Origin of the sequence: Anaerobiospirillum thomasii (assembly GCF_900445255.1) — a bacterium.
GTDB lineage: Bacteria > Pseudomonadota > Gammaproteobacteria > Enterobacterales > Succinivibrionaceae > Anaerobiospirillum_A > Anaerobiospirillum_A thomasii.
The window spans coordinates 1,000,074-1,115,416 of record NZ_UAPU01000005.1; the positions used below are offsets into that span (position 1 = coordinate 1,000,074).

Sequence of the window (115,343 nt, forward strand, 5' to 3'; positions counted from 1 at the left end):
TGGTATCAGCATGATTCTGCCTCTGAAAGCCTGCATAATTTGTTCCCTGATATTCAACACCTAAAGCTATACGCACATTTCCACCTTTTAAAACTGCAAAATATAATTTTTATGTATGGTCCTGTGCCATCTGGCACTGCAAAAGCGTGACTGCAATATAGGTCAGTGCAGTCACTGACATTTACTTAAAGACAAAAAACTTTGAGACCAGATAGGTAATACCTGTTACAAAGATCATGGCAATTACCAGAGCCGGCAGGCCTGCTATTACATAGAGCACCAGATAATAAACTATAATATTGCGCAGCAGTAGCATGCCAAGGGCCAGGGCTAAAAAGGAGAGCATTTTGCCATCTTTTTTAAAAGTATAGTTTTTATGTCCAAAGTAAGAGACAAAAAAGGCAATGGCAAAGGCTATAGTTGTAATTGCATTTTCAGACAGAGGCGTCATATAAATAAGGGCAGCGCTGATTATAAGATCGGTAAGCGTAGCTGCCGATCCTACAAGTATAAAGCGCACAATCTCAAATATATGAGAGCTTTTATTATCCTTAAGATTAAGCCCTTTCACCTATTTATCCTTACTAGCGTTATCTGCGCCATCTTCTGACTTCTCATTGACATAAATTCCGCATCTGGTTTTAACAAAACCCTGAGGCAGAGTATCCTTTAGCGGACCTGCAATCTCTTTGGCCACATAGACAGGACGGCCCTTGGTTTCCTCAGAGATACGCCCAAGATACTCGCCTAAAATACCAATTGAGATAAGCTGCACCGAACCTAAAAATAATACGGCACACATAATAGAGGCATAACCTGGCACATCAATACCAAAAAACAGGGTATTGAGCACTATATAGAGCATGTATACAAGAGCTAGCACGCCTATAAAGCCACCTATATAGGACCAGATACGCAGTGGCAGCGATGAGAATGAGACAATACCATCAAGGGCAAAATTCCACAGTTTCCAGTAATTCCACTTGGTGGTGCCGGCCACTCTTTCAGGTCTTTTATAGGCCACGCCCTTTGAGGAAAATCCTGGCCAGGCAAAAAGACCTTTCATAAAGCGGTTGGACTCTGACAGAGTTTTAACCGACTCAATAACCTTTCTGTCAATAAGTCTGAAATCGCCTACATTTTCAGGGATTTTCACCTTGTTGGAGAGTTTGTTGAACACATAGTAAAAACCGCCTGAGGTTACTCTTTTAACCTCTGTATCCTTAGAGCGATCTGTACGTATGCCATAGACAGTATCAATGCCCTCTTCTCTCCAGATTTTTACAAATTCCAAAATAAGCTCAGGCGGATCCTGCAGATCAACATCTATAGGCACTACAGCATCGCCACTTGCCAGATCCAAAGCTGCAGTCATGGCAGCCTCTTTACCAAAATTACGTGACAGAGCAATAAAGTTTATATAGCTTTTGCTTTGCATCAGATTTTTAATAATCTGTGCACTTTTATCCTTTGAGCCATCATCAACAAAGACAATTTCAATATGCTCCATAATAGGAGCTAAGATCTTTTCAACCTCACTGACAAAAGTCTCAATAGTCTCCTCTTCATTATAGACAGGCACTAAAAGTGAGATCCTGTAATTATCATCATATCTGCTCATATGTATTATCCATAGTTAATTTTAATAATAATTGTTCTTATTAGTCAGTTAAAAACTCATGTCTTGATTTTGAGTTATGCTTGAAATGACCGCCAAGGGCTGTAGTTGTGGTCAGTGAGCTAGGATCGCGCACACCTCTGGCCTTGACACAATAATGCGTGGCACTTATGGACACAGCCACATTCTGAGTATCAAGCAAGGTCTGCAGTGCAACTAGAATCTGCTGAGTCATACGCTCCTGCACCTGCGGTCTGTGCCCGAAAAACTGCACAATACGATTGATTTTAGACAGGCCTATAATCTTATCCTTTGGCATATAGGCCACCTTTGCCACACCATCAATTACCACAAAGTGATGCTCACATGTTGAGGTTAACGTTATATCCTTAACCTTGATCATCTCATCAAAGTGCATTTTGTTTTCAATAAGAGTAATCTCAGGAAAATTCCTGTAATCAAGGCCTGAGAAAATCTCGTTTACAAACATTTTGCCCACACGCTCTGGCGTCTTAATAAGACTGTCATCAGACAGGTCAAGCCCTAAAGTCTCCATGATTTTTTGCATGTGCGAGGCTATAATCTCTCTTTTTTGCTGGGGTGATAAACCATTGTCATGCCATGGAGTTTCAAGGCCACAGGCCTCAAGTGCGTTTTTAACCAGCAGAGCCTCAGCAGTTAATTTATCAGTCATTTATTTTGCCTCATACCATAAAGCGTTTTTTTCATAGGTAAAGTGCAGATGCTTGTGGGTTAACTTAAACATTTTTGACAGATGCATGCCAAGATTCTTAACCCCGTCCTGCTCTGAGGCATGATGCCCGCAGGCAAAAACAACTGTACCTGTCTCATGGGCCATATGATAGGTCTGCTCATTGACATCGCCCGTAATCAAAGCATCAAAATCAGGACATTTGTTATTATCAAGCACAAAGCTGCCAGAGCCTGAACATACAGCAAAACTTGAAAGCATAAGATTTTCATCATCTGTGCCTATAATGCTCACACGACTGTCAAGATGACGGGTCAGTGCAATGGCAATATCTTTGACACTAGCTGCACTCTCGCGTACTGCCCTCATGGCTATGGAGGCTGCATTGCCCTCTTCTATGTAATCCACCTCACAGGCGCCTATGATTTTGCACAGATTGATATTGTTGCCAAAGTTTATATTGGCATCAAGAGGTAGATGATAGGCTATAAGATTTATATTGTTATCTAAAAGTGCCTTGACTCTTTCTTTATAGGTGCCCACAATACGACCATCATCACCTTTCCATAACAGACCGTGATGCACCAAAAGAGTATCAGCGCCAGATTCAATGGCAGCATCAATTGCATCTAGCGATGCTGTAGCTGCTGTTACCAGCACATTGCAGTTTTGAGATCCTTCAACCTGCAGTCCATTGACGGAGGCATCCTTAAACTTAGTGACATCTAAAAGCTCATCTAAATAATCAACAAGTCTTGCTATTTCCATGCCCATATCCTCTGTACTTAAAAAAATTAAAATGCAGGATCATCCTGCCCTATGTGCTAAATCCCAGCTGCACGTCATTCCCTTTAAAGCCTGAATAAAGGGAGGCTTAAAGCCAGAATAATGCCCTAGTGCAAGGTAATGTCAGCTACAGCCTTTATTGCACCTCAACAATAATTCCCTTTGATCCTGTAACCTTGCCCACCTTTTCAAGTGTAGGCTTTAATGCATCACGGCTCTTGCCAGAGCCTGCATAGACACGCACCATACTTTTGCCGTTGATGGTGACATTACGGCTAAAGGCCTTGATACCGGCAGCTTTTAGATTGGCAATCATACGATCGGATTTATCCTTTTGGGAAAAAACACCAACCTGAACACTAAAGGTGCCTGCTGCCACCTTATCGCTGCTGCTCTCTTGTTTAGGGCTGACCTTGTTTGCAGGCTTGCCCAGCACTTCAACTTTGTTCTGTGCAGTATTCTGTGCAGGAGCCTTGGAGCCTAAAACCTCGACCTTTGGTTTGGCACTGCTGGTATTAGGTGTTTTTTGTGCCTGTGAGCCTATTAAAACCTCACCGCCGCCAGATACAGGAGCTGCGCTGTCAACAAAGGATGATGTAGTGTTGTGAGCACCATTACCGGCACTGACAGTACTGTCTGATGCATGCAGCACACCGTCTGAGGCTGATGGAGCTGCAGGCTGTGTCTGCAAGGCATCACCTTTGAGTGAGAGCTCACCTGAAGAGCTGCCGCCGTCATCACCTTCAAGCAAGGTGGAATAATCAGGCTCGAAATTAGACATAAGCTGTCCATTTTCATCAGTTATAGCTCCATTTTTATCAATGGCAATTGCCTGATTGTTCTCCTGTCTGCGCTCGGCATCATTGTCCATCATGGCAGGCAGTGCTATTAAAACTATGGAAATTATTACAAAAAAGCCCACTATTCTATTTCTTATGGTGCTTCCTAAAGCCATTATCCTATCCTCAAACAGTATTATTCTTTGTAAAATATTTCAAAGCCGCAGCTGCAGTTACAAAAGAGCCGAAAATAATTATTTCATCATCTTCACAGCTCTCTTGCAGCGCACAGTCAATGGCCTTTTCAATATCATCAAAACCTCTGACGCTTTGTGTGTCTGCTACGTAATTTAATACAGCGTTCTCAAGCCTGGTGTAATCCTCTCCGCGCACGCCTGTGCTTGAGGCTACATACCATACATCAAACAGATCATGTACTGAAGCTATCACGCCTTCTATATCTTTATCCTTGAGCATGGCAACTACAGCCTTGCGCTTTGTGCCTGTGCCCTTTTGCAGTGACAGACGCATGTGCAGATGACGTGCAGCCTGCTCATTGTGTGCCACATCAATATATACATCAGGACTTTTAGCAATCTTCTGCATACGACATGGCAGCGCTGTGTGTAACAGTGTATCCTCAAGTGCCTTGTCTTTGATGACAAAGCCCATATCCTCAAGTTGCTTTAGAGCACATAGGGCAATACCTACACACTCAAAGGGAATTTTTGGCAGCGCATAGTGCTCATGTACACACAAGGCAGCACTTTTGCCACAGCCGCTGCTGTAACTAAAGTCAAATGTATCAAGCCCCGGGACAAATGTGGTCTTAAAATCAATGCCAGAGGCTAAAAGCTTTACCTTTTTATCAAGGCAGATCCTATGTATAACATCAAAGGCCCTATTCTCAACTGCGCCTAAGATACATACGGATTTATCCTTGATAATGCCGGCCTTTTCATAGGCTATCTTATCAATGCTGTCGCCTAATATCTGCACATGATCAAGGCCTATGGAGCTTATCAGGGCCAGATCTGCATCAATAATATTGACAGCATCAAGCCTGCCTCCAAGTCCCACCTCTAAAACAAGCACATCTACATTGCTTTTTTTAAAGCAGTAAAGGGCTGCAAGAGTGGTAAATTCAAAATAGGTAAGAGCAGTATCCTCAATCTTAGAGATCTGAAAAATACGTGAGAACGCCTCACATAGCAGAGTGTCATCCACCTGCTGTTGATTGATACTGATACGCTCGGTAAAATCAATAAGATGCGGTGATGTATAAAGTCCTGTGGTGTAGCCTGAGGCATAAAGAGCCTGTGCAATGAAGGCGCAGGTAGAACCTTTGCCGTTCGTACCTGCCACTGTTATAACTTTTTTATCTGCAAAGCTATCAAGGCCAAGAGCGCGGCAGACTCTGCCCACGCGCTCAAGACCAAGTTTGATTTTTGACATGTCTATGCTTTCAAGATACAAAAGCCATGTCTTTAAATCTCTGCAGTCTTTATCAATAACAGTCATTTATTTATACACGGGTGCTTGGCGCATCCTCTGTTGCTGCGCTCTCTTTGTTATCAACCGTAGCAGCCTGCTCAGCACTTTGATTCGGATCCTCAAGATGCATGAGCTTGGCAATGACTGAGGCTATACCGTTGCGCATATTGGAACGAGGAATAATCATATCCACAGCTCCCTTTTCGCGCAGAAATTCTGATCTCTGGAAGCCCTCTGGCAGTTTTTCACGTACAGTCTGCTCAATAACACGCGGTCCTGCAAAGCCGATTAAAGCATTAGGCTCAGCTATATTCACATCACCAAGCATGGCAAGAGAGGCTGACACACCGCCCATGGTAGGATTGGTCATAACCGAAATAAAAGGCAGACCAGCCTTTGCAAGACGGGCAAGAGCTGCTGAGGTTTTGGCCATCTGCATTAAGGAGAATAAAGACTCCTGCATGCGGGCACCGCCTGAGGTTGAAAAACATACAAGAGCACGTCTTTCTTTGAGGCACTCATTTACAGCAAGACAGAATCTCTCGCCAACCACAGCTCCCATGGAGCCTGCCATAAAATCAAATTCAAAGGCACATGCCACCACGGCAATACCCTTTAAATATCCCTTGTAGACCACAAGGGCATCCTTTTCGCCGGTGCTCTTTTGAGCAGCGGAAAATCTGTCTTTATAACGCTTTAAATCCTTAAAGCGCAGAATATCCTTAGGCTCAAGCTCTGCACCAATCTCGCTTCTGCCCTGCTCATCTAAAAAGGCATTTAATCTGACGCGGGCTTTAATACGCATGTGATGGCCACATTTTGGACACACATTAAGATTACGGTCAAGCTCTGCTTTATATAAAACCTGATCACATGACTCACATTTAGTCCATACGCCCTCAGGAATTTCATGCTTGACACTTGTACTTCTGCTGCCAGGTAAAAATTTCTCTAACCAACTACTCATGCATATGCTCCTAAATCTCTGCCTTTGCTATCATACCTAAGGCCCTCTCATCTGTATAAGAGAGAATGAAAGCCTCTTTAAAATTATGATTTTAAGATTTGTATCAAATTCTGTATGACATTATGGCTTTAAAGTATGTAGATTATAGCGCATGGCAACTTTAATTCCAATTTATTAAAACAAAAGCGGCCATAGCTTAAGACAAAAGAGCCTGTATATGCTCTTTTGCTATATATTTTTCATAATCCCACAAAAGACTCTATGCCTCGGGACTAAGTGCCATTTTGTATATAGCCTCACAGTCTGTGCGATGCAGCGTGACAAAAGATCCCTGTCTTTTGTGGTCAATATCAAGCGAACTTAAAAAGCGCGGAATATCACTGCCTGTAATGCCCATCTGTGACAGACTTTGTGGCATACCTAGTTTTATAAAAAAGCTTTTTAAGGCCTCTATGCCCTTTTTGGCTGTTTTCTCAGGATGCTCAAAATCCATATCTATAGCAAAGACTCTGCTTGCAAACTGCGCAAAACGCATAATATTGTGCTGCATGACATACTCCATCCAGCATGGAAAAATTACGGCAAGACCTGCTCCATGCGGCACATCAAACAGTGCTGAAACCTGATGCTCAAGATTGTGACAGGACCAGTCCTGTGCTCTGCCCACACCACATATATTATTGTGTGCCATGCTGCCAGCCCACATAAGATTGGCTCTGGCCTCATAGTTATAAGGCTCTTTTAAAATCCTTGGAGCTGTTTCAATTATGGATAAAAGCACAGCCTCACACATTCTGTCAGTTATAGATACATCATAGGTATTGGTAAAATAGCGCTCTAGTATATGACAAAACATGTCGCAGGCACCACAGCCTGTTAAATAGGCGCTTAGCGTAAAGGTAAGCTCAGGGTTGAGCACGGCAAAGACAGGCGTAAGATTGTCATCTGCATAACTTATCTTATATACATTCTCACCAATCTGTTTTTGAATGACACAGCTGTTTGAGCTCTCCGAGCCTGAAGATGGCAGGGTTAAAACCACTCCAACATCAAGAACTTTGCCTGTCTTTTCCTGATTTAAAAAGAAATCAAAGACGTCACCTTCATGATAAAAGCCAAGAGCAATGGCTTTGGCTGTATCTATGGCACTGCCGCCGCCTACGGCTAAAATCAGATCAACATTATTTGCACGTGCCATCTCTATGCCACTGTAGACCAGATCTATACGCGGATTGGGTCTGACACCGCCGTGGCGCAGAGTGCTTATTTCACACTCTTTGAGCTTATGCTCTATTCTGTCTATAAGACCTGACTGTATGGCATAGTTCTGGCCATAGACCAAAAGCACTTTATGATAGCCGCCGTCCCTGACTATAGTGCCTATATTGTCATCCTGACCAAAACCAAAATAATAATGAGTTTTACGTGCAAATTCAAAATTATCCATGTGCCACCTTTATTTACAGATACCCTCTGGTTTTACAAACTGCAAAGGCATAAAGTCATAGGCTATATGGGATCCGTCAGCATCGCAGCTGCGTCTTATAGAATCTACCTTGTAGAATTTCTGCAAAATGCGGTTTGACCAGTGGCTCTTTGATGCCCTTACATCTGCAATATACAGATATTTTGAATTGGTAATTCTAAAAGGAGTTACCACAAGATCCTTTATATTCTTATCAAGCTGAGAGTTGATCTGACTTTCTCTGACCTTTACATCCTGTTTGACTTCATAGTAGCAATAAAGGGTATTGCCCATGGTAATAGCACTGTACAGACAGGCAACAGCCATAAAGGTTTTGCACAGAGCCGGAGTTAAAAGCCCCTCGCCCTTGCTGCTTATAAGTGAGCTTAAACCTACAGTTGCAGCTGTGACAAAGACAGTAAAGCCAATAAATGAACGGGCAGGTACAGTAGGGGAGGCGAGCATAATCAGAGCACTTAAAAGACCAATGGCTGCTAAAAACAATGATCCTGCATACTGATAGGTATCATTGACATGCAGCATGCGGCCTCTTACTTTAAATAAAGAGATAAAAAAGGCGGCTACCAGGATAAACTGAAAGACTATGGAGCTTAAAATAATCTCAACGGAGCGTGGCAGATGCTCCATAAAATCAAAGCCCTTGGCTTCAATAAAATCCATGCGCGCAGCATTGCCAGGAGCCAGAGCTAAAAGTAAAAAGCCTAAAAGAAGACCAATACCGCCTGTAAACTGCCATAAGGTTAAGGTGCGTCTTTTTATATGATACAGATTTAATAAACCTACAGCACAGACTAGCGCTGCTGATGTGTTTTCATTACACCAGCCTGCCATGACACCAAGTACAAACATCAATGGTGCAAAAATAAATGGCAGTGTGTAGGCATCCTTTCTTATTGACAGCCTAAATGGCAGCAAAAAGATCAAAATTATAGTTGTGGTATAAAGATAATTTGAGCTTGATACTACATTAAAGACAACCTCACCGTAGGATCTGGTGCAGATCCACAGCATCATTGTGATAAAGACAATACTTAAAAAGTTAAGTTTGAATGTTGGAGCAATGCCACGGCCGTTATAGTAGATAAATAACACTAAAAGTATATAGCATATGCCCTGAATTATAGAGTGAGCAGGTTTGCCCATATACAAAAGAGACTGTGCTATAACATGGGCCACAGTACGTCCGCCCCAGTCAAAGTAGTGACGATACTGCGAGACAATGACATCAGAGAATGAGCTTACAAAGTCGCCAGTTCCCTCAATTAGCATATATCTAAAGTCATTGGCAAAATAAGGCGCAAGATTTGCTGTAATACTGATAAAAGCAAACCACAGCACCAGATACCATATGGCACGATTTATAAAAAGATGCCTTATTATTGGATGAAAGGCCATAAATACCTCTAAAATACAAATGTATATTTACTATCTTATCTGTTTTGAATGACAATAATTCTACATTGTTTTACCCCGCTTGAAACTATTTATTGTCTAAAAAGCCTTATTATCAGTTAAGAACTTTATACGAGGCATTTGCTCTGTCCTATCTAAAGTATAATCTAAGCTCTTCGTAACATATATGAATGACCAGTTTTTGCCATATCAATTTGTCATACTTATTTTTATTGTGTCAGCTATTTTTTCATACATTATTTGTATCTAAATGCATGTGTTCTCAAAAGTTGGAATAGAGTGTGCACAAAGATCAGGGTTGCATATGCTTACCTGTGCTCTTTGTTTTTATGTGATTTTTAATTAAAATTAGGCGGGTTTCTTATAGAGTTAGATTTTATAAGGGCTACAGCTGCACTGTTTTGGACGACATCAGCTGTAGCCTGCTCAAAAAGCAACATGATTACATCTCAACTTTGTCATTAAAACTTACGCAATAAACTCGCTTAGATTCACACAAAAGTTTTGTCTATAAGATCAAACCATTTATATAATGTCCAAGTCGCTATTGTCAGAATTGTGATTAAAACTTATCATTTGTAAATTAAAAGCATATAAGCCTATCTAGCATTGCTATAATGGCTCCACCTTGCACAGACAGTATCAAAACATCAGGTATTTGCTATGTTTCTTATAGTTTTATATATCATAGGTATTACTGCAGAGGGAATTACGGGAGCTCTTGCTGCCGGAAAGCGCAATATGGATCTCTTTGGCGTGATGTTTATTGCCTGCGCTACAGCTATAGGCGGAGGCTCTGTTAGGGACATGATCTTTGGTCACTATCCTTTAACCTGGGTGGCAAATCCTGAATATCTGCTTATTGTCTGTATAGCTGCTCTTATTACTACCCGTATGCCTTATTTCTTCGGGCGTTTTGAAAGAACCTTTTTAGTTTTAGATGCGCTGGGCCTTGCTGTTTTTTCTGTAATTGGCGCCAAAATCGGTATGGAATATCATCCTACAGGATCAATGGCTTTGATTGGAGCTGTAATTACAGGTGTGTTTGGCGGAATATTACGTGATATCTTTTCAGCCCGTATTCCTCTTGTGTTCCAAAAAGAGCTCTATGCTAGTATCTCACTTCTGACCGGAGCCATGTTTGTAGCTATTAACTACATAGACAAGCATGTAATTGAAGTTAATGAAAATATCAATATTATAATCTGTCTTGCTGTAGGTTTTATTACGCGCCTTATTGCCATACGCTATCATCTTGAGCTGCCTGTGTTTAATTACAAACCTGAAAATATCAATAAAGATAAAATAAAGGTTAATAAGAGCACAGCCAATAAAAGCTAGATATGTACTAAAGAAAAATCACGATCAACATTTAAATGATAGTTTAAGATGATGTAGTTTGTATAAATACACTCTCTTGCATAAGAGTCTTGTATCTGCTTATCTTTCTACCATTTTCTAAAAAAGTCGGAGTTTTAGTATTTAGTATAAAGTACCCCATATTTGATAAATTATAGGGTAATAGCTATCCTGCCCTCTGCCTTTATTTATTTTCCTGCACTCTAAGGTATACAGTTAAAATTTAGACACAAATTAGAGTATTGACTATAATGTCATGATGTCATGCTTTTTTTAATTATTTAACATCAGGTCTTTACGATGCACATTGCAGATCTTATGCCCTATGCCACAGAGCAGGTTCAGGTAAAAAAACATATTGGCAATCTTTTAGATCCTACCCTTGCCATGTCTATAGTTTCAGTCTTTGAGCGTCATGAGGGATCGCTGCTTGTCATCTGTGCCAGTGCCTTTGATGTTTTAAAGCTTATAGACGATATACGCTGTTTAAATCCTGCCATTGATATTAAGCATTTTAAAGACTATGAGACACTGCCTTATGACAGTCTGTCACCGCATCAGGATATTATCTCCTCTCGCCTTGAGCTCTTATCCACCATAGGAGCTAAAAAGGAGCTTATAATCTGCTCTGTAAGCACTGTCATGTCCCGTCTGTGTCCTGTAGATTACATTGTTAAAAAATCATTTTTACTAAAGGTAGGTGACAGGCGCGATATTTCACAGCTAAAGAGCCGACTTGTTGAGCATGGCTATGTGCAGGTGACACAGGTTTTAGAGCATGGAGAATTTGCTCTGCGCGGCTCTATTTTAGATATATTCCCTATGGGCAGTGATGAGCCTTATCGTATAGACTTTTTTGATGACGAGGTTGACTCTATTGCAACCTTTGATCTTGAGTCACAGCGCTCTGTAAAAAAAACACAGAGCATAAAACTGCTGCCTGCCCATGAATTTCCTCTTGATGAGGAGGGCATTGCCATTTTCAGAAGCCGATATCGTGACTATTTTGTCAATGCCAATCTGCAAAAGCACACTATCTATCAGGCCATATCCAAAGGCGCCATACCTGCTGGCATTGAGTATTATCTGCCTTTGTTTTTTGCCTCAACTTCCACACTCTTTGACTATATTGCAGATACTACTGCCATTGTTCTTGCTGGCGATGTAATGCAGGGGGCAAATGATTTTGATGTTGAGGTGCACAAAAGAGCATCTTTGTTTGCAGGCAACAGTGACCATCCGCCTCTGCCGGCCTACAGTGTATTTTTAAGCCCCAAGGAGCTTTTTGACTGTATTAAAGTCCATGACAGAATCTATTTAAATGGCGAGACATTTTCTGATGATATTGTCAAAAAGCGTGGTTATAGCAATGCCAAAGTTTCAAAGATTGATGATATTGCCTTTAGTCATAATAAAAAGGACAGCTCTGAGCGATTTGTAAGCTTTGTGACAGATTATATTGCCCATGGCGGACGTATATTAATAAGCGCCATCTCAGAAGGTCGCCGTCAGTCTTTAAAGGAGATAATTCCAGGCTCGCTGTACAAAAGTTTTAATATAACGCCAGCCTCATCAGTACAGGATTTTCTTGATAAAGAAGATCCTTTGATGCTCACCATTGCCCCTTTTAGCAACGGCGCCATTTTAGATAAGCATAAACTGTGCTTTATAACAGAAACCGAGATTTTTGGACAGCAGGTTGTAAAACAGAAAAAAGAGCGCTCCAGACGCTTTGCCTCACAGGATGCCATTATCAAGAATCTAGCGCAGCTGAGCGAAGATCAGATTGTTGTACATATTGATCATGGCATTGGCAGATACAAAGGTCTTGTGACATTAACCATAAATGGTGTTAAAGGCGAGTATCTGACTATTGAGTATCAAAATGGCGATACACTCAATATCCCTATTACCTCGCTTAACAAGATAGCGCGCTATGCAGGATCTGAAAACCCTGTGCTCTCCAAGCTTGGCAATGACAGCTGGAGCCGTAAAAAACACAAGGCCGCCACCAAGGTTTTAGATGTGGCCGCCAAACTTTTAGATCTCTATGCCATGCGTCAGTCACGTCAGGGGCAAAGCTTTAATGTTGATAAAAAGGCGCTTGATGAATTTGCCTCAGGCTTTGGCTATGAAGAGACAGCCGATCAGAGAGCCGCCATTGATGCCACCATTGCCGATATGTGCTCCAACGAGCCTATGGACAGACTTATCTGCGGTGATGTAGGCTTTGGTAAAACCGAGGTGGCCCTGCGTTCTGCCTTTGTCTGTGCCAATGCAGGCTATCAGGTGGCCCTTTTAGTGCCAACCACCATTCTTGCCGAGCAGCACTATCAAAACTTTAAAGACAGATTTTCAGGCACAGCCATTGAAGTTGAGGTTTTAAGCCGCTTTAAAAGTACAGCCGAGCAGAATGCTGTACTTAAAAAGGTAGAGAGTGGTGCTATTGATATTATTATAGGCACCCACAAGCTTTTATCTAAAAGCGTGCACTTTAAGGCTTTGGGCCTTGTCATTGTTGATGAGGAACATCGCTTTGGTGTCAAGCAAAAAGAGCGCTTAAAGGAGCTAAGAGCTGAGGTTGATATTCTGACCTTAACTGCAACCCCTATTCCACGTACTTTGAATATGGCCATGGAGGGTATGCGTCAGCTCTCTATTATTGCCACACCGCCTGAGCATCGTCTTGCCGTTAAAACCTTTGTGCAGGAGGACTCAGACAGTCTCTGCCGTGAGGCCATAGTGCGCGAACTGCGCCGCGGCGGTCAGGTTTACTATCTGCACAATGATGTAGCCACCATACATCTTGTCAAACAAAGGCTTGAAAAACTCGTGCCGGAGGCCCGTATTGATATAGGCCACGGACAGATGAAGGAACTTGAGCTTAAAAAGGTTATGCGTGATTTCTACCATCAGCGCTTTAATGTGCTGCTGTGTACCACCATTATTGAAAACGGCCTTGATGTGCCTACAGCCAACACTATCATCATAGACAGAGCCGAAAGACTAGGACTTGCGCAGCTTCATCAGATACGTGGCCGTGTAGGCCGCTCGCACCATCAGGCCTATGCCTATTTATTCACAGGCCCTAAGGATTTAATGACCAAGGATGCAAGACGCCGTCTTGATGCTATTGCCTCACTTGATGAGCTAGGTGCCGGCTTTGTGCTTGCCACGCACGATCTTGAAATACGCGGGGCAGGTGAGATCCTAGGCGAGGAGCAGTCAGGACAGATTGAGTCTATTGGCTTTTCTTTGTATATGGAGATGTTAAATGCCGCCATCAAGGCGCTCAAGGATGGACGTGAGCCTTCATTAAATGAGATAACACTTAATGAATGTGAAATAGATATGCGCCTGCCATGCCTTATCCCTGAAGATTACATGGGCGATATCAATACCAGACTGTCAATTTATAAAAGACTCTCATCATGCGTTGGCAATGAAGATTTTGAGGATTTAAAGGTTGAGCTTATTGACCGTTTTGGCTTTTTATCAGAGCCTATTGAAAATCTCTTTTATGTAAGCCGTCTCAAGCGTTTAGCCTCACGCCTTGGCATTGTGCGTATTGCAGGCGATGAAAACGGCGGTCTTATTGAATTTGCCCCTGATCACAAGGTTAAGGTTGAATATCTGACGCATATTATTACAAGCTGCCGCCATAATGAATATCGTCTGTCAGGACCTAATATGCTGCGCTATAACATACCTGAGAGCAAGGCTATGCCGCGTCTTGTGCTGCTTGAGAGAATTCTAAAGGCCTTAGGTGCCAATTCATCTCTTGCCACAGGTGCATAAAATTTAGGGGCCATAAGGCCCCATGTTTAAAGATTGAGTAAAACTAGCGACGGGCCTGATAGTCTAAAAATTTAATAAAATCCTCAAGCTTGCTTTCTGTTTTGCTGTTACGGCCTGATATGGTAAGCATGACAAGATCACCTTTTTGTCCATAGATGACAGCCTCTGTTGCATAATCATCACACATAAAGGACCAGCCTTTTTCAATTAAATTGGAGTGTACCGGCATATGGCAGTTCAACTGCTGTGCTGATACTCTGGCAAAAGCCTCGGGACTTGCATTTTTGGCAATGCTGTCAGCTATATAGGTGACATTGACTGACAGATCCATATTCTCATGGGTATAGGTCAGAGAATTTTCCACAGCAGGATTTATCTCAACGATAAAGCCATCAGGACATGGTATGCGCTCATCAGTTATCATAAAATCGCTGCTGTTATTATCAGCAGTTAAACCATCATCTGCCTCCTGTGAATTTACAAGAGCAGAGGATGACAGAGAGATGACGGCGGCACAAAGAGCCATAATCTTTAATATATGCATAACCATTAAATCCTATCAAGGTTCAGATCTGTAAAAAGGCCTGCAACGCAGGCCTTATTTAAATCAGGCTTTTAAAGTCTTTACAATCTCAGAGGCTATAACATCAACATCGCGGTTGGCATCAACCTCCATGTATACAGTCTTGCCCTGTGCGCTCAAATCCTTGTAGAAAGCGACAAGAGGTTCGGTCTGCTCATGATAGACGCTAAGACGTGAGCGTACGGTCTGCTCCTCATCATCGGCACGGATGACCAGTGGCTCGCCTGTAACATCATCCACACCCTCAACCTTTGGAGGATTGTAGACAATATGATAGGTTCTGCCTGAGGCCAAATGCACACGACGGCCTGACATTCTCTTTACAATCTTCTCATCTGCAAGCTGCAGCTCAACAACAGCATCAATCTCAATGCCGGCATCTAAAATAGCCTGAGCCTGTGGAATAGTACGAGGCACGCCATCTAACAGAAAACCGTTTTTGCAGTCATCGCGTTCAATGCGCTCTTTTACAAGACCAATGATAATATCATCAGATACGAGCTGACCTGCATCCATAACTGCTTTGGCCTTTAAACCAAGCTCGGTACCTTCTTTAATGGCGGCACGCAACATATCGCCAGTTGAAATCTGAGGAATAGAAAACTCTTTTGTTAAAACCTGAGCCTGTGTTCCTTTACCTGCACCTGGAGGTCCTAAAAGGATAATGCGCATTGTTATCTCCACAAAAAAACAAGATTAAAAACAATGTTTCATTGTACTTAAAAAAGCCACAGCAAACAACTAAAAGCAATGCCTTTGCCCATTCAAAAACACTTATTCAGACAATTTTAATATATGTCATCTTTCCTATATTTAAAGCAACAGGCTAAAGATTTTGATTTTGAGGTTTGATATTTAAACCACTTATGGATCTAAAGGCGCCAAGGCGCGCTGAGTACAAAAAATATCGCGGCAGATGATTTGAAAGAATGAAGAGCACATAGAAAAAAAGCTTTAGATTATCTCTAAAGCCTTTTACTTATAACAAACACTTGGATTTTAAAATTTTATAAAACTTCCTCTATCAGACAAGAACAAAGAAAAAGCAGACACAGCAGGCTGTAAGAGCAAAATATTTATTCATACTTGATTCCGATAAAAAATATGCATTTATTATACATATTTAGTGATATAGATCAAACATTTTTCCGCCCTTTAGGTATATACAAGCGCAAGTTGTTAATAAATTGAGCTTTTTTTAAAAATAAGTGCACAGATTAGACGCATAGAATGACAAAAGGCCGGATTAACCGGCCTTTAGACTAGAGTTTACTAAAAATTATTTATTTAAAAGCAGAGCATTTAAAGTTTTGATAAAGCCGCTTGGATCCTTAAGTCCACCCTGATCGCTAAGCAGAGCCTGCTCATAGACCACATCAGCCCACTTGGCAAATATGCTCTCGTCAACCTCACCATAGGCTTTGACAATTAAAGGATGCTCAGGATTAATCTCAAGTACAAACTTCTCCTCAGGCAGTTTCTGACCTGAAGCCTCTAACAGTTTTTTCATCTGACCTGTAAACATTCTGTTGCCAGACTCAGCCACCACGCATGAAGGTGACTCTACAAGACGGGAGCTGACGCGTACATCTGCCACCTTGTCACCTAAGGCACTCTTAAAGCGCTCAAGCAGATCCTTATGCTCCTTGGCAGCCTCCTCGTGCTTCTTATCCTCTTCCTTGTCGGCAAGATCGCCAAGTTTGAGATCTGAGGCTGTAGCTGCAACAAATTCCTTGTCAGCGTACTCAGAGATATTGCCCATGAGCCACTCATCTACACGCTCTGTCATCAACAGAACTTCAATACCCTTTTTCTTAAAGGTCTCAAGATATGGAGAGCTTATGGCTGCAGCATAGCTGTCTGCAGTTAAATAGTAGATCTTGCTCTGCTCTTTTGGCATACGTGCAATGTAGTCATCTAAACTTACATCCTGCACATCTGAGTTATTGGCAGTTGAGGCAAAGCGCAGCAGTTTTAAAATGCTGTCCTTGTTGGCATAATCCTCGGCAGGGCCCTCTTTTAACACATTGCCAAACTGAGAGATAAAGGTGGTATACTTCTCCTTGTCCTTGGATAATTTTTCAATCATGGACAGTGCTCTCTTGGTCAGAGCCTTTTTAAGTTTTCTTGTAACACTGCTGTCCTGTAAAATCTCACGAGAGACGTTCAGTGGCAGAGCATTGGTATCCACAAGACCCTTTACAAAGCGCAGGTAGGATGGCAGGAACTGCTCGGCCTCATCCATAATAAAGACACGCTGAACAAAGAGCTTTAAACCATGCTTGTTATCTCTCTGGAACAGATCCCATGGTGCTCTTTGTGGAATATACAGTAATGAGGTGTACTCCATCTCACCTTCAACCTTGTTGTGGGCGTGGCATAAAGGATCCTGGAAATCGTGGGATAAGTGCTTGTAGAACTCGTTGTACTCCTCATCCTTGATATCCTTGGCAGTACGTGTCCATAAAGCCTTGGCATCATTGACCTGTACAAACTCATAAGTCTTTTTAGGCTCTTTTTGCTCCTCACCCTCGGCGCTTTCACTCTCTTCAATCTTCTCCTCATAAAGTTCTACAGGAGTTGAGATATGATCTGAGTATTTGGTAATAGCCTGACGCAGTGTCCAGGTATCAAGAAAATCCTTGGCGCTGTCTTTTAAATGCAGGATTACATCAGTACCGCGGCTACTGCGGTTTATAGTCTCTGACTCAAAGGTGCCGTTGCCAGTTGACTCCCAGCGAACACCCTCACTTTCAGAGGCTTTGGCTGATCTTGATAATACAGTTACTCTGTCAGCTACAATAAATGATGAGTAGAAACCTACACCAAACTGACCGATAAGCTGTGAGTCTTTGGCCTCATCACCTGATAAATTCTCAAAAAATGCTTTGGTGCCAGATTTGGCAATAGTACCTAAATGCTCATTGGCCTCATCTAGAGTCATACCAAGACCGTTGTCGGAAATGGTTAAGGTATTGTTCTCCTTGTCAGCCTTGATGCGGATTTTTAAATTAGGATCGTCTTTTATAAGAGAGTTGTCTGTAAGGGATAGAAAATGGAGCTTATCTATTGCATCTGAGGCATTAGAAATAAGCTCACGCAGGAAAACCTCTTTGTTTGAATAAAGAGAGTTTGCAAGTAAATCAAGTAATTTGGTAACTTCTGTCTGAAAGCCGTGTACCTGTCCAGCCATTTTTAAATCTCCACCATGTAAATTTAATATGTTGCATTAGTACATGGGGACAGCACTTAAATTTTTCAAGAGCTTTTTTTAAAAAGGCCTTCTGTTTTGTATAGAAGAGGCCAGAGTGTTTTCATCCACACTGTCTAAATCACCGCCAAGAGGTACGCCGCTGGCTATTTTTGAGACATTGATTGAGTACTTTCTGGCAATGGCTGCAATATACGAGGCTGTGGCATCACCCTCAACTGTTGGATTGGTGGCAAGAATAATCTCTTTTATATCACCAGAGCCAAGCCTTGCATCAAGCACATCAAGACCAAGTTCACGTGGGCCTATACCCTCAATGGGGGATAAATGACCGTGCAGCACAAAATACAGGCCACCAAAGGAGCCTGCTGCCTCTATAGCCTGCACATCAGATGGATTTTCAACAATACACAACGTTGAGCTTACAGAACGCTTGGGACTTTGACAGATAAGACATATATCATCATCAGCATAGTTGCGACAGTGCTGACACAGTTTTATATGCTCCATGGCCTCGATTATGCTCTGTGCCATTACAAGAGCATCATCCTTGCGTCTGTCTATAAGATGATAGGCTATGCGGGTAGCACTGCGCGGGCCAATGCCTGGCATAATCTGCAGTGCTTTTATTACCCGGTCAAGATACTGACTTGAGGACATATTTAAAATGGCAGCTTCATGCCAGGAGGCAGAGGAATACCACCTGTCACCTCTTCCATCTTGGCCTTGGTAACCTCTTCAATACGACGCTTGGCATCATTGAAGGCAGCGGCTAAAAGATCCTCTAAAATCTCTTTGTCATCACCAAAAATACTCTCATCAATCTCTACTCTGCGTACCTCATGGGCACCGTTCATAGTAATTTTGATAAGACCCGCACCTGACTCACCGGTAACTTCAGTGGCCGCAATATCAGCCTGAGCCTTCTGCATTCTCTCCTGAAGCATCTGAGCCTGCTTCATCATATTGCCCATATTAAACATATGTAAATCACTCCAAAAAAATAAATACGATTATAAGCTAAAACCACCACTGTTGTGTACAAATAATACAAATGAGCAGATGGCTACATACAAACATAAAGCCTCTCAAGCATAAACCATCCTGTACTTAGCCTTAATGTGATGCAATCTGGCTTATCTTTTACAAAAAATTCTTGTATGGAAGTTTTTTATATGCTATTGTGTACATATCGAACCTTAAGTTAGATTGTTGTTTATGGATCTTCAAAGCTTTTTGTACTCCACAAACTCCAAAGCAAATTCAAAACCCTGACAGGCATTTACTGTCAGGGATTTTTTTTGCCCCTATTCTGCCATTATCTGCATGTTTTACAGCTCTGCGCTACTATCTTTAGCTTTAAAATTGATAAAGTATCAAAAGTTACACTGTCACAATAAAAAAGTGCGCATCCTTATTAAGACACGCACTTATTCTTTTTTATGCTTTGTTTATACTTTAGCACATGTAAAAATCCCGCCTTGCGACGGGATCTATGTAAATTTTGATTACTAAATCATCTTAGCCTGTATACGCATTGACACAGCGCCTTTCTTTCTTGGTCTTAGCATCATATAAATGATGCTTACAAGTATGGCAAGAGCAATTACTGTTGAGATGGTAATATCAAGCTCACCCATGAGAAGACCTCCTAAATGATAGATCATAAAGGACAGGCCGTAGGCCCACAGCAGCATGTACACAATGGTGAACATGAAGATTCTGTTGTTGGCAAGCTCACGACGCATAGCGCCTATAGCTGCAATACATGGAGTTGAGAACAGGTTAAAGGCCAGGAATGACAGGGCAGCTGCATTGGTGGCAAATTCACCGTGCAGTGCGGCACCTAAGGTGGCATCATCCTCGGCAACCTCACCAAGACCGAGCAGCACTGCTAAAGTACCTACTACATTTTCCTTGGCAAGAAGTCCTGTGAAAATTGATACTGCACACTGCCATGAGGCAAAACCAAGAGGTATGAAGACAAAGGCAATGGCAGAACCAATTGCAGCCAGCATGGAATTGTTAACCTCAACCATGCCAAAGCCATCTGCTGTGAAGTTGAAACTTGAGAGGAACCAGATCACAACTATGGTTGCAAAAATTACTGTACCTGCTTTGATTACAAAGGCTCTGCAGCGCTGATATACTGATCTGATAATATTCTTGGCAACAGGCATAGTGTAGTCTGGCAGCTCCATGACAAATGGAGAGACCTCTTCGTTAAAGGCATCACCCTTTTTAAGGATAACGGCAGTTACAATGATTGAGACAATAGCAAACAGATAGACACCAGGGGCCACGAAGGTGGAGTCTGGGAAGAAGGCTGCTGCAATCATAGCTAAAATCGGCAGCTTGGCTGAGCATGGCACAAAGCTTGTGGTAATGACAGTTAAACGTCTTTCATTGATATTTTCAATGGTCTTTGATGACATAAGAGCAGGAACTGCACAGCCTGAGGCTATAACCATAGGGATAAAGCAGCGGCCAGACAGACCAAAGTGTCTGAAAATTCTGTCAAGTACAAAGGCTACACGTGTCATATAACCGCACTGCTCTAAAAGAGCCAGCAGAGTAAAGAGCACAACCATCTGCGGCACAAAGCCCAGAACTGCACCAACACCGCCAACTATACCGTCAATAACCAGACCTGACAGCCACTCAGGGGCATTGGCACTTTCAAGTACGGCAGAGGCTGCATTGGTGGCATACTCACCAAAGAGCACATCATTGGCATAGTCAGTACCCCAGGTACCTACTGTGCTTACAGCAAGGTAGTAGACCATGTACACAACAAAGATGAAAATTGGAATGGCAAGATACTTGTGAGTTACAAGATCATCAATTCTACGGCTTAGAGATTTAGCCTTTTGTGTCTGCTTAGATACGCACTGCTGTACAACGCTGTCTATAAATTCATAACGCATCTTGGCTAAAAGACTTTCAGTATCCATCTTGTAGCTGTTTTCAATTTCAGCACGGGCACGGCTTGCTAAAATCTGACTCTGCTCGTCTTTTAAATACAGCTCCTGATAATGTCTGTCAAACTGTAAAAGACCCATGGCCACAAAGGTATTTACATTTTCATCGCCCTGTAATTTCAAATCACAGCTCAGTGCCCTGGCCCTTGCAATTACATCATCACTGTAGGCTTTAATCTCAGGAACTTTTGCCTCACTGTTAAGAGCTGCTCTTAGCTCATCAAGACCCTCTTTTTTAGAGGCGCTTATAGGTACAACCTTGACACCAAGCATCTGCTCTAATTTTTTAATATCTATATTTATATTGGCAGCTTTAGCCTTGTCCATCATGTTTAAAGCCACGATCATTGGCTTTTTAAAGGTCATAAGCTCAATGGTCAGAGATAATGAGTGCTCAATATGGGAGGCATCAATAAGATTGAGAATTATGTCAAAATCACCCTTTGCCAGGTAATCACGTGAGACTATTTCCTCAGGGGAGTATGGTGAGAGTGAGTACAGACCTGGCAGATCCTCAAGCTTATAATCAGTACCGGAAATGACTCCGTTGACTCTGTCTACAGTAACACCAGGCCAGTTGCCTACATACTGATTGGAACCTGTCAGAGCATTGAATAAAGTGGTTTTACCGGCATTCTGATTGCCAAACAGAGCAATTTTTTTAGAATATGACATGATTTATAGTACCTCAACCAAACTGGCATCAGATTTTCTAATGGTAAGTGAATAACCGCGCAGGCTAAGTTCAATAGGATCGCCAAGTGGAGCCATACGGGTAATACTAACTTCTGTATCCGGGGTTAAACCCATATCTAAAAGACGACGACGCAGTGCAGTATGCTCTCCATGCACAGAAACAACTTTAGTAGTTTCCCCTACTTTCAAGCTGTCGAGTGTTTTCATATAAACCTCGGATAATACAGTTTTATAAAATAAAAATTAGCCCTTGCTAACAACCACAGTTAGTCTAAGCTTACTAATAAATTATTGCAAGAACTTTTTACAAAAATATACTCTCATCCATGTATTGAAAAGAGTTTTAATCTTATCAGCCCTCAAATCTATACCTTAATAAGCTTGATTTTTTATTTAATACAGCTCGTTAGCTTCTACCAACGCAGAACAACCCCTGCCTATTGAATGATTAGCGTAGCTAACCCGAAGGGCTTGTCATTCAATAGGCAGGGGCAACAGGTTGTGCTTAAAAACAGAGTTTCATCTTTTCTTTTAGAGCTCCCATATGTAAATAGGATTAAAAATGACATTTCACAATGAACCATTAAAAAAATTTAAAGAATGGGTATATTGAAAAATTTTTAGGGGTATTGATAAAAAGTTAAAAAGGCATTGATTAAAGAAAGTTACCTGATCTGTGTTGGTAGAAATTGACGATCAGCATTAAATAGAATATCCAAATACTCACAAAAGTATCCTGGATGTCCTATTTATTATGAAAAGAAAATAAGGCACACAAAGCTGTGGTAAAACCAAACATTGCTACAGCAGCTTGAAAATATCATTGTGATAGCCCTCTTGGGAGAGGACATAAAAGTATTATCCTGCCAGATTTTATTCTTCCATATATGGTACCCTTTACGCAGTAAAAAAGAGTGCTCTAGTAGGACTTTATCCTGCCTCATATTATCTTTTGCCATCAAAAGCACTGATGAGTACAGATAATTTCTTTACCTGTTTTAATTTGGCTCTCTGTTATTCGTCTTTATAGTATAAAAAAGGAGCCCTGCAACGGGCCCCTCATGTCAGATCTCGAATCTGCTCTTATTTAGCTGTGATATAAATTGCCTCATCATCTTTTATGCCATCAACATCTACAGTGTAAAAGCGATGCGAGTAACAGTTTTTACTCTGACTCTTAATAGTTTTGCCAGATTGCTCTACAGTAATAACGCTGCTGTCGTCCTTGACCTTGTAGCGCAGATGCTCAAGACATTGCTTTTGATGTTTTTGTACAAAAGACGGCTGCACATGATAGATACTATCGGAGGCTATTACCGGTATATACTCACAAGCTAAAGGCTCTACTCTCTTTGACAGATCATCTACAAGACACTGTCCAAGCCTTATACCCTCTAGATAGCATCTGTCTCCCATATCAGCAGGATGCAAAAGATTGCCTCCTGCATAGACATAAGGATCAGATGTCACAAAATCCTTTGAAACAAATGGACCGGTATCTGGGCCTGTAACCTTTATGTGACTATCTCTTATAAGAGCATTTTCCGATACAAAACTGCCAGAAAAAATTACACTGTCACACTCAATAGTGCTTATTGCACCAGATGCATCTTTAAGATCAACACTCTCAACCCTGCCAACTCCATTTATTGAGTGCAGCACTGTACCAGTGCGTACTGAAGTGCCAAGGGCAAGACCAAAATATTTAAGTATGCCAAAGGTCTGAATACTCTCTTTGCGCTCAATCATGGCTACAGGCTTAATTCCATAATCCTTTAAAGTCATTAGAGCTGAAAATGCCACATGCTCAGAACCAACAATAACAGGCCTTGTAAATGGCAGAGATTTATTGATGTAGGCAAACTGCTGCAGGGCACTTGTAGTAAAGACTCCAAGCGGTCTCATGCCAGAGACAAGATGCTGCGCTCTTGAACGCTCCCTCACACCTGTGCAGACCACAATCCTTTTAGCGCTGATACGCTCAAGACCCTGTCTGCTGTGAATTAAAACCACACCTTTTTCTTCAATTTTCACAGCTGTCGTATTGAGCCTGAATCTTGCGTCAGGTATAGCTCTTTTTATGGCATTAATATAGGCATCACCAGTCATAGGCCTGTATTTTGAGATAAGACCAAAGGTAATATGGTGACAGTGAAAAGGAATACCACCTATGTGATCTTCACGCTCTAAAATCACATAATTTTTAATATTATTATCCTCAAGAGCCTTGGCTACACCTATGCCACTAGGACCTGAACCAATAATAATCACATCATAGTTTTGCATATCATGCTCCTAAGACTCAAAGAAGTTATTGGTAAGCTCAGCTACTTTGCCTGAGCAGTAAAACCCCTGGCATCTGCCCATCATAGCTCTGGTGCGACGCTTGAAAGCGCCTATAGATGCAGGAGGCAGTATACCGTTTAGAGCTTCAACTATCTCTTTGCGGGTTACCCTTTCACAGTGACATACAATCTCTGTATTCAGATCAATCTCATAGCTTCTTTTGCCAAATTCACTTATAACCGGTACTACAGGAGTTTCTACCTTTTCAAGTGGTTTTAAATTCATAGCAAAATTGTCTTTTATAGTATCAAAGACATAAGAGGCAATACCTAAGGCCGCAGTAAGACCTGTAGATCTGATTCCGCCTACACAAATCCAGTTTTTCTCAGGATAAAATGCCACTCTGTACTCTTTTTGCTCTGTGGCAGGACGCAGACCTGCATAAAGCGTGGTTACAGGATGATTTTTAAGTTCTGGTATAAGCTCATTACCCTTATCTATAAGCTCTTTTAGGACATCGTACTCAACACGTGCATGTACTCTGTCCTCCTGCTCCTCGGCAGTAGGGCCGACAAGCAGATTGCCAAAGGCTGTACGTGTTATAACTATGCCCTTGGTAATTTCTGTAGGAACAGGCAGAATAATAGGCTTTGCAAGAGAAGCTGCTGTCTTGTCAAAGACAACAAACTGTCCTTTACGTGGCTTGATAACAAAAGGAGACTTATGCACCATGTTTTCAACATGATCACCAAATAAACCGGCGCAGTTGATAACCATCTTGCAATCTATAGCACCTTGAGTGGTATTAAGAGTCCAGATACTATTGTCCTTATCTTTGCTGCAGGCAGTAAGCTCGCAGTTTAAAAGACATTTACCGCCGTTGACAATGCCCTGTTTGACATAGGCATATGGTGCAGACCATGGATCAATAAGACTCTCACGTGGCACATACAAAGCACCCATAGCCTTGTCACTCAAATGCCCCTCAAGTTCTAATAGCTCTTTTTTATCTATTAATCTAACATCTGTGACACCGTTTTTATGAGCTTTTTCAAGCAGCGAAGGTAATTTGTCAAGCTGCTCTTGATTCCAGGCCACAACTACAGCACCTGACTTGTCCACAGTAAGATTCATGCTCTCGTATATATCAAGGTATTCCTGATGACCTCTTTTTACACACTCAAGTTCAAGACTGTCCGGCGGAGCATCAAAGCCTGTATGTAAAATTGCACTGTTAGCCTTGCTTGCACCACTTAAAATATAGTCTCCTTTTTCTATAAGCAGAGTTTTTGCCCCCTGCAATACAGACTTTCTGAACATGGCACAACCTACAATGCCGCCGCCTACGATCACGACGTCATATAATTCCCTATCTGCCATAGTGCCTCCAGCTTTTATAGAATAAACGCATTGTCCTATACTAAAATATACAACAAAAGTTGATAATTTTGACCGATTATTGACCGTTATTTGAATATAATCACAATTATAACACATAACTGCAGTATCAAAAACTCTAAACCAACAATAATTTACACATATTTTGCTTTAACCATCAATCAGTTAATCAACCAATCCACCAAACACCTAAAAACAAACAGTCAAATTTCACATAATTTTTTTTGTTTTTATTGACCGATTTAACAATATTTTTTAAATATTTTAACTATTATTTGACTGAAAACAAACATTCTGGCCGAGAGGATTGCCTATGACAACTTTTAACAGATATGCTGGTATTGACCAGGGAACCACCTCCTCACGAGTTCTTGTTCTAAACGAAAACGGAGATTTTGAAATTGCTCATGTATGCGATCATAAACAGATAACACCCAACAAAGGCTGGGTGGAGCATGATCCTGAAGAGTTAATTGCAAACCTTGTTGAATGTATTGAAAAAGCAGGTGATATTGATGCCATAGGAATAGACAATCAGGGTGAGACTGTAGTTGCCTGGGACAGTAAGACTGGCAAGGCCGTCTATAACGCAATTGTATGGCAGGACTCACGAACACAGGATACTATTGAAAAACTAAAAGCCGCAGGACATGAGGACTATGTCAAGAGTACCTGTGGTCTGCCTCTTGATCCATATTTTTCAGCATCCAAACTCTCCTGGATTATACAGAACGTACCTGAGGCTCAAAAGCTTCTTGATGAGGGCAGACTGATGCTTGGCACATCCGATGCCTTCTTCTTGTACAGACTCTGCGGTGTTTATGCAACAGACTATAATACAGCCTCAAGAACTTCTCTATTAAATCTAAAGACCTTAACCTGGGATGAAAAGCTCTGTGAGATTTTTAACATTCCACTTGAGGCACTGCCTCCTATCAAGGATACAGTAGGTATCTTTGGCTATTACACATCTAAAAAAGGCAATAAAATTCCAGTCACTGCCTCTATTGTTGATCAGTTTGCAGGTCTGTATGGACATGGCTGCAGAGCCCCTGGTGATGCCAAAATTACCTTTGGCACCGGAGCCTTTTTACAGTCTCTTACAGGTTATGAGCCTCCTGTATGTGATGACAGCGGTCTGCTGCCTATGCTGGCATGGAAATTCCCTGGTCAAAAACCTATTTTTGGTCTTGATGGAGGTGTCTACAATGCAGCATCGGCTATAAACTGGGTCAAAAAAATGGGTCTGTTTTCAGACTTTAAGGAAATCTCATCATACAAAGATGATCATGCCTTTAAAAAGGATGTGTACTTTATTCCCGCCCTGTCAGGTTTGGCCTGTCCTTACTGGAACAGAACTGCAGCCGCACTCTGGGCTGGTATGACTCTTGATACAACACGCGATGACATGATTAAAGCCTGTCTTGAGGGTGTAGCCTTTAGAGCCAATACTGTACTGCAGGCAATGAACAAAGTCTCAACACAGAAATTTACTTTATCTGTCGATGGCGGTATGTCTGTTAATCCATACTTTATACAGTTTTTAGCAGATCTATGTCAAAGCGATGTATCTGTACCATCCTGTCCTGAGCTTACTGCTCTTGGCAGTGCTCTGCTTGCCCGTGCAGGACTTGGCGTCAAAGGAGATATCACTCTTGGCTCTGATAAGACCATATATAAACATCGCACAGTTGAAGGTCTTGAAGAGGCCAAAGAGCATCATGCCATGCTTATAAAGAGAGCTGCAGGTCTTGTCACTACAGTAGAGAAATAAACTATAGAGGATTTGATTATGACTATACTAAATACTCTTATCATATACCTTATGGTATTTTTCATGCTCATAGGAGCATTGGACAGAATACTTGATCAGTTCGGAGGCTCAGAAAAAGTTCTTGAAAAAATCGGTCTTAAAGCTGTAGGCCGTTCCATAGCCGGTGCCGGCAAGGAATTTGAAGAAGGCTTTAATGCCATGGGTCCTGTAGCTATGGGCATGGTTGGTGTTATTGCACTTACTCCTGTACTCAAAAATATGCTTGGCCCTATCATCATACCTTTATATCAGATGTTAGGTGCTGATCCATCTATGTTTGCAACAACTTTACTTGCAAATGACATGGGTGGCTACTTCCTGGCCCGCGAGCTTGCTCAAACCGAGGCTGCAGGTCTGTACTCAGGTCTGATTTTAGGTGCCCTGTTAGGCCCTACCATTTCATTCTCCATTCCTGTAGGTATTGGCCTTATCAAGCAGGATGACAGACCATATTTTGCCATGGGTGTTCTTGCCTCACTTGTAACAATCCCTCTTGGCTGTATCGTCGGAGGTATAGTTGCCATGTATTCAGATGTAAAGACTTACAGTGGAGATCCTGTCATATTCGATTTTGCCCTGATCTTTGTCAATCTGATACCTGTAATCATATTCTCACTGCTTATCGGTCTTGGCCTTAAAATGTTCCCGAATATGATGATTAAAGGCTTTAATATCTTTGCCAAGCTGCTGCTGGTTGTTGTAACCATAGGTCTTGCCGCTGCTGTATTTGAAAGACTGACAGGCTATGTCATTATTCCTGGTATGGATCCTATTTTCATGGTACCAGGTGATGAGATTGGTGTTGATATGAGAGCCATTGAGGTTATCGGTGCCATCGCCATCCTGCTGCTTGGTGCCTATCCAATGGTATTACTGCTCACCCGCTGGTTTGAAAAGCCTCTGGTTAAATTTGCAGGTATCTTTAATATTGATCCTACAGCTGCTGTAGGTATGATTGGTGCCCTTGCCAATATTCTGCTCATGTTCCAGGCTATGGCCAAAATGAGTCCAAGAGGCAAGGTTTTAGCTGTAGCATTCTCCTGCTGCGCTGCCTGGACCTTTGGCGATCACTTAGGCTTTACTGCAGCTAACAAGCCTGACATGGTATTTGCCATGGTTGCAGCTAAACTTGTAGCAGGTATTTCTGCACTGGCTCTGGCTATGCTGTTTGTGAATAAATGGATAGCCAATATCAAGAAATAATTGGCATATAAAGCCAAGGCCATCGCTTGTAAGCAGTGATGGCCTTTTTTATAGCAACATCAAAAGTTTTTCCTACAACTTTACATATCATTATTTTGTATTTGTATTAAATTATTTATAATAATTACAACAGAGCTGATAAATATCAAATTTGATTTAAATATCAGGCACAGCGTTCTTTTTTTAGCTGTTCCTTATACTCTGCACAGATTTTTTCACAATATCTAAAAAATGAGGACAGCGTCTGCTCTAAAGCATCCTAATGAGTTTTGCGCTGCATTGACTATGAATACAAGGGCACGAAAAGAATTTATATTAAATGAACTATCAGTAAAAGGCAGAGTTTTTGTTTTAGATCTGTCTGAACAGATGAATGTTTCTATAGAAACAGCAAGACGCGACATCAAGGCCCTTAGCGATGAAAATCTGTTAAAGCGCATTCATGGCGGTGCTGTAAAAACCACCTCGGCTTTTGAGGCCTCATTTAAAGAAAGATTATCTACCAATCTAAATAAAAAGAAAGCTATAGGCCTTAAAGCAAAAGAACTTTTGCATCCTGGTCTTTCTTTGTTTATAGACTGCGGCAGTACTACACTTGCCTTTGCCAGCACCCTTAATGATATTGAAAACCTAACTGTAATTACAAACTCACCACGTATTGCCAAATCTGTGTGGGAGGCCAACAATTCCACCAAAATATATATGCTAGGCGGTGAATACCGAGGTGAGACTTTTCAGAATATAGGTGGACGCGTCATACGTCAGATTGAGGAGTTTAATACAGATATTGCCATTATTGGTGCAGGTGGTATATCTCTTACAGACGGTATTTCAGCCTCATCCATTGAAGAGGCTGAAATTGCCAAGGCTATGATCAACAATTCAGAATCAAATATAGTACTTGCAGATAAAAGCAAGCTTAACAACAAGTCGCTGTGTAAAATTGCAGGTCTTGATAAAATTGATAATATTATTATAGATAATATTTCTGAATCTCAGGTCAATGAGTTTAAAAGCAGAAATATCAATGTTATAAATATTAAAATCTAAGACTCTTCTCTTCAGGCTCTGCCCTGTTGCAGCTCTAAAATACCATCACACAGAGCCTTTTGCACCTGTGTAAAGCTCTCAGGGTCAAACTCACTGCTCTCATCTAGCTCTGAAAGAGCTGTAAACAGATCAAAGCTGTCCTTGTCATGTGCACTTATCTTGCCATTGGCGCCTGGCATATGTAAAAGACCTAAAGTCAGGCCATAGCCAAACTGGGCAAGATAGCCCAAAGTAAGTACAGGATCATCATCAAGACCTGGCAGCAATGGCTCATAATTTTTATCCTTGAGAGCTTTTTGTGCCTTTATTTCATAGGCAGTAATGTGGGCAATAATACTGCCTGGCAGCGGTGAGTCAAAATTTAAAACGCTTTTTACCAGATCAAGAATCACTTTGTCATTGGCATCAATACCCTTTGATAGAAGTGCACTGATAAAACCATGAAAGACAGCCATGCCATCATCGATTTTGTATTTTTTCAAATCATCTTCAAATTCTTTATTCAGTAAAAAAAAGTTACTCATTTTGCGTCCTGATAATTGAGCCGTGTCACAAATACGGCTATAATTATAACATCTTTGTTCACTAAAGAGAGTTCTTTGTCATGCATCCAATGCTCAACATCGCCGTACGTGCAGCACGTGCTGCCGGTAATATTATTGCAAGAAATTTAGGCAATAACAGTCAGTTTTCAGTAACAGAAAAGCAGCGTGGTGACCTTGTCACCGATATAGACAGGGAGTGTGAAAACACCATCACCTCAACCCTACTCAAGTCTTACAGAGATCACTGTGTGGTAGGCGAAGAGAGCGGTATGTCTGGCAACGCTGACTCACCTTACAAATGGATTATCGATCCTATAGACGGCACTCAGAACTTTGTTCAGGGTGTACCTCATGTAGCCGTATCTATTGCACTGCGTCACAACGACAAAGCTGTTGTAGGCGTTATCTTCAACCCATTTACCAATGAAATGTTCACAGCCTCAAAAGGCGATGGCGCCGCCCTAAATGGCAGACGCATCAGAGTTGCAGGTCGTGACAGTCTTGAAAATGCTGTGGTTGCAACAGCTATGCCTGTAAGATACCGTGAAAGAATGAAGGCCTATATGCCTGTATTTGAGCGTCTTGTAGATGCCACTGCCGATATACGCCGCAGCGGTGCTGCAAGTCTTGATCTGGCCTATGTAGCCTGCGGCCGTTTTGATGGCTATCTTGAGCAGGGCCTTAAGGTATGGGATTTTGCTGCAGGTGAGCTTTTAGTCCGCGAAGCTGGCGGTATTATCACCGACTTTGCCGGCACTCCAAATTACTCAAAGACAGGTAATGTGCTCTGTGGCAATCCAAATATTGTAAGAGGTCTGTTAAAGGTTACAGATCCACAGACCCTCGATTCTATTTTAAGATAACATATTGTCTGAAAATCCCGGCTGATGCCGGGTTTTTAGTATCTAGCTATCATCACGTCCTGGCAGCATTAAAAGCTGCTTTTCAAGCTGTGCAATAGTATCGCGTACCGAAGCTGCCTCCTCAAACTTAAGCTCTGCTGCTAGTGAGAGCATTTTCTCCTGCAGTGTATCAATCTCACGCGACAGAGTCTTTGCATCAAGAGCTTGCAGTTTGTTTTTATTAAGCTCATTCCATTTGCTCCGAGGCACAGGCACAACCCTTTTCTCCTCAGGCACCTTAAAGGACTGACTTTGCTCTAAAGCCACTTCCATAACATCTACAATCTTCTTTTGTATCTGTTTTGGCACTATATTGTGCTCTTTATTGTAATTATCCTGTATCTCGCGGCGTCTTGCTGTCTCATCCATAGTCTGCTGCATGGATGGGGTGATTTTATCGGCATAGAATATAGCCTTGCCACCTACATTACGTGCAGCACGACCCACTGTCTGAATCAGTGAGCGTGAGGAGCGTAAAAAGCCCTCCTTGTCAGCATCAAGTATAGCCACAAGTGACACCTCTGGCATATCAAGACCCTCACGCAGAAGGTTAATGCCAATAAGAGCATCAAATTCACCAAGGCGCAGGTCACGTATAATCTCCATACGCTCCACGGCATCTATATCAGAGTGCAGATATCTGACCCTGATACCGTGCTCTGTATAGTAAGTGGTAAGCTCCTCGGCCATCTTTTTAGTAAGTGTAGTGACCAAAACTCTTTCATTGCGCGCAGCTCTGTCTGTAATCTCAGACATAAGATCATCCACCTGCGAGGCCACAGGTCTTACCTCAATCTGAGGATCCAAAAGACCTGTTGGGCGAATTATCTGCTCTACAATCTGCTGCGATCTGTCCATCTCATAGTCAGCAGGAGTTGCAGATACATACAGTGTCTGCGGCTGAATGGAGACAAATTCATCAAATTTAAGCGGTCTGTTGTCAAAGGCCGATGGCAGACGAAAACCGAAGTTTACAAGGTTTTCCTTGCGCGATCTGTCACCTTTGTACATGGCCCCTATCTGCGGCACTGTCACATGTGACTCATCTATAATCAAAAGACCGTCATCTGGCAGATAGTCAAAAAGGCATGGTGGCGGCTCGCCTGCCTTTCTGCCGGTCAGATAGCGTGAGTAGTTTTCAATGCCAGAGCAGTAACCTATTTCATTGATCATCTCAATATCATAGGTAGTTCTCTCGCGCAGTCTCTGCTCTTCTAAAAGCTTCATGTTATCCATGAAAAACTTGCATCTGTCAGTAAGCTCAAGCTTTATCTGCTCTACAGCATTTAATAAAATCTCGCGCGGCGTCACATAATGTGTTTTAGGAAAGACAGTGACACGCGGCAGCTCACAGATAATCTCACCTGTAAGCGGATCAAAGCGAGATATTCTCTCAACCTCATCATCAAAAAGCTCCACTCTTATGGCAAAGCCCTCAGATTCGGCCGGATATATATCTATAACATCGCCGCGCACTCTGAAGGTGGAGCGGCAAAAGCCCACATCATTTCTTGTGTACTGCAGTGAGGAGAGCCTATCTATGATGTCACGCTGTGAGATAAACTCTCCGCGCGATAAATGTAGCATCATTTTTAAATAGGTCTCAGGCTCGCCAAGACCATAGATGGCAGAGACAGAGCAGACAATAATGGTGTCGCGCCTCTCCATCAGAGCCTTGGTGGCACTAAGGCGCATCTGATCTATATGATCATTAACCTTGGCATCCTTTTCAATAAAGGTGTCAGTGGCTGCCACATAGGCCTCAGGCTGATAGTAATCATAATAGGAGACAAAGTACTCAACTGCATTGTGCGGGAAAAACTCACGCATCTCACCATAAAGCTGTGCGGCAAGTGTCTTGTTGTGCGATAAGATCATGGTAGGACGGTTAAGCCTGGCAATGACATTGGCCATGGTAAAGGTTTTACCAGATCCTGTGACACCTAAAAGAGTCTGCTCTTTGGCACCTTTTTTGAACTTATCCACTATACTGTCAATGGCTGCAGGCTGATCTCCTGTAGGCGCAAAGGCACTTTCTAATTTAAAATCCATGTCTTAGTCTTTAAAAAACTCTATTATCTGATCTAATGCTACAGGGTAAAAATTATTGGCATCCACCCCGACATCATAGCGTCTTATACCCTTATCCCTATTGCGCAGATTATAGCCCATATTCTCATGTATATGTCCATGCACATGATAGCTGCCGTGATGAAAGGACGGCCACTCCATTAAAGGATAATGCATAAGAGCAAAGCGTATGCCGCCATCTAGCTTTAAGTATTTAAAATCAAGTATCTCTACAAAAAGTGAGGCACAGTAATTTTTGTCATGATTGCCAAGCAGTAAAATCTTGCGGCCATGCAGACGCTTTAACAGGGTATTGGCCTCCTGAGGACTTATTCTATAGCACAGATCGCCAAGCAGATAGACAGTATCTGTAGGCCTTACAACTGCATTGTAATTGGCAATAATAGTCTCATTCATCTCTTTGACATCAGCAAAAGGTCTTTGACACAAGGTAATGATATTGCTGTGTCCTAAATGCAGGTCAGATGTAAAATAAATCATGCTTGGTTTTATAAATAAATATACTAATCAATGCTATATTTTAAAAAATTTTTATAAATTTGACATGAGCAAGATTAATATATTGTTAACTTACGCAAAAAAAGGCGCACTGACCTAAAAGCTGCGCCTTCTTTAACCTTATCTGTTACTCTCTGCTAAAAGTCAGCCACGCCGTTTAGAGTGTCATATTCAAGACGGCAGATACTGTAGTTTTCAAAAAACTTGGCGCCCCAGGTCTTGTAGAAGGCCAGAGCCGACAGATTCTCCCTAGGACAGAGCCACTGCATGCGGGTGCAGCCTTTATCTAAAGTAAGTCTTGCAAGTTTGTGCATTAATGCCTTGCCAAAACCACCTCTTCGGTAATTTTTTAAAACATAAAGATCCTCAAGATATAAAACCTTGTTGGCGCTGAAGGCTGAAAAGGCAAAAAAGTAGATGGCATAACCTACAATGGCATGCACCTCATTTTCTATTAAAAGCACATGGGCCATTTTTTCTTTGAAGATATTATTTTCAATATCCTCCTGTGTGGCAGTTACATTCTCACCAAGAGCCTCTTCCCTGGCATGCTCCAGAATAAATCTATAAATGATGGCACTGTCATCTGCAGTGGCCTCACGCACATACATTAAATTTGACATACATACCCCCAAGACTTTACTGACTCCCTATTTAAAGTTTAGGAGCAAAAACCGTAAATGCAAATTTTAAAATGTATTTATTTGCACTCTAAATATTTATTTTTAATAAAAATAAAGCCCTCAAGCTACTCTTTTGTACCTGCATGGCTTTATCATCAGGGGCCAAGATTTAGCTTCAGGGCTTTTGGTTTTTTTATATTTTATTAAAAGTCCACTTTATCAGGATGCAGACCTGAGCCTCCTGAGTAGAGCATATTGTCAATAATCATCTTATCTTCACGGGTCAGTGAAAAATCAAAGACCTGGGCATTGGACCTGATGCGATCGGTATTGACTGATTTTGGCAGAGGCACAGTACCGCATTCAAGACACCAGCGTATGCAGATCTGAGCTACTGATTTGTCATATTTAGCTGCTATTTCTTTTAAAATCTCGTTTTCAAGCAGTTGGCCTGTGCCCATAGGACCCCAGGCTTCAATTAAAATATTGTGCTCTTTACAAAAACGCACTACATCCTGCTGCATAAAGCCTGGATGGAACTCAATCTGATTGACCATAGGCTTGATATCATACTCAAGCAGAGGTCTTAGATGATGCTCATGAAAGTTTGAAACACCAATGCTCTTGATCATGCCCTTTTCATAAAGCTCGCACATAGCCTGCCAGCTTTGTATATTAAGCTCATCGGCATTGTCAAAACGTGACTTTGAGGCTGGCCAGTGAATGAGGTACAGATCTATATAATCAAGACCTAAATCGCCAAGGCTCTTGCGAAAAGCCTCCTTGGTGCTCTTATAGCCTCTGTGTGAATTCCACAGCTTGGTAGTGACAAAGATTTCCTCTCTGGCAATGCCTGACTCTTTTATAGCCTTGCCCACACTTGACTCATTGCCATAGATGGCTGCTGTATCAATATGTCTGTAGCCTGCATCAAGAGCAGCTCTTACGGCATGTACTGCAGTGGGGCCATCTGGAGTCTGCCAGGTGCCAAAGCCTACGCATGGAATGGTCTGACCACTTGTCAGGGTAAAGGTATCGGTCAACTTCTGCATATTTTTCTATCTCCATATGCTAATCTGATCTGTATAAAGACAGCATTTTTTATAGTTCTAATTATGTCTTTCAAGCCTTGTTTAGCACTTATTTTGCCATAGAAAAATGCAAAAACACACAGCATTGCACGCTATTGCTCGTTTTTGAAACACAGCGCATCTATATAGACAAAATGTTGAACAAATAAAATACAAAAGACACCTAAAATGTCTAAAAAGAGGCTTTTTAACGCTATATGGTGTGATCTTTATCATGAGCATATGTATGTAAAAATAAGACATGAAAGCTGCGCCCTTTTAGCGATTGTAAAAGCAAAACAGTATCTTAATGTATAAGATGTCAGTTATCTATGTTCAGGCTCAGAAGGTCATTTAGCTGCTATGGTTAAAAAGAAATTCAAAAAAGATGTTGACTTTAAAAAAATTAACTATATAATGGTCAGCACTTTAGCAATAAAGATACTCTAGTGTTCCTCCTTAGTTCAGTCGGTAGAACGGCGGACTGTTAATCCGTATGTCGCTGGTTCAAGTCCAGTAGGAGGAGCCAGAGTAAAAGTTAAAAATTTCAAATCAGCCTCAGGCTGATTTTTTCGTTTCTGGACCCCCTTTTTTTAACGCACTGCCTTTTTTACCTTATAATAAGTTAATTACACTACAGACAACATGGTATTTAACGGATTATATATGGTACATAATAAAAAGCTTATTGCCTCTATGCTTGATAAGCTCGCGCAGTTAACCGATCCCTGCGGCAAATTCTCAGCTCTGGCCTTTTATCCTGCAGACAGGGAAAAACCTGAAGATCTTAGAGCCATGATCGCTAATCCTCTATTCTTGATAGACTCTAAGGCTCATGATGATCTCTTTGATACTGCGCTGTTAGATTTTAGAGTACACTCCATATATCCCTACTCTACTTTTACCTTAAGTGCACTAGATGCTAAACCTGTCCCCCTGCAGCAGGTACAAAAATTAAATCAGGACTTTAAACAACGAGATTTTAGCTGCATCAGTTTTCTTACAGTTGAGAAAAAGGATGTAAAGCATTTTGCAAATTATATAGCTGAGGCTGACGCGATTATTGAGCTTTATGACAACAGATACAGCAATACTCAAAACTTCAGATATCTTTTAGATAAGACTCATGCTGAGAGCTGTAATGTTATCTGTGTTGATATGCTTGACTCTTTGTGCAAAAGCTCATGGGGCGGTTATGCTTCCTTTAGCCATCTTGAATATGATGTTAAAGGTTTTACAGCAGAGTCTTTTGACATACTTGGGCAGATTAAAGACTATCTTGAGAGTAAGGCTATTATAGATTTATATATTATCCTGCATGTAAGATCAGATCTTATAGGTATCATACAAAAGAAACTTGGCCTTAAGGCACTTAAGGCCTTTGATAAATATAATGTTGTTGTAGATTTTATCTATGATGCAGATGAGTGTGATCTTGAGTCTATAGATGTGCTCTACAGCTGCAAATCCTTGTAAAGGCCTCTTATAAGACTCATGCTCCCATATACAGATAATAAATGAATAAGGGATAAAACGCAGTGGACAACTGTTGATAAAAGTTAGTACAGCACAGATTCAACTTATGACCATCTGTGCTGTCAGACTTTGCTCTGTGTGCTTTAACATATTCATAGATAAAACAAGATTTTGTAAAAGCCTATAGAAAAACTAGAATATCTTAGTTAGGAACAATAGGAAGCAGCGTGTTACATGTCTTATTTAATTATTCTCTCTTGCATAGCTGAGGTTATGTGCAGACTGTATGTTGAAAATATGTAAAAAATATTTAAATTTTTTGTTGACAGAGTGATATCAACTAATTATAATGCATCTCGTTCAAGCGATGCTTGAAAAACAAACTCTAGTGTTCCTCCTTAGTTCAGTCGGTAGAACGGCGGACTGTTAATCCGTATGTCGCTGGTTCAAGTCCAGTAGGAGGAGCCAGAGTTAAAATTTAAAAATTTTCAAATCAGCTTCAGGCTGTTTTTTTTATTTGCGCGTCATAAAAAAATAAGGCCCGTCATCAGGCCTTTATTCTTTACTCTTCAAACCACTGCTCATATTTTCTTTTAATACTGATATGTGTCTGCAACACTTCATTATGATGCTCACGCAGCAGTTCTTTTACCCTTTCATAGTCATAATCTTCTATGGCCTGAAAAATGGTTTTATGATGCTCTATAAGACTTTCTACAGGCGATTCATTGCCAAGAGAGAGATATCTTATTCTATCAAGATGACCTTTTACTGACTGAATTAAAGGCCATGTCATCTCGCAGTCAGAAAAGGAGCAGATAATTTCATGAAATTTATCATCAAGGGGCAAAAAGGTCTGAGCCAGATTATCCCTGTCTATCTTTTTTTCCTGATCGCGTATGTTGTTTTTAAGTTTTTTAATAACGCTTGCAAATTTATCTACGCTTAAATTCTTTATATTGTCTATAGATGAACACTCAAGAGATGAGCGCACAAAGACTACCTGACGCAGATTTTTAATGGATATTTTTTTAACTACAGTGCCCTTTTGCGGATAAACGCTGATAAGTCCGTCATGCTCAAGATTGTTAAGTGCCACACGCACAGGCTGACGTGACACACTAAAATGGGCTGACAGGGCATTTTCTGAAAAGGAAGAGCCTGGAGTGATTTTAGTTGAAATAATCAGAGAACGTAGAAAACTATATATCTGATCAGATATGGCAGTTTTTGTGTTTAATTTTAGTTTTGGTATTTCTGTCATATTGATCCTCATTATGCAGATGGTGCGCCATAAGGCGCACCATTATTATTTAAAAGTGAATCTGAACCTTCATGGTCTCAGGAGACAGAGCGGCCTGCATGGCCTCATTGATCTGCTCGGCTGGATATGAAGCGCTCAGCAGTGGAAGTGGGTCGATAAGACCACGCTCAAGAGCTGATACGCAAGGACCAAACTCCTCGTAGAATCTGAATACTGATACCCACTTAAGTCCCTTGGTCATAAATGGACCTAAATCCTGTGGCTGATGACCTGTGCCAAACATGCCAACCTGTGAGAATACACCCTCAGGACGGGTCATCTTCATGGCCTGTGTTGCTGCAAAGCCATTACCTGTTGCCTCGATACAGCAGTCAAAGTGACCCTTGTTCTGGCACCACTTTTCAATCTGCTCTGGGTTTTCCTTTGAATTGCATACTTCATCGGCACCCATCTGCAGAGCAATCTCAAGTGGCTTGCTTCTGATATCAACAACAGTTACTCTGTCAGCGCCTAAGGTCTTGGCAGCAGCTGCACACAGACAGCCAATTGGACCTGCGCCCATAACTAAAACATTCTTGCCGACAACATCACCAAGGCTGTGTACGCCATTGTAGGCAATACCTAAAGGCTCGGCAAAGGCAGCAACCTCTGGCTTCATGTTTTTAACAACACGGCACTGAGCTTTGTGCACTACAACCTTCTCAGCAAAAAGACCCTGAGTATGAGGCAGTGTGGCAGCAGAGCCTAAGTGACGCATATTCATGCAGTAGGTGTACATGCCAATCTTGCAGTACTCACAGTCAAAGCATGGACGGGCAGGACGCAGAATTACCATGTCGCCTACTTTAAGATTGTCAACATTCTCGCCTACTGACTCTACAATACCGCAGCCCTCGTGACCTAAAACTATAGGCTCACGTACCACGATGGCAGAGCCGATACCGCCTTCGGCAAAGTAGTGCTGATCTGAACCGCAGATACCGCCGGCTAGAATCTTGACCTTGACCTCATCAGCGCACTTGATTTGTGGCTCAGCAACATCCTCAAAATGAAGATCACCCTTTTTGTGTAATACACATGCCTTCATATAAACCTCTTTTGCTAATATATAGTTCTAATGCAAATTTTAAGTTAAACTGTAGCTAGGATCCTAAGCCAAAACCATCAAATTTTATTTGAGTTATTTCACACTTTTGTCACAAATTATTAATTTTGAGCATAGACATTAATTGCTGTTTATTTTTTTAATGCCAACTTTTTTTAAATTTGTTTTTATATTCAAAGCTCCTTACATACAAGATTTTACACTATATCCCTACTCATCCTTATCATCTGACAGAGCTGTCTTTAAAATAAACTTAAATTTAAGCTGTATTTTAAGATAAGCTTTAACCTGCACACTTACATTCTAGGATCCTAGAATAGGGATAAACCATTGTTTTTATAAAAAATTTATCCTACCTATTTATAATAATAAAGATGCCTGCCTACAGATATACAACCTTTTTTAAATATTTGTCATTTAAAAAAGCAGATTGTATCTTCAGGGTTTATTGTCTTTGCTCTTTAATACATTGTCATTTATCTGCAGGCCATGTCAGCTGCAATATCTGAGGCACACTTTAAAGTATGAGTGACAATATCAGGTATTACATCATCAGTATATTTATTGACCATGCCTACAATAGAGATGGCACCTATTAATTTATTGTTATAAAACACGGGAGCTGCCACACAGCGTATACTCTCCTCACCCTCTGAATTGTCAAAGGCCCAGCCTTTAAGACGTATGGTCTCAAGCTCTGATCTTAACTCATCAGCAGAGCCAATTGAGGTTTCAGTAGCCTTGGTGTAATCAAGATTAGCTATGATTTTCTCGCGCACTCTTTCATCCTGAAAGGCAAGAAGACATTTGCCAAGACCTGCATGTACCAAAGAGATCTCAAGACCCTCATGGGATTTTATCGACATACCATAGCGGCTGCTCTCAAGTTTTATGGCATAAAAACCCTTAAGGCCATCCATAATGCCATAGTGCACAGCAAGACAGTCTACACTGTCTAAAAGTGTATGCAGATGCGGCGTTATAAGATCACGCAAGTCAAGTTTGCGCCTGGCTGCATCTCCAAGCTCAATTAAACTCATCCACAGCTGAATCTGTCCTTTGCCATCTATGCGAATGAGCCCAAGATTTTTCATCTCATCTAAAAGTACGTAAATAGAGCTGCGCGGTACATCTAAATTGCTGACAATATCTGCAGCCACACAGTTATTGTGCTCTTTTAAAAAGCGCAGAATATCCATGCAGCGATTCAAGGCCGGCACACGTGATCGGATCTGCCCCTTGTGCTCTTTTTCTTCTTTTAACATCTATTTTTCCGTTGTTATATATCAAAATGACATATAAGCCTTATTTCAAAACAGTTATATAAATTCATACTTTTAGGTAAATACTCTTTGCATATAGCTCTTTATGGTAACAGATAAACGTCCATAATTGATCAAAATCACCATTTTTTAAAATTTGTCTATTATATTGGACGTTATTATATTTTTATAGATTTGTGATCTTGCTTACTATTTTTTTCAATACATAAGAGTATCATGCAATCATAAAATATTATATACAAGACGCCAGTCTATTATATTAGATTTAATCTAGCGTAGTCAGTCTTATTTTTAAGGTTGATACTAGGTTTAGATTTTCAAATTTTGATAATCTATTGGAGATTAAAGATGAAAAAAAATGCAATGCTCATGTCTGTTTTACTGGCCTCCTCTATCTTTGCAGCAAGCAGTGCTCTTGCAGCTCCTATAGTTTTAAAGGTAGGTCATGATTCTCCTGAAACTGTACCTGTTGCCAAGGGCCTGGCCTATTTTTCTGATCTTGTAAAAGAAAGAACCAAGGGCGAGGTAGAGATTCAGGTTTTCAATAACGGCACTGTTGGTTCTGCAAGTGACTACGCTGTAAACTGTCAGCTTGGCACTTTAGATATAGGTGCTGTAAATCAGTCTGTTATGACTTCTTTCTTCTCTGATATTGAGGCAATTGATATTCCATACCTCATTACCTCCTATGAGCAGGCTGACAAGCTTTTTGCCAATGACGGCCCTCTTACCAAATACTATACAGATGAAATCAACAATGCAGGTATCAACCTTGTAAACCTTGATATATGGGAAGTAGGCTTCCGCGAGTTCTCAAACTCTGTCAAGGCTATCAACACTGCTGATGATATTGCCGGTATCCGCCTGCGCGTGCTTGACTCAAAAGTTCATCAGGGCTTCTGGAAAGCTTTAGGTGCCGATCCTGTGCCAATGAGCTGGGGTGAGGCTTATACAGCTCTGCAGCAGAAAGCTATTGATGGCGTTGAGAACGCTATTTCTGTATTAGAAGGCAACAACATCAATGAAGTTAACTCTCACCTTGCTCTTACAGATCACAACTACAGCGCCATCTTCATTATTATGAGTGCCCAGAGCATGGCCAAGTTAAGCCCAGAGCAGCAGGAAATTGTAAAGACTGCAGCTAAAGAGGCAGGTGTCTTCCAGCGTGAAGAGCAGCGTCGTCAGGCCAAGGCCGCCATTGACAAGCTGACCTCAAAGGGCATGGCTCTTACCACTCCAGACAAGGCTTCTATTGAAACCAAGGTAGCCTCATTCCTAGATGAGCAGAAGGCAAAATATCCTGAGATTATCAAGATTGTCGATGCCAACAAATAATAACTGTCCAAAACTGGAGGCCCAAGTGGCCTCCTTTTAGGAGGTAGGAAAGTGTTTTCAAAAATTGAATATCTTTTTAGTAAGATCCAGACTCTGTTACTATGGACCATTTCGGTGGCTCTTCTTGCCATGATGTGCATTATCTTTGCACAGGTATTTACCCGCTACGTTATTTTTTACTCACTGCCATGGTCAGAAGAACTTTCTCGCTATCTTTTCGTTTTTATCATCATTATAGGTATTAACATTGCTGTCTCCAAAGATAAGCTCATTAAGATTGATGCTATTCAGACAGTTGTAAAATCCATACGCGGCAGAGCTGCAGTTGCCTTTCTGCATGCAGTTATAGGTATGGTGGCAAGTATTCTGATTGCCTCTTATGCAACAGATCTCTTTCCTGTAGGTCATGTACAAAAATCTCCTGCCATGCGCATACCAATGATCATTATGTACAGCATTGTATTTTCAGGTTATGTACTATCCACCATTGCTCTTTTCTTTAAAGCCTGCGAGCAGATACGCATCATGACTGATCCTGCCACCAAGGGCAAAATGATCAGTAAGGAAGAAGAGCTTCAAGAGGTTATGAATAAGGAGTAAATCATGGATCTGGGAATGTTTGCACTGTTTGCAACACTGTTTGTTGCTTTAGTTATCGGTGTACCGATTATATGGAGTCTGGCACTTTCATGTGTAGTCTCTATTGCTTTAAACCCATCACTGTCATTTGTCGTTATCGCCCAGAGAATGTTTGCAGGTGCAGACTCATTTTCTCTGCTGGCTGTTCCTGCCTTTATGCTTGCAGGCGATATTATGAGTAACGGCGGCCTGTCCAAGCGTCTTATTGACTTTGCCGATGCTCTTATAGGCTGGATTGCAGGCGGTGTATCTATTGTAGCAATTTCTGCCTGTGCCTTCTTTGCTGCAATTTCAGGATCTTCAATGGCAACTACAGCCTCAATTGGATCTGTTATGTATCCTGAAATGGTTAAAAGAGGCTATCCAAAGGATTATTCTGCTGCCATTCAAGCCATTGGCGGAACCTTAGGCGTGGTTATTCCACCATCAATTGTTTTTGTTATCTACGGTACCATTACCGGAGTTTCAATCTCATCACTGCTTATGGCTGGTATTATTCCAGGTATCTTCTGCGGACTGGCTCTTGCCTTCTACTGCTATGTTATAGCCAAGAAGAACAATTTTCCAAAAGGCAGCGACTTTAAGGTACCTAATGTTATAACCTCATTAAAAAGAGCTTTCTGGGCTCTTATGATGCCTGTTATTATCTTGGGCGGCATCTATGCCAGTATCTTTACCCCAACTGAGGCTGCCGTGGTGTCAGTATTCTATGGTATCTTTGTTTGTATGTTCATCTACAAGGACATCAACCTAAAAGATCTGTGGAGAATTTCTCAGAACACTGCCATCATTACCTCAAATCTTATGGCACTTGTAGCAACAGCATCTGTATTTGCCTATCTTGTGACCATCTATAACATACCAGTCAAGATAACAGAGTTTTTCATGGGCTTTTGTGATACATGGATTCTCTTTATGATCATTATCAATGTAATTATGATTGTGGCAGGCATGTTCCTCGATAACGGCTCAATTATCCTGATTTTAGGCCCTATCCTGGCACCTCTTGCTGTAACTTATGGTATTGATCCTGTGCAATTTGGTCTTGTGGTGGTCTTTGTGCTCTCCATGGGACAGTGTACACCTCCTTTTGGTACCTGTATGTTCATAGCCAGCGGTATTTCAGGCAGACCTGTGCTTGGTGTGTCAAAAGCCCTGCTAGGATTTATAATGGTAGAAATTGTATGTGCTCTGCTCTATAGTTTTGTACCTGGCTTCTCTTTATTAATCCCTAACCTCTTAGGTATGTAATATGAATACTTTAGATTTTATCTATGCCAACCGTCTTGTTGCCATCTCCCGCGGTGTAGCTGCCAGTGACATGGCCAAAGTGGCACAGGTTATTAATGATGAAGGTATCAACATTATGGAAATTACCTTCAATCAAAGCTCTGATGACAATCTTGTTGAAACTCCAAAGGCCATCGAGGCTGTTAAAAATGCCCTAGGCGACAAAATCTGTGTAGGCGCCGGCACTGTTATGACTGCAGAGCAGGCCCGTGCCGCCAAGGCTGCAGGAGCTGACTTTGCCCTAGCCCCTAACACTGATGTCAAAGTCATTGAAGAGATGAAAAGACTTGATCTTGTAGCAGTACCTGGAGCCTTTACTCCATCTGAGATTGCCACTGCCTACAATGCAGGCGCTGACATAGTCAAACTCTTCCCGGCCTCCATTTTAGGTCTTGAGTATGTAAAGGCCATACGTGCCCCTATAAGTCATATTCCTTTAATGGCAGTAGGCGGTGTGGCCATTGACAATGTCAGAGAGTTTTTAAACTCAGGTTTCATGTCAGCAGGCGTTGGCTCACACATTATCAATGCCAAAGCTGTAAACAGCGGTGATTTTGCATCTCTTGCCAGTGCTGCAAGAGCATTTGTACAGGCTTTAAAACAGGAGTAAAACATGAGCGCAAAAAATTATATTCTTATTGACTGGGGTTCAACCAATATACGTGCCTTTTTATATCTAGACGGCAAACAGACTGAGGTCAACAGATCCAATGAAGGAGTTACCACAGTGCGCGGTGCCTTATGTGAAGGTGCTTTTGATCGTCTTACTGAAAAGTGGTTTGAAAAGTACGGCCCTATGCCTGTAGTTATGGCCGGCATGGTAGGCTCCATCAATGGCTGGTGTGATGCTCCATATCTTGACTGCCCAGTTGATCTTGGCAATCTTGGCTCAAGCCTTACCAAGGTTAAGCACTCAAAGGGCTATGACATCAGCATTGTGCCAGGTATCTGCGTAAAAGATCCTGACAACTACAATGTGATCCGCGGCGAGGAGACACAGCTTGCAGGTGCCTTCAAGCTAAGCCCATCTAAAGTCTATATCATGCCAGGCACTCACTGTAAGTGGGTTTTAGCAGAAGATGGCAAGGTTAAAAGCTTTAGAACAGCTATGACAGGTGAAATTCACTCTGTACTTATGAAGCACTCACTTATAGGTCTTGGTGCAGGTGATCAGGAGAGCTGTGTTGATGAGTTCAAGCGCGGTTTAGAGTGTGGCTACAGACAGAACAATATCATTCCACGTCTGTTTGAAATCCGTGGTGCCAATATTTTAGGCGGCATCAAGCCATGCCATGTGGGCGAGTATCTCTCAGGCCTGTTGATAGGTGCTGAAATTGCCTCAATGCAGCAGATCTTTAAATTCACTAAAGATGACAGCCCTGTAACTATTATTGCAGGTGATTTCTTCTTTGAGCGCTACAAGATGGCTTTAGCTTTAGCAGGTCTAGATGCTCTTCAGCTTGATGCTGATACCTGCTTTATCAATGGTATAGAGTCAATAGTTAAGACAATCTAAAGGATGAGGAGAGAGAATATGAAAATTACTGCACTTAAAACCTACAGAGTTCTGCCTCGCTGGATGTTTTTAAAAATTGAAACTGATGAGGGTATTTGCGGCTGGGGTGAGCCTGTGGTTGAAGGTCATGCCAAAACAGTTGAGGCTGCTGTGCATGAGTGTGCCGATTATATTACAGGTATGGATCCGCGCAATATCAATGATATCTGGCAGGTACTCTACCGTACCCGTTTCTACAGAGGCGGCCCTGTTATGATGTCTGCCATTGCAGGTATTGATCAGGCTTTGTGGGACATCAAGGGCAAGGCTTTGAATGTCAATGTCACAGAGCTTTTAGGTGGCAGGGTCAGAGATAAGATTAAAGCCTACAGCTGGGTTGGCGGTGACAGACCATCTGATGTAATTGAAGGTATTAAAAAGTTACGTAAAATTGGTTTTGATACCTTTAAATTAAATGGCTGTGAAGATCTGCGCATGATTGACACCCACAAAAAACTCAAGCACTCTATTGCTATTGCAGAGCAGATCAGAGATGAGTTTGGTGATGAGATTGAATTTGGTCTTGATTTCCACGGCCGTGTCACTGCCCCTATGGCCAAGCTGCTTATGAAAGAGCTTGAGCCTTGCCACCCTCTGTTTATTGAAGAGCCGGTACTTGCTGAAAACTGTGAGTACTACAGAGATTTAGCCGACAACTCAAGTCTTATTATTGCAGCCGGCGAGAGAATGTATTCACGTTATGAGTTCAAGCGCGTACTTGAGGCCCGTGGCGTGTCAATTCTGCAGCCAGATCTGTCTCATGCAGGCGGACTTACCGAATGTATTAAGATTGCAGCTATGGCTGAGGCCTATGATGTGGCTATTGCACCGCACTGCCCATTAGGTCCTGTAGCTTTAGCCTCATGTCTTGCTCTTGATATGGTGTCATGGAATGCCTCACTGCAGGAGCAGAGCATGGGTATTCACTACAATCAGGGTGCCGAGCTTCTCACCTATGTCAACAACAAAGAAGACTTTGATATGTCAGATGGCTATCTGCATGCTCTTGACAAACCTGGTCTTGGTGTTGATGTCAATGAGGAACATATCATAGAGGCGTCACAAGAATGTGATGTCAACTGGCACAATCCAGTATGGCGTCATGCTGACGGCTCTGTTGCCGAGTGGTAAAAAAGACATATTACAAAGAGCGGCACTGCCGCTCTTTTTTTTCCTAGAGATCGCCCTCATCTGTAATGGTCTGAATGATTAACTGGCATTCCTTCTGTCTAAAGGCCATGCCAATACAGATAACCCTATCACAGCCTCTTTTAAAAAACTGCATAGCATATTTTTTCTCTATAATCTGTGACAGGGCTTTTTGTGAAGAGCCTTTAAGGATTAGATCTTTATCCTTTTCTACTTTAAACTCTATAATGGCAGCTATATTATTAAATTTATGTCTGATGGCCAGATCATCCCGAGTTTAACAGTTTTAAAAATTAAAAAACGCTATAAACGGCATATAAATCGCCATCATAGCGTTTTTATTTTGTGAATCTCTTTATTGCGAATTATGCCTGAGCCATATAAGATTGAATCTTGCAGTTGTCAGCACCGACTAGTTGTTCATAGCCACCAAAAACCTTTAGGCTTCTTGCTACATCCTTGGCATTCATAGCTCCAAACAATGAAGCCAAATTGACAGATTTCAGAATAATATCTATATGACTTTGTCCATTTTTTAATTTATTAATATATCTATCAATAGGAGTAAGCATAGGATCTAGAGGATCTATCTTTGTGTTTTCAATAGAATAAATGTTGTCGTGACATTGGGCATTAGTAAAATATCCATCAATACCATTAGAGCTATGAGCTACTATATTGGCGTTTCTTAAAGCACTGCTTATTTCATCTACACTAAGTTTATTGCCACTTTCTTCAATCTTGATTTGTAATATGCGCAATAAGATCAAAGCCATAACACAAATTGTGATATGTCCTGAAATATGCTCTTTATTTCGCACAAACATAGGTCTTATTGAAAAATTGCTTTTCATTACTCTAAAGCAATCCTCAATACGCACAAGCTTTTTGTAAGAGCTCAGAATATCAGCATCATTAAGCTCTTCTTTTATATCTTCAGGTTTTTTATAAACCATAGCACTAAAGCCGGCAAGACGTCTGCGCTTTTTAATTAGCTCTTCCTTTAATCCCTTTGCTATATACAGGCTTTCTTTTTTACCCTGTGCACTGTCTGCATCTGTAACTTTTACCTGTACTATAGAACGCCAGCCAGAGCTACATACGGGGGCCATATCTTTTTGGTCCTCAACAGCTTTGCGCGCTTTGATAATATCACTCTCAAGTTGTGCTATATCTCTTTTTTTACGAGACTCACTAAAGGTAAAGACAATCTGACATTCTACTTTTTCCTTACGCTTTTTACCTGTTGATGGGTCGGTAATATAACCGCTCTTTACATATGGAAGTTTACGGTAGTACAGATTATTAGCTCCGTATGTATTTATTTCTTTATCAATATAATCAAGATTTTCATCAAATATATCGATAAAGCTTACATCAGAAGCTTGTATATTGGTATCCTGTGCACAGGTCTTAGTGTATGATTCAAGATCTAGCATCTGAGATTCAAGTTCACTGCTAAGCGCCGTAACCTTTTGAGCTACAATAAAACCAAGTTTGTGATCTAAAAGATTTAAAAGGTTACCAAGTGAGTTTAGCCCTCTATCTGCAACAACGACTGCTGTTTTAATGTCATATTTACTCTTCATCTGCTCAATAAGAACAGGTAAAGTCTTATACTCTGAGGTATTTCCTGCAAAAATTTCAAAATCAATTGGTATGCCTTTATCATCAATGACTAAAGCTACAGAAATTAGTGGTAAGTCAAACCTATGCTCCTTCGATAAACCATGCATACGTACAAGTTGCTCACCATCATCTATGGCTTCATTGAACTTGGTTGTAAAGGCATCACTAAATTCCTGAGAATTAATGTACTCCTCAAACTCCTTAAGTGACATACCATCATTAAGTTTTTGAGCCTTGATATAGTTGATTACCTTACGCTCTAAAAGCTGTTTATCATCATATGGTGACTCAAAATAGCAGTTGGTGCAGTCATAGAAGACCATGGTCATCGAGCGATTGAAATTATCACAGATACGATTGTGTATATGGATAAAAATTTCATCCTTAAACTTATGGGCAAAGTCCAAAGCCCTGTATAGGTCGTGCAAGCCTATATCCTTAAGAGGCGAACATAAAAACTTTGTTTGATGATTAAAGGCCTTAAACTGAGATTTTGGATCAACCACCTTTAGAAAAGTCAGATAAGATAACACAGCATTTACATCAAACTGTACTGAGCTTTTACTGTTCTGAATATAGTAAATATGACGCTTTAATGTCAGTACGTTATCCCATAAAGGTTTTAAAGCCCAAAGCCCATAGTTAAGACTTATGGATACGGTCTTTCTTTGTAAATCTGCCTGGGTAATATCAATGCCTTTAATATGTTTCTCAACTAGATCTGCCCTTTGCTCTCTATATTTTAAAGTAGGGGTTTGATATTCCTTGCGTAATTTGGTTAAGGCATCAGGATCTTTCTCAAGAAGCTTATCTAAAGGTCCAAGAGATTTAATAGTCTTCTGTTTTTGCTTTTTGACACCATTAACCTTTATAGATGTAACCTCAACAATGGAGACATATTGGACGCCTTTAGTTTTTTTAACGGCGACAATAGTAGACATAGCAAGACCCCATATAAGCTTAACTATAGCACCATTATATATTGTATCTAAATAATTCGCAATAGTTTGCAATAACAGAATTCAATAAGTTTTAAGTCAAAAAAATTGGCAATCCTAGATGGAAAGCCAATTGTATTAATTGTCGCGATTACAAACTGTCAAACTCGGGATTAACTGGCATTCCTTCTGTCTAAAGGCCATGCCAATACAGATAACCCTATCACAGCCTCTTTTAAAAAACTGCATAGCATATTTTTTCTCTATAATCTGTGACAGGGCTTTTTGTGAAGAGCCTTTAAGGATTAGATCTTTATCCTTTTCTACTTTAAACTCTATAATGGCAGCTATATTATTAAATTTATGTCTGATGGCCAGATCATAATAGCCATTACCACTTTCACCTTCATCTATAATTTCAAGGTTTTTGCTTGAAGAGGCTGCAATTAAAAGACCTAGCATGAAGCCGTGATAGTATTGCTCATAGCCACTGTGGCGTATACTTATATAAGTCTGCAGAGTCTGATTTATAAGTTCATGAGTCTTTTTAGCATCAGCGCTCATTATGGCATCTAAAAGAGTTGCAGAGTCGTTTTTCCAGCTTGTATTTGTATCAGAATATAAAGTTAAAAACTTAGTCTCAAAAGCCTTTCTTACTTCATAATTTGGTATTTTAACACTGACATATTCAAAAAGCTTTGAGTTTTCATCAAAGGTGACATAGCCTGTTTGCAGCATCATGGTACAAAAGGTATCAAAGCTCATACCTTGTTTAATATCAGGATAAACACTAAATTCAGAGAGTTTTATTAAAACTGATTTACCATCCATTAAATCCTGTAGCTTTTGTATATTGTCAGCATCATTAGCCTCTATTGAGTTTTTTGTATATAGAGTGATGATGTCATTGCCTGAGGTGTTGACCCAATAGGCCTCAGGCTCCTCGCTACCATCAGTTACTGATAAACAGTACTCCATTAAAGACCATGGGCAGTAGACATAATCATGGCCAAATCTATAGCCGTTATACCACTTTTTAATCTCATCTCTTTTAGACTCTACACCAAAGTCACATAGAATTTTATCAGTCTCATCCTGTGTAAAGCCAAAGAACGAGGAATAGTGCTTAGAGTTGACATTAAAGGTGGTAAAGTTATTAGCATCAGTAAAGACACTTTGATGGGCAATTTTTAAACAGCCTGTAATAATGCCCTTATACAGCCAGGCATCAGGATCCTGTTTAAAGGTATTAACACTTATATCACGGATAATGCCAAGCATTTCATCATAATACGGCTCTTTTGCTACAACTGCCTTTTGTAATGGGACATCATACTCATCTATAAGGATTAAAACCTTTGTGCCATATGCAAGGTATAACATTTTTGCAAGATTGGGTATAAAAAGACCACAATAAGTTACAGCATCGTTGAGTTTGGTTAAATCTGCTGACAGATTAAGGTTATTTGCGCAAAAATCGAATATAGTGGAAAAAATAGTTTTTCTGTTATCTGATATTTTGGGATTATCTAGCAAAAAGGCAAATGCTTCATATAAGTTGAAAATCTTAATTACTAATTTTTCAACAGCCTCATAAAAGCAAGAGCCCTCAACACCTCTAAAGGAGACATAGATAACAGGCAGCTGTCCCATGACCTTATCACGCAGCTCTTTGTACTCATCCTGAGAGACTGCAAGATTACGGCCATTGTCTATAAAGAGCTTTTGCTGATAGGAGGTATCGCCTGGATTTTTATAGTCAAGCTCACAAAAGGCCTTTATCATGGACATATTTAAGGTTTTGCCAAAGCGACGGGGTCTTGTGAATAAGGCATTTTCAACCTCATCAGAGCTTTCAAGGAGATTTTTTAAGTATGAGGTTTTATCTACATAATAGGCATTAGATTCAATCAGTTTTTCAAAGATCTCACAGCCTGGTAATACTTTTGGCTTTGCGTGTGTGTTCATAATAAAATCCCATTTGTTCCAAGATTTATATGTAATACTTATGTATGCTGTTTTATGACTTTTAGTGCATCAATGTGAGCACTTTAACCTTATAATACTAGTATTCTTGATAAATTAGAATAAGGACTGCTCTTTACCATTGTAATGGTACCTCACTTGATCTCATCACTTACAGAGTTAATTTTATTATGGTGGCTATGACATATGGTTCAAGTCCAAAAGTTGTTACATATTAGCCCAACTAAGAGACCTGCTGCCAAAAAGAGATATTGTGTTGAACATTGCGCAGAAGATATTGACGATCTTGCGTTAGAAGATCCGTTGAGCGGTTAATTTTTGTATCTTACAAATATAAAAAAGGGTGGCAGAGTAGCCACCCTCTGTCAGTAGAGTTTAATCTTTTCTTGTCTTTATAAATGCTCCATCGCAAGAGGCTGAGACATTATGACGATAAGAGTACAGATAGCCTGATGTGTCATCTTCACGGCTTGGTGTCTGCATAGCAGCTCTGCGTGAGTCAAAATCAACCTCGGCCTCGATTATGCCCTTATCCACATCAATGCTGATTACATCACCATTTTTAAGATATTTAATAGGACCGTCATCATAAGCCTCAGGACAGATATGACCTACAAAGCAGCCATTGTTTGATCCTGAAAAACGACCGTCGGTTATAACACAGACTTTAGAGCCTAAATTCATGCCGACTAAAAGCTTCATGGCCTTGTACTGCTCTGGCATGCCAGGGCCACCTTTAGGACCAGCATTGCGTATTACCACAACATCGCCCTCTTTTACCTTAAGGGCTCGAATGCCATCTAATGCATCCTGCTCATTTTCAAAGATCACGGCCTTGCCCTTAAAGACATGGGCACTTTGCGGAATAGCTGATGGCTTGGTAATAGAGCCAAGTGGTGCCAGGTTGCCCTTTAATACGGCAATACCAGGACAGCTGTGTACTGGATTATCAATACTTCTTATCACATCGCCATCGAGATTTTTAACCTCACAGAGATTCTCTTTCATGGTTTTACCTGTACAGGTAATAACATCAGTATGCAGCTGTGACTCAATTTCCTTGAGCAGAGCAGGCACACCACCTGCCATATAAAAATCAAGCAGTGTATAGCGACCTGCAGGGATCATGGCCACACAGTGCGGAACTTTAGCAGAAATACGGCCAAAATCATCCTGGGTAAAATCAACATGAGCCTCATAGGCAATGGCTAGCATATGCAGTACAGCATTGGTCGAGCCGCCTATGGCTGAATTTAACATAACTGCATTTTCAATGGCCTGTCTGTTGACAATATCGCGGGCTTTAATACCCTTTGCAACAAGATCCATAATGGCACAGCCTGTCATATAGGCCATCTGCATACGTCTTGAGTAGACAGCAGGAATTGCAGAGCAGTAAGGCAGTGACAGACCCATAGCCTCTGACAGTGAGGTCATGGTATTGGCAGTGCCCAGCATGGCACATGAGCCAATAGTCGGCACAGCATTGTTTTCAAACCAGTCAAACTGCTCTTGAGTAATGGCACCTGATTTCAAGGCGCCCTCTGACTGCTGAATGATGGAGTGATCAATTGATTTACCGCCATAAGGATTATCCTCTGCCATCATGCCAGGCAGAGCAGGACCGCCGTTTACTAAAATGGCAGGCAGATTGACTCTAAGGGCACCGAGGATAAGACCTGGTACTATCTTGTCGCATGAGCCTACAAGCACAAGTCCGTCAAGACGATGTGCCTGACACATAATTTCTATATCATTGGCAATGCACTCACGCCCTGGCAGAATGTATTTCATGCCGTCATGGGCCATGGCTATACCGTCACAGGCACCTATGGATCTAATCTCAAGAGGAGTACCGCCATTTGCAAGTATTCCATCGCGTACACGGGCTGTAACCTCATCAAGATTTTTATGACCTGGACAGATTCCATTGTAGGTATTGATAATGCCTATAAGCGGCTTTTGCAGTTCATCATGGGTATAGCCACTTGCCTTGTACAAGGCTCTTACATTAGCCCACTCAGGACCCTGCAGTATATCTTGAGATCTCATACAATCCTCTTTTTAACTTCTATAAAAACTAATAAGCCAGTATCAACTGCTGTCAATACTGGCTTTTTTACGTCAATTACTTCATCAGACTTGGCAGGAAGGTTGACAGCTGAGGGATGAATGTAATCATCATCAGACAGGCCAGCATTACTGCAATGAATGGGATAATTCCCTTGATGATAACCTCCATTGGAGAGTTTGAAATTCTCGAGGCCACGAAGAGGTTGATACCAAGTGGCGGAGTAATAAAGCCAATGGCCAGGTTGGTTACCATAATCAGACCAAAGTGTACAGGATCAAGTCCAATGGCTCTTGCTACAGGCCAGAGGATTGGAGCGAGCACTAAAATGGCAGGTGTGGTATCCATAAAGCAGCCTACGATAAGCAGCAGAACGTTGATCATAAGCAGAATTACAATTCCATTGCTTGAAATCTGCATCAGACCTTCTGTAATCATAGTTGGGATCTGCTCGATGGTGATAACCTTGGTAAAGGCAGTGGCACAGCCTAAAATAACCATGGTGGTGGCTGTAGTTGAGCATGAGGTGCCAATAGCCTGGAACAGCTTCTTGACATTAAGCTCTCTGTGAATAAAGCTACCGCAGATAAAGGCATACAGTGCGGCCACAGCAGCAGCCTCTGTTGGAGTAAAGATACCTGCGTAAATACCGCCTAAAATAATCACAGGGTTGATAAGAGCCCATTTGGCATCCCATAAAGCTGATCTGGCTTTGGCCCATGAGAATGGCTCTGTGCTGCCAAGATAACCGTTTTTCTTACAGAAATAATAGCAGTAGATAATAAGAGCAAAGCCAATTAAAAGACCAGGTAAGAAACCACCCATGAACAGTGATGTAACAGAGGCACCTGTTGACACACCGTAGATAACCATAGGAATTGAAGGTGGAATAATAACACCGATTGAGCCTGCTGTAGCAACAAGTGCCAGTACAAATGATTTTTTGTAGCCAAGCTCAAGCATGGTTGGAATAACCATGGTGCCTACAGCTGCCACTGTAGCAGGACCTGAGCCTGATACTGCAGCAAAGAACATACATACAAGCACGGTTACGATGGCAACACCGCCAGTAATGCGACCAAAGAAAACCTGGCAGACATTTAAAATACGGCGTGATACACCACCTGCACCCATCAGATCGCCTGCTAAAATAAACAGAGGAATAGCCAGGATTGGGAAGGAGTCACATGATGTAACAAGTGCCTGAGGAATAGAGGTGATAGATAATGACTCACCTACTATAAGTGCTCCCATTGTAGCCACACCAAGGGCAATACCTACAGGTACGTTCAGGATGAGCAGTACTACAAGAGCAATTAAAAGAGTTAAACCTACCATTTATTCATTATCTCCCTTTAATTCCTTAAGCTCTTGCTCGGCAGGATCCTCAAAAGGATCATTGATGTGCTTGATTCTATAAACTATGGTCTGCAGCTGACGCAGCGCAGTAAGACTAAAGCCTACAAAAGGAGCTGCATATACTATCCACATAGGGATCTGCATGGCAGGTGAGAGCTGATTGAACATATACTGTCTTACTACAAGACCCCAAGAGTAATAAACAATAATCAGGGCAAAGACAAAGAAAATTAGGTCGCCTACAATAACAACGTGGCGTCTTATACCTTTTGGAAACAGGTATAAACCTGCATCAATCTTGATGTGTCTCATTACCTTAGAGCCATAACTTACACCGATATATACAAGCCATACGAACATATAGCGAGCCAGCTCTTCTGACCAGGATAATGAGGCAGACATTACATAGCGCATGAAAACCTGAATTCCAAGAACTACTGTCAGACATGACATCAGGGAAATACAGATCCAAAGCTCAAATTTTTCATCTAGGAGTTTTAATAATTTCATAAACAAAAGCCCTTATAAAGTGGCCACATCCGTGGCCACTTAAGTTAATTATGAAAACTAGTAGTCTTTGTTTAAGATCTTATCAAGATACTGAGGGTTATCCATCTTCTTCTTTACAAGCTCGTAGATGCCGCCATCAACTGCCTGCTTTCTCCAGACTTCCTTCTCCTCTGGGCTTACCTCAACTACGGTAGTACCGGCGTCTTCAAACTTCTTGACTGACAGAGCATTTAACTCAACAGCGCGGGCTCTTTGTGCATCACGGTAGGCAATAACAGCCTTGTCTAAAGCCTGCTGCAGCTCTTTGTCCAGTGAGTCATAGATACCCTTGTTGATGTACAGGATGTGTGGGCTGAACTGATGGCCGGTTAATGATACATACTTCTGTACTTCATAGAGTTTGTTTGAGTCAATAATTGACAGTGGGTTCTCCTGAGCATCGATGGTACCCTGCTGCAGAGCAGAGAGAACCTCGGTGAAGGCCATAGGAGTTGGGTTGGCACCCCAGTTCTTCCACTGAGCCAGCTGAATCTCAGACTCGATAACACGCAGTTTCTGACCCTTTACATCAGCAGGAACCTTTACAGGAACCTTGGAGTTGGTGTAGTGACGGAAGCCGTTCTCAACAGCAGCTAAGTACTTAAGACCTCTTCTTTCAACCTGTGAGTTGATTGCATGGCCAAGCTCACCGTCCATGCACTTCCATGCATCATCGGCACTTTCAAATAAGAATGGAGCATCCCATACATAAAGATCTGGAATCATAGAAGCTAGCACTGATGGCAGAGTCTGAACCATGTCGATATCGCCCATCATGGTTGATTCTGTAACAACACGGTCATCACCTAACATGTTGTTAGGGAAGTGCTTGATAACAAGACGGCCGTTTGACTCTTTGGCAGCAACGTCCATTAAAACCTGTGCAGCATCAATTGATGGCTGATTGGTTACGTTGGCAAAACGTAAAGTAACAGTATCTGCAGCAAAGGCGCTTGCTGATACAACCATAGCAACTGCAGCAGTTAATGCTGAAATAGTTTTGCTTAGCTTCATTTTAAAATCCTCAAAGTGTAGTTTGTCATGTTCAACTGTCATCAGTTGAAGTTGATTACTATATTATGTATAAAAAACAAAATATCTCAAAAGAGATCAGATCATCTATGTTTAAAAGAATGATGCTCATCACAAAAGTGCTCATGTTACGCGTAAATATGTTTTTTAAAATTGTTACGCGTATCATAAATTTAAAACATTTTTATCCTCTTAAATATCGCGTTTTTTATTGGATGGTAAGAATCATGACAGCTCTATTGTTAAAAAAATTCATCATTTTTTAAAAATAGAGCCTGCTCACCAAAACAGGATTTTTGTGTAAAGAAAAAGGGCTCAACTCTGCTACATCTTAGATAAAAAGGCACAGACAGAGTGTAAAAACAGAGCTTAAGGCGAGATATACCAGAAAATAATACCAAGGCCCCATCCTAGCAGGAGACTTTGTATCTTTGATGTATACATACAATACAGGCAGGATCTTTTCCATATTCCTGCCTATATTAATCAAAAAATATGCCTTGGTGTAAATTTGCTACAAGAGGCTTTTAAATATCCCTACTCTTCTTTTTTAAAGATCTTTAAAAAAGAAGACCACCATGGTTCCTCTTCATTTTGCGCCCCTATCTCATAAAGCCGCGTGGCAATAAGATTACGAATGGTGCCTGCTGTTTCATCATCGCCCCAGTCAAGTGTGGTTAAAAGCTTAATGGCCTCTTTGACATGGGAGACTGTATAGATATGAAAACGTCCGGCCTTTACTGCCTCAACCACACATGGGCGCAGCACGAGCTGATTGATGCATGACTGAGGAATAATAACACCCTGTGTGCCGGTAAAGCCATGCAGACGACAGACCTTGTAAAAACCCTCAATCTTTTCATTCACGCCGCCTACAGCCTGCACATCACCAAACTGATCCACAGCACCTGTTACAGCAAGATCCTGACGCAATGGTACATTGGCAAGAGCCGAGAGCACAGCACACAATCCTGTAAGCGAGGCACTGTCACCATCAACTTCACTGTATGACTGCTCAAAAACTAAACTTGCCGAGACTGGCAGCGGCGCACAGGAGCTAAACTCCTTGGTGATAAAGCCATTTATAATCATCATGGCTTTGGCATGGATCTGACCTGCAAGCTCAGCCTTGCGCTCAATATCTATAATGTCACCTTCACCGCCGGCCCTCAGCGTTGCTGTAATACGCACAGGCTCGCCAAATTCATAGGAGGTTCCAACAGTCTCAATGACACTCAAACCGTTGATCTGCCCTACCACAGCACCACTGGTACAAAGCAGTATCTGTCTGTCCTTATGATCTCTAAGACCTGATTCTGCTATGAAGTTGACTCTAAAATCACGCGCTGCAATGGCCTTTAGTACATCGTGAGAGCATACAAGCTCTTTGTTGCATAAATTTGAGGCCTCAGCACAGATTGATTTTAGTGTAAGCTCATTAAGGCCAAGATAGCGCCTGTCACCTGACTGCCTGCAGGCAAAGACGCATAATGCTCTTATTGCCTCACTGTCAAAATCCTTAAGGCCATAGTCAGCTGCAAAGGATTTAACCAGACAGCCCATGGTATTAAGAGCGCTTATAACAGGAAATTCAAGTACCAGATCGGCACACACTGCCCCTGCCATGCACGGCCAGATCATATTAAGCTGAGCACAGTCGGCAGCATCGCCAAATAAAATAAGCTTTATACCCTTGTTTTCATACAAAGCTCTGTCCATAAAGCCAAGATATTCTGGATGATCATTAAAATAACTGCAGGGCATAATATAAATGCCATCTTGGTGCATATAGCCCTCAATACCAGAGGAGCCAAAAAGCTCTGCTCTTTTGGGACTTAAAAGCACCTTAAAATCGCTATTTTTATCCACGCTTGTGACAATGTCACATATGGTGCCAACCCCGTCGACGCTCGATGAGATACAAATCTGCGCTATATAGTTGACCTTTGAGTGCAGCAAGGAGCGCACTGCATTTTTAGCTCGCAGCTGCATGGAGCCAAAAGATCTGGCCTCAAGCTCTTTGGTATCTGCAAAAGAAGCCTGTTCAAATTCAGGATAAAGATCTGAAAACTCAAGCTCGCAGGCACCGTCAATTTCACTTACACTGCCGTTTTTATAATAGATTCTGGCCTTTATCAATTGAATGAAACCTCATAGATGGCTGGCAGCTGTCTGTATTTTTCCGCATAATCAAGACCATAGCCTACAATAAAACCATCTTCCATATCAAAACCTGCATAATCTATCTTAACATCAATCTCACGGCGCTCGGTCTTGTTGATAAGAGCACAGACGGCAACAGAGGCAGCTCCGCGTGAGCTGTACATATCACGCAGCTTGGACATAGTAAAGCCTGAGTCTACAATATCCTCAATTAAAATCAGATGCTTGCCTTTGATATCAAGCTCAATATCTTTTTTAAAGCTAAGATTATGTGAGCTCTGTGTGCCGTTGCCATAGCTTGAGACACGGATAAAGTCTATAGATAAAAGATCATTGTCTATATGACGGATAAGATCGGTAAAAAATATGGCGGCACCGTTTAACACACCTACAGCCACAATTTCCTTGCCGGCATAATCTCTTTCTATCTCCTTTGCCAGTTCATACACTCTCTTGGCAATCAGTTCGCCTGACAGTTTTAAGGTTAAGGTAATATTTTCATTCATAGACAAATCCTAATTAAATTCAAAACTGTAGATTAAGTCGACAGCCTGATCTACAGAGGAGACAAATTCAGCATAGAGTTTACGCACCAGCTCATAGCGTACTTTAAATTCCCCTACTGCATTATATATACCATAGCCGTAGGAAATTCTAATCTTTTTGGTCAGATAGCCCTGTACTGAGACCTGTGCCTCATCTCCAGAGCCTGAGGCTCCAACCTGTACATCCTGAAAACCAAGTACTCCGACAATGGAGTTGACAAGACTTGTAGTGGAGCTAAGTCCCAGACCTAAAAGCAGTGCTCCGTTGTTGGCATCCTGTGTGGCCGATGATTTTTCAAGACCGTGGCCGTAGAGTATATATGAGAGTATCTCATTTTCAGACATGGCAGGACGTGAGAACAAGTCTATATCAGGCTCAAGCGCGCTGCCTGACACCTTGATGCCAACCTCCACATCATCCTCAAGCTCATCAGAGTTGGCAATAACCTCAAAATCAAGAGCAGGATTGGTTATATTGCCGTTGAATATGGTATCGGCCTTAACCACATGGAAGTGATGACCATAAAGCTCAATCTCGCCATCTTTAAGTGAAATTTTACCACTGCCGGTAAAATCAGCGCTATCTTTTTGTTTGGAAACATTGACAGCTCCTGCCACCAGAGCATTAAGCCCCATGGCGCTCAACTGCACATCATCACCTAAGGTCACATCAAGATTGATGGCACTCTCAAGCGGAGCCTTGGCCTTTGGCTTTAGAGCCTGTGTGCCATGTGAGCCTATAACTATCTCATCTTTTGACACACCTATAGAGCTTGAGGACAGACCTTTGACTGTAAGCTGTGCCTTTGGAATATGCACACTGCCCTTGACATCAACACTCTGTGTCAGTGAGGCTGCAATATCAATATCAGCAATGGCGGCACCATAGCCTGCTAAAAAGGCCGGCAGATTTTTAGCTTTAAAGGCCATCTGCCCCTGTGCTTCGTCTTGCCAGTCAAGCTGACCGTCAATATTGAGTTTTTCACCGTTTAAATTGATAAAACCGCCTATATTGGCAGAGCTGCCAAGGCCTTTGAGCAACAGGGCAAAATCTTCAATCTGACCAATATCATAGCGAGGCTCAGCCTTGCCTGCAACCTTGATATCACCATAAAAAAGAGGCTTATCAAGAGTACCGCCTATGCTCCCAGAGCTTTGCACCTGACCTTCAATATCATTGAAAATCTGTCCTACCTGACTTATTAGTTTTAAATCAAGCCTGTCTATATCAATACTGCCAGATAACTTTCTGCTCTTTTTTATATCACTTACTTTGACATTGACAAGACCGTTGCCAAGATTGCGGCGCATAGCAAATTCAAGCCTGGCGCCAATGCTGTTGTCACTGCCATCAAAATCAAGTATTAGTTTTTCAAAAGGCACAAAGACTGACGGTGCTATAAACAATGAGTTGTTGGCATTGATAAAGCCTTTGGCCTTGACCCTGCCATCTTTGATATCAATTGCGGCCCTGGCATTGACACTGCCCTTTAGATCATAGCTCTTTGGCATAAACAATCTTAAATACTTAAGATTAAGCTCTTTTAAATCTATATTTGAGGTAAAAAGATTCTGACCAAATTTAGTATCAGATACAAAAAGACTACCTACATTACCGCGCAGCTCAAAAGAGCCAATCTCACCTGATTTTTTATTAAAATTATACTCAAGAGGGATCTCTTCTTGCAGCGAGAGGGAAATGCCTCTTATATTGTTTAAAATAAGCTCGCCTATAGAGCCTGTATACACAGCAGCGTCCTTATCTAGAGCGCCGTCATAGTCAAGATACAGTGTATTGTTGCCAGCACAGATAAAATTGACAGAGTGATCAGCTAAAGCTCCATGCACATCAAGCACACACTGCTTTAAATCCTCAAGATCAACTCCAGGACGCAGCGATGAGATAAGGCCTGTCAGACCAAAGGACATATCCTTGGTTTTTAAAAAGCTGTTGACATTGATATCATCTAAAATCATGTCATCAAACTTTACTCTGTATGATCTGGCATTAAGATTGATATCAAGATCATCAAGCGCACCTGTAACTTTTAGTGTGCCTGCAGCATCTCCGCTCAATGATGGATGCAAAAGTGTAAGATTGTAAAGATTTACAGTACCATGCAGATCAGAGTTATCCCCGACAACGCCTTTTATATGCACTGCATTGTTCTTTTGTAAGAAGCTAAGCTCCTCTATATTGATGCCCGATCTTACAGAGCCTTTTATATTCTGTCCCTGCAGCAGAGCATCAACTCCATTTAAATGGGCACTGGCGCGCAGTCCTTTAACATCAAGATTTGAGTTTAGAACATCATTGTTATCAAGATAGGCACTAAGATTTGAGGACAATGACAAAGGTCCTTTTAGATTTTTATCTATAAAAGACCCATCACTTACATTCAATGACACAGTACCGTCAAGCCCAAAGACTGTGCTGTAGTTTAAATGCCCCCTGTAGGTGGCATCTACCATAGATCCCTCATACAGACCCTTTAGATTCAAAGCTTTAATATCCATATCGCCAATGCGTATTAAAGAATTTAAATCTACCTTGAAATCCTTAAGGCCATAGCCTGAGATAATACCGCCAAATTTGGTATCAAGTCCGTTGATCAAAGAGCCTCTGGTGTGCAAAAGCAGCCTGGTGCCGCTGGCTTTTGGCGTATCTGTAAGCAATGGCCAGGCAAAGGCTGCGCTTACAACATCGGCATTTAGTGCCAGATCATCTGACAGAGCATTAAATCTTATATCAACTGCTGTCTTATCAGGATTTAAAAGCTCAGCCTTTAGGTTAATATCACTCAAGGAGCCTGTAACTGTACCAGAACCTTTAAGGCCATATAATAAACCTTCATAATTGTCATGGGTATAGTCATTGACAGTGCCCTGACCCTCTACACTAAAATCAAGATCGTAGTAATTTTCAAAGCGCATGCTGCCTTTGATATTTACATCACCAAGCTTATGCTTGAGCTTTAAATATCTGATCTTAACCAGGGTATCTTCAAAAGAGCCACTCAACTCTCCATCAAATAAACCTGTATCATAGCCATCCTGATAATAGCGTGAATTGGTAACCTTAAGCGAGGCAATATATGCATTTAAAGGCAGATGCACAGTATAGAGCTTTTCAATAACCCCATCGCGACCTGAAAAACGATAGCTATCTGAGTGTTTAACATCCCCTGCATCTTTTAAAGATGCCTTATCCTCACTCTCTTTTAAAGACAGAGCTTCATCCTGAGATGCAGCTTGCACCTTATCTTTATCTGATGCTAACGCCTTGTCAGTATTATCGCTCTTATCTGCTATCTGTCCATCAGCGCTCTTTTGAGCCTTTGTATTTGAAGCACTCTGGCTATTTTGTGTATTTTCATCAGCTGTTATATTGTCTGCAGTGTCTTTTATAGCAGAGCTCTTGTTATCAGCTACAATATTGCTCTCTTCTGTTTTATTGCTACTAGAGGCACTCTTGTGCTCATCTGTATTTTTCGTATCTAAAACAGCATTGTTCTTGTCATCGATCTTGTCATTGCTATTATTTTCACTCTTGCCATAGCTGCTTTTATCATGCCCCGTCTCATCATTTTTAAGATGCACCAGGATACTGTCACCAAGACCTTCCATAAGCTGAGCTGAGCTGTCAAAGGCGCGCAGCTTACCCTCAAACATAGCCACATGCACATCGACAATATCAGACAGATAGGCAAAATCATCAACGCGCAGTCTTTCAATAAAAATCTTTACAGGAAACTTTAAAATAAAGATTTCATCAGAGGAAGTATCTGTCTTATCTTCACTCTTATCCTCTTTGCCATCGTCTTTTAACAAAAGCTCAACTTTAAGATTTTTACTGTGCAGATCTTTTACATAATAGGTGCCAAGAGCTAGAAGATCATAAAGACCTGAGCTTTTAATATTTAAAAAATCGGCACTGACTGAAACAATATCAGGCACATTGACATGTACCTTATCAAGCATCAGCCCTCTGGCAATAGAGCCGTCTGTAATGGTAGCAGAGATATTGACCACACCCTCAAGCGCACCTGAGGCTCTGCTCAGTACAAAGCGGGCACCTGCTGTGGTATAGAGCAGTAGCGACAGGGTAAGAAGCAGCACCACAAACAATGGCAGCAGGCCATATAGTAAAAACTGTTTTATTCTCTTTTTAATAACTACGTGCATAATTAAAACTCAGGACCAAAGGCAAAGTGCAGTCTTACATCTTTTGGCTCATTATCAATGCCCACGCCTACATCCACGCGCAAGGTACCATATGGTGAGATGTAGCGATAGCCAAGACCTGGTCCTACTACAATGTCATCAGAGCTGTAATCATCAGTTGCAGTACCGGCATCGGTAAAGACAGCCAGACGGGAATTGGCTATACCAAATGGAAACTGATATTCAAAAGATGCAGTGCTAAGGTAGCGTCCGCCTTTAAGGCCGCCTTTATTGACAGGGGCCTTGTCAAGATAGCCATAGCCGCGTATGGAATTGTCACCGCCTGCAAAAAAACGCAGTGAAGGAGGCACTGTACGTGCATCAGCTCCCATAAGGACACCCTGCTGCAGTCTTAAAATAAGGCGGGTTGACGGAGTTGGCGAGTAGATACGCTTTAAATTAAGCACAGAGCGTACAAAGGTATAATCAGAAATCTGTGCACTGCCACCTTCAATATCAAAGGAGACAAAATATCCGCGGCGCGGATCTATATTGCCAGAGGTCTCACGGCGTGAGAGAGTAAAAGACGGCATCAGATTCCAGCCATACCCTAGCTCAGATCCCTGCTCATAATCCTCATACTCTGCCTTAAGAGCATAGTCGCGGCGCCATACACCTGTCTGCTTGGCCACATAGTGAAAGCTTAAATGCGATCTGTCCGAGACTGTATCATTGATGTCTGTATGCGTCTGCGAGGCATTTATATAGTAATAATCAAGATTTGGATTGCGACGCGGGATCTTGTAGAAAATATTGGCATCCTGTGTCACAGTTGAGATTTTACTGGTCATATTAAGCTGATGACCTTTGCTGTTTAAAAGCGGCTTTTCCCACTCAAACAGGGCACGGGCACCTTCATCGGTTGAAAAACCGGCGCCCACGCGCATCAGATTTTTACTTTTGCGCTGCAGATTAATCTTCAATGGCACATGTCTGTCGGCAGTTGCATTGTCAACATCAGGCGTAATATCAATTGATTTATAGTAATTGGTATCAGACAGTGAGCTTCTGTACTCATTGATAACACGGGTTGAAAAGTTCTTGCCCTCATTTAATATCATTAAAGTCTCAACAGGCTTTAAAAGCTCTTTAGTCTGCTCATCTGCCACAATCTTGCCAAATTTGTAGCGTGCGCCAGTGTCAAAGATAAGCTCCACATCTGCCACATTCTGATCTTTGTAGACCATGATGCGTGATGAGATGATTTTGGCATCAAAAAAGCCAAGTGTAATGGCATCATTGCGCAGCTTTTCTTTAAGATCCTCGTACTCACCGTGGTTTAATATGGTATAGGACTCAATACCTGCATTTTCTATGGTGCGTCTGAAGGTTTTATATCTTGCGCCCTCACCTATAATCTGTACATCATAAGCGCGGATAAAAAGCGGTTTACCCTTGTCAATCCTGACTACAACCTCATAGGTTTTAAGGCCATTTGCAGCGACTGTATCGGTTTTATTGCCAGAAGCTGTGCCATGGCTTAAAGCCTCCTGCGGCAACTCAACCTTGATGACAGGGTTGTAATAGCCAAGGGCACGCAGTGCAAGACGGGTATTTTCTCTTATCTCGCGGACAAATAATCTGGCTCTTTTTACAGATATGGGCGGCAGAGCCTCAAGTGAGGTCTGTACATTGGTATAAAGCTCATCCTCTACTCCCTCAATGCTGAAGGTTACAGGATCTTTTACCCTGGGCTCTGTCTTTTGAATAAGATCATTGTTTGAAGAGCAGGCTGTGGCAAAAAACATAAACACAAGGCATAAGAGCGACACAAAAGATGATCTTAACCATCCTCTTTTGCATCTTATAGAAAATAATGCAGCATCTGATGCTCTTGACAACACAATAAAGGCCTGTTTTTGATTAAATCCTATCTTAAAAACAAGTATGTTTTAGGCAGGTTTCTCTTTAATAAATATAAGTTTGTATATTAACAGTTTTTATAAAACTGTGCACATTAAAAAAGCACTTTAAATCTTTTTGCCTGTACTCTTTTAAAAGACAAAAGTTACTGTGATCTGTAAAAACACTGACATCACACAAAAGATTAATGCTGATCTCCTATCTTTCTCTTATGAAGATTATTGCTCAGATGAATGAGATAGTGTGAGCATCTCTTTAAAAGATGAGCAAGGCAAATGGGCAGGGTCATGGTCTTCTGATAAAGGTGCTACGGTACAAGGACATAGGCCTCCTTAGTTGATAAAATTTATGACGACCACCAGGCAACCAGGGAATTTTTAACACCTAACACAGTTAACGTTACAATAAGGTCTCAAGTTCCTAGGTATGTCTAATAAGCGCAGCTTTTTTATCATTAAGCGCCCACAGAGCGCATTTACCTTGAAAAAAATTAACATTTATGTAAAATATGTAAGACTTAGCATACAAATTTTACATCTGTAAAAAGAGACTAAGTCAGTCTATCAGCAATCTAATTTGGGGGTCTTTGTGGTCATTACTTCCGCAATCCTTGCACTCGCTGACGGCACAGTCTTTAAAGGTAAAGCATTTGGCGCCAAGGGCGTGACCGAAATAGGCGAAGTGGTCTTTAACACATCCATGACGGGCTATCAGGAAATATTAACTGATCCTTCATATACCAAACAATTAGTAACTCTTACCTATCCGCATATTGGCAACTACGGTACCAATGATGAAGATTTTGAATCTTCAGGCGTATGCGCCCAGGGTCTTATTGTACGTGACCTGTCAATGGTAAGTTCCAATTTCAGATCTCAATACTCTCTTAGCGATTTTTTAGAAAAGCATAAAAAACCAGGTATCTGCGGTATTGACACCAGAATGCTGACCCGCATCATACGTGAAAAAGGTGCACAGAACGGCTGTCTGACAACAGATCCGCGCATTGATGCAGCCAAGGCTGTGGAAATGGCCCGCTCCTTTGAAGGTCTAAAGGGCATGGATCTGGCCAAAGTTGTAACCACCAAGGAAAAATACATCTTTACACAGACTGAGTGGCAGTTAGGCACAGGTTATGGTGAGCTTGAGCAGGGACGCTTTAACGTTGTGGCCTATGATTTTGGCATCAAGAAGAATATATTGCGTATGCTCGCCTCCCGCGGCTGCAATATAACTGTGGTACCTGCAACAACTCCTGCCTCTGAGGTTATTGCCATGAATCCAGATGGCATCTTCCTGTCAAACGGTCCTGGTGATCCTGAGCCTTGTACCTATGCCATCGAGGCTATAAAAGAGTTTTTAGACAAAAAGATTCCTCTGTTTGGCATCTGCCTTGGCCATCAGCTTTTAGGCCTGGCATCAGGTGCCAGAACCATCAAGATGAAGTTTGGTCATCACGGTGCCAACCATCCTGTACGTGATGAGGCTACCTCACTTGTGTATATAACCTCACAGAACCACGGCTTCTGTGTGGACAAGGATACACTGCCAGACAATGTCAAGGTCACCTTTGTCTCATTGTTTGACGGTTCACTGCAGGGCATTGAAAGAACCGATGCTCCGGCCTTTAGCTTCCAGGGACATCCTGAGGCAAGCCCAGGTCCTCATGAGAGCAGCATGCTCTTTGATCACTTTATTGATTTAATGTGCAAGTACAGAAATATCTAAAGCAGGTTGATTAAATGCCAAAACGTACTGACCTTAAAAGTATATTGATTCTTGGTGCAGGCCCTATTGTCATCGGTCAGGCCTGTGAATTTGACTATTCAGGAACCCAGGCCTGTCGTGCGCTCAAGGAAGAGGGTTACAGAGTAATTCTTGTAAACTCAAATCCGGCCACCATCATGACCGATCCTAATATTGCAGATGCCACCTATATCGAGCCTATACACTGGCAGGTTGTTGAGAAGATTATTGAAAAGGAGCGTCCTGATGCCGTACTGCCTACCATGGGCGGCCAGACAGCTCTCAACTGCGCTCTTGATTTAGAGCGTCACGGCGTACTTGAAAAATACAATGTCGAGATGATTGGTGCCAATGCCGACACCATCGACAAGGCTGAAAACCGTGAGCGCTTTGACGAGGCCATGAAGAAAATAGGCCTCTCCTGTCCAAAATCAGGTATTGCCCACTCTTTGGCCGAGGCCTGGGAAGTACAGAGCGAGGTTGGTTTCCCTTGTATCATCAGACCGTCCTTTACCATGGGCGGCACCGGAGGCGGTATTGCCTACAACCCTGAGGAGTTTGAGGCTATCTGCCAGAAGGGTCTTGACAGCTCCCCTACCCACGAGCTTTTAATTGACGAGTCACTTATTGGCTGGAAAGAGTTTGAGATGGAAGTGGTGCGTGACAGAAAGGATAACTGCATCATTGTCTGCTCCATTGAAAACCTCGATCCTATGGGTATTCACACCGGCGACTCCATTACTGTGGCTCCGGCTCAGACATTAACTGACAAGGAATATCAGATCATGCGTGATGCGGCTATGGCCGTACTGCGCGAGATTGGCGTTGAAACCGGCGGCTCCAACGTACAGTTTGGTATCTGTCCAAAGACAGGCCGTATGGTTATCATTGAGATGAACCCTCGTGTATCACGCTCATCAGCCCTGGCCTCAAAGGCTACAGGCTTCCCTATTGCCAAGATTGCAGCCAAACTTGCCATAGGCTATACCCTAGATGAGCTTGGCAATGATATTACCAGTGGCAAGACACCAGCCTCATTTGAGCCGTCAATTGACTATGTAGTCACCAAGGTACCGCGCTTTAACTTTGAGAAGTTCCCAAATTCCAATGACCGTCTGACTACACAGATGAAATCTGTAGGTGAGGTTATGGCCATCGGTCGCACCTTCCAGGAGTCACTGCAAAAAGCTCTGCGTGGACTTGAGACTGGCAAGAACGGCTTTGATTCACGCATTGACATGAACTCAAAAGAGGCCCGCACCAAGGTGCTGCACGAACTTGAGGATGCAGGCGCCCACCGTATCTGGTATTTAGGTGATGCCTTCCGCATGGGTATGACTGTAGAGGAGGTTTTCAACTACACAGCTATTGACCCATGGTTCCTCACACAGATAAAAGATATTATCGATATTGAAAAGTCACTTGACGGCAAGACCCTAAAGGCCATTGACGCCACCTATATGCAGGAGCTCAAGAGCAAGGGCTTTTCAGATGCCCGTCTTGGCGAGCTTTTAAATGTATCTGAAGAGCAGGTGCGCGAGCGCCGCTGGCTGTTTGATATCTACCCTACCTACAAGAGAGTGGATACCTGTGCAGCAGAATTTGCCACCTCAACTGCCTATATGTACTCAACCTATGAGCAGGAGTGTGAGTCAAATCCTACAGATAAAAAGAAGATTATTGTGTTAGGCGGCGGTCCTAACCGTATTGGTCAGGGTATTGAATTTGACTACTGCTGTGTACATGCCTCCATGGCTCTGCGCGAGGATGGCTATGAGACCATTATGGTCAACTGCAACCCTGAGACTGTATCAACAGACTATGATATCTCAGACAGACTGTACTTTGAGCCAGTGACCTTAGAGGATGTGCTTGAGATTGCCCGCATTGAAAAGCCTGTGGGTGTTATTGTGCAGTTTGGCGGCCAGACTCCGCTCAAGCTGGCCCGCGATCTTGAGGCTGCAGGTGTACCTATTATTGGTACTTCACCTGATGCTATCGACAGAGCCGAAGATCGTCAGCGTTTCCAGGAAGCTGTAGAGAAGCTGCAGTTGCTGCAGCCTGAAAACGGCACAGCTACCTCTTTAAATCAGGCCGTAGCTATTGCCTCCAAGATTGGCTATCCTTTAGTTGTAAGACCATCATATGTGCTTGGCGGCCGTGCCATGGAAGTTGTGTATGATGAGGAGGATCTGCGCCGCTACTTCAATGAGGCTGTCAAGGTTTCAAACAAGGCTCCTGTGCTTTTAGACAAGTTTTTAGATCAGGCTACAGAGATTGACGTCGATGCTGTCTGTGACGGCAAGGATGTGATAATAGGCGGTATTATGGAGCACGTTGAGGAGTGCGGTGTGCACTCAGGTGATGCCTCCTGCGTTCTGCCACCATGGCATCTCTCCCGCGACATTCAAAAGCGTATTGCCAATTTAAGCCGCGATCTGGCCCTCGAGCTTGATGTTAAAGGTCTTATGAATGTGCAGCTTGCAGTGCGTGAGGATAAGATCTACCTGATTGAGGTTAACCCTCGTGCCGCCCGTACTGTGCCATTTGTATCCAAGGCCACAGGTCTGCCACTTGCCAAGATTGCAGCCCGTATCATGGTAGGTCAGAGTCTTAAAGATCAGGGTATAACTTCACAGATTAACCCACCTTACTACTCTGTAAAAGAAGTGGTTATGCCTTTCCATAAATTCCCAGGCTCAGATCCTATTTTAGGCCCTGAGATGAGATCTACAGGTGAGGTTATGGGTACAGCCAAGCTCTTCCCTGAGGCCTTTGCCAAGGCACAGCTTGCAGCCTCAAGCCCTGTGGTAAGAAAAGGCCGCGCCCTGCTGTCTATCAGAAATTCAGACAAGCACCGTCTGCCAGAGCTTGGCCGTCTCTTAATTGAGGCAGGCTTCAGCCTCGATGCCACAGGCGGCACCTACAAGACTCTAAAGGATGCAGGTTTGGAGGTTAAGCTTGTCAAGAAGGTCTATGAAGGCCGTCCTAATATTTTAGATGGCATCAAGTCCAAAAACTACGACTGGGTAATCAATACCACAGAAGGTCGTCAGTCAGTACTTGACTCAAGAGCTCTGCGCCGTGGCGCCCTGCAGTACAATATTTCCTACTGCACCACCATGAATGCAGCCTTTGCCGCCCTTGAGGCCGTTTCTGAAAATGAATACAACAATGTCCATTCATTGCAGGAATTACATGCCATGATTAAAGACTAAAACTCTTTAATCAAAAAAGGGCCTGTTTTTGAGTGATCTAGCAAAATTACTCTAAAAGCAGGCCTTTTTTATTGCTCTTTTTACAAAACTTAACTAAGTTTATAAAAAGAGGAGAGTTTATGATAGAAATTGTTACAGCTACGCACAGCGATTTTGAGGCTATAGATGCTATAGCTCAGAAGAATCTTGGCGCCGACTACTATAATGTGCACAGTACCGAAGAGATTGACTACATGCAGGATCTGCATTATGCACAGGGCAGCACTTTAGTATCTGAAGATGACGTGCAGTGTACCTTTGTGGCTAAAGAGGATGGTGTATGCCTGGGCTTTGTCTGTGTCACACAAGAAGGGCCTGAGCTTTATCATCTGACAAAAATCTATGTTACAGCGCCAAGACAGAATAATGGCCTTGGCAGTGCTCTGTTTGACAGGGTTGTCTCTTATATAAAAGAGCGGCATCACAATGAGCAGGTCATACTTGAGCTTAATGTCAGCAGTCACAATAAAAGCGCCAACTTCTATCATCGTGTGGGCATGCACAAGGTGCGCGAGAATATTGTAAGTCTTGATAACAATTTTACCTTTGTGCAGGATGTCTACAGTATGACCATTGACTGTCCATAGTATAGTCGCAAAACAGGCGCTATTGCTACCACCTTTATACTATGTGTGCTAAGTGTTGATTCACTACACTCTGTTATGACAGATCTGAGAGCATAGCTGTATCGCTCTCAGGGGCTGATGCCATGGCGCCGCTTTTTTTACCTATGGCACAGAATATGGCATTAAGCTGGCGCAGATCGCCTATAATACCCACCACAATGGCACTTATATCAGCCCCGTCACTTTCCTGTGTCTGAGCATTCATCTGCCTTATAGTATACTTCTCTGTCATTTTTCTGTACTTTATCTTGCTCTGCATAAGCTGTGATACATACTCATCAGAGCCAGTCATCAGCGCATTTAAGGCAACTGCCAGATTTTCATTGGCATTTTTACAAAGCTTAATCAGATCCGATCGGGCATAGGCCGAGAAATTATGATCCCTGCTGTGATTTAAAAAACTCACATCAGACTGCATTCTTTTTATAAGATCGCTGCCCTGTATGCATGAGATTAAAGCTCCCACCGTCTGATAATAGCCCTCATCATGTGACATCACGCCATCATCTATGGCATTTAGATACTGCCTTACCTTTATAGATAACATCTCAATGACATGCGCCCTTTGCTCAATACGCTGCGAATGCCCTGTCTTGCCTGTAAGTGACAGCTCAAAAAGCTGCAGCATTTCATGTAAAAAACCACCCAGGCGTAAAATCTCCTTTATGGCATTGATACGAGCCAAAGGTGCATTGCCAAGAGCACCAGTATCAAGATACACAGGCTCAGTCTCATCAATACTTTGAATCTTTACATCTGCTATTAAATGCATCAGAGCTTTAGCATACAGTGATGACAGCGGCAGCATCAGAGCCAGTGCACTTAAATTAAAGGTTACATGAAACCAGATAACCTCCTGCGACTCATCCATATCAAGTCTGTAAAAATCACTGCTTTGCAGCAATACTATATAGATTAGTGCCAGCGTGGCTTTGAATAAAAAGTTGCCAAGCATTACTCTTTTAGCCCCTGTTCCCTGACTTAGCGAGCCTAAAATCTCCAGTGCGCAGCTGCCAAGATTGGCGCCTATAACCAAAAATAAGGCAGAGAGCAGATCAAGTGACTGCGCTGCACACAGTGAAGATGTTAAAATCACAGCAGCAAGCGATGAATAGCAGATTATAGCCAACAGCGCACCAAAGATAATGCAGATGGTAAACTCACCACTAAGTGATGAGAGAATTAGCTGCATAGTATTAGACTGCGCTATAGGTCTTGTGGTGCTGACTATTATCTCAAGGGCTAAAAGAATAATACCAAGGCCGATTAAAATACGGCCGGCCTTGCCCACCTTACTTTGTCTGCGGCTCAGAAATAAAAAGATGCCAACAGATAAAAGTACAGGACATAAAAAGGACAGATCAAAGGTTAAGATTCTGGCCATAAGCGCTGAGCCCACATTGGCACCTAGCATAATCACCAAAGATGGGGTCAGTGCAATAAGATTTTTGGATAAAAATGATGATACAAGCATGGCTGTGGCATTTGAACTCTGTACCAGGGCGGTAATAGCCACGCCCGAGAACATCGAGTTTAACATCCACAGCCTTGAGGTAAGGCTTTTGCTTAAAAAGACATTAATCTTGTCACCAAAGGTTCTTAGCATTCCGCTTTTTGTCATGTAGATGCCCCATGAGAGCATAGCTACACCTGATATAAGATTTAATAATGTCAGCATAACCCTACCTCGTTACAAAGTGCTATTTGCTCTCCTGACTGTTGCTTACGTCATCTTTAAAGAATACCAGGAAGGCAACAAAGACAGCGGCGGCAATGGCTCCTGCTATATACCAGAAGCTGTACCACTGTGGCAGACCTGCAGCTGAGGTATCACTTACCTGTGAGTTGAAGATATAGCCGCAGACTGATGAGGCAAAGAACAGACCTACACCGTTTGAGGCAATAAAGCGCAGTGACTGAGCCTGAGCCTTGATATTCTCACCTGCCTTCTTGTCAGCATAAATGTCGGCAACAGAGAAGAAGAAGTCCCAGCAGATACCCTGCAGCACAAGACCTATAATAACCAGCATGGTATTGCCAGAGACTGCAGCTTCAGCAAATAAGGCAGAGCGTATAGCCCAGCAGATCATGCCTGTCATTAAAGTAACCTTAAAGCCAAACTTTAACAGGAAGAATGGAATTAAGAATACAAAGAGCACTTCCATGGCCACGCCAATCTGCATCATAGAAGCGGCATTGTCAAAGCCAATAGCCTTTAAAAATACTGGAATATAGGCGGAGTATGCTGTCTTTGGCACCATGAGCACTAAAATTGAGAGCATCATGATGGTAAAGTATTTGTCTTTAAAGAGCGCAAAGGCATCAAGACATAAAAGATCGCGCATGGAGAACTCACGACCTGCCATCTTAGGTGGAGTATGTGGCAGTGTCAGACAGTAGGCTGACATAATAAGAGCAGTGATAGAGGCTACATACCAGGTCATTACATCACCAGACCAGCCCATCTCGCCAATGAACAGACCTAAGGCTACATAACCTATAGAGCCAAACATACGGATGACAGGGAAGTGACGTGAGCCATCAACGTGAGAGAAGGCAATAGAATTGGTCAGAGCCACTGTAGGATAATAGATAAGGCCTACAAAGAATAAACCTGCAAGCACCATCATCTTGTTCTCACCTACAATAAACATGGAGGTAAGATAGACCACAGCTGCAAGTAGCAGATGCATCAGGGCTAAAACCTTTTCTGTGGCAAAGAATCTGTCTGCCACCATACCTACAAACATAGGAGATAAAATTGTAGCCACACCTAAAACTGCATAGGCGTTGCCAATAATATCAGCCATATTATAGGAACTTAAAACCAGACCCAGGGTTAAAACCCAGGCTCCCTGTACCACATACTGTACAAACATCATCGCCATCAGGCGTGCCATAACCACTTTCATAAAAAATCTCCTAAACGTTTAACTTCAATCCATCAAAGGCAACTTCAATACCGCAGTCTTTAACTCTCTGCTCAATCTCCTCATGAGTCATGGCAGAGGAGTGCGAGACGTGGGAGGCATAGACTTTGCTGTGCTCTGTCAACACTCCCATATCCCTTAATCTCTTGCACTGGGCAAAAAGTGAGGCAAAGTTCAGATGATTGTCGGATTTGACACCTTCAATATAGTCGGCATAGGTGCACTCAAAGACGGCAAGATCGATAGTGTATTTTGCTAAAAACTCAAATGAGCACTCTGGCAGGTAACCGCTGTCCAGGCCATAGAGGAAGGTCCTGCCGTCTTTTTGTATTATGTAGTTGTAGCACAGCTCCATACGGGCATGATTGGCAAGAATAGGGGTTATGGTATAACCCATATGCTCAAAGCTCATAAAAGGAGCTACAACCTTAAGCACAAATCTGTCACCGCCTAAACCGTCAAGCGCATTAAAGGCGCCCTTGATGGCACAGTCATTGCCAAAGACATACATAGGGCTGTCAATGTTATAGCCAAAGTTTACGCATCTTGAGACAAATTCGCCTACATTGAAATGATCAGGATGGGTATGGGTAAAGAGTGTGGTGTGCACGCCTCTTGCGCTAAGCCCCTCACGGGTCAGCTGTGCTGACCACTCAGGTGACATATCAATCTGAATGCAGTCATCAACCATGACAGAGGCTCTGCTTCTTACATTTTTGCCGCCCTGCTCTCTGGCCAGAGTGCAGATCTTGCAGTTGCAAAAAGGATTGGGAATACCCTCTGAGGCTGCTGTACCTAAAAATCTGACTAACATAAAAACTCCTATAACGGTTAAAGACCAGTGGCCTTGTTTACAATATAAACTGCATCATCGTGCAGCTCCTTGGCATGAGAGCTGCTCTTTGATGACTCATAGTAAATCTTGTATAAATTCTCAGTACCAGATGGACGGGCAGAGAAAAAGCCGTCTTCACACACCACCTTGATACCGCCTATATCCTCATTGTTACCTGGGGCTTTGACCAAAACTTTTGTGATCTTGGAGCCTGCCAGGGTATCTTTGCTTATTGAGCTTTCATTTAAGGACTTAAAAGCCTCTTTTTGCTCTTTAGTAATTGGCACATCATCACGGCCGTAGAAAAATTCACCAAAGCAGCTCTGCAAATAGGCATAGTACTCATCAATGCTCATAGAGCTTGCAGCCATGAGCTCGGCACCAATAAGACCTGCTGTAAAGCCATCCTTGTCGGTTACAAAAGGCACACCGTTAAAATCAAGGAAGGAGGCACCTGCGCTCTCTTCACAGCCAAAGACCAGATCGGTTGCAAAAAGCCCCTGAGAGAACCACTTAAAGCCAATCGGGGTTTCATAGACGTTAAAATTGCTGCTTTTTATAATGCTGTCCATCATCAATGAAGCCCCAATGGTTTTACCCACAGCTCTGCCCTGCGGCCACTTTTTGCGGCTTTGCAGCAGATAATGCATCATGCAGCATAAATAATGATTGGAGTTGACCAGACCCTTTTTAGTCACCACACCATGCCTATCGGCATCAGGATCATTGGCTATGGCAAAATCAAAACTGTCTGTCATTGAGGTTAAAGGCTTCATGGTATAAGGAGACATGCAGTCCATTCTGATCTTGCCGTCATAATCGTATGGCATAAAGGAGAAGGATGAGTCTATTCTCTTGTTGACAATATTAAGTCTAATACCGTAGAAATCCTCAATCTCCTGCCAGTAGGCAAGTGAGCTGCCACCCTGAGGATTGACTGCAAGAGCAATATTGGATGCGGCAATTTCCTGCATATTGATGGTTAAGGCCAGATCTTCTACATAGTCATGCTGCATATTTTTAAAATGCACATACTCAGATTTGACAGCCTCATTCCATGGCAGGCTGACGACAGCTTTATTACCATCCTTTAAAATCTCATTGGCCAGTGTCTCAATCTGCCTTGTGTAATAGGTAGAGGCAGGACCGCCGTGAGGTGGATTGTACTTAAAGCCACCGTCCTCTGGAGGATTGTGGGAAGGGGTTATAATAATGCCGTCTGACAATCTGTCACTGTTTAAATTATGTTTTACTATCTGACGTGAAATAACAGGGGTTGGGGTGACTTCAAAATTGCAGGCTACAACTGTATCTACTCTATTGGCGCATAAAACCTCAAGGGCTGTTTTATAGGCACACTCTGATAAGGCATGGGTATCATGGCCCAAAAAGACAGGTCCTGTGTGGCCCCATTTATCTCTTAAAATGACAATGGCCTGGGTTAATGCCTCAATGTGCGCTCTGGTATAGGTGCCATCACGTGAGCTGCCTCTGTGACCTGAGGTGCCAAAGGCTATGGCATATTTGTCGTTGCTGCGCTCTATTTTATTTTCATAATATAAAGATACAACATCTGCAATGTTGACCAGATTGAAATTGCAGGCCTCAATACCTGCTTTGCTATCTACTGTCATAATCTTTACCTGTTTTGAACACACGATGAAGATTAAAACACTGTGTTGATAAAATTTGTGATTATAATCACGTTTAATTTTAGACTTTTTTGCCACATTTTATACTACAATAATTTTAATTTTCTCATTTATTACAATAATTTATTTATAGTATGATTAAATATATGTGTAGTATAAGATTAAATTTACTTAAAGTTTATACTACAGACATTTACGCGTAAAAATTAAACAATCACGATTAACAAGGTATTTTTTGACTTCATTTTTTTATTATATTCCATTTATATCTGTAGTATAATTTTTTTAATAAAATTATACTCATTATGTGCTTCACATACATCTTTTATTGCCCATTATCTGCAGGTTGTATATGGCTATAAGATTTAGACTGATAAAGGCCGCCAATGGTCTTGAATATGGCTCCATCGTCTCAGGCTACAGAGATCCTGTCACCAAAAAAAGTACAACGCGCTCTTTAAAATCCTATGGTCATGTCAGCCAAGAAAAGCTTGCCGATCCTTTGTTTTTATCGCAGGTGCGTCATGATATAAATTACTTTAGCTATCAGCTGCAAACAGAGGCTAAAAAGACACAGACCCTGACACCATCTAAAGTTGCTCGCTCTTTTTTGCGCATTAACTACAGCTTTTTTGCCCTGCGCTATGTCTATGAAAAGCTAAAATGCGATCAGATAATCACGGATTTGAAGGCTTACAGTTCCATTGAAAACTTTGAGGATCTGTTTTTTTATATGACAGCAGAGCGTATCAATGATGATGAGTGTCAGTTTGTAAGCCCTGAGCGCAATCATATCTTTGATTTTAGCCATATTCTTCTAGATAAAGCCCCGCAGGCTCTGACCTTTTTAGCCTCAAGGGCCTATCAGATCTCAAGACAGCTTAATAAAAATCTTGTTATGCACAATCTTGTAGATAAAAGCAATGTCACCTATTATTTAACAAAGCTTAATTTCCAGCATATTAAAAACTCACCCTTAAACGGTGCGCTTATAGAAAATCAATGTGTTTTAGGTCTGACTTTAGATGGCAATTACATTCCTCTTGACTATCATCTCAATCAGATCCTGCCTGGTGATAAAATCAACCGCGATGATATGCTAAGCCGCGTGCTCTATGTTAAAAACACCACAGCCCGTTATGCCTCTTTTACCTTTGTGGCCGACACCGAGCTTAATAAAAGAGAGTATATCTATCACCTTGAAAAGGAAAAGTGTCCTTACATTCTATGCTCAAATCTCTACAAGCTAAGTGTACGCAGGCAGTCACTGCTTCTCAAGGGCAAATTTAAAAAAGGACGCAGTGCCGACGGTGACAGCTCCTGGCGCTACAGGCAGGTAAAGGAGCCTTTGACCATAAGGCAGTTTGGCAGCCGCATAATACTTGACTGTAAAATATTTATTATCTATTCAAAGAGCAAAAGAGCCCATGATCTGTGGCGTCTTGAAAAGCAGTGGCGCGCCGCCTCCAATCTTGTGGATATGTCAGATCAGGATATAAACAGCACAGGATTACTTGATGAGGAGCTTTTATCAAGCTCACTTATGCGCTTTATAAAATTAAAGCACTCAGCCCCGGGACTTTTGAGTATTGATCATACTCAGTACTCAAAATATGGCGTCTTTGCAGGCTACTTTGTGGTTATAACCAATCTTGAGAGCAATATTGCCTCTATCTATCAGAAGCTCAAAAAGCTCTGGGATTTTAAAGAAAGCTATAGAAATCCAAATCTGCCAGATGTCAGACATGGCAGTCATTTAAATTACCGCGATCTTATGGCAGGACATTTCTTTTTAGCCAATTTCTCTAACATTATTAAAAGATCGCTTTTGTGTCTTTTGCAGACAAAAAATCTACATCTAAACTCCAAGCAGCTCAAAAGAGCCATGCATGACAATGCCCTGTGCTTTGTCAAAGACAAAAAGAGCGGTGAATATCTGGTGCTTAAAAATACTATAGCCGAGCCAGATGATTTGGGCTATAACTCCATGGATCTTATTATGCAGGCCCTCTCTTTGCCTGTATTTGATGCCATTGAGAATATTGAGAGCTACAAAGTGGCTGTACGCGAGCATATAAGATCAAAAACTATGCATATAAATTCCTCAGTACTATAAATTTAATTTTTTTTAAAAGTGACACAAAGCAGATAAATAAGGCTGATTTTTAGACTTTTAGGTTCAGTGTCATGATTTTTATTAAATTTTTTTAAAATTAGTGCTTGCAATTGCAAAATTATTAAGTATAATGGGCACCACAATTTGGATGGGTGGCAGAGCGGTTGAATGCAACGGTCTTGAAAACCGTCGAGGGTTTACGCCCTCCGTGAGTTCGAATCTCACCCCATCCGCCACGAGCACTTTTTAAAAGTGCTTTTTTTTTTCGCCCGCAGTTTTTGCCCCCGCTATAATTCTTTAATACCAAAACACACTGCAAAAGCCTAGCCCATGATCAAGCCATAGCTTTGTGCCTTAGGGTTATTTAATTTTCAGATCTGCTATACCTTTAAATCCTTTTTATAAATAAAACATTTTTGAATATGCCTTCGCTCACCTGCAATACTAAAATCAAGCTCCTGTTCAAAACATGCTGTGTAGTTATGTCTCTGATAGAAGGTGTAATTGCAGCTCTCATCGGTTAAAAGATAAAGACATGGCTCATGGTGTAAAAAGGCAAGGCGCTCGCATACCCTTATAAGGTGACTGCCAAGACCTTTGAGCTCTTTATCACTTATAATAAGCAAAAGCTCACAGCCTTTAATCTTATTCTGCAGGACAATGTCGTGCATATAGGCATACTGCTCTTTGTATTTTTCATCATAGGCATAATCGCTGCTAAGGTAGGAGAGTCTTTTACAGCTAAAATCAAGCAGCTTTAAGACAGGACCAAGAAAGGCCGTCTTAAGCCATGAGATCTTATCTTTGTTATGGTGAGCAGCTAAAAGCACGAGGGCATGTACTTTTTTACCCTCAGCTGCCACAAAACACAGATTTGAGTCTTTAAGGCAGCTTATAAAATAGCGTGCTGCGAGCATAAGCTTGTAGCGCATAGGGCCATCATCATTTAAATACCAGGCACTGCGCACTAAAGATGCACACTGATACAGATCTTTACAGCTAAAAGATCTTAATCTTACTCTCATATTATCCTCATTTTGTTATCTGCACCTGTAATCTGCCTATGGCCTCTTTTAAGACAAATGTGATATTTATGTCCCAAAAGCCGATTAACCATTTTAATTTAAAATGAAAATTTGTTAACGTTCTTTTTTAGTGCGACTGTTTTTGACATGGTCTCAATTAAATTCTGTAAGGACATATTAAATAAAATATTTTATTTATCATATATTTAAATAAATTATTTGAATTTTTAATGCTATTTTGATGACTTTGTACAGGGACTTTTTAGCTCAAAATTAAACTTTTTATCAAAAACCCATATCCATTTGGGTGCAATTTTTAAAAAATAAGCATTTTTTTTGCGCAAAACCTGCTTTTTTTAGTTAGTCTAGCTTATTTTTATTGCACACAAGGCGTATAGAGTTTACATTAGTGACGTGGTTTAGATCACATATTTTCAATCTAATGGAGAATTAAAATGTCTTATTCACAACAGATCTTTGAAGAGCTATCCAGCCGTTACCCATATCAGCCAGAATTTTTACAGGCAGTTCAGGAGGTTTTAGTAACCCTGCAGCCTGCCCTCGATAAAAATCCTGCCTATCAGAAGCACAAGATCCTAGAAAGAATCACCGTACCTGAGCGTTCATTCCAGTTTAAAGTTGAGTGGCTTGATGACAAAGGTGAGATCCAGGTTAACCGTGGTTACCGTATTCAGTTTAATTCTGCCATTGGTCCTTACAAAGGTGGTCTGCGCTTCCACCCTACTGTAAATGAAAGCGTATTAAAGTTTTTAGGTTTTGAACAGATTTTCAAAAACTCACTGACTGGTACCCCAATCGGTGGTGCCAAGGGCGGTGCCGACTTTGATCCAAAGGGCAAGTCAGACAATGAAATCATGCGTTTCTGCCAGGCCTTTATGGTACAGCTCCATCGTTACATCGGCGCTACTATTGATGTGCCAGCCGGTGATATTGGTGTAGGCGGCCGTGAAATCGGTTATTTATACGGAGCCTTCAAGCGTCTGACCACATCATATGAAGGTGTGCTAACAGGCAAAGGTCTGACCTATGGCGGCTCACTGGCCCGTACTGAGGCTACAGGCTATGGTACTGTATACTTTGCTCAGGAGATGTTAAAGACCCGTGGGGAGAGCCTTGAGGGTAAGGCCTGTGCAGTCTCTGGTGCCGGCAACGTAGCAATTTACTGCTGTCAGAAATTAAAGCAGATTGGTGCTATCCCTGTTACTGTATCAGACTCACGCGGCATGATTTATGATAAAAACGGTATTGATGTTGAGATCCTGCAACAGGTCAAGGAAGTTGAAAGAGCTTCACTGACCCGTTATGCTGAGCTCGTACCTACCGCCAAGTACACACCTGTATCAGAGTATGCACAAGGTCGCAACAATGTATGGTCAGTACCATGCTATGCAGCCTTCCCATGTGCCACACAGAATGAGCTTAATCTTGAGGATGCAAAGTGTCTGCTAGCAAACGGCTGTAAGTGCGTAGCAGAAGGTGCCAACATGCCTTCATCAATTGAAGCTATCAATGCCTTCTTAGCATCAGGTATTGCCTACGGCCCTGCCAAAGCAGCCAACGCTGGCGGTGTTGCCACCTCACAGCTTGAGATGGAGCAGAATGCAGGCATGTGCTCATGGACCTTTGATGAGGTTGACAGCAAGCTACATCAGATCATGGTCAACATCCACAACAATGCCTATCAGACCTCAATTGAGTTTGGTGACAAGGGTAACCTCGTTTTAGGTGCCAACATTGCAGGATTTAGAAAGGTTGCCGATACCATGATTGCTCAGGGCGTAATCTAAATCACTACCTCATATAAAATTTAAGACAACTCCAGTAAGCCATGCTGTGCATGGCTTATTCTTTTTCTCAATAACATTTAAAAAGTACAAAAATGTATGCAATCTAAAATACAAGTTATGATCTAAGCCAAATTTTTCACTTACAAAAGTCAATGTTTTATAAATTATTTTTTATATATAAATCAACATTTTATTTACTTGTATTTCACGCATCTGGCCTGACAATCAAAACGTAGTCGTCAATAAAACTTATAAATAACAGCATTTTAATCACAAAAAAGATCTGAAAATAAATACTTTTTTTGACAAAAGTTAGAAAATATAAAAATATTGTCCACTAATTATTATGTACATTTTCTTCGTGTATTCGGAGTTTTTTTATGATTAAGGCCTTTTTAAATTTAAAAGTCAGAGTAAAGCTGATTTTACTATTCTCTGTCATTATTATTCTTACCACCATGGTCTCTGGCTATACTGCCAAGAAAATGTATGACTCTGTATTAGTTGCAGACAAAGTGCATGATACTCTTGAACTGCGTTATGGCATAACAGATGCTGCACAGGATGCCCTTTTTGACCTGCATTCTATGATTCAGACTGCTATTAAAGAAAAAGAAGTTGATTCAAGGGCCGTTGAAGAATATATAAAAAGAGCACAGGAGACTCATGATGCTCTAATATCACAAGGCTATGAAAAACAGATTGGCACAGTTAAGGACAATCTTAAAAAATACATCACTACCTACAGAAATGAGCTTATATATTTAATTGACTCAGGTCGTGTACGCGAGGCACAGGATGCCTATGACAGACGTCTTAACAACTATGTTGTCAGCAGCTTCCATAACCTACAGGACGCTGTAGGCATGCAGATTGCCATTGCCACCGAGCGTGCCAATACCCTCTCATCATACAAACCTATCTACTATATTCTGACCCTAGCTGCCATTGTTAATATATTTTCACTTCTTGCAGCCTTTGTGGTCTCTGCCAATATCGATATGAATTTGCGCTACTCCATCGACAAGGTAACTCAGATGGCAAATTCAGATCTCTCAGAGAAAATTGTGGCCAGTACCACTGATGAGTTTGGTATTCTTAACCAGAATCTTGAGAATATGCGTGTAAAACTCAACAACAAGATTTTCAATATTGTAACCACTGTAGGCGATCTCTCACTCAGATCAGACACCATGCGTACAAGCTCAGAGCATATCTCAGAGCTGGCCCACAACTGCGAAAACAGAGCTATTACAGTAGCTGCCGCTACCGATCAGATGTCATCAACCACTGTTGATATTGCCAAGAACTGTCACAATGCCAATGATGCTGCCAACAAGGCTCGTGATATTACACAAGATGGTGTAGCAACTGTGGAGGAGACTGTAAACTCTATTCATGATCAGGTTTCGCAGACTAAAAAGGATGCTGATCATATTGCCACCCTGCTCACTCAGGCTCAAAACATTGGCTCTATTGTAAATACCATTGAGGAAATTGCCGCACAGACCAACCTCCTTGCTCTCAATGCCGCAATTGAGGCTGCCCGAGCCGGTGAGGCCGGACGTGGCTTTGCTGTGGTTGCCGATGAGGTACGTGCTCTTGCCTCAAGAACCTCACGCTCCACACAGGAGATTTCCAATATGGTCAATAATATTCAAAATGATGCCAATGTGGCCTCAGAGTCTATGGCTCTTAGCGTCAACAACATGGACAATGTGGCTCAAAGAGCTGCCAAACTACAGGATATTCTGCAGAATATTATTGAGCATGCCCAGAATGTTAATACTCAGGTGGCTCAGATTGCTACAGCTGCTGAGGAGCAGACTGCCGCTACTGCCGAGATCTCAACCAACATGCAGGATGTAACCAATATTGCTCAAGAGGTTGCCGAGCAGTCAAGCACCAACAATGATTTTGTGGTCAAAGCCTCAGACACGCTCAATCAGGTTGTAGCAGATCTCTCCGAGTTTAAGATTAAAGCCTAGTGCTCTTAGTTTTTTGTACAAGTTCAAAAGCCGCATTAGATTATGCGACTTTTTTAGCTCAAGCCTTTTACATTTGCAAAGTGCCAGTTAAGTGATTATGACAGGAACACAAATAGGCTCTTAGCTACATCCTAACCTTACTAATAGCAAGGCGCTCAAGGCTAACTGTAGCTGTCTTCTTATGGCTTTATACAGGGATTTTAGGCATAAAAAACCTGCACAAAAGCTAATTTCGTGCAGGCAGAGCACATGATGTGATTTTAGATCTTCTGCAGATCCAAAACTTCTTTCATAGAATAAAGACCAGGCTTTTTATCTGCAAGCCACATGGCAGACTGCAGAGCACCGCGGGCAAAGGTGGCACGGGATGAGGCCTTGTGATTTAAAGACACTATCTCACCATCTGTGCAGAACATCACCTCATGATCGCCTACAATATCGCCACCGCGGATTGAGCTAAAACCTATAGTGCCATACTGTCTGGCACCTGTAATACCATCACGGCCTGATACCATAACATCACGCAGCAGCACATTGCGTCCGGCGGCAGCTGCCTCACCCATAGCCAGAGCTGTACCAGATGGACAGTCTACCTTATAGCGGTGATGAGCCTCAACAATTTCAATATCGGCATCCTGCATAATAGATGCAGTCTTTTTAATAAGTGATAAAAGTATATTGATACCTACAGAGAAGTTGGCTGCAAAAACAATTGGTATGTGTTTGGCATAGTCTTTAATCAGAGCCTTTTGATCATCATCAAAACCAGTGGTGCCAAGCACTACCTTAACATTATTGGCCTTGGCATACTCAAGTACTGACAGTGAACATTCAGGACGGGTAAAATCAATAAACAGATCAGGCACAGAGCTTAAAGCTGATGGGTTGCCGACCACCTCTACATTACAGCCAAGAGGCAGAGATGATGGATTTCTGTCAATACCGCATACAACTTTCAGACCATCCATACCAAGAGCGCTGTCCCACAGAACATGGCCCATACGTCCTGAAATTCCGACAATACCTACTTTAAGCATTTACAGCTCCTTTATCATTTTTATCAGGTGTGAGTTTTCAAGCCTAGATTGTACAAAGTTATGGCGCTGATAAAAAGCTATTGCACTAAAATTGTTCACTTCTACATCAAGAACCAGCCTTTTACCACCGTTTTGGCGCACCAGCTCTTCTGCCTTTAAAATCAGAGCTGTGCCTACACCACGTCTGAAAAAGTCCGGTCTTACATAAAAAGTCTGAATATAGGGTCTGATTCTGCTGCCATCCATACTTAAAAAACCAACAGCCTTGCCTGATGCATCATCAAAGGCCAGAAGCACCCTATGGGTTTTTTGCATATAACGGCACAGCCAGATGGAAAACATTTCTTTAAATGAAGGGCTCCACGGCTCGGCTCTTACCTCATACGGCAGTGCCTTGCATTCAATTGAAGCCACTGCCGAGAGATCCTTTAAGCGCGCCCAGCGTACTGTATACATAGGCTATGACTCAAGCAGTGAACGAGCTGACTTTAAAGTATCCTCTGTCACCACATTGCCACCCATCATACGTGCCAGCTCATCCACGCGACCGTCAACATCGAGCAGATCTATTGTAGACTGCACACCATCAGAGCTGTTGAATTTTGCAACAAGATAGTGGCTTGTAGCCTTGGCAGCCACCTGCGGCAGATGGGTTATGGTAATAACCTGTACCTTGTGGCCTAAGGTCTTTAAAAGATCGCCTACAGATGAGGCTGTACGTCCTGAGATACCTGTATCGACCTCATCAAAGATTAAAGTCTGACAGCTCTCCTGCTTGAGGCTTAAAACCTCGATGGCAAGAGCCAGACGGGACAGCTCACCGCCTGAGGCCACATCACCTATGGCACGCAGCTCCTGTCCTCTGTTGGCACAGAAGATAAAGCTTACATTATCCCTGCCCTCGGCACGCGGCTTGCACTCATTATCCACCTCAATGCTGACCTTGAATATGCCATCTGGCATAGCCAGAGTATGAATCTTGTCTGTAACCTCAAGTGACATGCGCTCTGCAGCCTCATGTCTTTTGTCACTAAGCTCCTGACTCTTCTTTTCATAAATATCGCGCAGGGCTTTGACCTCAGCTGTCTTGGCGTTGATTTTATCTTTTAGCAGTAAAAAGTCGTCTATACGCTGCTGCAGCTGCTCTCTTTGCAGATACAGCTGTGAAGGAGCCACCCCAAAACGGCGTGAGAGCTCATGGCATTTGGACATTTTCTGCTCAATTTCAATTGAGCTTTGAGCTATACTGCTGCCAGCAATATCCGAAAGCATCTCCCTGGCATCGGCAAGATAGGATAAGGCATTGTTAAGATTTTCAATTACAGGAGCTATGGTGCCTTTAGCATAATTCTCCACTCTTACCAGATCAGAGAGTCTTGCATTTAAAATATCAATAATATTGCTCTCATCATTATCAAGCGCACCCAGAGCCAAAGTTACAGCTGAGTTTAAATGCTCTCTGTGCACCAGTGAGTCAAATGTTTTTTCAAGCTCCTCATAATCGCCCTTACCAAGCTCCAGGCGGTTTAGCTCCTCAAGCTCATGACGCAACGATTTGTAAAGAGCTGCCTCATCCTTTTGCAGTGTGGCAAGGGCTGTAAGCTCACGTCTTTTGACATTATAGGCATTAAAGGCAGCCTGAAGATCTGCACTTTCCTTTTCTAAACCTGCATAGCTGTCTAAAACCTTAAGCTGATTTTTCTCGTCAATAAGCTTGATGGAAGCATGTTGTCCGTGTATTGACACAAGATAGGCAGCAAGCTCCTTTAGAACACTTATGGTACTGCTTTGTGAGTTGACAAAAGCCCTTGATTTGCCATCGCGCTGTATCACACGGCGCAGCACCAGCTCATCTTCATTATCCTCATTTACAAGCTCAAGCTCTGTAAGTCTTGCCTTTAAGGCTGCATTATCTTTGATAGAGAAAATGGCACTGACCTGGCATTTGTCCATACCATCACGTATGACAAGAGAGTCAGCCCTGGCGCCGAGCACTAAAGACAGAGCATCGACAATAAGTGATTTGCCAGCTCCGGTCTCTCCTGTAATACAGGCCATACCTTTGTAAAAATCAATGTGTGAGGCACTAGAAAGAGCCAGATTGCTTACATCAAGATGCTCTAACATGTTTTATCCTAATTAAAATAACTGCTGTCCCCAGCCTAGTTTCTGGCGCAGCACGCTGTAATAGTCATAACCTTCAGGGTGGATTAAAGTCAGCGGTGTCTTGTGCTGACAGATGGACACGGTGCAGTTGGTATCGCCGCGTATGGTAACCTGACCGTCACAGTTGATATTGATCCACTCAGGAGTCTCAGGTCTTTCAAAATCAATTCTTACAGCAGATGAACCTGGAATAATAATAGGTGAGCAGTTAAGTGACTGCGGGAACATAGGCACCAGTGACAGCACATCAAGATGCGGCTCAATAATAGGACCGCCTGCTGAGAGTGAATATGCTGTTGATCCTGTAGGTGTATTGACAATGATGCCATCACCACGCAGTGAATACATAAAATTATCATCAATGCTTACAGAAAACACCATCATGTGCGCCAGCATACCTGAGTGAATGACGGTTTCATTGGTGGCAAGAGACTGTCCTACAAGCTCACTTGCACCATCTTCATTCTCACGTGTGACTCTGACATCAAGCATCATGCGCATTTCTTTGGTATAACGGCCTGCCACAATGGAGGTTAGAGCCTGATGCAGCTGTGAAGGAGACACATCGGTTAAAAGTCCAAGATGGCCACGGTTGACTCCAAGCACTGGCACATTAAGATCCACAAGTGTTCTTGCAGCTCCAAGTACAGAGCCGTCACCGCCTACAACAATGATCAGATCCTGATTTTGCATCTGCTTTCTTGAAATGCATGGTACCTCAGGAATGTTAAAACCTACAGAGGTATTCTGATCAAGATAGGCTGTAACACCTAAAGACTGTAAAAATGAAGCTATCTCGCGTATGGCGCCTGCAACAGGACGCTTATAGACTTTTGATACAATAATGGCTGACTTGATTGGTTTGTGCTTGCTTTCTTTATCCAACATAATACATGTCTTCTGCTAAGATTAATCCTGTACACAATTGTACCTAATAATGCCCATCTTTTGTTGTACTTTCATATCAAAATTAAAGACTTATTCTTTGTAGCGGCGCTGATTTTTGGCATCATAGATTATGTTTTTATTCACAAGAGAGCTTTTGCTGTCATTTATGATGGCACCCTCCTCGCGCATGGTGCCCATATTTTCACACACAGCCGCATTCTGCAACTCAAGTCTGCCACCCTTTTTAATGTGCATATTGCCTTTGTTGACAAAATCAGTGGCAATGAGACTTAAATTGCCCTCAACGTCAATATCGTTTTTATTAAGACCTGAGGCATGGTTTAAAAAGATAAGTGTACCATGACGGTTGATATCAAAAAGACTGCTGTTTTCAAAAACCGATCTGTCATCAAAGGTCATAAGTCCGTTTAAAAGCACCTGTCTGTAGCTTTTAAAGGATGATCTGTCATGGGCTATAAATGAGCTTTTTGTATCTATGTTAAATTTGCCGTGATTAACATAGCGACCATGGGAGATAAGATCAAATGTAGCCTGTTTAAAATCAAGTGTGCCTTTATTGTCAAAACTGCCGTTTTTAAAAGTTATGCGTGAATTTTCAAAGGCCATGGTGCCTGAGTTGACAAAGGAGGCATCCATAGAATTTATAGAGGACTGATTCTGTACAAAAAACCTGCCTTTATTGTAAAAAAATGAAGAGCTTAGATTTAAAGAGGCTTTCTCCTTTAAAACCAATGTACCATGAATTTCAAGCACGGAGCCGCTTTTGACACTGACAGAGGCATCTCTTGTTGCCATCATCTCACCGCGGATGATAAATCTGGCATTGGTTAAATTTATAACAGAGCCTTTTAAGGTGGCACTTCTGCCACCCTTTAAAATCAGCGTACCGTGATTTCTTATAGTGCCATTGAGCTCCTGACCGCCCTGCAGTTCAAAACACTGTTTAGGTGCAATAAGCGATGGTATCTTGTCGCCCTTTTCAATGACAGTGCAGGCACTGTAGGCGCTAAATGGCAGAGACAAAACTAAAGATAACAGCAGAGCTTTAATCCAAAACATCCTTCCCCCGGCTCTTTTTTTCTGTATTGTACTAAAAGCTATGAATTTTTGCTCCATCTGACTGCTTATCAAAGCGTCATTCTTGGGTAATAAATTAAAAAATTTAAAAAAAAGTAAAAAAAACACTTGCAGAATCTTTCTTACAGTTATAAGATCTACATCACAAAATTTAGAGATAATTTTTAAAATTTTGAGAAGTAATACACAAAGTGTTAGCAAATGGTATCTACTCAGTTATCCTGCTGGTGATGTCAAACATCTTTATGACCCTGGCATGGTACGGACACCTAAAAATGAAAGAGGATTATTCATGGTTTGCCTCTTTACCTTTGCTTGGTGTAATACTTTTTAGCTGGGCTCTGGCTTTTTTTGAATACTGCCTGCAGGTCCCTGCTAATAGATTAGGTTTCAAAGGTGCCGGTGGACCCTTTGACATAATGCAGCTTAAGGTTATACAGGAAGTTATAACTCTTGTGGTGTTTACCATCTTCTCTGTCATAGCTTTCAAGCTTGAGCTTAGATGGAATCATCTTGCAGCCTGCTTATGTCTCATTGCTGCCGTGTACTTTACATTTAGATAACGTTTTTCATATACAATCCTCCTATAACAGCAAAAGGCCACCTAAGTGGCCTTTTCTTTTTGTATTTATTCAAAATTACTCTCATCAAGAGGCTGCGGTGCCTGTAAATCACAAACAGCTCTGCGCCCCAGCAGATCCTTTAATTTATATGGCTCAAGCCCCATGCCAGGTCTTATCGTACGCACATGCTCTTGCGTCAGAACCTCACCTTGTTTAATATCAGCTACAAGATAGACCGAGCGGCGAAACTTCATGCTGCCCTTATCCTCTTCAAAACGTCTGATGCCATGTACACCAAGTGATCCGTACACTGTCTTGCAGTGCTCTGCAAGGCAGCGCAGCTCCTGCACATTCATAGAAAAGGCACTGTCAACGCCACCTGCCTTGCGTGTATCAATGAAATGTTTTTCAATCATGGAGGCACCAAGAGCAATGGCGGCAATATCCAGAGTATCACCTATTGAGTGATTGGACAGACCTACAGCACAGCCATAGCGCTCTGCAAAAAAAGGAATTGTGTTTAAATTGAACATGGCAGGATCTGCAGGATACCTGCTTTCACAGTGTAGCAGAGTAAGATCGTTGCCATAGCGTTTGACAATATCCACAGCTCTGTCAATCTCATCCAGTCTTGCAAGTCCAGTTGACATAATTATTGGCTTTTTAGTCTGTGCACAGTATTCAATAAGCTCAAGATAGTTGATTTCAAAGGAGGCTATCTTATACCAGGGACAGTCAACAGCCTCAAGAGCATCCACATCTTCAAATGAAAAAGGACTTGAGAACAGTAAAATACCTCTGTCTTTTGCAAATTCAAACAGAGGTTTGACCCACTGCGCTGGAGTCTTGGCCTCTTTATAGAGATCGTATAATTTATAGCCATCCCACAGCCCGCCTTTTAATATAAATTCATCATGGCTACAGTCAATGGTCAGACTGTCCTCACTATAGGTCTGAATTTTTACAGCATCAGCTCCGTTTTCATGGGCAAGAGCAATAAGATCCATGGCTCTTTGCAGACTGCCTGAGTGATTGCCAGAGAGCTCTGCGACAATTACAGGTGATTTTTTGTGCATTTTTAGAATCTCCATAAACTATATAAAGCCTATGAATTTAATGCTTAAAAATCAAGAGAAAATGCAAGAAGATGAGTGATTTGGGATAGTGTTTTAAGATCCTGCCTGTAAAGTACAGGCAGGATAGATACTATTAGATATATTTGTTTAAGATCTTCTCATAGGTGCCGTCAGCTTTAACCTCTTTAAGACCCTCGTTGAATTTCTTTAAAAGTTCCTGATTCTTGCCTTTTTTCACAGCAAAACCATAGGTTGGTGAGCCGTACATGTCCTCAACAGCAATGCGCAGATCATTCTCAAGTCCTGCCTTGATGGCATAGGAAATTACAGGGAAATCCTCCATGTAAAAATCAACAGCCTTGCTCTTTACAGCCTGTACCACATCAGATGTCATGGTAAAATACTGCAGCTTTAAGTTGTATTTATCCTTGTTCTTTTCAGCAAATTCCATACCGTAGGTGCCCTTTTTGATGCCAGGCTTGGTATCTTTGATATCCTCAATCTTGTTGATGCGCAGATCATCCTTGCGGGTTACAATGCAAAGACCTGATTTGAAATATGGATCGGAGAAATCAACTATTTTCTTTCTCTCATCTGACATATTGATGCCGTCGATAGCGCCGTCAATCTGACCTGAAACTATGCCAGGAATTACGCCATCAAAGTTCATGACAACAAGCTCATACTTAAAATTCTGTCTTTTGGCAATTTCATCTAAAAGATCAATTTCAATACCCACAAACTTGCCCTGTGGATTTTTATATGAAAATGGTGGGTAGGAGGCGTCTATTGCAATTTTATAAGCTTTTTCCTCAGCCTGGGCTGCACTGACAAGACCTACAGCTAAGGCTGCACATAACATAAGATTCTTAACAAATTTCATGATTTTTCCTTATTCTTATAGTCAATGTCGCCTATGATAATCTTATATTGTGTAACTTTTGTTAAAAGTGATATAAAAAGTCCATTTTGTACCATATTGATTCTATACTAAGTCAAAATCAGGTGCCCTCATGGGAAGATCATGATCTTTATAAAATCTTTTGCTTTTGCAATGCAAATTCTATAGCTTTTTTTGCTCTGCCCTGTATGCACAGCTCAAGAGGCTCAAGCCATGAATCACTTAGATTGAATTCATTATGTCTTGTAAAACAAAAACTTGATAATTGTGTAAGATTTTCAATATGGCGTGGCTGAACAAAAACTCTTAACTGTTCGTCAAATGACAATTCAAAATAGCTCTTTTTGATAGATATTGCTTTTTCTATTTCCTTAAGCTCATCATAGGTCAGAAAATTCATCATAGAAAAGCCATTGTCAAAAATAGGTGCTGCGCGCAGGATCTTATTTGTATTATTGTCTACAATCATACCAAAGTTGCCCAAATGCCTATCTTTGTTGCAGATAAGTGCGTCAAAGAGCATCAGATCCTCAAAAGTCTCATCTCCGAAAATTTCAGAAATCTCTTGCATCAATTTAACTTTGTTGCTTTCACGAGGCTCTTTTAACAGATTATAAACAGGGATGTAACCTTCATTTTCATTGGTAAACAAAAGGCAGGAACTTACAACTTGATTATGAAAAAGTTTTAAATCGTATGAGACACAATCAAATTGCATGACTTTTGCAACTTGAGCCATGAAAAACTCACTATAGGCTTCTTTTCCGCCATTGGCATACTCTTGTGTTGTGCCCTTATAAAGATAGATTTGCCCATTTTCTCTGTGCCAGCATTTTTTAAGCATGCCATTAGTTGTGTATTCTGGTGAGCTTGTAAAACCTGTCACTCTTTTTATCTCATCGCCAAAGGAGGCGCGCTCTAATGCATCACTAAATTCATTTTCATAAAGATTGAAATCTGCCCATTTGTAATCTGAATTAGCAGGCACTATCCAGTACGCATCATTCAATGATAAGCCAAGAGAAACGTTAATATAGTCCATAAGCATCTCTTTGCCACTTTGACTATACGTTGCAATGATTTTTTCAACAAATTGTCTGTTTTGAGGTACTTTTCTATTTTTGATAAATGATTCTAAGGATGCAAGCAGGTTATCTGTTCTAATTTGTATAGGCAACAGGTTTTCATCAACAATCAAGGCATCTTTAAAATATGTATTGTTAAAAGACTGTCCCTTGAAACTTTGAGTCTCTATCTGCACTTCAAATTTTAAAACGTCTTTATCTTTATTTTTTAAAATATAAAGCATTGTTTATCCGTTTTATCATGAGAGAATGTATATCAGTGAACTTAGCATTTAAGCTCAAGTTACATATCTTTAAAGTCACTCACAAATAGACTGCAAGACACAATCTGACAAGATTGCTGAATCTTCTTTTGTTCTTGTCAGGTTATAATTATAACCGAATTATAGCCGATTTATAACCGCGTCATGTGTGCAATTGCCCATTCGTATGCGCTTTGCTAAAAGTTGTTTTAATTTATAACCGAATTATAGCCGATTTATAACCGATCATGTGCGCTATTGCCCATCCGTATGCGCTTTGCTAAAAGTTGTTTTAATTTATAACCGAATTATAGCCGATTTATAACCGATCATGCGCGCGATTGCCCATCCGCATGCGCTTTGCTAAAAGTTGTTTTAAATTATAATTGAATTGCAGAAAATCCAGCTTCAGTGATCCTCCAGGTCCTACTCTCAACTGCAAGTAGACCTGCTTTATTCATTTTGCTCAGTAATCGTCCCAAGAATCTTTTCTTTGACTCAACCATCATAGAAGCAGGCAAATTGTTATGCAACGCAACATAAACATCGCTTAACTTAAAACCACTATCACCTGCATCTCTTGCCAGTTGAAGAATAATCTGCTCAAGCAGTTTCTCCTCTAAACCTTTTTCCTTCGTATAGTGTCCTATTTGATGGGTCAGTTTAGCAACAGATAGAGCAATGATATAATTTGGAGAACGCCCCTCTATTAAGCCTTTTTTCCTTAGATGCCTAATAGCGTCCTTGGTGACAGGACGATGTTTTTGAATAGCATCCAGCCATACACATTCTATCAAAGACAGATCTGTTTTTGATTTTAAAAGAGAGCTGTATTTTTCATCAATCATCTTGCCATATATAGTTACCCCAACAGATCGGCTCTCGTTGTCTATATCATAATCTGGCATAGGAAAGAAACGTTTGCGTTGCTCAGAAAAGATCTTTTTAATACCTCGTCCTACGGTGTCGATCATATTAAAATTGACCATGCCTGAACAAAGACATTCATTGCGATAGTGGCGTTGTGGTCCTTTATGCTCAAGAGCTTTCTCTATAGTTCCAGGTATAAAACTACCTCCATTGCCATAATATAAGTGATCCTCACACTCTACAAATGTAATGCGCTCTCTTAGCGTATAATCCTGATGGGCAATACAATTGTGTAGAGCTTCGCGTATTGTATAATCGTCGTACTGCTTCATGGTGTCAGGGAAAAGAGTTCCGCCAGGAAGCTCACGCATGGTTTTATTGCGAATCTTAGATAAAACCTTATCTACTGTAAGTATAAATGGAATGGTAAAATGCTCATAGTCAATGACGTTAGAGTCTTTATCCTCCCAGGTCCAGGAAATCTGCGCTACAGCAGGATGGATCTTTTGCAGTGACAACGGTTTACCAAGAAGCAAAATGGCTGCCCTGGTAAGTTGCCCATCACGCATAACCTCACTATGTGATAGAAACTCCTCCACAGTCCATCCATCAATTTCCTGTGCCGGAATCTTTGACTCATGTACCTTTTTAAACATGATACGGGCCGTAGCAACTGCCAGCTCATCAAGATCATCTATTGTGGCATTAGGAACCAACTGAGCAGTCCAGTCAGGGATAGGGGTTTGCTGTCGGATTTCATCCATCTTCGCTTGATTTAGTGGCTTTAAACTTTCACCATCGCGCCCATAGGCAATTCCTTTCCACTTCATGACAATATTTCGAGGAGATGCCGGTACTTTAAAAAGCAGCACCCGCTTTCCTTCTACAACAACTGGTATTATTTCTCTAAAAATAAGTCCATCAGTTGTGTGCTGCGACATATCCTGCTTTAGTTTATTAAGAGCTAACTCCCCATCTTTAAAACTTGTACCAATTATCTGATGTTTCTTGTCCCAGACACCAAAAACAATCCAGCCAAACTCATGTTCGCGTAAGTTTGCCTCATTGCTAATTGCAGAGAAGTATTTGCCCAGCTCATCTATATCAAAGTTGGTTTCGGCCTTTTTAAATTCCACCACTTCATTTTCAGCATGATCCCAGAGGCGGCAAAATATTTCTATATTATTGTCCATAAACTTTATCTTCTAACTCTATAATCAGTTATTTACAAATTGGGACAGCATTTTCAGCGCCACAAGAAAAGTCAGTACCAGATTTATATTGCCCTACCAATAAATATGCTGCTCCACTAAGGTTCTGAACAGACTTTATTGCAGACGCTAAGCTAAAATAAAATTGATCAAGTCGCTGCATTACACAACCATAGTTCACAGGTTTTATGTAAGCATCAGAGAAAAATAAGTAAAAATACAAAAGGAGGCTTTTGACTATACACAGAGCGTCGTGAAAATCCAAGATCACTATATTGGCAGGGCTCACTGTATCTGTAGCTCCAAGTTCCGATATTGATACGCAAAACAGTCTCTCACCTTTAAAGTATGTAGGCGAGATATAAAAACTCCTTTTATTCTTCATGTAAAGATTCATTGAGCAAATTACATAATGTTGTGCATTGTTCTTAACAGCACCTAAATGCCACCTTGGTGCATATAGATCAGAAATATCTCTGAATAAAGATATAAAAGCTCCTTGAATTTTTCTTTCAAACAGAACTGATAAGTTAGTATCTGGCATTGATCTTTATTCTCCAACCTTACAGTTAAGCTAAGGGCACACTGCTAAAATTAAAAAAATACCCAATATGGCACATATTTCATATCTGCAGGCGCTGCGGTCTTATCAACTGGCTTTATAAGCTTTTTCTCTATGGCTACACTTATCAGTCTTGAAACTGAGCTTTGCCCTGAACTTTTAAGTCCAAACCTATCTCTTAAAGATCTAGGTGTTAAAAACTCTTTGCGTGCACTTCTTATACAGCAATGCATATAGCAAGACCATAGTTTCTCCTGAAGAGTTAGTTCATTAAAGTCTCTATATGAAAAAACGGTAACTTTTGTATGAGAATCTCCATAGATCTCAATTACAGGAGCTGTAAGATTATGAGCTTCACATTCTGACACTACCTTTTCCCACCCTGTCACAGTATCTTCACCTTTGTAGAGGCGACTTAATAAACGTGCTAATTTCCTGTTGCGAGATTTGAACTTAGAATCTATGATTCTATTTACATCTATTAAAGGTGTGCCGGGATTGATAATTTCAATTCTATTGTTAAAGATCTCAACAGTAGGACCTGTACCAGTTACTGACAAATCCTGATGAATCAAAGCATTTGACAGAAGCTCTTCTACAATTGTCTCAGGGTAGGCATTCTCAAGAGTTTTTATTCCATTTATTACTTTTTGACGGTATGGCAATAGTGCCATTATAAGTTGCAAACAGTCTTTAAAATCAACCGCATAACCTTTTACCCTTATATAGTCTTTGAGCATATTAAGTCTGTTATTTCCCTCATACTGCACTATACGCAATGTTTTACGTGATACATTTGAAAATTCATACAGGTTTTTGGCAAAAGCAATAGCGCCAAGATTGGTTATAGAGAAAAGTGAATTTTCCTGCCGCTTTATGACACCATCTTTTTCCATGAATGAGGCTACATCTTTAAGGGTTGATGGAATTTTTGTATTTGAACTTTCAAAATATATATTATAGTCAAGATGTCTTACTGCATTTTCAGCAGTTAAGTCCATAAAGGCAGGGCTTTCTTCATAGCTAGAGCAGCAAACTTTATCCCAGAAACAAGATTGCAAATGTGGATAATCATTTAGCCTGTGCGTATTATAAGCAACTCGTATATAAGCAACATCCTCAAATAATACAGGTCTGTCTTGAGCTTTTGATATTATAATAACTGAAGTCAACTTCTCTTCAAATGTAACTATTGTAATGTCAAAAATAGCATTTTTAGATAATAACTTACGTAATGAACTTTCTAGTTGATTATTGGCTATATTGATGTCTTGTTTTCCGTTATAAATACTAATTAAACAGTTAATTTTATTAATATCACCTAAAATGATATATGAATGCTCTTTGTCTTTAATAGTGGCACTATTAGCTAAGGCACTTATATCTTTACCTATAATATACAGATCAGGATTATCAGATTCATAATCTACCCACTGAGTTTCAGTGGGTAGATTTCTTAATCTTTTAACCAGTTCAGGAAGTTTATCCACGGTAACATCCATTGATTAAGTGGCAAAATTGAAAAATCAAATATCTTGTTTAACTATCTGACTGTCTATTATATTAAATAATTGTTCAATCCTTGCTACTATTCTTCTTTGTTCTTCTAACGGAGGCACAGGAACAAAGCAGCTATAAAAGCTACTTTCATTTATCGCTGGATATGATATTCCTTTTTGGCAAGAAATCGTATATTCAATAAAATATGTACTTTGTAATATGTACCATAAAAACCTATTATAAATTATTCTGCTACAAGAAAATGTAGCAAAGGCTGTACTAGCGTAAACAGGCGTTTTATTGACATTATCATTATATATAATAGTATTTACTAAGTATGGCCTAACAGTAGAAAATAAAATCATCCCAGGTTCAACCATCTTTCTAGCCCTAGATGGAGCATCCTTGGCAGAGTACTCTAAAAGAGTACCTACTATCTTTTTATCATTATCTATAGCAGATACATCGATATACTTAAAGTTCGAAATTGGTTTTGACTGCTTAGCTTGAACAACTAAGTCTCTGATTCTTAACCACTTCCAACTTTTTGGTATCTCAAAATGAATCTCATCCTCTGATATCTCAGGCAAAAGCTTTTCTTTCTTTAATTTTCCTTCTGAAATTAGTATTTGTCTTTCCCGCTGTATTTTTTCATAAAGCTCTTGAGCTGTACCTTCCTTAGGTTTTTGCTCAACAAGTTTTCCTTGTATTGCTAATTGTAGAATCTTCTCTTTTATCTTCTTATCAAGATCGGCTTTTCTCTCTAGAAGAGCTATAGCCTTATCTATAACCTTAAATTTTGCTTCAAGACTTTCTACTATGCGTTTTTGTTCATCATACGGAGGTATAGGTATTATAAAATTATTTATAAATTCCGCAGAAACTCTTTGCTGGCCTGCTGTACCATTAAAAGCATAACAACCATTATTAATAAAATATTCTGACTTTATAAAATATAGTATATATTTATCTACAATGTTATTATTAATTGGCAGAAGAGTATGAAACTCTGAACTGCCAGCCGCGAAACCATTCTTAAGCCCCTTTAATATAACTGATTTTCTATTCTGAAAGCATGGAGTAATTTTAGCTATAATTATCTGACCATCTCTAAAATGAGTATAATTTTTTTTAACAAATCTCCAATGCTTAGTTTCTGATTTAAATTTATTGCAAATACCACCAGTTACGTGTTCCATCGGAATAAATGAAACTTCTAAATTATCATTTAGCTTATTTCTTTTATTTATTTCACATATATCACCTATTTTTAAAAATTTCCAACTTTTAGGTATCTCAAAAGGAATATCCCCCTCAGAGATCTCTGGTAAAGGCTTTTCTTTCTTTAACTTTCCTTCTGCAATTAGTTTGTTCTTATCCTGCTGTATTTTTTCATAAAGCTCTTGAGCACTGCCTTCTTCTTGTCTATGTTCTACAAGCCTACCACGCACTGCAAGTTCAATAAGATCTGTTTTTAATTTTTGAAGTTTTTCAATGCTAGTCATTGTTATCTAGCCTCTTCAGTTCAGCTGCTATTTCCTCAAGTGATACAAGAGTCTCCTTTAACTCACAAATAATTTTATCTGACTCTTGTATAAGGGCTGATAGTTCAATCTCTTCTTTTTCTTTTTCAATAAGACCAAGATCCAGCCTATCGCCCATATCTGCAATTTCTTGGCGTGTAAAAACTGAAAACCTTGGATCATCAACTTTATGTCTATCATCTGCTTCAAAGGCTTTTATAAAATCTTTAAAGTCATCTTCTACAATTGGTGTTTTTGTTCCATACTTTTTCATATTGGAACGCATATCGTAATACCAAACCTCTTTGGTATTACCCTTATCTTCTTTGCCTCTTGTAAAAAATAAAACGTTTGTCTGCACTCCCTTAGCATAAAAAATACCCGCAGGCAGCCTTAAAATAGTATGCAGATTACATTTATCCATTAAGTCACGTCGTATGTTGGTACCATCACCTTCTGCAAAAAGAACATTATCTGGAAGTACAACAGCTGCTCTTGCCTTACCGTTTGGCTTTAGACTTCTATATATATGTTGTAAAAAATTTAACTGCTTATTTGATGTCGGATAGGTAAAATCATCACGTGATGCCCTTTCTCCTCCCTTTTTAGTTCCAAAAGGTGGATTTGTAAGAACAACGTCAAAGCCGCATATTTTCTGTCCAAAAGGAGATAGTGTATCTCCTCTTAAAATTGGACCATTTATGTCATGAAGTCTTGCATTCATAAGCGCAAGCCTATGCGTATCAGCTACAAGCTCACATCCGCTAAAAGCTTCATTAAACTCAAATTTAGATGTATCTTCATCAAGATCAAAAAAATCATCTGAGATACTCTTTACATATTGAAAAGCTGCGATCATAAAGCCAAATGTGCCACAGGCAGGGTCATTGCACCTTTCACCTACCTGAGGTTTAACAAGAGATGTTATGACATTGATAAGAGCTCTTGGCGTAAAGTACTGGCCGGCACCAGATTTTTTCTCATTAGCATTTTTCTCTAAAAGCCCTTCATAAAGATCTCCAAGCCCCTCTGATTTTGCTGAATACCAGTCAAGACTATCGATACTCTTTATTATCTTCTCAAGATTTTTAGGCTCATCTATATTTGTTTTAGCACCTTTGTAAATGTCACTAACATTTGAGTTATCATTACCTAACTCACTTAAAAGCTCTTTGTAGAAGTTAATAAGCTCAATACCACTTTTTCCTACTAAATCATCCCATCTGTAACCTTCAGTAAAATTTTTTTCAGCTTGTGTCTCCTTAGCCATTTTTAAAAAGAGAATATATGTCAGCTCTGTTACATAATCCTGATATGTAATACCATCATCACGTAGCACATTACACAATTCCCATAATTTCTGTACAATTTCTTTAGTTTTCATCTAGTAAAAATCCTTTTTATACTGTTCTATTGCTCATTGACCGTCAGCAATAAATCATTAATTTCATTTATATATATGTTAAGCTCTTGCTCGAACGTGCGATCTATAAGAGTAAAGCCACCTAGTGATTTAAATCTGCTATCCTCATCCATCGTTGCAACAGATAAAACAGCAGTATGATCATTTAAAAGATACTGCTTAAAGCGTTCTAACCATGCCTTTTGGCTTTTTGTAAACTCATGTCTCTTATAAAGCTCTGCAAAAGCTCGTTCTACTTTATCCTTATGTGAAACAAGAGGTTCATCAAGAAGCAGACCGCGTATAATTGTAATAATATCGCAGCTTATGTCTGCATCGTTTCTATGAATATCAGACAGAGCTTTGTTTATATGCATCATTGTATAGTTGTCACTCTCAAGCTCTGCTAAAAGCTTTTTCAGATCTGATGATTTTAAATCAGAAGGTCTTGTGCATATGCTTTGAATAATATCAAGTTTGTCTTTATTTTCTTGCAGATAACGACGTAATCCTTCAATATAGTCCTCTGGTCTTATATCTGAGCCACCATAACTGATGCTTTTTGATATAAATAAATCCTGTTTTTCAGAAATAGCTATAAGGCTTTCTGTCTTAGACTTAAGACTGTCAAGTTTTATAATAAGATCTTTATGTTCCTTTATAAAATCGTATACAGTTTCAAGGTCTTTTCGTTTCTCGCTCAAACTTTCAATAAAATCTGTTAAATCTACATCATTATTTAGTTTTTTAAATGTATCCTGTGCCTTGTCATCCATTGACTGATTCTTTCTATGCATTTTGGCAAGCAATCTGTCCACATTAAATTCAATTTCATTATGATTGCTACTATTTAATATAGCTAAAACCAGTTCCTCAAAAGTCTGTTTTTGTTTTGCTGCGACAGGCTTCATCTCTGTATACGCATCAAAGGATGAAGTTACATTAACAGCATCATATATATCAAAATGATCCTTATTTATATTTTGACACTTACGTGTAGCGCGTCCAAGCATTTGCTCATAAAGAATTCGTGACTTAACGCGACGCACAAATACAAGTTTGGTAATAGATGGAACGTCAATGCCTGTAGTTAAAAGATCCACCGTAACAACAATTCCAGGAGACCTTTCATTTTTAAATTTACGAATTAATTCTTGAATTCTTTTTTGATTTCCGTCTGCCGTCTTCCCCGTAAGTTTTATAACCATGTCAGAAACACCTCTTGGGGCATAAATTTCCTTGAGGATAGATACAATCATATCTGCATGGGCATCGTTTACAGCGTAGATTAAGGTTTTACCATATTCATCGCAGAAAGTAGGATCTATTTCATCTGCAATTTCTGCTAAGAAACTTCGATTAAAGCTCTCAACTATAACTTTTCTATTAAAATCATCTACTTTAAAATTAAGCTCATCTTCAAGAACTTTTGTAGTTACAGTACCTGTGTCGTTATCATAAAACTCTATAGACTCGCCCGCTTTATATTTAATACCATGCTGATTAAACTCGGTCTTTAATAAGACTGGAGGATTATAATCTACAAGATATCCGTCTATGACAGCCTGTCTGTAGCTATAGGAGTATACAGGCTCTCCAAAAATTTGTACCGTATGCAGTGCAGGTGTTGCTGTAAGAGCTACTTTAACTGCATCAAAATAGTCAATAACTGTTCTATATTTACTTATAAAATCTCTTTGATCTGTAAATAAAGCCTCATCTGATGTCATTTCCTTATCTAGAATATAACCACGATGCGCCTCATCAACAACAACAAGATCATAGTCATTTACACCAGGCATGGAATATTCAGTATCATCTGAATTTCTGGCATAAATGATTCTTTTAACTAAACTTTGTACTGTAGCAATTTGTACTTTAGTAGATTTTTCTATTTTTATATCTTGCAGTGCTTTTATAGAATAAATATTATCTAAAGTTAAGTAGTCCTCAAGCTCAACATCTTTAAACACATCTATGGTCTGATCTCCAAGAGATGTCCTATCAACAATATACAAAATACGCTTAAAGGATTTTGTTTTTAACATACGATAGATAAATCCAAGAATTGTTCTTGTCTTACCTGTACCTGTTGCCATAGCTAAAAGTACACGCTTTTGACCATTTACAATTGCACTTTCAGCAGCTTTTATAGCATCGATCTGATACTTGCGCAGATTCAGACCTGATTTACTTTCCAGAATGGAGTAAGGTTCTTCCTTTAACCTTGCAAAAGTCTTTTCAACTTTTTGCTCCAGCAATTCCTCAAGTCCCTGTGGACTTAAAAAACCGTGGAGAGCACAAGGAGCACTGTTGGTTCTTCTTAGATCCTGAAACCATACACCAGACTTCTGCTTGTATTGCTCTACGTAAAAACGGCCATTTGTTGCGAACACAAAAGGGACCTGATACTCGCCATACGTGTCTATAATATACTCTTTATCCTCATCCCTGACATGAGATGAATATTCACGACCTTGAGCATCTAAAACAGCGCTGACATCCTTTTTGGCGCTCTTGGCCTCAATGAATGCAAAAAGCTTGGTACCAATAAAAAGCGCGTAATCAGCACTACATGTTCTTCCATGGTTATCTGTAGATTTGGTCGGCCATTCTGCTATAGCCATATTACAACCACTCTTTGGTCTTACACCCTTACTGTAACGTAAAGTATTACTATCAGCCTCAAAGCCTACAGCTCTTAACTGCTCATCAATGATTAATCTGGTTTCAATCTCGCTAAGCTCCTGCATATTATAAATGCCCTGAGATCTTTTTTTGAGATCGGATAAAGAGCCAAGGTCTTCATGAGCTGCTTTCTTTAGCTCTTTAGCAAAAAGCTCATCTTCATTCTTTACAGACTTATCTATATTTTCTTTACTATTAGTGCTTCCCTTTGTTTTTGCTACATCATTAGACTTACTTTTTCTTGTAATACAATTTGATGTCTGTTCATATTGCAAATTTACCTTATCATTAGTACTGCAGGTATAAGTATTTATATTGTGGCTTTGAGAGACCAATGAAGATGGTTTAATAAACTCTGGTATAGACTGTACACCGCCATAAGAGAGCATAAACCATGATGCCACACGGTGAATGAGCATTAAAACAATGTTGGCAGATTCTTGAGATGCAAGGTCCTCATGTGCTGCCTTATTTCTGGCATTACGTATACTATGTAAAACCAGACACTGATCTTTTTGTAATACACCTTCTCTTTGTAGTATTTTAATACGTGAAGCAAAAGTATCCTGCCTATCGCCTCTTGGCTTAATGCGATGATAAGCACACAACAACTTAACAATATTTTCACAAAGCATTCCACTCTTAATAAGGGAAGCATTGGCATCAGAGTCTACATAACTCTCTGCTTGAGAGCCTAAAATAGCTAATGATGGGTATTTAGATTGCAAAAATGAAAAGTTACTATTAAACATTTTGCATTACTCCATTATCAAAGCATATTCTTTTACAATATGCTTTATTGATAGATATACATTTACTGTAACTATTCTTATAAAGAATTACCATATAAAAATTATTTTTAATTTTTATAACAATAATGCATAACAAGTAAAATGATAAAAAATCCTACCTTACCTCTGTTTACTGTCATGTGAGTTCTCATTTTTATTCTTAACAATAAACAAAAGTGTTTTTATAAAGTGGTGACATTATAAGCATTACATCACCACTTTAAATTTTATTGTTAATACAATTAGCTGCTACTATAACTACATACTAATATCTTTAATATAATTATCAATCTTAGCCTGTACGTCTTGCAACTCTTTTGTAATATTACTAATATTTATCTTAATACTATTAATATCTATCAGATCCTCTTCAAATGTATCTACATATAGAGGGATATTAAGATTATAATTGTTATTCTTGATCTCATCAAATGAAGCAATATGGCTAAATTTATCCTCATTCTGCCATGTTTGATATACTTTTACAATACGCTTTACTGTATCATTTTTTAGTACATAGTTATTTTTATTTCTATCATAACTATCACTTCCAGATGCATCTATAAAAAGAACATCTCTGCTGATACGGTTCTTTTTAAAGACCATGATGCACATTTGCGTTATTGTATAATGCAGAATGCCTGAAGGCAGAACAATCACTGTATCAAGCAAATTCATATCTACAATAGCTTTACGTAGATTTTGAACCACAGCTCCGCGTGATAACACACCTGCAGGTAGTAAAGCTGCCATTCTGCCTGTTTTTTCATCTAAGCAGGAGAGCATATGCTGTAAAAATGTAAAATCTCCTTTAGGATCGAATATTTTAAATGGGAAGCGGTTATATTTATCGTTATTTATAACTGCCTTTAGTTCCATGCTCTTTAATTTTGTATCATGTGCATTTGCCCCTGTCACATTTGTAAATGAAGGATTGGCAATAACAACATCAAACTTCATAAGCCTGCCATTTTCTATATTCATTGGATCCTGAATTGAATCACCAAGCCATATATGTGACGTATCTATGTCGTGCAAGAGCATATTAAGAATGCATACAGACCAACTAGATTTATTTATTTCCTGACCATAAATGCTAACATTTCCTCCAACTGCCTCTTTATAAGCATTAATTAACATACCTCCAGTTCCGCATGTTGGATCATAGACTTCCTCATTTTCTTGAGGTTTAACAATTGAAGAAACCAACTTTGCAATTTGATTTGGAGTTTCAAAATAAATTGTATCTCTCCTTGACAGCATTGCGATATAATCACTTATAATTTCTAAGGCATCTGTTATAACATTTGCAGAGTCTAAGCAGCTAGGTCTTAGATCTAGATTATTAAAGCTATCTACTATCTTCTTTAACGTATGATTTTTATCTTTACCATTTACAGTAACTGCAAAATTAGTAAAATCAATAATATCAAATACACCTTTAAGTCTGTCAGAATTTTTCTTCTCTAGATTCTTAAATGCAGAGTTCATTATCGAAGCCAAATCTTCATCATCTTTATGTGAATATATAAAATCAAACGAAGATTCTTTGTTTGAACAAATTAATTCACCATTTACTAATGGTTCAATTTCTTTATTTCTATCGCTTATCTTTTTTAATAACAGCAAGGAGTAAATATAAGCTTTTATATTATAATGTTCTATCTCTCTTATATATCTTACAGAATCATTTACTGCCTTTATAATATCGTTCTTGCTAGTCATTTTATTTATCTCCATTTACAAATTTTGTATATTCATTATTTAATATGAAAGTATAAAATTTTTCTTTTTGTTCAACTAAGTCTTTTAAAAGTTTTACTTCTTTTTTACCCAGTAAAAACAAGTCGGCAATATTTTGCTGCTTCTCCCTTGACACTGCCGCTATATCTAAGCCCATAAAGTATTTTGCATTTACTGCACTTAGCATATTGCCTGTAGAGTTCTTGTAAATATCTCTTTTGATCTGTGATGTATTAAGCAGCCAATATAAATATTCAGGGAGCAATTGATTATCCCTAATTCTAATTACTACGAAGTTTGATGATATAACCATCCCCGCAGTTGTTTCATCAATTAATACTGCTGTGTACGGAGCAGTAAGTCTAACTACAATATCTCCTACTTTAGTTAGATGTTCATCCTTCAATTGTTCTATAGCTTCATAGTTATCAGCACCATTTAGATCAATTTCTCCATCTTCTCTAATGCAGCGTAGATTAAGTAGCTTGTAACGATACTCTGATGTTTTTTTTGCTTGTTTTCTTGCTAATACAAGCCCACAGCTGACACTTGCCATATCGCCTAATTTCATATTTGACTCCTTTGTCATGTGCAATAAATAACAATTATAATTTCTAAAAATTTAGTTAAAATTCACGGGACTTAGTATTTGTCACGTGCAATAAATAACAACTGTATTAACTATAATCGTTGTCTAAATACATTGCAAGCGTTTTTTGTCACGTGCAAAAAATAACACTTATGATCGTTGATTTTTAAGCAGAAATATTTCAATATTACTCATATGTAGAATGTGCTTATATTCTCAAGGTTTTAGTTAGAAATCTGATAACAATTGTTTAAATTTACTGTAAAACAAGAACTTAGCTCGAAGCAACGTCAAATGACAACATCAAAATTAAGGTAATGTTTTGCTGAGTACTGTCATTGGCTTAATTTTGATCTTTTAGATTTAAAATTAGAAGAGTATAAAATTATTGAGAATCTAATTGATGAAAACAGTAGACTGAAAAATATGTGTCCAGAATGTGTCCAGAGCGTAAAAATAAGCCCTAAAAAACCTTTAAAATCAGCTCTTTAGGGCTATTTTGGCAACTACTCCCACTCAATGGTTGCAGGAGGCTTGCCTGATATATCGTAGCAGACTCTTGAAATGCCGTTTACCTCATTGATAATACGGTTAGATACCCTGCCAAGCAGCTCGTAAGGCAGTTCTGCCCACTTTGCAGTCATAAAATCAATGGTCTGTACAGCGCGTAATGACACAACATAATCATAACGTCTGCCATCACCCATAACACCTACTGATTTTACAGGCAGGAATACGGTAAAGGCCTGAGATACCTTGTCATACCAGCCTGAATTATTAAGCTCTTCAATGAAAATAGCATCAGCTCTGCGCAGCAGATCAAGATACTCTTTTTTGATCTCGCCTAAAACTCTTACACCAAGACCAGGGCCTGGGAATGGATGTCTCTGTACCATCTTAACAGGCAGACCAAGCTCTACACCAATGCGGCGTACTTCATCTTTAAAGAGCTCACGCAGAGGCTCTACAAGCTTGAACTTCAGATCATCTGGCAGACCGCCTACATTGTGATGAGACTTAATCACATGAGCCTTACCGGTTTTGGATGCTGCAGATTCAATCACATCTGGATAGATGGTGCCCTGAGCCAAAAACTCAACGCCATCAAGCTTTCTGGCCTCATCGGCAAAGACATCAATAAAGGTATGACCAATAGCCTTGCGCTTGGCCTCTGGATCTGAAATTCCCTCAAGTGCCTTTAAGAATCTTGCCTCGGCATCTGCATAGGCAATATTAAGACCGAAGTTTGCAAACATCTCTTTAACCTGAGCGCCCTCGTTTAAGCGCAGCAGGCCATTGTCCACAAATACGCAGACAAGATTGTCGCCTATAGCCTTGTGTAGCAGTAGAGCTGTAACTGATGAATCAACACCGCCTGAAAGACCCAATAAAACCTTTGAGTCACCTACCTCGGCTCTGATTCTAGCCACTGCATCTTCAATAATGGCAGAGGCTGACCACAGACCGTGCAACTTACAGATATCAATTACAAAGCGGCGTAAAAATTCTGCGCCCTGCTTGGTGTGGGTTACCTCAGGGTGGAACTGTACACCGTAGAATTGACGGCTCTCATCGTAGATGGCTGCATATGGGCATGTATCAGTTGATCCTACACAGTTAAAGCCTTCAGGGATAGCTACAACCTTGTCGCCATGGCTCATCCATACATCAAGTCTCTTGCCTTCTTCATGATCGCTCAGACCGTCAAATAAAGGGCACTGAGCCTTAACATCCATAGCGGCATAGCCAAACTCTCTTAAATCTGAGCCTTCAACCTTGCCGCCAAGCTGTACAGACATAGTCTGCAGGCCATAGCAGATACCAAGTACAGGTACGCCCATCTCAAAGACGCACTGTGGTGCTCTTGGGGAGTTTTCCTCTGTGGTTGATTCAGGACCGCCTGATAAAATAATGCCGTTTGGAGCAAAGTCTTTAATATGCTTTACATCCACATCCCATGGCATAAGTTCACAGTAGACGCCAATCTCGCGTACACGGCGGGCAATAAGTTGTGTTACCTGAGAGCCAAAATCAAGGATCAGGATTTTCTCTGAGTGAATGTTTTTTGTATCGGTCATAAATTCAATTCTACAAGTACAAAACTGCCACACTCAAGGAATGTGGCAGTAAATTTAATTAGTGACTCTGATAGTTAGGAGCTTCTTTGGTGATTGTCACATCATGAACATGTGACTCACGGATACCTGCTCCTGTGATGCGTACGAACTTGGCCTTGGTGCGCAGTTCATCAATGGTGGCACAGCCTGTAAGACCCATAGCTGATCTTAAGCCACCCATCTGCTGATGGATAATGCCGCGCAGTGAGCCCTTATAGGCCACACGACCTTCAATACCCTCAGGAACAAGCTTATCAGCTGCATTGTCTGAATTCTGGAAGTATCTGTCTGCAGAGCCCTTTGACATGGCAGCAAGAGAGCCCATGCCGCGATATGATTTAAATGAACGGCCCTGATAGATTTCAATCTCACCAGGAGCCTCTTCTGTTCCTGCAAACATTGAGCCTACCATTACGCAGTTGGCACCTGCAGCCAGAGCTTTGGCAATATCGCCTGAATATCTGATACCGCCGTCGGCAATAACCTTGATATCACTGCCCTTTAAAGCTTCGCAGGCATTGGCGATGGCGCTCATCTGAGGCACACCGCATCCTGTAACCATACGTGTAGTACATATAGAGCCAGGACCGATACCAACCTTGACAGTGCTGACACCAGCCTCGGCAAGAGCGATGGCGCCTTCAGCTGTAGCAATGTTACCACCAATGATTGGCAGCTGTGGATAGGCTTTTCTGATCTGGGCAATTCTGTCAAGAACACCCTGTGAATGACCATGAGATGAGTCAACGAGCAGTACGTCAACACCGGCCTCAACTAAAGCCTTGGCACGTTCCTCATTGCCAGGACCTGCACCAATGGCAGCACCTACGCGCAGTCTGCCCAGGGCATCCTTACAGGCATTTGGCTTGTTCTCGGCCTTTTTAAAATCCTTTACAGTGATTATGCCCTTTAGGTGGAAGGCATCATCAACTACTAAAACCTTTTCAATTCTGTGCTTTTGCATCAAAGCCACAACTTCATCGTGAGAGGCCTTTTCCTTAACAGTAACCAGTCTCTCCTTTGGAGTCATGATTTCATGTACTTTGGCATTGCCGTCTGTGACAAAGCGTACATCTCTTCCTGTAATAATACCTAAGAGGTTGTCCTCTTCATCAATTACAGGGAAACCGCCAAATCCGTGCTTTTTGCTCATCATGCGCACTTCATCGATGGTGGCATTTGGGTGCACTGATACAGGAGCTGTAACCATACCGCTTTCAAAGCGTTTTACTTTTAGTACTTCCTGTGCCTGTCTCTCTATTGACATATTTTTATGAATAAAGCCGACACCGCCTTCCTGAGCCAGGGCAATAGCCAGATTTGACTCAGTTACTGTATCCATGGCTGATGAAACCATAGGAATATTGATTCTTATATTTGAGGTCAGATATGTGCTTAAGTTAGCTGTGTTCGGTAAAACAGTTGAGTGTGCAGGAACGAGCAGTAGATCATCAAAGGTAAGTGCTTCTTCAACGATACGTAGCATAATGCCTCCTCAGGCGTGTCAATTAAATTGACTGTTTATTATATCAAAAGCAAAGATAAAAATGTGATTTAGTCAATATTTTTTCATATATATGACATTTTTGTATATTATCTTGTAAAAAACGCCTGTTTTTAAATGCTATTTTAGTTTGACAATCTTTTTAAAGAGACAAATTTTTATCATATGCAGTCTATACAAAAAGTCTAAAGTTCTATAGATTAAGATTGTATTGTTATATCAGGATAAACATGAGGATAGTATGTTCAAATCAATTGCCAACCTTTTTAAAAAACCGGAAATTATTCTCTACCACGGTCTTTTAACCACAACTGTGGACAAAGCCTTGGACAATATAAAAAGCAAGATTACAGATACTGACAAAGATCCTCTGTCCCTGTTTAAAGAGCAGTACATGCGCATGTTAAGAGATCTTATCTACAGTGATTTTCTAAAGTATGAATATTTGGAGACAGCCTCTACTGCCTTCTATGAAATTTTTGTAAGCCCTCTGCCAGAGGAAAAACATGCCTTTGATGCACTTATAAGTTTAGGACAGTATAAATTAAAATTTATAGAGACAATGAAAAGTGGCATTCATCACGATGACAGCTATCCATTCTTCTATGACAAATACATAGACAGCGGTGAGAGAATTTTATGGCAGTATCGCGATCTTGATATTCTTGCCTCATACAAGAACATACAGATAGGCGTGGATGTGCTCAACTCCTGCGGCTGCGTTTCCAAAATATCAGATAATATGCTCGAGCGCGATGAAAGCGGTAAAAATGCTTTGTCCAATACACTTGATATTTTCAAATGGGGCAAAATCAAGCACAATGATATTACCCTTACAGACAAGTCCTTTTATATAAAATCAAAGGATGCCTTTGACAAGCTGCCATATACCTTTATTAAAAAGCCTATAGCCCACAAGGATGGATTTATCTTCACCACAGATACCTTAAATGGCAGATCGCTTATTATCAAAACCTATGACCCTGTGTTTTTACTAAACACCATAGATTTTCTCTCTGACAGAAAGTCACTGTGTCTGTAAAACACCACATGCCTTAAAACACAAAAGCGCAGATATTCAGCGCTTTTGTGTTTTAAATGGAAAGCCACCTGTTTTGCGGGTGATTTCTTCTTGAACCTGAAACATCAATAACTCAATTTCTAAGCCACCTATGCGGCGGGTAACTAAAAAATTATTTGTTATATCAAATGAAAAACTTTCTAAGCCACCTATGCGGCGGGTAACTGGATCAACATACCATTAATTACCTGATTTTTCAGGAGCAAGAGGCATATATTGCTATTTTACCATATTTTTATTATGGTAAATAAACCATTGATAATAATATGCTTTTTAAACAGCTAAAAATTTTGGTTTTGCAAACCTTATCAGTGATTTTTATTACACTGCTCTGCTATATCATAAAGCTCTCTTAGCTCAGGATTGGCAGCCATCAGTTGCTCGTGCAGATTGATAACATGAGATCTAAACTCCTCGACATCAACCTCAATAAATTTCACCTGTTTTGACTTGGCTTTATCTACAGCAAGCTCCACTGCATCATTCCAGGTGTGAAATTCAACCTTCTGAGCCAAAGCAGCCGCCTCTTTAAACATTTTTTTGTCTTCTTTTGACATGTTTTTTAAAAACTTGTTTGAGGCTATAAGATAGTCAGGGCACATCTGATGCATATCATAGGTATAGAATTTGGCAATATCGCCATGCTTTTGATCAATTAGTGCCAGCTCATTGTTGGCAGCACCATCAATAATTCCCTGCTGCAGTGCCGAATAAACCTCACCAAAACTCATAGGCACAGCTGTAGCGCCAAAAGCCTGCATCATGGCTATATTGACTGATCCTGCAGGAACACGAAACTTTTTACCCTGCAAATCTGTTACAGAGTAAATCGGGGTTTTTGAATAGAAATTACGTGTGCCTACATTAAAAGCCACAATAGGCACAAAGCCGTTACGCTGTGCATTAACCGAGAGCCTATCTAAAACCTCCTCACTGACAATATATTCTTCATATGCCTCCTGTGAGGTAAAAAGATATGGAAAAGAATAAATAGAGTACAGACTGTCAAAGTATTCAATATTGGCCGATGATACCAGCAGAAACTGCACTGATCCCTGTTTTATAAGTTCAAGCACCTTTTCATCGGCGCCTAAGGTTGAATTTGGAAAAATCTGAATGTCGTATCTGCCCTGTGACTTCTTTTCAATATGGTTTTTAAAAGCCAGCAGCGCTCTGTGGGCCGGATGCGATTCAACCTGTGTATGAGAGATACGTACCACCTGCTTTTGCTGTTCAGAGCAGCCATTAAGGCCCAGCATAAGGACACATGCTGCTATTACACCTAGAATTTTTCTACACATTGCATTATTTCCTTTTTCTTGTATTTGTACTCTACCTTAAGATTTTTTATTTTTATGTGACACTATTTTAATAAAAAATAAAAAAAGTATTATAACTATTACAATGCATTGCTTTTTAAAGGTTTTTTAAGTTTCTGCCCAAGATGTCACAGCTCATTTGTGTGCAGTTTACGCCTACTTTTAGTGCATAAACTATTATCCTCTGCCCATTATGATCATTTTCAGTGAAGGCTATTTATTTTTTTTAAAGTTAGTTTTAGTATGAAAACATGGATTTTGGAGATTTTTCTATGTTACACAGCAAAACACTGCCATTAAGTTTAAATAAATCAAAAGTTTATAACTTTGCAGTTATGTCTGTAATGATGAGCATGTGCATGATGATGTACGTGTCGGGGAGCTGTTGATGCAAAAAATCAGACAATTAAAGGATTTTTCTAAAACGGAGCCCCACATGAGAGGCTCCGTTTTTTTATGGTCAGAACCTGCAGTTAAGAGAGAAAAATATGCTTAAACTTAAAAATATCAACAAGACATTTATAAAAAAGGGGCAGAGCATCAAAGCTTTAGATAATGTCAGTCTTGAGATACAACAAGGCGATATTTTTGGCATTATAGGCTTTTCAGGAGCGGGCAAATCCACCCTGGTTCGATGTATGAATCTGCTTGAGACTCCTGATGAGGGAGGTCAGGTTATATTTGACAACACCGATCTGACAGCGCTTAAAGATAAGCAGCTGCGCGCCTACCGCTCAAAAATTGGCATGATTTTCCAGCACTTTAATCTCATGCCATCGCGCACTGTGCTTGATAATGTGCTCTATCCTTTGGCCTATAAGGGCATTGAAAAAGAGCAACGCTATGCCAAGGCCCGCAAATTACTTGATCTTGTCGGTCTTAAGGATTTTGAAAAAAGCTATCCGCGCGAACTATCTGGCGGTCAGAAACAAAGAGTGGCCATAGCCAGGGCACTTGCCTGCGATCCCAAGGTTTTACTGTGCGATGAAGCCACATCAGCCTTAGATCCAAAAACCACAGCCGAGATTTTAAAGCTTTTATACGATCTTAATGTAAAACTCAATCTGACCATTGTCATCATTACCCATGAGATGGATGTAGTCAAAGATATCTGCAACCGTGTGGCCATCATGGAGCAGGGACGTTTAGTTGAGACAGGTGAGGTCTTTGATGTTTTTTCAAACCCAAAGAGTGCGGTGTCCTTAAATTTTGTACGCTCAGCCTCCAATCTGTCAAAAATTGATGAGCTTATTGATAAGGACAATAGCCTTTTTAATCTGTCAGAGGATGAGATTGTAGTCAGACTAAGCTATGTAGGACGCGGCACCTCAGAGCCTCTTATCTCAACTATAAGCCATAAATTCAATCTTATTATGAATATTCTTTATGCTGATATTGAGCTTATTCACGGCGCACCTATAGGCGGCACTGTAGGTGTGCTCAAGGGTAGACGCGAGGATCTGCAGGCTGCTGTAGAGTTTATTTCTCAAAAAAATGTAAAAGTGGAGATTTTAAAAGATGGAAAACTTAATTAAGAGCATTGCCCCTAATATTTTAAACAAGATTAATGAGCTGTATACAAGTATTGATCAGACTTTGTACATGCTCTTTGTCTCAGGCTCCATTTCTTTGGTTTTAGGTCTGTTTTTTGGCGTTATTCTAGTTGTCACCAAGGATAACGGCATTTTAAAGAACCGCCTTTTACATCAGAGCCTTGAGATTAGTATCAATATTTTCAGATCCATACCATTTGTAATTTTACTTGCAGCTTTAATTCCTGTGTCACGCTATATAGTAGGTACCTCCATTGGCACCATAGGCGCCATAGTGCCTTTGGTGGTGGGCACAGTTCCTTTCTTTGCCCGTCAGGTTGAATCAGCCCTGTCAAGTGTAGATCATGGCCTGATTGAAGCTGCCAAAAGCATGGGCTCATCCAATACAGGCATTATCTTTAGAGTGTATTTAAAAGAAAGCATTCCGCATCTTATCCGCGTAGGACAGATTACAGCCATATCCCTTATAGGTCTTACAGCCATGGCAGGAGCTATAGGTGGCGGTGGTCTTGGTGACTTTGCTATACGCTATGGACATCAGCGCGGACAGACAGATATCACCTATGTAACTGTCGTTGTCATTCTTATCATGGTGGCTGTAATTCAGGGCATAGGCAATATCTTTATTAAAAAGACTTCACATTAAAGGAGATTATTATGAGTTTTATTCAGCTTCCACAGCAGTGCGGCATAAGTCCATGGTTTGCGCTCAACCGTTATAAAGATTACAAATTTGCCTCACGAGAGGATCTAAAAAAAGATTATGACTATATTGTTGTAGGAGCAGGCTTTGGAGGAGTATCGGCCGCCTATCGTCTGGTTGAAAATCATCCCTCATGCTCAGTACTGCTGCTAGATGCCGACAGCATAGGCAACGGCAGCTCAGGGCGCAATGCAGGCTTTGTCTCTGTAGCACAGATTGCCCGTGCCATTGTAGGCCCTCAGAGATTTACCACAGAAGATCAAAAATGGCTGATTAAATTAAATGGTATTGCCGTTGACAGGATACTTAAAATTAAAAAGGAAAAAAATCTTGATTTTATATGGCGTCAGGATGGTATGTATAAGGCTGTGCGCGAGCTTAGAAATCAGCACAAGTTAGATGATCTTGCCCGCACCTTTGATGCTCTTGGCATAAGTTATGAACAGGTTGATACAGATGATCTTTGCCAAAGACTTGGCACCGACTTTTATAAAAAGGCTCTGTTTTTACAGGAAACTTATTTAAACAATCCATCAGAGGCTATAAGAGCGCTCTCAACAGCCCTGCCTGAGAATGTCACCGTACTTGAAAATACGGCGGTATGCCATGTATCTGAAGGAGAAATACCCTATATTGTGCTAGATGATGGCACACAGATTAAATGCCGTAAAATAATATTAACCATAAGTGCCTATCTTAAGCATTTTTACAGACAGCACAGTAAAAATATCACAGCCATTCACAGCTTCGCCGGCATGACACGCCCTTTAAATGATGATGAACTGCAACAGTTTAAGGATGTAAAGCCATGGGGTATAACCGGCACCCATCCATCCTCTGCCACAGTGCGCTTTACTCATGACAATCGCCTCTTTGTCAGAACTGACATTTCATATGCAAGAAATTTGAATATCAATCCTGCGCGTATGTACAAAGCCCTTGAGGTTATTAAAAAGGCCTATGACAAGCGCTTTACTAAATTAACGCATGTACCTTTTGAATATGTGTATGGCGGTTTAATCTCCTTTACGGGAAATACCTGTCCTTTCTTTGGTGAAGTTGGAAAAAATGTGGTGGCAGGAGTATCTGGCGAGGGCTCTGGAGTAACAAGAGCTGCCATTCTTGGCAATTATCTTGCAGATCTTGTAACCGGAGTTAAAAGTGAAGAGTTAAATTATATTTTAAACAAATACACCCCATCCTATCTGCCGCCTGATCCGCTAAGAACCATAGGCGCTATAGGGGCTATTGGCTACAATAATTTAATAGCAGGAGCAGAGCTGTAATAAAATAAGGTCAGGTTTTAAAGCCTGACCTTTGTTTAGCAAAAGGATTTTATTTTAGATAATGCTCAAGAGTTGCGCGCACAGCGCCAGGCCCCTCAAGCATCATGCCGAACATCTTTTCAATAACAGTACCTAAACCTATAGAGTAGAGATCTACGCCAAATAAAGTCTCATTTGACAGTATAGGTTTTAAACTGTCCTTGACAGATTCTGGCTGGCCAAAAACAATTGAGGCCATCTTGGCTTTAAGATCATCCTTTAGAGGATCATCAGAGAGCTCAAAACTCTGACCTTTATCATCAATGGCTAAAAGATAACGCAGCCAGCCTGCAATAGATAAAGGCAGGGCTATAAGAGTTGTGGCATCCAAGCCTTTTTTCTTATAGTTTTTAAGTGTCTCGCCAAAACGTATTGTTACCTTCTGTGAGGTGTCTGTGGCAATACGCTGTGGAGTATCCGGCAGACATTTATTGGTAAGTCTCTGCTCAACCACCTCGGTTAAAAAGTCACGTGGATTTAAAATGACAGGATCGTCAACAACTTTTAACCCCTCGTCATAACCTAGCTTTTTAACCAATGCTACAAGTTCCTTATCCTCCATCTCGGCGCTAATAAGCTTATAGCCTAAAAGACAGCCATAGACGGCAAGTGCTGTGTGCAGAGGATTTAAACAGGTTGTAACCTTCATGCGCTCGCACAGATCCACACCGTTTTTATCGGTAAAAAGCACACCTGCCTTCTCAAGCGGCGGTCTGCCATTTGGGAAATTATCCTCGATAATAAGGTACTGAGGCTTTTCAGCATTGACAAAAGGAGCAATAAATGAGCCAAATGAGGTCTTTATAGGCTCCATGTTCTCAATGCCACGCTCTTTTAGCAAAGAGGCAATAGATGGATCTGGGCGTGGGGTAATCTTATCAATCATTGACCACGGAAATGAGATCTTCTCACTTTGAATATAGTCAATAAAGCCCTCATCAACAAAACCCTTCTCTAGCCAGGCCTTAGCCACCGTAAGTACAGCTTCTTTGACCTTGTCACCATT

Annotated in this window: 87 protein-coding genes, 3 tRNA genes and 1 pseudogene (2 of these 91 cut by a window edge); 28 read left to right on the forward strand and 63 right to left on the reverse strand. The window is 40.9% G+C overall.

The window, feature by feature from the left end; translation table 11 throughout:
• From truA to DRZ93_RS04525, 10 genes are all read right to left on the reverse strand, one after another.
• A protein-coding gene (gene truA, locus DRZ93_RS04480; RefSeq protein WP_113744943.1) for a tRNA pseudouridine(38-40) synthase TruA crosses the window boundary here: on the reverse strand, positions 1-76 show its start. Its footprint begins 710 nt before the window's first position; the window shows 76 of its 786 coding nt (coding positions 1-76); the start codon lies at positions 74-76; its stop codon lies off the left edge, out of view.
• Positions 77-181: 105 nt separating this feature from the next.
• The gene (locus DRZ93_RS04485) at positions 182-571 is read right to left on the reverse strand and encodes a GtrA family protein (RefSeq protein WP_113744944.1); all 390 of its coding nucleotides are present in this window, start codon (positions 569-571) and stop codon (positions 182-184) included.
• Positions 572-1,621: a glycosyltransferase family 2 protein gene (locus DRZ93_RS04490; protein WP_113744945.1), complete on the reverse strand. Its 1,050-nt coding sequence runs from the start codon at positions 1,619-1,621 to the stop codon at positions 572-574.
• Between the two features lie 40 nt (positions 1,622-1,661).
• Entirely contained in the window at positions 1,662-2,312 is a 651-nt protein-coding gene (folE, locus tag DRZ93_RS04495; protein ID WP_113744946.1) for a GTP cyclohydrolase I FolE, read from the reverse strand.
• Positions 2,313-3,098, reverse strand: a complete 786-nt coding sequence (locus DRZ93_RS04500; RefSeq protein WP_172458045.1) for a Nif3-like dinuclear metal center hexameric protein — start codon at positions 3,096-3,098, stop codon at positions 2,313-2,315.
• A 154-nt stretch (positions 3,099-3,252) separates the two neighbouring features.
• A complete protein-coding gene (locus tag DRZ93_RS04505) occupies positions 3,253-4,071 on the reverse strand; it encodes an SPOR domain-containing protein (protein WP_113744948.1) in 819 nt (272 codons plus the stop codon).
• Positions 4,072-4,081: 10 nt separating this feature from the next.
• Positions 4,082-5,416 carry a bifunctional folylpolyglutamate synthase/dihydrofolate synthase gene (locus tag DRZ93_RS04510; protein ID WP_113745957.1) on the reverse strand — a complete coding sequence of 445 codons (1,335 nt, stop codon included), beginning with the start codon at positions 5,414-5,416 and terminating at the stop codon, positions 4,082-4,084.
• 4 nt (positions 5,417-5,420) lie between these two features.
• The gene (gene accD / locus DRZ93_RS04515) at positions 5,421-6,356 is read right to left on the reverse strand and encodes an acetyl-CoA carboxylase, carboxyltransferase subunit beta (protein WP_113745958.1); all 936 of its coding nucleotides are present in this window, start codon (positions 6,354-6,356) and stop codon (positions 5,421-5,423) included.
• Between the two features lie 259 nt (positions 6,357-6,615).
• A complete protein-coding gene (locus tag DRZ93_RS04520) occupies positions 6,616-7,803 on the reverse strand; it encodes an iron-containing alcohol dehydrogenase (protein WP_113744951.1) in 1,188 nt (395 codons plus the stop codon).
• Between the two features lie 9 nt (positions 7,804-7,812).
• On the reverse strand, positions 7,813-9,237 hold the full coding sequence (locus DRZ93_RS04525) for a DUF3329 domain-containing protein (RefSeq protein ID WP_113744952.1): 1,425 nt from the start codon (positions 9,235-9,237) through the stop codon (positions 7,813-7,815).
• Between the two features lie 681 nt (positions 9,238-9,918).
• Here DRZ93_RS04525 and DRZ93_RS04530 point away from each other — a divergent pair.
• Together DRZ93_RS04530 and mfd are read left to right on the forward strand one after the other, a co-directional pair.
• Positions 9,919-10,596, forward strand: coding sequence for a trimeric intracellular cation channel family protein (locus tag DRZ93_RS04530; RefSeq protein WP_113745959.1), 678 nt, complete (start codon positions 9,919-9,921; stop codon positions 10,594-10,596).
• Between the two features lie 318 nt (positions 10,597-10,914).
• On the forward strand, positions 10,915-14,412 hold the full coding sequence (mfd, locus tag DRZ93_RS04535; protein WP_113745960.1) for a transcription-repair coupling factor: 3,498 nt from the start codon (positions 10,915-10,917) through the stop codon (positions 14,410-14,412).
• A 43-nt stretch (positions 14,413-14,455) separates the two neighbouring features.
• Here mfd and DRZ93_RS04540 read toward each other — a convergent pair whose 3' ends face one another.
• The 9 genes and pseudogenes from DRZ93_RS04540 to DRZ93_RS04580 form a co-directional block, all read right to left on the reverse strand.
• Positions 14,456-14,956: a hypothetical protein gene (locus tag DRZ93_RS04540; RefSeq protein ID WP_146740849.1), complete on the reverse strand. Its 501-nt coding sequence runs from the start codon at positions 14,954-14,956 to the stop codon at positions 14,456-14,458.
• A 63-nt stretch (positions 14,957-15,019) separates the two neighbouring features.
• Positions 15,020-15,667, reverse strand: a complete 648-nt coding sequence (gene adk, locus DRZ93_RS04545; RefSeq protein ID WP_113744956.1) for an adenylate kinase — start codon at positions 15,665-15,667, stop codon at positions 15,020-15,022.
• Between the two features lie 607 nt (positions 15,668-16,274).
• Positions 16,275-18,188 (reverse strand): molecular chaperone HtpG, encoded by a 1,914-nt coding sequence (htpG, locus tag DRZ93_RS04550; RefSeq protein WP_113744957.1) that lies wholly within the window; start codon positions 18,186-18,188, stop codon positions 16,275-16,277.
• A 78-nt stretch (positions 18,189-18,266) separates the two neighbouring features.
• Positions 18,267-18,866 carry a recombination mediator RecR gene (gene recR / locus DRZ93_RS04555; RefSeq protein WP_113744958.1) on the reverse strand — a complete coding sequence of 200 codons (600 nt, stop codon included), beginning with the start codon at positions 18,864-18,866 and terminating at the stop codon, positions 18,267-18,269.
• Positions 18,867-18,868: 2 nt separating this feature from the next.
• Positions 18,869-19,195 (reverse strand): annotated as a pseudogene (locus DRZ93_RS04560) (YbaB/EbfC family nucleoid-associated protein); the annotation flags it as partial.
• Positions 19,196-19,717: 522 nt separating this feature from the next.
• Positions 19,718-21,862, reverse strand: coding sequence for a ferrous iron transport protein B (gene feoB, locus DRZ93_RS04565; RefSeq protein WP_113745961.1), 2,145 nt, complete (start codon positions 21,860-21,862; stop codon positions 19,718-19,720).
• A gap of 3 nt (positions 21,863-21,865) precedes the next feature.
• On the reverse strand, positions 21,866-22,072 hold the full coding sequence (locus DRZ93_RS04570; protein ID WP_245933769.1) for a FeoA family protein: 207 nt from the start codon (positions 22,070-22,072) through the stop codon (positions 21,866-21,868).
• Positions 22,073-22,966: 894 nt separating this feature from the next.
• Positions 22,967-24,169 carry an NAD(P)/FAD-dependent oxidoreductase gene (locus DRZ93_RS04575; protein WP_113745962.1) on the reverse strand — a complete coding sequence of 401 codons (1,203 nt, stop codon included), beginning with the start codon at positions 24,167-24,169 and terminating at the stop codon, positions 22,967-22,969.
• Positions 24,170-24,178: 9 nt separating this feature from the next.
• A complete protein-coding gene (locus tag DRZ93_RS04580; RefSeq protein ID WP_113744963.1) occupies positions 24,179-25,549 on the reverse strand; it encodes an NAD(P)/FAD-dependent oxidoreductase in 1,371 nt (456 codons plus the stop codon).
• Positions 25,550-25,880: 331 nt separating this feature from the next.
• Here DRZ93_RS04580 and DRZ93_RS04585 point away from each other — a divergent pair, with 331 nt between their 5' ends.
• The 3 genes from DRZ93_RS04585 to DRZ93_RS04595 all read left to right on the forward strand — a co-directional run bounded on the left by DRZ93_RS04585 (position 25,881) and on the right by DRZ93_RS04595 (position 29,633).
• Positions 25,881-27,341, forward strand: a complete 1,461-nt coding sequence (locus tag DRZ93_RS04585; protein WP_113744964.1) for an FGGY-family carbohydrate kinase — start codon at positions 25,881-25,883, stop codon at positions 27,339-27,341.
• Positions 27,342-27,359: 18 nt separating this feature from the next.
• Positions 27,360-28,583, forward strand: coding sequence for an ethanolamine utilization protein EutH (locus tag DRZ93_RS04590; protein WP_113744965.1), 1,224 nt, complete (start codon positions 27,360-27,362; stop codon positions 28,581-28,583).
• 285 nt (positions 28,584-28,868) lie between these two features.
• A complete protein-coding gene (locus DRZ93_RS04595) occupies positions 28,869-29,633 on the forward strand; it encodes a DeoR/GlpR family DNA-binding transcription regulator (RefSeq protein WP_172458047.1) in 765 nt (254 codons plus the stop codon).
• A gap of 11 nt (positions 29,634-29,644) precedes the next feature.
• Here the strand turns inward: DRZ93_RS04595 and DRZ93_RS04600 are convergent, their stop codons facing one another.
• Positions 29,645-30,157 carry a hypothetical protein gene (locus tag DRZ93_RS04600; protein ID WP_113744967.1) on the reverse strand — a complete coding sequence of 171 codons (513 nt, stop codon included), beginning with the start codon at positions 30,155-30,157 and terminating at the stop codon, positions 29,645-29,647.
• An 80-nt stretch (positions 30,158-30,237) separates the two neighbouring features.
• On the opposite strand from DRZ93_RS04600, the gene DRZ93_RS04605 reads away from it, so the two are divergent.
• A complete protein-coding gene (locus DRZ93_RS04605) occupies positions 30,238-31,041 on the forward strand; it encodes an inositol monophosphatase family protein (protein WP_113744968.1) in 804 nt (267 codons plus the stop codon).
• Between the two features lie 42 nt (positions 31,042-31,083).
• Here the strand turns inward: DRZ93_RS04605 and uvrB are convergent, their stop codons facing one another.
• The 4 genes from uvrB to DRZ93_RS04625 all read right to left on the reverse strand — a co-directional run bounded on the left by uvrB (position 31,084) and on the right by DRZ93_RS04625 (position 35,344).
• Positions 31,084-33,132 (reverse strand): excinuclease ABC subunit UvrB, encoded by a 2,049-nt coding sequence (uvrB, locus tag DRZ93_RS04610; RefSeq protein WP_113745963.1) that lies wholly within the window; start codon positions 33,130-33,132, stop codon positions 31,084-31,086.
• 3 nt (positions 33,133-33,135) lie between these two features.
• Complete coding sequence (locus DRZ93_RS04615) at positions 33,136-33,651, reverse strand: metallophosphoesterase (RefSeq protein WP_113745964.1); 516 nt, start codon at positions 33,649-33,651, stop codon at positions 33,136-33,138.
• A gap of 155 nt (positions 33,652-33,806) precedes the next feature.
• A complete protein-coding gene (locus DRZ93_RS04620; protein ID WP_113744971.1) occupies positions 33,807-34,292 on the reverse strand; it encodes a GNAT family N-acetyltransferase in 486 nt (161 codons plus the stop codon).
• Between the two features lie 203 nt (positions 34,293-34,495).
• Complete coding sequence (locus DRZ93_RS04625; RefSeq protein WP_113744972.1) at positions 34,496-35,344, reverse strand: aldo/keto reductase; 849 nt, start codon at positions 35,342-35,344, stop codon at positions 34,496-34,498.
• Positions 35,345-35,815: 471 nt separating this feature from the next.
• Here DRZ93_RS04625 and DRZ93_RS04630 point away from each other — a divergent pair.
• The 3 genes from DRZ93_RS04630 (at position 35,816) to DRZ93_RS04640 (ending at position 37,306) form a co-directional block, all read left to right on the forward strand.
• Positions 35,816-35,891, forward strand: a tRNA-Asn gene (locus DRZ93_RS04630).
• Positions 35,892-36,028: 137 nt separating this feature from the next.
• Positions 36,029-36,838 carry a hypothetical protein gene (locus DRZ93_RS04635; RefSeq protein WP_113744973.1) on the forward strand — a complete coding sequence of 270 codons (810 nt, stop codon included), beginning with the start codon at positions 36,029-36,031 and terminating at the stop codon, positions 36,836-36,838.
• Between the two features lie 392 nt (positions 36,839-37,230).
• Positions 37,231-37,306: transfer RNA gene (locus DRZ93_RS04640), tRNA-Asn, on the forward strand.
• A gap of 94 nt (positions 37,307-37,400) precedes the next feature.
• Here DRZ93_RS04640 and DRZ93_RS04645 read toward each other — a convergent pair.
• From DRZ93_RS04645 to DRZ93_RS04655, 3 genes are all read right to left on the reverse strand, one after another.
• Positions 37,401-38,102 carry a GntR family transcriptional regulator gene (locus tag DRZ93_RS04645; protein ID WP_172458049.1) on the reverse strand — a complete coding sequence of 234 codons (702 nt, stop codon included), beginning with the start codon at positions 38,100-38,102 and terminating at the stop codon, positions 37,401-37,403.
• A 49-nt stretch (positions 38,103-38,151) separates the two neighbouring features.
• Positions 38,152-39,189: an L-idonate 5-dehydrogenase gene (locus tag DRZ93_RS04650; protein WP_113744975.1), complete on the reverse strand. Its 1,038-nt coding sequence runs from the start codon at positions 39,187-39,189 to the stop codon at positions 38,152-38,154.
• A gap of 494 nt (positions 39,190-39,683) precedes the next feature.
• The gene (locus DRZ93_RS04655) at positions 39,684-40,472 is read right to left on the reverse strand and encodes an IclR family transcriptional regulator (RefSeq protein ID WP_113744976.1); all 789 of its coding nucleotides are present in this window, start codon (positions 40,470-40,472) and stop codon (positions 39,684-39,686) included.
• A 366-nt stretch (positions 40,473-40,838) separates the two neighbouring features.
• On the opposite strand from DRZ93_RS04655, the gene DRZ93_RS04660 reads away from it, so the two are divergent.
• From DRZ93_RS04660 to dgoD, 6 genes are read left to right on the forward strand one after another with little or no spacing between them, the layout of a single operon-like run.
• Entirely contained in the window at positions 40,839-41,825 is a 987-nt protein-coding gene (locus DRZ93_RS04660) for a TRAP transporter substrate-binding protein (RefSeq protein ID WP_113744977.1), read from the forward strand.
• Positions 41,826-41,876: 51 nt separating this feature from the next.
• A complete protein-coding gene (locus DRZ93_RS04665) occupies positions 41,877-42,425 on the forward strand; it encodes a TRAP transporter small permease (RefSeq protein WP_113744978.1) in 549 nt (182 codons plus the stop codon).
• 3 nt (positions 42,426-42,428) lie between these two features.
• A complete protein-coding gene (locus tag DRZ93_RS04670; protein ID WP_113745965.1) occupies positions 42,429-43,715 on the forward strand; it encodes a TRAP transporter large permease in 1,287 nt (428 codons plus the stop codon).
• Between the two features lies 1 nt (position 43,716).
• The gene (locus DRZ93_RS04675) at positions 43,717-44,364 is read left to right on the forward strand and encodes a bifunctional 4-hydroxy-2-oxoglutarate aldolase/2-dehydro-3-deoxy-phosphogluconate aldolase (RefSeq protein ID WP_113744980.1); all 648 of its coding nucleotides are present in this window, start codon (positions 43,717-43,719) and stop codon (positions 44,362-44,364) included.
• Between the two features lie 3 nt (positions 44,365-44,367).
• Positions 44,368-45,270 (forward strand): 2-dehydro-3-deoxygalactonokinase, encoded by a 903-nt coding sequence (locus DRZ93_RS04680; protein WP_113744981.1) that lies wholly within the window; start codon positions 44,368-44,370, stop codon positions 45,268-45,270.
• 18 nt (positions 45,271-45,288) lie between these two features.
• Entirely contained in the window at positions 45,289-46,440 is a 1,152-nt protein-coding gene (gene dgoD, locus DRZ93_RS04685) for a galactonate dehydratase (protein ID WP_113744982.1), read from the forward strand.
• Positions 46,441-46,483: 43 nt separating this feature from the next.
• On the opposite strand, the gene DRZ93_RS04690 is transcribed toward dgoD, so the two are convergent.
• From DRZ93_RS04690 to DRZ93_RS04740, 11 genes are all read right to left on the reverse strand, one after another.
• Entirely contained in the window at positions 46,484-46,723 is a 240-nt protein-coding gene (locus DRZ93_RS04690) for a PD-(D/E)XK nuclease domain-containing protein (protein WP_113745966.1), read from the reverse strand.
• 100 nt (positions 46,724-46,823) lie between these two features.
• On the reverse strand, positions 46,824-49,028 hold the full coding sequence (locus tag DRZ93_RS04695) for an IS1634 family transposase (RefSeq protein ID WP_113745967.1): 2,205 nt from the start codon (positions 49,026-49,028) through the stop codon (positions 46,824-46,826).
• A 135-nt stretch (positions 49,029-49,163) separates the two neighbouring features.
• Positions 49,164-50,993, reverse strand: a complete 1,830-nt coding sequence (locus DRZ93_RS04700; RefSeq protein ID WP_113745968.1) for an AAA family ATPase — start codon at positions 50,991-50,993, stop codon at positions 49,164-49,166.
• Positions 50,994-51,386: 393 nt separating this feature from the next.
• Positions 51,387-53,063: a dihydroxy-acid dehydratase gene (gene ilvD / locus DRZ93_RS04705; protein ID WP_113744984.1), complete on the reverse strand. Its 1,677-nt coding sequence runs from the start codon at positions 53,061-53,063 to the stop codon at positions 51,387-51,389.
• Between the two features lie 76 nt (positions 53,064-53,139).
• Positions 53,140-54,420 (reverse strand): TRAP transporter large permease, encoded by a 1,281-nt coding sequence (locus DRZ93_RS04710; protein ID WP_113745969.1) that lies wholly within the window; start codon positions 54,418-54,420, stop codon positions 53,140-53,142.
• Positions 54,421-54,951: a TRAP transporter small permease gene (locus tag DRZ93_RS04715; protein ID WP_113744986.1), complete on the reverse strand. Its 531-nt coding sequence runs from the start codon at positions 54,949-54,951 to the stop codon at positions 54,421-54,423. It abuts the gene before it with no gap.
• A gap of 57 nt (positions 54,952-55,008) precedes the next feature.
• Positions 55,009-56,004, reverse strand: a complete 996-nt coding sequence (locus tag DRZ93_RS04720) for a DctP family TRAP transporter solute-binding subunit (RefSeq protein WP_113745970.1) — start codon at positions 56,002-56,004, stop codon at positions 55,009-55,011.
• 555 nt (positions 56,005-56,559) lie between these two features.
• Positions 56,560-58,161: a S16 family serine protease gene (locus DRZ93_RS04725; RefSeq protein WP_113744988.1), complete on the reverse strand. Its 1,602-nt coding sequence runs from the start codon at positions 58,159-58,161 to the stop codon at positions 56,560-56,562.
• Positions 58,158-58,691 (reverse strand): hypoxanthine phosphoribosyltransferase, encoded by a 534-nt coding sequence (gene hpt / locus DRZ93_RS04730; protein ID WP_113744989.1) that lies wholly within the window; start codon positions 58,689-58,691, stop codon positions 58,158-58,160. Before hpt ends, DRZ93_RS04725 begins: the two co-directional genes overlap by 4 nt.
• A 9-nt stretch (positions 58,692-58,700) precedes the next feature.
• The gene (locus DRZ93_RS04735) at positions 58,701-62,915 is read right to left on the reverse strand and encodes a translocation/assembly module TamB domain-containing protein (RefSeq protein ID WP_113745971.1); all 4,215 of its coding nucleotides are present in this window, start codon (positions 62,913-62,915) and stop codon (positions 58,701-58,703) included.
• A gap of 2 nt (positions 62,916-62,917) precedes the next feature.
• Positions 62,918-64,702, reverse strand: coding sequence for an autotransporter assembly complex protein TamA (locus DRZ93_RS04740; protein WP_113745972.1), 1,785 nt, complete (start codon positions 64,700-64,702; stop codon positions 62,918-62,920).
• Here DRZ93_RS04740 and DRZ93_RS13865 point away from each other — a divergent pair.
• The 4 genes from DRZ93_RS13865 to DRZ93_RS04755 all read left to right on the forward strand — a co-directional run bounded on the left by DRZ93_RS13865 (position 64,689) and on the right by DRZ93_RS04755 (position 70,407).
• Complete coding sequence (locus DRZ93_RS13865; RefSeq protein ID WP_281268105.1) at positions 64,689-64,817, forward strand: hypothetical protein; 129 nt, start codon at positions 64,689-64,691, stop codon at positions 64,815-64,817. The genes DRZ93_RS04740 and DRZ93_RS13865 overlap by 14 nt on opposite strands.
• A gap of 588 nt (positions 64,818-65,405) precedes the next feature.
• Positions 65,406-66,545 (forward strand): glutamine-hydrolyzing carbamoyl-phosphate synthase small subunit, encoded by a 1,140-nt coding sequence (gene carA / locus DRZ93_RS04745; protein ID WP_113745973.1) that lies wholly within the window; start codon positions 65,406-65,408, stop codon positions 66,543-66,545.
• A 14-nt stretch (positions 66,546-66,559) separates the two neighbouring features.
• Entirely contained in the window at positions 66,560-69,781 is a 3,222-nt protein-coding gene (carB, locus tag DRZ93_RS04750; RefSeq protein WP_113744997.1) for a carbamoyl-phosphate synthase large subunit, read from the forward strand.
• Positions 69,782-69,900: 119 nt separating this feature from the next.
• Positions 69,901-70,407, forward strand: coding sequence for a GNAT family N-acetyltransferase (locus tag DRZ93_RS04755; RefSeq protein WP_113744998.1), 507 nt, complete (start codon positions 69,901-69,903; stop codon positions 70,405-70,407).
• Between the two features lie 73 nt (positions 70,408-70,480).
• Here DRZ93_RS04755 and DRZ93_RS04760 read toward each other — a convergent pair whose 3' ends face one another.
• Genes DRZ93_RS04760 through DRZ93_RS04775 form a run of 4 tightly spaced genes read right to left on the reverse strand, consistent with a single transcriptional unit; the run spans position 70,481 to position 75,845 of the window.
• Positions 70,481-72,124, reverse strand: coding sequence for a Na/Pi cotransporter family protein (locus DRZ93_RS04760; RefSeq protein ID WP_113745974.1), 1,644 nt, complete (start codon positions 72,122-72,124; stop codon positions 70,481-70,483).
• Positions 72,125-72,146: 22 nt separating this feature from the next.
• A complete protein-coding gene (locus DRZ93_RS04765) occupies positions 72,147-73,358 on the reverse strand; it encodes an MFS transporter (RefSeq protein WP_113745975.1) in 1,212 nt (403 codons plus the stop codon).
• Positions 73,359-73,368: 10 nt separating this feature from the next.
• Complete coding sequence (locus DRZ93_RS04770; RefSeq protein WP_113745001.1) at positions 73,369-74,190, reverse strand: MBL fold metallo-hydrolase; 822 nt, start codon at positions 74,188-74,190, stop codon at positions 73,369-73,371.
• Positions 74,191-74,207: 17 nt separating this feature from the next.
• Positions 74,208-75,845 carry a phosphohexomutase domain-containing protein gene (locus tag DRZ93_RS04775; protein ID WP_113745002.1) on the reverse strand — a complete coding sequence of 546 codons (1,638 nt, stop codon included), beginning with the start codon at positions 75,843-75,845 and terminating at the stop codon, positions 74,208-74,210.
• A gap of 370 nt (positions 75,846-76,215) precedes the next feature.
• Here DRZ93_RS04775 and DRZ93_RS04780 point away from each other — a divergent pair, with 370 nt between their 5' ends.
• Entirely contained in the window at positions 76,216-77,979 is a 1,764-nt protein-coding gene (locus tag DRZ93_RS04780) for a hypothetical protein (protein ID WP_113745976.1), read from the forward strand.
• A 146-nt stretch (positions 77,980-78,125) separates the two neighbouring features.
• Positions 78,126-78,215: transfer RNA gene (locus DRZ93_RS04785), tRNA-Ser, on the forward strand.
• Positions 78,216-78,359: 144 nt separating this feature from the next.
• On the opposite strand, the gene DRZ93_RS04790 is transcribed toward DRZ93_RS04785, so the two are convergent.
• Positions 78,360-79,004 (reverse strand): GNAT family N-acetyltransferase, encoded by a 645-nt coding sequence (locus DRZ93_RS04790; RefSeq protein WP_113745004.1) that lies wholly within the window; start codon positions 79,002-79,004, stop codon positions 78,360-78,362.
• A 455-nt stretch (positions 79,005-79,459) separates the two neighbouring features.
• Here DRZ93_RS04790 and gdhA point away from each other — a divergent pair, with 455 nt between their 5' ends.
• Positions 79,460-80,812: an NADP-specific glutamate dehydrogenase gene (gene gdhA / locus DRZ93_RS04795; RefSeq protein ID WP_113745005.1), complete on the forward strand. Its 1,353-nt coding sequence runs from the start codon at positions 79,460-79,462 to the stop codon at positions 80,810-80,812.
• A 380-nt stretch (positions 80,813-81,192) separates the two neighbouring features.
• Positions 81,193-82,800 carry a methyl-accepting chemotaxis protein gene (locus tag DRZ93_RS04800; protein WP_113745977.1) on the forward strand — a complete coding sequence of 536 codons (1,608 nt, stop codon included), beginning with the start codon at positions 81,193-81,195 and terminating at the stop codon, positions 82,798-82,800.
• Between the two features lie 260 nt (positions 82,801-83,060).
• Here the strand turns inward: DRZ93_RS04800 and dapB are convergent, their stop codons facing one another.
• The 5 genes from dapB to DRZ93_RS04825 form a co-directional block, all read right to left on the reverse strand.
• Positions 83,061-83,837 carry a 4-hydroxy-tetrahydrodipicolinate reductase gene (gene dapB, locus DRZ93_RS04805; protein ID WP_113745978.1) on the reverse strand — a complete coding sequence of 259 codons (777 nt, stop codon included), beginning with the start codon at positions 83,835-83,837 and terminating at the stop codon, positions 83,061-83,063.
• The gene (locus tag DRZ93_RS04810; RefSeq protein ID WP_172458051.1) at positions 83,838-84,251 is read right to left on the reverse strand and encodes a GNAT family N-acetyltransferase; all 414 of its coding nucleotides are present in this window, start codon (positions 84,249-84,251) and stop codon (positions 83,838-83,840) included.
• Positions 84,252-84,296: 45 nt separating this feature from the next.
• Positions 84,297-85,964 carry a DNA repair protein RecN gene (recN, locus tag DRZ93_RS04815; RefSeq protein WP_113745979.1) on the reverse strand — a complete coding sequence of 556 codons (1,668 nt, stop codon included), beginning with the start codon at positions 85,962-85,964 and terminating at the stop codon, positions 84,297-84,299.
• 12 nt (positions 85,965-85,976) lie between these two features.
• Entirely contained in the window at positions 85,977-86,891 is a 915-nt protein-coding gene (locus DRZ93_RS04820; protein WP_113745018.1) for an NAD(+)/NADH kinase, read from the reverse strand.
• A gap of 90 nt (positions 86,892-86,981) precedes the next feature.
• A complete protein-coding gene (locus tag DRZ93_RS04825) occupies positions 86,982-87,971 on the reverse strand; it encodes a hypothetical protein (protein ID WP_113745980.1) in 990 nt (329 codons plus the stop codon).
• 245 nt (positions 87,972-88,216) lie between these two features.
• On the opposite strand from DRZ93_RS04825, the gene DRZ93_RS04830 reads away from it, so the two are divergent.
• Positions 88,217-88,552: a DMT family protein gene (locus DRZ93_RS04830; RefSeq protein WP_281268114.1), complete on the forward strand. Its 336-nt coding sequence runs from the start codon at positions 88,217-88,219 to the stop codon at positions 88,550-88,552.
• A 65-nt stretch (positions 88,553-88,617) separates the two neighbouring features.
• On the opposite strand, the gene pseI is transcribed toward DRZ93_RS04830, so the two are convergent.
• From pseI to guaB, 13 genes are all read right to left on the reverse strand, one after another.
• Positions 88,618-89,628 (reverse strand): pseudaminic acid synthase, encoded by a 1,011-nt coding sequence (pseI, locus tag DRZ93_RS04835; RefSeq protein WP_218564253.1) that lies wholly within the window; start codon positions 89,626-89,628, stop codon positions 88,618-88,620.
• A 133-nt stretch (positions 89,629-89,761) separates the two neighbouring features.
• A complete protein-coding gene (locus DRZ93_RS04840) occupies positions 89,762-90,511 on the reverse strand; it encodes a transporter substrate-binding domain-containing protein (protein WP_245933771.1) in 750 nt (249 codons plus the stop codon).
• A gap of 148 nt (positions 90,512-90,659) precedes the next feature.
• On the reverse strand, positions 90,660-91,838 hold the full coding sequence (locus DRZ93_RS04845; RefSeq protein ID WP_113745982.1) for a HipA domain-containing protein: 1,179 nt from the start codon (positions 91,836-91,838) through the stop codon (positions 90,660-90,662).
• 398 nt (positions 91,839-92,236) lie between these two features.
• On the reverse strand, positions 92,237-93,919 hold the full coding sequence (locus tag DRZ93_RS04850; protein WP_113745983.1) for an RNA-binding domain-containing protein: 1,683 nt from the start codon (positions 93,917-93,919) through the stop codon (positions 92,237-92,239).
• A gap of 28 nt (positions 93,920-93,947) precedes the next feature.
• Entirely contained in the window at positions 93,948-94,481 is a 534-nt protein-coding gene (locus DRZ93_RS04855) for a hypothetical protein (protein ID WP_113745984.1), read from the reverse strand.
• Between the two features lie 50 nt (positions 94,482-94,531).
• On the reverse strand, positions 94,532-95,989 hold the full coding sequence (locus DRZ93_RS04860) for an ATP-binding protein (protein ID WP_172458053.1): 1,458 nt from the start codon (positions 95,987-95,989) through the stop codon (positions 94,532-94,534).
• Between the two features lie 36 nt (positions 95,990-96,025).
• A complete protein-coding gene (locus DRZ93_RS04865; RefSeq protein WP_113745986.1) occupies positions 96,026-97,504 on the reverse strand; it encodes a restriction endonuclease subunit S in 1,479 nt (492 codons plus the stop codon).
• On the reverse strand, positions 97,497-98,906 hold the full coding sequence (locus tag DRZ93_RS04870; protein WP_113745987.1) for a class I SAM-dependent DNA methyltransferase: 1,410 nt from the start codon (positions 98,904-98,906) through the stop codon (positions 97,497-97,499). Before DRZ93_RS04870 ends, DRZ93_RS04865 begins: the two co-directional genes overlap by 8 nt.
• A gap of 26 nt (positions 98,907-98,932) precedes the next feature.
• Complete coding sequence (gene hsdR, locus DRZ93_RS04875; protein WP_113745988.1) at positions 98,933-102,364, reverse strand: type I restriction-modification system endonuclease; 3,432 nt, start codon at positions 102,362-102,364, stop codon at positions 98,933-98,935.
• A gap of 297 nt (positions 102,365-102,661) precedes the next feature.
• Positions 102,662-104,128, reverse strand: coding sequence for an N-6 DNA methylase (locus DRZ93_RS04880; protein WP_172458055.1), 1,467 nt, complete (start codon positions 104,126-104,128; stop codon positions 102,662-102,664).
• Position 104,129: 1 nt separating this feature from the next.
• The gene (locus DRZ93_RS04885) at positions 104,130-104,717 is read right to left on the reverse strand and encodes a restriction endonuclease subunit S domain-containing protein (protein WP_113745035.1); all 588 of its coding nucleotides are present in this window, start codon (positions 104,715-104,717) and stop codon (positions 104,130-104,132) included.
• 524 nt (positions 104,718-105,241) lie between these two features.
• On the reverse strand, positions 105,242-106,813 hold the full coding sequence (gene guaA / locus DRZ93_RS04890; RefSeq protein WP_113745989.1) for a glutamine-hydrolyzing GMP synthase: 1,572 nt from the start codon (positions 106,811-106,813) through the stop codon (positions 105,242-105,244).
• A 58-nt stretch (positions 106,814-106,871) separates the two neighbouring features.
• Positions 106,872-108,338 (reverse strand): IMP dehydrogenase, encoded by a 1,467-nt coding sequence (guaB, locus tag DRZ93_RS04895; protein ID WP_113742907.1) that lies wholly within the window; start codon positions 108,336-108,338, stop codon positions 106,872-106,874.
• A gap of 259 nt (positions 108,339-108,597) precedes the next feature.
• Here guaB and DRZ93_RS04900 point away from each other — a divergent pair, with 259 nt between their 5' ends.
• Complete coding sequence (locus DRZ93_RS04900; protein WP_113745990.1) at positions 108,598-109,398, forward strand: hypothetical protein; 801 nt, start codon at positions 108,598-108,600, stop codon at positions 109,396-109,398.
• A gap of 347 nt (positions 109,399-109,745) precedes the next feature.
• Here the strand turns inward: DRZ93_RS04900 and dctP are convergent, their stop codons facing one another.
• Positions 109,746-110,738 carry a TRAP transporter substrate-binding protein DctP gene (gene dctP / locus DRZ93_RS04905; protein ID WP_113742909.1) on the reverse strand — a complete coding sequence of 331 codons (993 nt, stop codon included), beginning with the start codon at positions 110,736-110,738 and terminating at the stop codon, positions 109,746-109,748.
• Between the two features lie 506 nt (positions 110,739-111,244).
• Here dctP and DRZ93_RS04910 point away from each other — a divergent pair.
• Genes DRZ93_RS04910 through DRZ93_RS04920 form a run of 3 tightly spaced genes read left to right on the forward strand, consistent with a single transcriptional unit; the run spans position 111,245 to position 114,298 of the window.
• A complete protein-coding gene (locus tag DRZ93_RS04910) occupies positions 111,245-112,291 on the forward strand; it encodes a methionine ABC transporter ATP-binding protein (RefSeq protein WP_113742910.1) in 1,047 nt (348 codons plus the stop codon).
• Positions 112,275-112,955, forward strand: a complete 681-nt coding sequence (locus DRZ93_RS04915; protein ID WP_113742911.1) for a methionine ABC transporter permease — start codon at positions 112,275-112,277, stop codon at positions 112,953-112,955. The genes DRZ93_RS04910 and DRZ93_RS04915 overlap by 17 nt, the downstream gene beginning before the upstream one ends.
• An 11-nt stretch (positions 112,956-112,966) precedes the next feature.
• Positions 112,967-114,298: an NAD(P)/FAD-dependent oxidoreductase gene (locus DRZ93_RS04920; protein WP_113745991.1), complete on the forward strand. Its 1,332-nt coding sequence runs from the start codon at positions 112,967-112,969 to the stop codon at positions 114,296-114,298.
• A 49-nt stretch (positions 114,299-114,347) separates the two neighbouring features.
• Here DRZ93_RS04920 and DRZ93_RS04925 read toward each other — a convergent pair whose 3' ends face one another.
• A protein-coding gene (locus tag DRZ93_RS04925) for a mannitol dehydrogenase family protein (protein ID WP_113745992.1) crosses the window boundary here: on the reverse strand, positions 114,348-115,343 show its 3' portion. It continues 618 nt past the right edge of the window; only the last 996 of its 1,614 coding nucleotides appear in the window; its start codon lies off the right edge, out of view — the gene reads right to left on this strand; its stop codon occupies positions 114,348-114,350.

Coding starts and splice junctions, on each gene's coding strand:
- DRZ93_RS04825 (WP_113745980.1), bottom strand. CDS start 87,971: ATGTTTTGGATTAAAGCTCTGCTGTTATCTTTAGTTTTGTCTCTGCCA.
- DRZ93_RS04765 (WP_113745975.1), bottom strand. CDS start 73,358: ATGAAAGTGGTTATGGCACGCCTGATGGCGATGATGTTTGTACAGTAT.
- DRZ93_RS04900 (WP_113745990.1), top strand. CDS start 108,598: ATGTTCAAATCAATTGCCAACCTTTTTAAAAAACCGGAAATTATTCTC.
- DRZ93_RS04775 (WP_113745002.1), bottom strand. CDS start 75,845: ATGACAGTAGATAGCAAAGCAGGTATTGAGGCCTGCAATTTCAATCTG.
- DRZ93_RS04625 (WP_113744972.1), bottom strand. CDS start 35,344: ATGCAGAAGTTGACCGATACCTTTACCCTGACAAGTGGTCAGACCATT.
- DRZ93_RS04780 (WP_113745976.1), top strand. CDS start 76,216: ATGGCTATAAGATTTAGACTGATAAAGGCCGCCAATGGTCTTGAATAT.
- DRZ93_RS04645 (WP_172458049.1), bottom strand. CDS start 38,102: ATGACAGAAATACCAAAACTAAAATTAAACACAAAAACTGCCATATCT.
- DRZ93_RS04655 (WP_113744976.1), bottom strand. CDS start 40,472: ATGTTAAAAGAAGAAAAAGAGCACAAGGGGCAGATCCGATCACGTGTG.
- DRZ93_RS04790 (WP_113745004.1), bottom strand. CDS start 79,004: ATGAGAGTAAGATTAAGATCTTTTAGCTGTAAAGATCTGTATCAGTGT.
- DRZ93_RS04490 (WP_113744945.1), bottom strand. CDS start 1,621: ATGAGCAGATATGATGATAATTACAGGATCTCACTTTTAGTGCCTGTC.
- DRZ93_RS04855 (WP_113745984.1), bottom strand. CDS start 94,481: ATGCCAGATACTAACTTATCAGTTCTGTTTGAAAGAAAAATTCAAGGA.
- DRZ93_RS04770 (WP_113745001.1), bottom strand. CDS start 74,190: ATGTTAGTCAGATTTTTAGGTACAGCAGCCTCAGAGGGTATTCCCAAT.
- DRZ93_RS04710 (WP_113745969.1), bottom strand. CDS start 54,420: ATGGTAGGTTTAACTCTTTTAATTGCTCTTGTAGTACTGCTCATCCTG.
- DRZ93_RS04615 (WP_113745964.1), bottom strand. CDS start 33,651: ATGATTTATTTTACATCTGACCTGCATTTAGGACACAGCAATATCATT.
- DRZ93_RS04865 (WP_113745986.1), bottom strand. CDS start 97,504: ATGACTAGCATTGAAAAACTTCAAAAATTAAAAACAGATCTTATTGAA.
- DRZ93_RS04920 (WP_113745991.1), top strand. CDS start 112,967: ATGAGTTTTATTCAGCTTCCACAGCAGTGCGGCATAAGTCCATGGTTT.
- accD (WP_113745958.1), bottom strand. CDS start 6,356: ATGAGTAGTTGGTTAGAGAAATTTTTACCTGGCAGCAGAAGTACAAGT.
- DRZ93_RS04760 (WP_113745974.1), bottom strand. CDS start 72,124: ATGCTGACATTATTAAATCTTATATCAGGTGTAGCTATGCTCTCATGG.
- dctP (WP_113742909.1), bottom strand. CDS start 110,738: ATGTGTAGAAAAATTCTAGGTGTAATAGCAGCATGTGTCCTTATGCTG.
- DRZ93_RS04595 (WP_172458047.1), top strand. CDS start 28,869: ATGAATACAAGGGCACGAAAAGAATTTATATTAAATGAACTATCAGTA.
- DRZ93_RS04530 (WP_113745959.1), top strand. CDS start 9,919: ATGTTTCTTATAGTTTTATATATCATAGGTATTACTGCAGAGGGAATT.
- hsdR (WP_113745988.1), bottom strand. CDS start 102,364: ATGTTTAATAGTAACTTTTCATTTTTGCAATCTAAATACCCATCATTA.
- gdhA (WP_113745005.1), top strand. CDS start 79,460: ATGTCTTATTCACAACAGATCTTTGAAGAGCTATCCAGCCGTTACCCA.
- DRZ93_RS04840 (WP_245933771.1), bottom strand. CDS start 90,511: ATGAAATTTGTTAAGAATCTTATGTTATGTGCAGCCTTAGCTGTAGGT.
- DRZ93_RS04755 (WP_113744998.1), top strand. CDS start 69,901: ATGATAGAAATTGTTACAGCTACGCACAGCGATTTTGAGGCTATAGAT.
- dapB (WP_113745978.1), bottom strand. CDS start 83,837: ATGCTTAAAGTAGGTATTGTCGGAATTTCAGGACGTATGGGCCATGTT.
- guaB (WP_113742907.1), bottom strand. CDS start 108,338: ATGCTACGTATCGTTGAAGAAGCACTTACCTTTGATGATCTACTGCTC.
- DRZ93_RS04700 (WP_113745968.1), bottom strand. CDS start 50,993: ATGAACACACACGCAAAGCCAAAAGTATTACCAGGCTGTGAGATCTTT.
- DRZ93_RS04915 (WP_113742911.1), top strand. CDS start 112,275: ATGGAAAACTTAATTAAGAGCATTGCCCCTAATATTTTAAACAAGATT.
- hpt (WP_113744989.1), bottom strand. CDS start 58,691: ATGAATGAAAATATTACCTTAACCTTAAAACTGTCAGGCGAACTGATT.
- DRZ93_RS04720 (WP_113745970.1), bottom strand. CDS start 56,004: ATGAAGCTAAGCAAAACTATTTCAGCATTAACTGCTGCAGTTGCTATG.
- uvrB (WP_113745963.1), bottom strand. CDS start 33,132: ATGGATTTTAAATTAGAAAGTGCCTTTGCGCCTACAGGAGATCAGCCT.
- DRZ93_RS04540 (WP_146740849.1), bottom strand. CDS start 14,956: ATGCATATATTAAAGATTATGGCTCTTTGTGCCGCCGTCATCTCTCTG.
- DRZ93_RS04885 (WP_113745035.1), bottom strand. CDS start 104,717: ATGAAATTAGGCGATATGGCAAGTGTCAGCTGTGGGCTTGTATTAGCA.
- carB (WP_113744997.1), top strand. CDS start 66,560: ATGCCAAAACGTACTGACCTTAAAAGTATATTGATTCTTGGTGCAGGC.
- DRZ93_RS04695 (WP_113745967.1), bottom strand. CDS start 49,028: ATGTCTACTATTGTCGCCGTTAAAAAAACTAAAGGCGTCCAATATGTC.
- DRZ93_RS04675 (WP_113744980.1), top strand. CDS start 43,717: ATGAATACTTTAGATTTTATCTATGCCAACCGTCTTGTTGCCATCTCC.
- DRZ93_RS04510 (WP_113745957.1), bottom strand. CDS start 5,416: ATGACTGTTATTGATAAAGACTGCAGAGATTTAAAGACATGGCTTTTG.
- folE (WP_113744946.1), bottom strand. CDS start 2,312: ATGACTGATAAATTAACTGCTGAGGCTCTGCTGGTTAAAAACGCACTT.
- DRZ93_RS04740 (WP_113745972.1), bottom strand. CDS start 64,702: ATGTTTTTTGCCACAGCCTGCTCTTCAAACAATGATCTTATTCAAAAG.
- DRZ93_RS04680 (WP_113744981.1), top strand. CDS start 44,368: ATGAGCGCAAAAAATTATATTCTTATTGACTGGGGTTCAACCAATATA.
- DRZ93_RS04505 (WP_113744948.1), bottom strand. CDS start 4,071: ATGGCTTTAGGAAGCACCATAAGAAATAGAATAGTGGGCTTTTTTGTA.
- DRZ93_RS04660 (WP_113744977.1), top strand. CDS start 40,839: ATGAAAAAAAATGCAATGCTCATGTCTGTTTTACTGGCCTCCTCTATC.
- DRZ93_RS04620 (WP_113744971.1), bottom strand. CDS start 34,292: ATGTCAAATTTAATGTATGTGCGTGAGGCCACTGCAGATGACAGTGCC.
- DRZ93_RS04800 (WP_113745977.1), top strand. CDS start 81,193: ATGATTAAGGCCTTTTTAAATTTAAAAGTCAGAGTAAAGCTGATTTTA.
- feoB (WP_113745961.1), bottom strand. CDS start 21,862: ATGTCATATTCTAAAAAAATTGCTCTGTTTGGCAATCAGAATGCCGGT.
- DRZ93_RS04600 (WP_113744967.1), bottom strand. CDS start 30,157: ATGAGTAACTTTTTTTTACTGAATAAAGAATTTGAAGATGATTTGAAA.
- adk (WP_113744956.1), bottom strand. CDS start 15,667: ATGCGCATTATCCTTTTAGGACCTCCAGGTGCAGGTAAAGGAACACAG.
- DRZ93_RS04585 (WP_113744964.1), top strand. CDS start 25,881: ATGACAACTTTTAACAGATATGCTGGTATTGACCAGGGAACCACCTCC.
- htpG (WP_113744957.1), bottom strand. CDS start 18,188: ATGGCTGGACAGGTACACGGCTTTCAGACAGAAGTTACCAAATTACTT.
- DRZ93_RS04870 (WP_113745987.1), bottom strand. CDS start 98,906: ATGAAAACTAAAGAAATTGTACAGAAATTATGGGAATTGTGTAATGTG.
- DRZ93_RS04500 (WP_172458045.1), bottom strand. CDS start 3,098: ATGGAAATAGCAAGACTTGTTGATTATTTAGATGAGCTTTTAGATGTC.
- pseI (WP_218564253.1), bottom strand. CDS start 89,628: ATGCACAAAAAATCACCTGTAATTGTCGCAGAGCTCTCTGGCAATCAC.
- DRZ93_RS04590 (WP_113744965.1), top strand. CDS start 27,360: ATGACTATACTAAATACTCTTATCATATACCTTATGGTATTTTTCATG.
- DRZ93_RS04575 (WP_113745962.1), bottom strand. CDS start 24,169: ATGCAAAACTATGATGTGATTATTATTGGTTCAGGTCCTAGTGGCATA.
- ilvD (WP_113744984.1), bottom strand. CDS start 53,063: ATGAGATCTCAAGATATACTGCAGGGTCCTGAGTGGGCTAATGTAAGA.
- DRZ93_RS04850 (WP_113745983.1), bottom strand. CDS start 93,919: ATGGACAATAATATAGAAATATTTTGCCGCCTCTGGGATCATGCTGAA.
- DRZ93_RS04580 (WP_113744963.1), bottom strand. CDS start 25,549: ATGGCAGATAGGGAATTATATGACGTCGTGATCGTAGGCGGCGGCATT.
- DRZ93_RS04715 (WP_113744986.1), bottom strand. CDS start 54,951: ATGAAATTATTAAAACTCCTAGATGAAAAATTTGAGCTTTGGATCTGT.
- DRZ93_RS04605 (WP_113744968.1), top strand. CDS start 30,238: ATGCATCCAATGCTCAACATCGCCGTACGTGCAGCACGTGCTGCCGGT.
- dgoD (WP_113744982.1), top strand. CDS start 45,289: ATGAAAATTACTGCACTTAAAACCTACAGAGTTCTGCCTCGCTGGATG.
- recR (WP_113744958.1), bottom strand. CDS start 18,866: ATGTCCTCAAGTCAGTATCTTGACCGGGTAATAAAAGCACTGCAGATT.
- DRZ93_RS04845 (WP_113745982.1), bottom strand. CDS start 91,838: ATGCTTTATATTTTAAAAAATAAAGATAAAGACGTTTTAAAATTTGAA.
- DRZ93_RS04635 (WP_113744973.1), top strand. CDS start 36,029: ATGGTACATAATAAAAAGCTTATTGCCTCTATGCTTGATAAGCTCGCG.
- DRZ93_RS04520 (WP_113744951.1), bottom strand. CDS start 7,803: ATGGATAATTTTGAATTTGCACGTAAAACTCATTATTATTTTGGTTTT.
- DRZ93_RS04650 (WP_113744975.1), bottom strand. CDS start 39,189: ATGAAGGCATGTGTATTACACAAAAAGGGTGATCTTCATTTTGAGGAT.
- mfd (WP_113745960.1), top strand. CDS start 10,915: ATGCACATTGCAGATCTTATGCCCTATGCCACAGAGCAGGTTCAGGTA.
- DRZ93_RS04735 (WP_113745971.1), bottom strand. CDS start 62,915: ATGCACGTAGTTATTAAAAAGAGAATAAAACAGTTTTTACTATATGGC.
- DRZ93_RS04525 (WP_113744952.1), bottom strand. CDS start 9,237: ATGGCCTTTCATCCAATAATAAGGCATCTTTTTATAAATCGTGCCATA.
- DRZ93_RS04910 (WP_113742910.1), top strand. CDS start 111,245: ATGCTTAAACTTAAAAATATCAACAAGACATTTATAAAAAAGGGGCAG.
- recN (WP_113745979.1), bottom strand. CDS start 85,964: ATGTTAGAGCATCTTGATGTAAGCAATCTGGCTCTTTCTAGTGCCTCA.
- DRZ93_RS04880 (WP_172458055.1), bottom strand. CDS start 104,128: ATGACTAGCAAGAACGATATTATAAAGGCAGTAAATGATTCTGTAAGA.
- guaA (WP_113745989.1), bottom strand. CDS start 106,813: ATGACCGATACAAAAAACATTCACTCAGAGAAAATCCTGATCCTTGAT.
- DRZ93_RS04670 (WP_113745965.1), top strand. CDS start 42,429: ATGGATCTGGGAATGTTTGCACTGTTTGCAACACTGTTTGTTGCTTTA.
- DRZ93_RS04820 (WP_113745018.1), bottom strand. CDS start 86,891: ATGTTGGATAAAGAAAGCAAGCACAAACCAATCAAGTCAGCCATTATT.